This is a genomic window from Sporosarcina gallistercoris (genome assembly GCF_050459885.1).
Lineage (GTDB): Bacteria > Bacillota > Bacilli > Bacillales_A > Planococcaceae > Sporosarcina > Sporosarcina gallistercoris_A.
Genome location: NZ_JBCMNO010000007.1, coordinates 57,672 through 156,555 on the forward strand (window position 1 = coordinate 57,672; position 98,884 = coordinate 156,555).

97 protein-coding genes, 16 tRNA genes, 1 rRNA gene, 1 other RNA gene, 1 pseudogene and 1 riboswitch (1 of these 117 running past the window's edge) are annotated in these 98,884 nt (G+C 44.9%); of the genes and pseudogenes, 23 read left to right on the top strand and 93 right to left on the bottom strand.

Going from position 1 to position 98,884, the window contains the following annotated elements:
- The 12 genes from sufD to ABE021_RS05175 all read right to left on the bottom strand — a co-directional run.
- A protein-coding gene (gene sufD / locus ABE021_RS05120; protein ID WP_430287228.1) for a Fe-S cluster assembly protein SufD crosses the window boundary here: on the bottom strand, positions 1-1,216 show its 5' portion. It extends 92 nt beyond the left edge of the window; the window shows 1,216 of its 1,308 coding nt (coding positions 1-1,216); it begins with the start codon at positions 1,214-1,216; its stop codon lies off the left edge, out of view.
- Between the two features lie 18 nt (positions 1,217-1,234).
- Complete coding sequence (sufC, locus tag ABE021_RS05125; RefSeq protein WP_430287230.1) at positions 1,235-2,014, bottom strand: Fe-S cluster assembly ATPase SufC; 780 nt, start codon at positions 2,012-2,014, stop codon at positions 1,235-1,237.
- A gap of 418 nt (positions 2,015-2,432) precedes the next feature.
- The gene (locus ABE021_RS05130) at positions 2,433-3,632 is read right to left on the bottom strand and encodes a dicarboxylate/amino acid:cation symporter (protein ID WP_430287232.1); all 1,200 of its coding nucleotides are present in this window, start codon (positions 3,630-3,632) and stop codon (positions 2,433-2,435) included.
- 133 nt (positions 3,633-3,765) lie between these two features.
- Positions 3,766-4,608: a MetQ/NlpA family ABC transporter substrate-binding protein gene (locus ABE021_RS05135; protein WP_430287233.1), complete on the bottom strand. Its 843-nt coding sequence runs from the start codon at positions 4,606-4,608 to the stop codon at positions 3,766-3,768.
- A gap of 244 nt (positions 4,609-4,852) precedes the next feature.
- Complete coding sequence (locus ABE021_RS05140) at positions 4,853-5,521, bottom strand: methionine ABC transporter permease (protein ID WP_430287235.1); 669 nt, start codon at positions 5,519-5,521, stop codon at positions 4,853-4,855.
- Complete coding sequence (locus tag ABE021_RS05145) at positions 5,518-6,540, bottom strand: methionine ABC transporter ATP-binding protein (protein ID WP_430287236.1); 1,023 nt, start codon at positions 6,538-6,540, stop codon at positions 5,518-5,520. The genes ABE021_RS05140 and ABE021_RS05145 overlap by 4 nt, the downstream gene beginning before the upstream one ends.
- A gap of 224 nt (positions 6,541-6,764) precedes the next feature.
- Positions 6,765-6,870, bottom strand: a riboswitch (SAM riboswitch).
- A gap of 50 nt (positions 6,871-6,920) precedes the next feature.
- Entirely contained in the window at positions 6,921-7,220 is a 300-nt protein-coding gene (locus ABE021_RS05150; protein ID WP_430287237.1) for a thioredoxin family protein, read from the bottom strand.
- A 66-nt stretch (positions 7,221-7,286) separates the two neighbouring features.
- Entirely contained in the window at positions 7,287-7,670 is a 384-nt protein-coding gene (gene gcvH, locus ABE021_RS05155; protein WP_430287239.1) for a glycine cleavage system protein GcvH, read from the bottom strand.
- Positions 7,671-7,747: 77 nt separating this feature from the next.
- Positions 7,748-8,107, bottom strand: coding sequence for an arsenate reductase family protein (locus tag ABE021_RS05160; protein ID WP_430287240.1), 360 nt, complete (start codon positions 8,105-8,107; stop codon positions 7,748-7,750).
- A gap of 89 nt (positions 8,108-8,196) precedes the next feature.
- Positions 8,197-9,984 carry an acyl-CoA dehydrogenase family protein gene (locus ABE021_RS05165; protein ID WP_430287241.1) on the bottom strand — a complete coding sequence of 596 codons (1,788 nt, stop codon included), beginning with the start codon at positions 9,982-9,984 and terminating at the stop codon, positions 8,197-8,199.
- 36 nt (positions 9,985-10,020) lie between these two features.
- Positions 10,021-11,196 (bottom strand): acetyl-CoA C-acetyltransferase, encoded by a 1,176-nt coding sequence (locus ABE021_RS05170; RefSeq protein WP_430287243.1) that lies wholly within the window; start codon positions 11,194-11,196, stop codon positions 10,021-10,023.
- 30 nt (positions 11,197-11,226) lie between these two features.
- Complete coding sequence (locus ABE021_RS05175; RefSeq protein ID WP_430287245.1) at positions 11,227-13,611, bottom strand: 3-hydroxyacyl-CoA dehydrogenase/enoyl-CoA hydratase family protein; 2,385 nt, start codon at positions 13,609-13,611, stop codon at positions 11,227-11,229.
- Between the two features lie 210 nt (positions 13,612-13,821).
- On the opposite strand from ABE021_RS05175, the gene ABE021_RS05180 reads away from it, so the two are divergent.
- The 3 genes from ABE021_RS05180 to ABE021_RS05190 all read left to right on the top strand — a co-directional run bounded on the left by ABE021_RS05180 (position 13,822) and on the right by ABE021_RS05190 (position 15,254).
- A complete protein-coding gene (locus ABE021_RS05180) occupies positions 13,822-14,142 on the top strand; it encodes a thioredoxin family protein (protein WP_430287246.1) in 321 nt (106 codons plus the stop codon).
- 107 nt (positions 14,143-14,249) lie between these two features.
- Entirely contained in the window at positions 14,250-14,708 is a 459-nt protein-coding gene (locus ABE021_RS05185; protein ID WP_430287247.1) for an STAS domain-containing protein, read from the top strand.
- Between the two features lie 18 nt (positions 14,709-14,726).
- The gene (locus tag ABE021_RS05190) at positions 14,727-15,254 is read left to right on the top strand and encodes a C39 family peptidase (protein WP_430287248.1); all 528 of its coding nucleotides are present in this window, start codon (positions 14,727-14,729) and stop codon (positions 15,252-15,254) included.
- Between the two features lie 20 nt (positions 15,255-15,274).
- Here ABE021_RS05190 and ABE021_RS05195 read toward each other — a convergent pair whose 3' ends face one another.
- A complete protein-coding gene (locus tag ABE021_RS05195; protein ID WP_430287249.1) occupies positions 15,275-16,090 on the bottom strand; it encodes an STAS domain-containing protein in 816 nt (271 codons plus the stop codon).
- Entirely contained in the window at positions 16,062-16,997 is a 936-nt protein-coding gene (locus ABE021_RS05200) for a 5'-3' exonuclease (protein ID WP_430287251.1), read from the bottom strand. Before ABE021_RS05200 ends, ABE021_RS05195 begins: the two co-directional genes overlap by 29 nt.
- A gap of 182 nt (positions 16,998-17,179) precedes the next feature.
- Between ABE021_RS05200 and ABE021_RS05205 the strand changes: the two genes are divergently transcribed.
- The 3 genes from ABE021_RS05205 to ABE021_RS05215 all read left to right on the top strand — a co-directional run bounded on the left by ABE021_RS05205 (position 17,180) and on the right by ABE021_RS05215 (position 19,886).
- Positions 17,180-17,764 (top strand): hypothetical protein, encoded by a 585-nt coding sequence (locus tag ABE021_RS05205; RefSeq protein WP_430287253.1) that lies wholly within the window; start codon positions 17,180-17,182, stop codon positions 17,762-17,764.
- A gap of 539 nt (positions 17,765-18,303) precedes the next feature.
- Positions 18,304-18,741: a general stress protein gene (locus ABE021_RS05210; RefSeq protein WP_430287255.1), complete on the top strand. Its 438-nt coding sequence runs from the start codon at positions 18,304-18,306 to the stop codon at positions 18,739-18,741.
- 371 nt (positions 18,742-19,112) lie between these two features.
- Positions 19,113-19,886, top strand: a complete 774-nt coding sequence (locus ABE021_RS05215; RefSeq protein WP_430287256.1) for an SDR family NAD(P)-dependent oxidoreductase — start codon at positions 19,113-19,115, stop codon at positions 19,884-19,886.
- Positions 19,887-20,006: 120 nt separating this feature from the next.
- Here ABE021_RS05215 and ABE021_RS05220 read toward each other — a convergent pair whose 3' ends face one another.
- From ABE021_RS05220 to ABE021_RS05235, 4 genes are all read right to left on the bottom strand, one after another.
- On the bottom strand, positions 20,007-20,276 hold the full coding sequence (locus tag ABE021_RS05220; protein ID WP_430287258.1) for a hypothetical protein: 270 nt from the start codon (positions 20,274-20,276) through the stop codon (positions 20,007-20,009).
- Between the two features lie 159 nt (positions 20,277-20,435).
- Positions 20,436-22,388: an LTA synthase family protein gene (locus ABE021_RS05225; protein ID WP_430287260.1), complete on the bottom strand. Its 1,953-nt coding sequence runs from the start codon at positions 22,386-22,388 to the stop codon at positions 20,436-20,438.
- 423 nt (positions 22,389-22,811) lie between these two features.
- Positions 22,812-23,735, bottom strand: coding sequence for a S66 peptidase family protein (locus ABE021_RS05230; protein WP_430287261.1), 924 nt, complete (start codon positions 23,733-23,735; stop codon positions 22,812-22,814).
- 457 nt (positions 23,736-24,192) lie between these two features.
- Positions 24,193-24,909 carry a class I SAM-dependent methyltransferase gene (locus ABE021_RS05235; RefSeq protein WP_430287263.1) on the bottom strand — a complete coding sequence of 239 codons (717 nt, stop codon included), beginning with the start codon at positions 24,907-24,909 and terminating at the stop codon, positions 24,193-24,195.
- Between the two features lie 272 nt (positions 24,910-25,181).
- On the opposite strand from ABE021_RS05235, the gene ABE021_RS05240 reads away from it, so the two are divergent.
- Complete coding sequence (locus ABE021_RS05240; protein ID WP_430287265.1) at positions 25,182-25,895, top strand: toast rack family protein; 714 nt, start codon at positions 25,182-25,184, stop codon at positions 25,893-25,895.
- A 195-nt stretch (positions 25,896-26,090) separates the two neighbouring features.
- On the opposite strand, the gene ssrA is transcribed toward ABE021_RS05240, so the two are convergent.
- From ssrA to ABE021_RS05335, 19 genes are all read right to left on the bottom strand, one after another.
- Positions 26,091-26,450, bottom strand: a transfer-messenger RNA (tmRNA) gene (gene ssrA / locus ABE021_RS05245).
- A gap of 109 nt (positions 26,451-26,559) precedes the next feature.
- Positions 26,560-27,027, bottom strand: coding sequence for an SsrA-binding protein SmpB (gene smpB / locus ABE021_RS05250; RefSeq protein ID WP_430287267.1), 468 nt, complete (start codon positions 27,025-27,027; stop codon positions 26,560-26,562).
- A 47-nt stretch (positions 27,028-27,074) separates the two neighbouring features.
- Complete coding sequence (gene rnr / locus ABE021_RS05255) at positions 27,075-29,432, bottom strand: ribonuclease R (RefSeq protein WP_430287268.1); 2,358 nt, start codon at positions 29,430-29,432, stop codon at positions 27,075-27,077.
- Between the two features lie 46 nt (positions 29,433-29,478).
- Positions 29,479-30,225, bottom strand: a complete 747-nt coding sequence (locus tag ABE021_RS05260) for an alpha/beta hydrolase (protein ID WP_430287269.1) — start codon at positions 30,223-30,225, stop codon at positions 29,479-29,481.
- 84 nt (positions 30,226-30,309) lie between these two features.
- Positions 30,310-30,537 (bottom strand): preprotein translocase subunit SecG, encoded by a 228-nt coding sequence (secG, locus tag ABE021_RS05265; RefSeq protein ID WP_191690521.1) that lies wholly within the window; start codon positions 30,535-30,537, stop codon positions 30,310-30,312.
- Positions 30,538-30,638: 101 nt separating this feature from the next.
- Positions 30,639-31,937, bottom strand: a complete 1,299-nt coding sequence (eno, locus tag ABE021_RS05270; protein WP_430287270.1) for a phosphopyruvate hydratase — start codon at positions 31,935-31,937, stop codon at positions 30,639-30,641.
- An 18-nt stretch (positions 31,938-31,955) separates the two neighbouring features.
- A complete protein-coding gene (gene gpmI / locus ABE021_RS05275; RefSeq protein WP_430287272.1) occupies positions 31,956-33,476 on the bottom strand; it encodes a 2,3-bisphosphoglycerate-independent phosphoglycerate mutase in 1,521 nt (506 codons plus the stop codon).
- Positions 33,469-34,230 (bottom strand): triose-phosphate isomerase, encoded by a 762-nt coding sequence (tpiA, locus tag ABE021_RS05280; RefSeq protein WP_430287273.1) that lies wholly within the window; start codon positions 34,228-34,230, stop codon positions 33,469-33,471. The genes gpmI and tpiA overlap by 8 nt, the downstream gene beginning before the upstream one ends.
- A 13-nt stretch (positions 34,231-34,243) precedes the next feature.
- Positions 34,244-35,431, bottom strand: coding sequence for a phosphoglycerate kinase (locus ABE021_RS05285; protein ID WP_430287274.1), 1,188 nt, complete (start codon positions 35,429-35,431; stop codon positions 34,244-34,246).
- 150 nt (positions 35,432-35,581) lie between these two features.
- Positions 35,582-36,589 (bottom strand): type I glyceraldehyde-3-phosphate dehydrogenase, encoded by a 1,008-nt coding sequence (gap, locus tag ABE021_RS05290; RefSeq protein WP_430287276.1) that lies wholly within the window; start codon positions 36,587-36,589, stop codon positions 35,582-35,584.
- A gap of 86 nt (positions 36,590-36,675) precedes the next feature.
- Positions 36,676-37,734 (bottom strand): sugar-binding transcriptional regulator, encoded by a 1,059-nt coding sequence (locus ABE021_RS05295; protein ID WP_430287277.1) that lies wholly within the window; start codon positions 37,732-37,734, stop codon positions 36,676-36,678.
- Between the two features lie 103 nt (positions 37,735-37,837).
- Positions 37,838-38,077 (bottom strand): glutaredoxin family protein, encoded by a 240-nt coding sequence (locus tag ABE021_RS05300; RefSeq protein ID WP_430287279.1) that lies wholly within the window; start codon positions 38,075-38,077, stop codon positions 37,838-37,840.
- Between the two features lie 79 nt (positions 38,078-38,156).
- Positions 38,157-38,966 carry a TPM domain-containing protein gene (locus ABE021_RS05305; protein ID WP_430287280.1) on the bottom strand — a complete coding sequence of 270 codons (810 nt, stop codon included), beginning with the start codon at positions 38,964-38,966 and terminating at the stop codon, positions 38,157-38,159.
- Positions 38,966-39,541 (bottom strand): LemA family protein, encoded by a 576-nt coding sequence (locus tag ABE021_RS05310; RefSeq protein WP_430287282.1) that lies wholly within the window; start codon positions 39,539-39,541, stop codon positions 38,966-38,968. The genes ABE021_RS05305 and ABE021_RS05310 overlap by 1 nt, the downstream gene beginning before the upstream one ends.
- A gap of 209 nt (positions 39,542-39,750) precedes the next feature.
- The gene (gene hslO, locus ABE021_RS05315; RefSeq protein ID WP_430287283.1) at positions 39,751-40,629 is read right to left on the bottom strand and encodes an Hsp33 family molecular chaperone HslO; all 879 of its coding nucleotides are present in this window, start codon (positions 40,627-40,629) and stop codon (positions 39,751-39,753) included.
- Between the two features lie 43 nt (positions 40,630-40,672).
- A complete protein-coding gene (locus ABE021_RS05320; RefSeq protein ID WP_430287285.1) occupies positions 40,673-40,897 on the bottom strand; it encodes a DUF896 domain-containing protein in 225 nt (74 codons plus the stop codon).
- Between the two features lie 78 nt (positions 40,898-40,975).
- Positions 40,976-41,947: a TIGR03571 family LLM class oxidoreductase gene (locus ABE021_RS05325; protein ID WP_430287286.1), complete on the bottom strand. Its 972-nt coding sequence runs from the start codon at positions 41,945-41,947 to the stop codon at positions 40,976-40,978.
- Between the two features lie 32 nt (positions 41,948-41,979).
- Positions 41,980-42,462, bottom strand: a complete 483-nt coding sequence (locus ABE021_RS05330) for an RrF2 family transcriptional regulator (RefSeq protein WP_430287287.1) — start codon at positions 42,460-42,462, stop codon at positions 41,980-41,982.
- Positions 42,463-42,653: 191 nt separating this feature from the next.
- Positions 42,654-42,725: transfer RNA gene (locus ABE021_RS05335), tRNA-Arg, on the bottom strand.
- A 182-nt stretch (positions 42,726-42,907) separates the two neighbouring features.
- Here ABE021_RS05335 and clpP point away from each other — a divergent pair.
- Positions 42,908-43,513, top strand: a complete 606-nt coding sequence (gene clpP, locus ABE021_RS05340) for an ATP-dependent Clp endopeptidase proteolytic subunit ClpP (protein ID WP_125102936.1) — start codon at positions 42,908-42,910, stop codon at positions 43,511-43,513.
- A gap of 46 nt (positions 43,514-43,559) precedes the next feature.
- Here the strand turns inward: clpP and ABE021_RS05345 are convergent, their stop codons facing one another.
- The 18 genes from ABE021_RS05345 to ABE021_RS05430 all read right to left on the bottom strand — a co-directional run bounded on the left by ABE021_RS05345 (position 43,560) and on the right by ABE021_RS05430 (position 62,686).
- Entirely contained in the window at positions 43,560-43,817 is a 258-nt protein-coding gene (locus ABE021_RS05345) for an HPr family phosphocarrier protein (protein ID WP_191690542.1), read from the bottom strand.
- Between the two features lie 19 nt (positions 43,818-43,836).
- Positions 43,837-44,778, bottom strand: a complete 942-nt coding sequence (gene whiA / locus ABE021_RS05350; RefSeq protein WP_430287288.1) for a DNA-binding protein WhiA — start codon at positions 44,776-44,778, stop codon at positions 43,837-43,839.
- A 25-nt stretch (positions 44,779-44,803) separates the two neighbouring features.
- Positions 44,804-45,787, bottom strand: a complete 984-nt coding sequence (locus tag ABE021_RS05355; RefSeq protein ID WP_430287290.1) for a gluconeogenesis factor YvcK family protein — start codon at positions 45,785-45,787, stop codon at positions 44,804-44,806.
- A 4-nt stretch (positions 45,788-45,791) separates the two neighbouring features.
- Positions 45,792-46,679 (bottom strand): RNase adapter RapZ, encoded by an 888-nt coding sequence (rapZ, locus tag ABE021_RS05360; protein ID WP_430287291.1) that lies wholly within the window; start codon positions 46,677-46,679, stop codon positions 45,792-45,794.
- 4 nt (positions 46,680-46,683) lie between these two features.
- Positions 46,684-47,154, bottom strand: a complete 471-nt coding sequence (locus ABE021_RS05365; protein WP_430287293.1) for an NUDIX domain-containing protein — start codon at positions 47,152-47,154, stop codon at positions 46,684-46,686.
- 211 nt (positions 47,155-47,365) lie between these two features.
- Positions 47,366-48,316, bottom strand: a complete 951-nt coding sequence (gene trxB / locus ABE021_RS05370) for a thioredoxin-disulfide reductase (protein WP_430287294.1) — start codon at positions 48,314-48,316, stop codon at positions 47,366-47,368.
- A gap of 103 nt (positions 48,317-48,419) precedes the next feature.
- The gene (locus ABE021_RS05375) at positions 48,420-49,952 is read right to left on the bottom strand and encodes a tetratricopeptide repeat protein (RefSeq protein ID WP_430287296.1); all 1,533 of its coding nucleotides are present in this window, start codon (positions 49,950-49,952) and stop codon (positions 48,420-48,422) included.
- A gap of 90 nt (positions 49,953-50,042) precedes the next feature.
- Complete coding sequence (locus ABE021_RS05380) at positions 50,043-50,567, bottom strand: acyltransferase (protein ID WP_430287298.1); 525 nt, start codon at positions 50,565-50,567, stop codon at positions 50,043-50,045.
- Positions 50,564-51,217 (bottom strand): pyrophosphatase PpaX, encoded by a 654-nt coding sequence (gene ppaX, locus ABE021_RS05385; protein WP_430287300.1) that lies wholly within the window; start codon positions 51,215-51,217, stop codon positions 50,564-50,566. The genes ABE021_RS05380 and ppaX overlap by 4 nt, the downstream gene beginning before the upstream one ends.
- The gene (locus tag ABE021_RS05390) at positions 51,210-52,175 is read right to left on the bottom strand and encodes a nucleoside recognition domain-containing protein (RefSeq protein WP_430287301.1); all 966 of its coding nucleotides are present in this window, start codon (positions 52,173-52,175) and stop codon (positions 51,210-51,212) included. The genes ppaX and ABE021_RS05390 overlap by 8 nt, the downstream gene beginning before the upstream one ends.
- Positions 52,165-52,971 (bottom strand): prolipoprotein diacylglyceryl transferase, encoded by an 807-nt coding sequence (lgt, locus tag ABE021_RS05395; protein ID WP_430287302.1) that lies wholly within the window; start codon positions 52,969-52,971, stop codon positions 52,165-52,167. The genes ABE021_RS05390 and lgt overlap by 11 nt, the downstream gene beginning before the upstream one ends.
- The gene (gene hprK, locus ABE021_RS05400; protein ID WP_430287303.1) at positions 52,972-53,925 is read right to left on the bottom strand and encodes an HPr(Ser) kinase/phosphatase; all 954 of its coding nucleotides are present in this window, start codon (positions 53,923-53,925) and stop codon (positions 52,972-52,974) included.
- A gap of 165 nt (positions 53,926-54,090) precedes the next feature.
- The gene (locus ABE021_RS05405) at positions 54,091-55,371 is read right to left on the bottom strand and encodes a DUF4097 family beta strand repeat-containing protein (RefSeq protein ID WP_430287304.1); all 1,281 of its coding nucleotides are present in this window, start codon (positions 55,369-55,371) and stop codon (positions 54,091-54,093) included.
- A 72-nt stretch (positions 55,372-55,443) separates the two neighbouring features.
- The gene (uvrA, locus tag ABE021_RS05410; RefSeq protein ID WP_430287305.1) at positions 55,444-58,317 is read right to left on the bottom strand and encodes an excinuclease ABC subunit UvrA; all 2,874 of its coding nucleotides are present in this window, start codon (positions 58,315-58,317) and stop codon (positions 55,444-55,446) included.
- Positions 58,318-58,323: 6 nt separating this feature from the next.
- Complete coding sequence (gene uvrB, locus ABE021_RS05415; protein WP_430287306.1) at positions 58,324-60,306, bottom strand: excinuclease ABC subunit UvrB; 1,983 nt, start codon at positions 60,304-60,306, stop codon at positions 58,324-58,326.
- Between the two features lie 126 nt (positions 60,307-60,432).
- Positions 60,433-60,669 (bottom strand): IDEAL domain-containing protein, encoded by a 237-nt coding sequence (locus tag ABE021_RS05420; protein ID WP_430287307.1) that lies wholly within the window; start codon positions 60,667-60,669, stop codon positions 60,433-60,435.
- Between the two features lie 75 nt (positions 60,670-60,744).
- Entirely contained in the window at positions 60,745-61,953 is a 1,209-nt protein-coding gene (locus tag ABE021_RS05425; protein WP_430287308.1) for an ABC transporter permease, read from the bottom strand.
- Complete coding sequence (locus ABE021_RS05430; protein ID WP_430287309.1) at positions 61,937-62,686, bottom strand: ABC transporter ATP-binding protein; 750 nt, start codon at positions 62,684-62,686, stop codon at positions 61,937-61,939. The genes ABE021_RS05425 and ABE021_RS05430 overlap by 17 nt, the downstream gene beginning before the upstream one ends.
- Positions 62,687-62,805: 119 nt before the next feature.
- Between ABE021_RS05430 and ABE021_RS05435 the strand changes: the two genes are divergently transcribed.
- From ABE021_RS05435 to ABE021_RS05450, 4 genes and pseudogenes are all read left to right on the top strand, one after another.
- The gene (locus ABE021_RS05435; protein WP_430287311.1) at positions 62,806-63,237 is read left to right on the top strand and encodes an HIT family protein; all 432 of its coding nucleotides are present in this window, start codon (positions 62,806-62,808) and stop codon (positions 63,235-63,237) included.
- A gap of 77 nt (positions 63,238-63,314) precedes the next feature.
- Positions 63,315-63,671 (top strand): YtxH domain-containing protein, encoded by a 357-nt coding sequence (locus tag ABE021_RS05440; RefSeq protein WP_430287312.1) that lies wholly within the window; start codon positions 63,315-63,317, stop codon positions 63,669-63,671.
- A gap of 153 nt (positions 63,672-63,824) precedes the next feature.
- Positions 63,825-64,413 (top strand): annotated as a pseudogene (locus tag ABE021_RS05445) (HTH-type transcriptional regulator Hpr).
- Positions 64,414-64,466: 53 nt separating this feature from the next.
- Complete coding sequence (locus ABE021_RS05450; protein WP_225217795.1) at positions 64,467-64,658, top strand: hypothetical protein; 192 nt, start codon at positions 64,467-64,469, stop codon at positions 64,656-64,658.
- Between the two features lie 55 nt (positions 64,659-64,713).
- Here the strand turns inward: ABE021_RS05450 and ABE021_RS05455 are convergent, their stop codons facing one another.
- On the bottom strand, positions 64,714-64,815 hold the full coding sequence (locus ABE021_RS05455; RefSeq protein WP_082003340.1) for a YjcZ family sporulation protein: 102 nt from the start codon (positions 64,813-64,815) through the stop codon (positions 64,714-64,716).
- A 144-nt stretch (positions 64,816-64,959) separates the two neighbouring features.
- On the opposite strand from ABE021_RS05455, the gene ABE021_RS05460 reads away from it, so the two are divergent.
- Complete coding sequence (locus ABE021_RS05460; protein WP_430287314.1) at positions 64,960-65,877, top strand: peptidylprolyl isomerase; 918 nt, start codon at positions 64,960-64,962, stop codon at positions 65,875-65,877.
- A gap of 105 nt (positions 65,878-65,982) precedes the next feature.
- Here the strand turns inward: ABE021_RS05460 and ABE021_RS05465 are convergent, their stop codons facing one another.
- The 8 genes from ABE021_RS05465 to ABE021_RS05500 form a co-directional block, all read right to left on the bottom strand.
- Positions 65,983-66,201: a hypothetical protein gene (locus tag ABE021_RS05465; RefSeq protein ID WP_430287316.1), complete on the bottom strand. Its 219-nt coding sequence runs from the start codon at positions 66,199-66,201 to the stop codon at positions 65,983-65,985.
- Positions 66,202-66,540: 339 nt separating this feature from the next.
- On the bottom strand, positions 66,541-67,479 hold the full coding sequence (yhaM, locus tag ABE021_RS05470; protein ID WP_430287317.1) for a 3'-5' exoribonuclease YhaM: 939 nt from the start codon (positions 67,477-67,479) through the stop codon (positions 66,541-66,543).
- On the bottom strand, positions 67,476-70,376 hold the full coding sequence (locus ABE021_RS05475; protein ID WP_430287319.1) for an AAA family ATPase: 2,901 nt from the start codon (positions 70,374-70,376) through the stop codon (positions 67,476-67,478). Before ABE021_RS05475 ends, yhaM begins: the two co-directional genes overlap by 4 nt.
- 18 nt (positions 70,377-70,394) lie before the next feature.
- Positions 70,395-71,600 (bottom strand): metallophosphoesterase family protein, encoded by a 1,206-nt coding sequence (locus tag ABE021_RS05480; RefSeq protein WP_430287320.1) that lies wholly within the window; start codon positions 71,598-71,600, stop codon positions 70,395-70,397.
- A 158-nt stretch (positions 71,601-71,758) separates the two neighbouring features.
- Positions 71,759-73,015, bottom strand: a complete 1,257-nt coding sequence (locus ABE021_RS05485) for an ABC transporter permease (protein ID WP_430287321.1) — start codon at positions 73,013-73,015, stop codon at positions 71,759-71,761.
- Positions 73,008-73,907 (bottom strand): ABC transporter ATP-binding protein, encoded by a 900-nt coding sequence (locus ABE021_RS05490; protein WP_430287322.1) that lies wholly within the window; start codon positions 73,905-73,907, stop codon positions 73,008-73,010. Before ABE021_RS05490 ends, ABE021_RS05485 begins: the two co-directional genes overlap by 8 nt.
- Positions 73,908-74,005: 98 nt before the next feature.
- On the bottom strand, positions 74,006-74,305 hold the full coding sequence (locus ABE021_RS05495; RefSeq protein WP_430287325.1) for a hypothetical protein: 300 nt from the start codon (positions 74,303-74,305) through the stop codon (positions 74,006-74,008).
- Positions 74,306-74,327: 22 nt separating this feature from the next.
- On the bottom strand, positions 74,328-74,528 hold the full coding sequence (locus ABE021_RS05500) for a helix-turn-helix transcriptional regulator (protein ID WP_430287326.1): 201 nt from the start codon (positions 74,526-74,528) through the stop codon (positions 74,328-74,330).
- A 491-nt stretch (positions 74,529-75,019) separates the two neighbouring features.
- Between ABE021_RS05500 and ABE021_RS05505 the strand changes: the two genes are divergently transcribed.
- Entirely contained in the window at positions 75,020-75,205 is a 186-nt protein-coding gene (locus ABE021_RS05505; protein ID WP_430287328.1) for a YhzD family protein, read from the top strand.
- Positions 75,206-75,261: 56 nt separating this feature from the next.
- The gene (gene mgsA / locus ABE021_RS05510) at positions 75,262-75,696 is read left to right on the top strand and encodes a methylglyoxal synthase (protein ID WP_430287329.1); all 435 of its coding nucleotides are present in this window, start codon (positions 75,262-75,264) and stop codon (positions 75,694-75,696) included.
- 15 nt (positions 75,697-75,711) lie between these two features.
- Here the strand turns inward: mgsA and ABE021_RS05515 are convergent, their stop codons facing one another.
- The 5 genes from ABE021_RS05515 to ABE021_RS05535 all read right to left on the bottom strand — a co-directional run bounded on the left by ABE021_RS05515 (position 75,712) and on the right by ABE021_RS05535 (position 80,696).
- Positions 75,712-76,530: an STAS domain-containing protein gene (locus tag ABE021_RS05515; protein ID WP_430287330.1), complete on the bottom strand. Its 819-nt coding sequence runs from the start codon at positions 76,528-76,530 to the stop codon at positions 75,712-75,714.
- 142 nt (positions 76,531-76,672) lie between these two features.
- Positions 76,673-77,455: an enoyl-CoA hydratase gene (locus tag ABE021_RS05520; RefSeq protein WP_430287359.1), complete on the bottom strand. Its 783-nt coding sequence runs from the start codon at positions 77,453-77,455 to the stop codon at positions 76,673-76,675.
- Positions 77,456-77,542: 87 nt separating this feature from the next.
- A complete protein-coding gene (locus tag ABE021_RS05525; RefSeq protein WP_430287331.1) occupies positions 77,543-79,048 on the bottom strand; it encodes a coproporphyrinogen III oxidase in 1,506 nt (501 codons plus the stop codon).
- A gap of 103 nt (positions 79,049-79,151) precedes the next feature.
- On the bottom strand, positions 79,152-79,502 hold the full coding sequence (locus ABE021_RS05530) for a YlbF family regulator (protein WP_430287332.1): 351 nt from the start codon (positions 79,500-79,502) through the stop codon (positions 79,152-79,154).
- Between the two features lie 12 nt (positions 79,503-79,514).
- Positions 79,515-80,696 carry a DUF445 domain-containing protein gene (locus tag ABE021_RS05535; RefSeq protein ID WP_430287333.1) on the bottom strand — a complete coding sequence of 394 codons (1,182 nt, stop codon included), beginning with the start codon at positions 80,694-80,696 and terminating at the stop codon, positions 79,515-79,517.
- A gap of 128 nt (positions 80,697-80,824) precedes the next feature.
- Here ABE021_RS05535 and ABE021_RS05540 point away from each other — a divergent pair, with 128 nt between their 5' ends.
- The gene (locus ABE021_RS05540) at positions 80,825-81,601 is read left to right on the top strand and encodes an ABC transporter substrate-binding protein (RefSeq protein WP_430287334.1); all 777 of its coding nucleotides are present in this window, start codon (positions 80,825-80,827) and stop codon (positions 81,599-81,601) included.
- Positions 81,602-81,906: 305 nt separating this feature from the next.
- On the opposite strand, the gene ABE021_RS05545 is transcribed toward ABE021_RS05540, so the two are convergent.
- On the bottom strand, positions 81,907-82,299 hold the full coding sequence (locus ABE021_RS05545) for a ferritin-like domain-containing protein (RefSeq protein WP_430287336.1): 393 nt from the start codon (positions 82,297-82,299) through the stop codon (positions 81,907-81,909).
- A gap of 72 nt (positions 82,300-82,371) precedes the next feature.
- On the opposite strand from ABE021_RS05545, the gene ABE021_RS05550 reads away from it, so the two are divergent.
- Positions 82,372-82,575, top strand: a complete 204-nt coding sequence (locus ABE021_RS05550; RefSeq protein WP_430287337.1) for a YheE family protein — start codon at positions 82,372-82,374, stop codon at positions 82,573-82,575.
- A 54-nt stretch (positions 82,576-82,629) separates the two neighbouring features.
- Positions 82,630-82,776, top strand: coding sequence for a hypothetical protein (locus ABE021_RS05555; RefSeq protein WP_251662412.1), 147 nt, complete (start codon positions 82,630-82,632; stop codon positions 82,774-82,776).
- Positions 82,777-83,029: 253 nt separating this feature from the next.
- Here the strand turns inward: ABE021_RS05555 and ABE021_RS05560 are convergent, their stop codons facing one another.
- The 3 genes from ABE021_RS05560 to ABE021_RS05570 all read right to left on the bottom strand — a co-directional run bounded on the left by ABE021_RS05560 (position 83,030) and on the right by ABE021_RS05570 (position 88,000).
- Positions 83,030-84,301, bottom strand: coding sequence for an MFS transporter (locus tag ABE021_RS05560; RefSeq protein WP_430287338.1), 1,272 nt, complete (start codon positions 84,299-84,301; stop codon positions 83,030-83,032).
- A gap of 211 nt (positions 84,302-84,512) precedes the next feature.
- The gene (locus tag ABE021_RS05565) at positions 84,513-86,261 is read right to left on the bottom strand and encodes an ABC transporter ATP-binding protein (protein WP_430287339.1); all 1,749 of its coding nucleotides are present in this window, start codon (positions 86,259-86,261) and stop codon (positions 84,513-84,515) included.
- A complete protein-coding gene (locus ABE021_RS05570) occupies positions 86,261-88,000 on the bottom strand; it encodes an ABC transporter ATP-binding protein (protein WP_430287340.1) in 1,740 nt (579 codons plus the stop codon). The genes ABE021_RS05565 and ABE021_RS05570 overlap by 1 nt, the downstream gene beginning before the upstream one ends.
- Positions 88,001-88,546: 546 nt before the next feature.
- On the opposite strand from ABE021_RS05570, the gene ABE021_RS05575 reads away from it, so the two are divergent.
- Complete coding sequence (locus ABE021_RS05575; RefSeq protein WP_430287341.1) at positions 88,547-89,896, top strand: hemolysin family protein; 1,350 nt, start codon at positions 88,547-88,549, stop codon at positions 89,894-89,896.
- 33 nt (positions 89,897-89,929) lie between these two features.
- Here ABE021_RS05575 and ABE021_RS05580 read toward each other — a convergent pair whose 3' ends face one another.
- A complete protein-coding gene (locus ABE021_RS05580; protein WP_430287343.1) occupies positions 89,930-91,486 on the bottom strand; it encodes a GNAT family N-acetyltransferase in 1,557 nt (518 codons plus the stop codon).
- A 117-nt stretch (positions 91,487-91,603) separates the two neighbouring features.
- Here ABE021_RS05580 and ABE021_RS05585 point away from each other — a divergent pair, with 117 nt between their 5' ends.
- From ABE021_RS05585 to ABE021_RS05595, 3 genes are read left to right on the top strand one after another with little or no spacing between them, the layout of a single operon-like run.
- Positions 91,604-92,029 carry a disulfide oxidoreductase gene (locus ABE021_RS05585; protein ID WP_430287345.1) on the top strand — a complete coding sequence of 142 codons (426 nt, stop codon included), beginning with the start codon at positions 91,604-91,606 and terminating at the stop codon, positions 92,027-92,029.
- A 3-nt stretch (positions 92,030-92,032) separates the two neighbouring features.
- Positions 92,033-92,506, top strand: a complete 474-nt coding sequence (locus ABE021_RS05590) for a thioredoxin family protein (RefSeq protein WP_430287346.1) — start codon at positions 92,033-92,035, stop codon at positions 92,504-92,506.
- Between the two features lie 23 nt (positions 92,507-92,529).
- Positions 92,530-93,369 (top strand): RluA family pseudouridine synthase, encoded by an 840-nt coding sequence (locus ABE021_RS05595; RefSeq protein ID WP_430287348.1) that lies wholly within the window; start codon positions 92,530-92,532, stop codon positions 93,367-93,369.
- 47 nt (positions 93,370-93,416) lie between these two features.
- On the opposite strand, the gene ABE021_RS05600 is transcribed toward ABE021_RS05595, so the two are convergent.
- The 3 genes from ABE021_RS05600 to queG form a co-directional block, all read right to left on the bottom strand.
- On the bottom strand, positions 93,417-94,244 hold the full coding sequence (locus ABE021_RS05600) for an aldo/keto reductase (protein WP_430287349.1): 828 nt from the start codon (positions 94,242-94,244) through the stop codon (positions 93,417-93,419).
- Positions 94,245-94,568: 324 nt separating this feature from the next.
- Positions 94,569-95,042, bottom strand: a complete 474-nt coding sequence (gene trmL / locus ABE021_RS05605; protein ID WP_430287360.1) for a tRNA (uridine(34)/cytosine(34)/5-carboxymethylaminomethyluridine(34)-2'-O)-methyltransferase TrmL — start codon at positions 95,040-95,042, stop codon at positions 94,569-94,571.
- A 14-nt stretch (positions 95,043-95,056) separates the two neighbouring features.
- A complete protein-coding gene (gene queG, locus ABE021_RS05610) occupies positions 95,057-96,196 on the bottom strand; it encodes a tRNA epoxyqueuosine(34) reductase QueG (RefSeq protein ID WP_430287362.1) in 1,140 nt (379 codons plus the stop codon).
- A 233-nt stretch (positions 96,197-96,429) separates the two neighbouring features.
- On the opposite strand from queG, the gene ABE021_RS05615 reads away from it, so the two are divergent.
- Positions 96,430-96,972: a B3/B4 domain-containing protein gene (locus ABE021_RS05615; protein ID WP_430287363.1), complete on the top strand. Its 543-nt coding sequence runs from the start codon at positions 96,430-96,432 to the stop codon at positions 96,970-96,972.
- 137 nt (positions 96,973-97,109) lie between these two features.
- Here ABE021_RS05615 and ABE021_RS05620 read toward each other — a convergent pair.
- The 16 genes from ABE021_RS05620 to rrf form a co-directional block, all read right to left on the bottom strand.
- Positions 97,110-97,190: transfer RNA gene (locus ABE021_RS05620), tRNA-Leu, on the bottom strand.
- A 35-nt stretch (positions 97,191-97,225) separates the two neighbouring features.
- A tRNA-Cys gene (locus tag ABE021_RS05625) sits at positions 97,226-97,299 on the bottom strand.
- A 9-nt stretch (positions 97,300-97,308) separates the two neighbouring features.
- Positions 97,309-97,383 (bottom strand) — tRNA-Gly (locus ABE021_RS05630).
- A 6-nt stretch (positions 97,384-97,389) separates the two neighbouring features.
- Positions 97,390-97,461: transfer RNA gene (locus tag ABE021_RS05635), tRNA-Gln, on the bottom strand.
- A 13-nt stretch (positions 97,462-97,474) separates the two neighbouring features.
- Positions 97,475-97,547: transfer RNA gene (locus ABE021_RS05640), tRNA-His, on the bottom strand.
- Between the two features lie 44 nt (positions 97,548-97,591).
- Positions 97,592-97,665 (bottom strand) — tRNA-Trp (locus ABE021_RS05645).
- Between the two features lie 7 nt (positions 97,666-97,672).
- Positions 97,673-97,757 (bottom strand) — tRNA-Tyr (locus ABE021_RS05650).
- 13 nt (positions 97,758-97,770) lie between these two features.
- A tRNA-Thr gene (locus ABE021_RS05655) sits at positions 97,771-97,846 on the bottom strand.
- A gap of 8 nt (positions 97,847-97,854) precedes the next feature.
- A tRNA-Phe gene (locus ABE021_RS05660) sits at positions 97,855-97,927 on the bottom strand.
- Between the two features lie 18 nt (positions 97,928-97,945).
- A tRNA-Asp gene (locus ABE021_RS05665) sits at positions 97,946-98,021 on the bottom strand.
- A 3-nt stretch (positions 98,022-98,024) separates the two neighbouring features.
- Positions 98,025-98,099: transfer RNA gene (locus ABE021_RS05670), tRNA-Met, on the bottom strand.
- Positions 98,100-98,184: 85 nt separating this feature from the next.
- Positions 98,185-98,260, bottom strand: a tRNA-Val gene (locus tag ABE021_RS05675).
- A gap of 45 nt (positions 98,261-98,305) precedes the next feature.
- Positions 98,306-98,380: transfer RNA gene (locus tag ABE021_RS05680), tRNA-Glu, on the bottom strand.
- 25 nt (positions 98,381-98,405) lie between these two features.
- Positions 98,406-98,497 (bottom strand) — tRNA-Ser (locus ABE021_RS05685).
- 4 nt (positions 98,498-98,501) lie between these two features.
- Positions 98,502-98,576, bottom strand: a tRNA-Asn gene (locus tag ABE021_RS05690).
- A gap of 41 nt (positions 98,577-98,617) precedes the next feature.
- Positions 98,618-98,733: ribosomal RNA gene (gene rrf / locus ABE021_RS05695) — 5S ribosomal RNA — on the bottom strand.
- Positions 98,734-98,884 lie beyond the last annotated feature (151 nt).

Genomic DNA, 98,884 nt, shown 5'->3' on the forward strand with positions numbered 1-98,884 from the left:
TGACGAGGCGTTCTGCTTCCTGCTTCGAAATCCCGCGGCTCATCAAGTAGAACAACTGAAGTGGATCTACGCGTCCAACAGAAGCAGCATGTCCTGCAGTTACGTCGTCTTCGTCGATCAGCAAAATAGGATTGGCATCTCCGCGAGCTTTTTCGCTGAGCATGAGGACTCGCGACTCTTGCACCGCATTCGAACGGGTTGCACCTTTTTCAATTTTGCCAATACCGTTGAAGATGGATGAAGCGGAGTCTTTCATAACGCCGTGCTTCAAAATATGACCTTCTGTATCAAGTCCCCAGTGGACAATTTCAGAAGTGAAGTTTTGTTTTTGTGCCCCGCGTCCAACAACAACCGATTTCATATCACAGCGTGAGCCATTACCAACTAAGTGTGTTAAGTTGTCTGAAATTGTGTTGCTGTCGTTCATCAAACCAAGAGCCCAATCGATGCGGCTGTCGCGTCCAGCAATACCGCGACGGTTTACATACGTTGTAAATCCTTCAGCAAGTACATCCACTGCACCATAAGTGACAACAGCGTTATCCCCTGTGAATACTTCAGAAATGATATTCGCGAGTCCTTCCGCATGTGGAACTGTGGATAAATAGTTCTCAACGTATGTGACAGCACTATTCGCTTCAGCAACTACAATGACGTGATTGAAAAGAGATGCTTGTGCATCGTCGTGTAAAAACAACACTTGAATCGGTTGTTTCACTTCCACGTTTTTCGGCACGTATACAAATACGCCCCCGTTCATGAGTGCAGCGTGGAAAGCAGTGAGTCGATGCTCGTCCGCTTTAACGCCATCTGTCATGTAGTATTTCTTTACGAGGTCACTATGTTCGCGAGAAGCCGTAAAAATATCTGTCAAAATAACGCCTTGCTCTTTCAATTCATCCGATAGTGATAAATAAGCAGGTGTGTTGTTATGTTGCACGTAAATATTTTTTTGGTTATCTGCATCCACAAGTGATTTCGCATCGTCTGGAAGCTCGCTAAGGTTCTCATATACTGTGCTTTCAACAGCGTGTACAGGAAACTCTGTGAAGTTCCATTTATCAATCTTTGTTTTATCTGGTTTCGGCATTGGAAGTGAGTCTACTTTACTTAGCGCATCCAAGCGGAGATCTGTTAACCAGCCTGCTTCTCCAGTAGTTGCGGAATAAGAGCGGACGTCTTCTCCGGTCAATGCCAATTTAGTTTCAACCGTCATGTTCATTCGTCCTCCCTCTTACGCTTCTTGTTCAACAGTCTCTTCTTCGATTCCCAGCTCTTCTTTAATCCAGTCGTAACCGTGCTCTTCCAGTTTACGAGCAAGCTCTTCTCCACCGGATTTCACAACTCGGCCTTGCATCATCACGTGAACGTGGTCAGGTGTGATGTAGTTCAACAGACGCTGATAGTGAGTGATGATCAGGCAGCCGAAGTCTTCGCCGCGCATTTCGTTGATGCCTGTAGATACAATGCGCAATGCATCGATGTCAAGACCGGAGTCGATTTCATCCAGAATTGCGAATTTCGGCTTCAACATCATCAGTTGCAGAATTTCGTTACGTTTTTTCTCTCCACCCGAGAATCCTTCGTTCAAGTAGCGAGTTGCCATATCTTCGTCCATTTCAAGAAGTTCCATTTTGCTGTCCAGTTCACGGATGAACTTCATAAGAGAAATTTCGTCGCCTTCTTCGCGGCGAGCGTTAACGCCTGAACGAAGGAAGTCAGCGTTTGTTACACCAGTGATTTCACTTGGATATTGCATACCTAAGAACAAACCGGCTTTCGCACGTTCGTCCACTTCCATTTCAAGAACTTCTTCTCCATCCAGAAGAACCGATCCTGATGTTACTTCGTATTTTGGATGACCCATGATTGCAGAAGCGAGCGTGGATTTACCTGTTCCGTTCGGTCCCATGATTGCATGGATTTCATTTGTGTTGATCGTTAAATTGACACCTTTAAGTATTTCTTTGTCTTCGATTGAAACATGAAGATCTTTGATTTCCAAAGTAGCCATTCCAATACCTCCAGTATGCTTAAGATGAATTACTATCATCTTCTATTTATCATCATTCTAATCTTATCCTATATACGGAGTACTTGCAAATCATTAAGAATGATTACAAATTCTAAAAGAAACCTCCTATTTCATCGATTTCCATCCCCTTCTTCCATTTTCAATTGCCGTTTTACGAATGAGAATTTCTCACCTTCTGTTCACAAAAAAATTTAAGTTCCAACTTATTCACCGACGGATTTTGCAACTAAATAAGTTGAGTTATATAAACTTACAAACTCCTGCTGCATCGCGGACCAAAGAACCGTCATAACTCAACTAAAAAATAATTTCACATCCAGCTATTCATCATCGGCAGCAAAAAGCGCGCCGTTCTCCAGTAGAATAGGAGATTGGCGCGCAGCTTATATTGGATCATTCATTTCGGTAGTTTTGCAGATGTGCCTTCTTTTGAGAAACTGTCGACGACAATTGCAAGCGCCCCGTCACCTGTGACGTTCGTTGCTGTTCCGAAGCTATCCTGTGCCATGTAAAGGGCAATCATGAGCGCAACCATCGCTTCGTCGAAACCTAGCATCGAAGACAATAGTCCTGTCGCCGCTACAACCGCCCCGCCCGGCACGCCTGGCGCTGCAATCATAGTGATCCCCAGCATGAAGATGAATCCAAGATAGGCAGCAAAGTGGATTGGCATATCATTCATGAGCATAACTCCGATGGAACAAGAAACAAGAGTTATCGTACTTCCAGACAAGTGGATTGTTGCAAACAACGGAACCGTGAAGTCTGTCACTCGTGCAGATGCTCCAGTTTGTTTCGCTTGACGCAAAGTTACTGGAATCGTCGCTGCGGAAGATTGTGTACCAATGGCTGTGAAATAGGCCGGTGCCATGATTTTCATCAGTCGGAACGGATTCCGCTGGGATACCGCTCCGGCAACCGTATATTGCAGTGTCAGCATGATGAGATGCAGGATGATGATCATGACAAAAACGAAAATGAATATCGAAAGCACTTTTGCAACTTCTCCGGTATATGTCATATTCAAGAAAATACCGAAAATATGTATCGGTAAAAGCGGAATAATAATGACTGAAATCACTTTTTCAATAATCACATTCAGTTCTTCAAACATATGAAGCATCGTCTTGCTGCCAATTGCAGCCATTCCAATCCCTAATACGAATGCGAGAAGCAATGCCGTCATAACCCCCATTAGAGGTGTCATCTCCAATTGGAAGAATGAACTTGCAGCCTCTTTGGCAGTTTCAATAGATTTGCTGCCTAACCCGCCTATGTATCTTGGCAATAAGTTGGTTGCTGCAAAATATGCGAGAATTCCTGCAATGATGGTAGATGCATACGCAAATAGAGTCGCAAGACCCAGCAACTTTCCGGAACCTTTACCAAGTTTCGCAATTCCCGGTGCGATGAATGCTAAAATTATCAAAGGAACCACAAAGTTGAGGAATCCTCCAAATATCATATTAAATGTTGCAAATAAACGTGTGAAGCCTTTCGCGAATCCTTCACCTATCAAAGGTGTCAAATAACCAAGTCCTACTGCCAGACCGATAGCTATGATGATCCTCCAAATAAGTCCTAATTTAAATTTCACGTTCCAAACTCCTTTCGTGCGTTGAATTAGTAAAACTCTCTCTATCATACATGAAAACGCTTTAGAATTCAGTCCTATTTATTATCCAAAAAACCCCTCATCTTTTGAAGAAAAGATGAGGGGTTCTTCTATATTATTTAGTAACAGGTACGACGGAACCTTTCCATTCTTCAAGGATGAAATCTTGGATCTCTTTTGAAGTCAGAACTTCAACTAGCGCCTTAATCCCAGGTTTGTCTTCGTCGCCAGTATTCACCGCGATGATATTTACGTACGGAGAATCAGACTCTTCCAATGCAATGGAATCTTCCATTGGGTTGATACCTGCATCAATTGCATAGTTGGAGTTGATAAGAACCGCATCGCCTTCTTCACTTTCATACATTTGTGGAAGAAGAGCTGCTTCGTAGTTTGCGTCGAACTTAATGTTTTTCGGGTTATCCACAATATCTTTCACTTCAGCTTTCGTTTTGTCCACATCGTCTTTCAGCTTGATAAGACCTTCTGCTTCAAGCATAGCGAGGACACGGCCATGGTCCGCTACTGAGTTACTGATCAGGATTGTAGCGCCATCAGGAAGTTCGTCGAGTGATTTGTATTTCTTTGAATAGACACCGATTGGCTCAATGTGGATACTTCCTGCGTTCGTAAAGTCATACCCATGATCAGCAATTTGTGTTTCCATGTAAGGGATGTGCTGGAAGTAGTTTGCATCCAGATCACCAGACTCAAGGTCTTGGTTAGGAAGAACGTAATCTTGATACGGTTCGATTTGTAAGTCATAGCCTTTTTCTTTCAGCAATGGCTTCGCTTTTTCTAGGATTTCTGCGTGCGGTACGTTGGAAGCACCGACTTTGATGACTTTCACTTCGCCATCAGAACCGCTTGCGTTTCCGTCTTTGTCATCTTTCGAACCGCATGCTGCAAGTGCTAATACAAGTACTGCCAGTAAAATTCCTGTTAAAAACTTTTTCATCCATTCCACTTCCCTTTTCTTTTTTTGATCTGATAATCAACGGTGTTGATTTCCGTTGCAGGCGGACGCTTTCCCCGGGCTCGAACTCAGCCTCCTCGGTCGCTACGCTCCCTGCGGGGTCTTCGTTCTTCGCTTATTCCGCAGGAGTCGCCGCCTTCCACTCCAATCAACGGAGTCGTCAAGCATCAGTCTGTTTTCATCAAAACCAAATATAGTAGACAGGCATGCCTGTTTTTCCCCTGGGTTACCGTTTGTCGAGCTTTTTGACAGCAAAGTCTCCTGCGAATTGCAGGATGAAGACGACTACTAAAATGAGGATTGTTGAAACGAGTGTGACGTCTTCTCGGCTTCGTTGGAATCCATCTAAGAAGGCAAGTGTACCTAGTCCTCCGGCTCCGATAATACCTGCCATTGCCGTGTAGCCGACTAGCGCAATCGCCGTTACCGTAATCCCTGAGATTAAAGCGGGCATTGACTCCGGTAAAAGAACTTTGAAGATGATGGTGGACGTTTTCGCACCCATCGAACGTGCTGCTTCCAGAACACCTTTGTCAATTTCCTGAAGTGCAATCAGCACCATTCTTGCATAAAATGGAGCAGCTCCAATTATCAGTGCCGGCAAAGCTGCTTCCGGACCCCGGATTGTTCCGATCAAGAACTTGGTGAACGGAATTAGAAGGATGATCAATATAATGAAAGGAATCGATCTGAAAATGTTAACGATTGATCCTGTGAGCAGATTGACAAGTTTGTTCGCCCAGATATGACCTGGACCGGTCAGGAAAAGAAGGATTCCAAGTGCCAGCCCGATGATGAAAGTGAAAACGGTAGAGACCGCCGTCATATAAAGTGTTTCCACTGCTGCGTCCCACATTTTTGTCCAGTCTACGTTCGGGAAATACGTTTCAATCATTTCTCAAACACCTCCGTCTGGACACCTTGTTCATGTAAGTATTGAATGGCATTTGCAGTTGCTTGGACATCGCCTGTAAGTTGCAGGATAAGGGTTCCATAAGCACCGCCGCGTGTTTGTTGAATGTTTCCTTGAAGAATGCTGACATCGACTGGATATTCCCGTATCAATTGAGCAAGTACTGGCTGCTCCGTACGTTCACCGACAAACGCCAGCTTAACAAGTGTCCCCTCGGGATAGTCCTCACGCATGAGCGCCATCACTTTTTTCGAATCTTCAGGCTCCGTCACTTGGGATACGAACCTTTTCGTTATCGCTTCTTTAGGTGCTTGGAACACCTGAAGGACATCCCCTGTTTCCACAACTCTTCCTGCTTCCATGACCGCGACCTCATGACAGATTTTACGAATGACATGCATTTCGTGTGTGATCAGGACGATGGTCAATCCCAGCCGCTCGTTAATGCTCGTCAGCAGATCCAGGATCGCATCGGTTGTTTCAGGATCCAGCGCTGAAGTCGCTTCATCACATAATAGAACTTCAGGGTCGTTAGCAAGAGCTCGGGCAATCCCGACACGCTGTTTCTGTCCACCCGATAATTGGGATGGGTACGCATTTTCACGACCTGCTAACCCCACGAGCTCGATCAATTCCGATGCTTTCCGCTCACGCTCCGCTTTCTTCACTCCAGCAATCTCTAACGGGAACGTAATATTCTCCTTTACCGTACGAGACCAAAGCAAGTTGAAATGTTGGAAGATCATACTGATTTTTTGGCGGGCTTGGCGCAGCTCTTTCCCCCCGATGGATGAAATCTTGCGTCCGTTCACTTGGACCGTCCCATCTGTTGGTTGTTCCAATCCGTTCAACAATCGGATCAGTGTACTTTTCCCGGCACCGCTATACCCGATGATGCCGTATATCTTTCCCTCTTCAATTGTCAGGTTTACTCCATCAACTGCAGTAATCGCAGTGCTTGAGGTCCCAAATCGTTTGTTGACATTTGCTAATTGAATCATTCGACACCCACCTCACTGCTTTTCATTCTGGTCAATACTAATTGCTATATAAGTGAACAATCCTTCCACTTGCCGCTGTTTTCCTCTCCAGGCGGACGCCTTTCGATACAAACAACTAATAGGTTTGAACTGATGGTGATTTTCACTTCAACATAAAAACAAAAACGCCTTCCTGCAGATTCACAGAAAGGCGTACGCATAAAAATTCATAGCGTTCATCCGATCTCTCATCTTTCAAAGCATACGCTTTGTGTGACTTGGCACCATTTCAAGTAAATTGACGGTTGCCGGGCTTCGCAGGGTACTCCCCTCCACCTCTCTGTATAAGAGTCAGTTATTCAATTGGTTGCTATTAGTTATACCATAGCGGTTTATGGCTGTCAACTAAGCTTTTGGAGAATATTTTGAACCGATTGAAAGGCATAGACTTTCTCAACAGACTTCCCTTTCCGCTTAATGAGCAGGCACGGAACGCTTTCAATCTGGTATTCTGTTGCGAGTTCTTCTACATAGTTCAAATTGGCTTTTCCAATGAGAACAGTCGGTTTCAGCTCTGTAACGACATTCAAGATTCTACTCGCTACTGCACAGGTTCCGCAGAGCGGTGTATACAGATAGAAAGCTGCCATTTCCTCTTGTGCAGAAACTTCTTTCCACTCACTATATGTCCACTCATCCATCACGATCACCTTCACTCTATTTCAAAGGAAATATAAAAGACGCCACGTAGTCGGCGTCTTTTGTAGTTATTCTCCGACAGTCATCTTGTCGTAGTCTTCAGGAGACATAAGCTCATCAAGTTCAGCTGGTTTTGTTGCTTCCACAACGACCATCCAAGCACCCTCATAAGGAGATTCGTTGACAAGCTCAGGGCTGTCCTCTAACTCTTCGTTCACTTCAACGACTTTACCGCTGATCGGTGCATAGAGTTCAGAAACCGTTTTTACAGATTCAACGCTGCCGAATGGCTCGTCCGATTTCAGTTCGTCGCCAACAGATGGCAATTCAACGAATACGATATCACCAAGTTCAGATTGTGCAAAGTGAGTGATTCCGATTCGGTATTTACCGTCTTCTTCTTTAACCCATTCGTGCTCTTCAGAATACTTCAAACCTTGTGGTGTACTCATTCTTTACCCCTCCAACAGTTAAATTATATATCTGATTCCATTTTGCCACAGCTACCATTGAAAGACAAGAAATGAACTTACGCCTTCCACGTTTCGGCGAAAGTCTTGTCATTGAATCCCACTGTGGTTGTGTCTCCATCCGTCACAAGGGGTCGCTTAATGAGCATACCGTCTGATGCCAGTAATTTGATTTGTTCATCGTCACTCATAGAAGCAAGTTTGTCTTTCAATCCAAGTTCACGATATTTCATGCCGCTTGTGTTAAAGAACTTCTTTAGTGGTAAATCAGAGCTAGTGATCATCTCTTTCAACGCTTGCTCGCTCGGTGGCTGTTCAGCGATATTCGTTGCTTCGAATGGAATGCCGTTTTCTCTCAGCCATTTCTCAGCCTTCTTGCAAGTTGTACATTTCGGATAGCCATAATAGTGCAGTCCCAATTCAGTCACCTCCATTAGTTCCATTTTACCACAAAAACATCCAGACTACTTAACTCGCAGTCTGGATGGAGGGATACGAAAATTATTGATCAAACAACATATTTCGCAGCATCAATGAGTTTCACGGATGCTTCACGCTTCTTCGCAATCACGTTATAAGGATTTGAGCGCGTCAATTTACGCAATGCAGAAATCATCATGCGCTGGTTGTCTCCGTCCACTGTTGCGTATAGCGTTTCTTTTGCATCGCGTTCGATTGCTGCGAACGCTTCTTGACAGAAGATCTCCGTGTATAGGATTTTCTGTTGTTCTTTTTCAGCACCGTTTTTCGCAACCGCCTTTTCAGTACGAAGAAGTGCGGATTCCATTGCAAAGATATTATTAGCGATATCCGCAATGTTGACAAGCACTTCCTGCTCTTCTTCAAGCTTTGTTCCGAAGCGTTGTGCAGCTAATCCTGCAGCGAGCAAACCGATTTTTTTGGCATTTTTCACTAGGACTTTTTCTTGTTCCAGTGGTGCATCGCCAATTTCTTCCGGCATCATCATGAGCAATTCTTCTTGAAGTGCTTGCGCTTGCTGCAACAAAGGCAGCTCGCCTTTTAGTGCCTTCTTCATGAATGTACCTGGTACGATCATGCGGTTAATTTCGTTCGTCCCTTCGAAGATCCGGTTGATACGGGAATCGCGGTATGCGCGTTCCACTTCATATTCAGCCATGAAGCCATATCCGCCGTGCAATTGAACGGCTTCGTCCACGATATAGTCAAGCGTCTCCGATCCAACAACTTTGTTAATGGAACATTCAATTGCATATTCAGCAATCGCTGCTGCGATCTCTTTTCCGTCTTTCTGCTGTTCAGCAGTCATCTGACTTTGACGCTGCTCGAAGTAACCGACTGTCCGGTAAATCAGGCTCTCTGTTGCATAGAGCTGGGATGCCATCGTTGCGATTTTCTCCTTCGTCAAGTTGAACGATGAAATCGGAGTATTGAATTGCTTCCGTTCGTTCGAATACGAAATCGCAAGCTCAAGCGCACGTTTCGATCCCCCGACAGTTCCTACTCCAAGCTTGTAACGGCCGATGTTCAAGATGTTGAAGGCGATAATATGACCGCGACCGACTTCTCCAAGTAAGTTCTCTACAGGAACTTCAGCGTCAGATAAGATCAGTGTCCGTGTGGAGGACGACTTGATGCCCATCTTTTTCTCTTCAGCTCCGACAGAAACACCTGGGAATTCGCGTTCTACGATGAATGCAGAGAACTTGTCGCCATCGATTTTCGCATAGACAACGAATACGTCTGCAAAGCCAGCATTCGTAATCCACTGTTTTTCACCATTCAAGACATAGTGAGTACCCGCTTCGTTCAATTTAGCAGTTGTTTTCGCACCAAGTGCATCCGACCCTGAACCCGGCTCCGTCAGCGCGTATGCAGAAATTTTGTCCCCTGCTACCGAGTTCGGCAAGTATTTCTTCTTTTGCTCCTCGTTTCCGAACAACACAATCGGAAGTGTACCGATTCCTACGTGCGCACCGTGTGTAATGGAGAATCCGCCAGCAACTGCAAGTTTCTCAGATATCAATGCTGAGGAAATCTTATCCAATCCAAGCCCATCGTATTCTTCAGGTACGTCTGCCCCGAGTAGACCTAGATCCCCAGCTGACTTCAAAAGACGTACAGAGTGCTCGAACTCATGGTTTTCCAATTTATCGACAACTGGCAGCACTTCGTTTTTCACGTAGTCTTCTGCTGTTTTTGCAATCATTTTTTGCTCATCGGAAAAATCTTCCGGCGTGAATATACGATCCGGTGTAATGTCTTCCGTTAGAAACGCTCCGCCTTTAATCAGCTCATTTGTCGTAGTTTCAGTCATTTCCAGTTCCTCCTCTAGTTTACGTGCATAGGTTGTTTACAGTAATTCAAACACGCCAGCTGCGCCCATTCCGCCACCGATACACATCGTGACAACGCCGAATTGCTTGCCTTGGCGCTTCAGTTCACTCATCATTCTTACGGTCAAAATCGTACCGGTTGCTCCAAGTGGATGACCTAGAGCGATCGCTCCCCCATTCACATTCACTTTGTTCGTGTCCAACTTGAGCTCACGAATGACTTGCAAGGATTGTGAAGCAAATGCTTCGTTCAATTCCCACACATCGATATCTTCAATGGACAGTCCAGCGATCTTCAACGCTTTCGGTATCGCAGCAATCGGTCCGATCCCCATGATTTCAGGTGGAACTCCTGCTACTGCAAACGAACGGAATTTCGCAATTGGTGTAAGACCTTCCGCAACAGCTTTTTCACGATCCATTACAAGTACAGATGCTGCTCCGTCAGAGGTTTGCGAAGCGTTCCCAGCTGTTACTGTACCTGTAACGGAGAACGCAGGACGCAGTTTCGCTAAGATTTCTGTTGTTGTGCCTCGACGCACGCCTTCATCCATCGAAAACGTACCTTTTTTCTCTGCAAATTTCCCAGTGCTGTCGACATAGCCTTCGGTGAATTCAACAGGAACAATTTCGTCCTCGAACTTACCAGCGTCAATCGCTGCTGCTGCACGGCGATGGGACTCTACAGCAAACGCATCCTGATCTTCACGGCTGATTCCATACTTCACGGCAACTTGCTCCGCTGTATGACCCATTCCCATATAATACTCAGGTGCTTCTTCCGCTAGTTTTGCATTCGGACGAACGGTATTGCCCATCATCGGGACCATACTCATCGACTCAGCGCCGCCAGCTAGAATGGCTTCAGAGTGTCCTAGCATGATGCGCTCAGCTGCATAGGCAATGGACTGGAGTCCTGATGAACAGAAACGGTTGATGGTGATCGCTGGTGTCGTGTCAGGCAAGCCAGCAAGTGCTCCAATATTCCGAGCCATATTCATCCCTTGTTCAGCTTCCGGCATTGCGCAGCCGATGATCAGATCTTCAATCGGACCGTCATAACCTCCTGCGCGTTTCAACGTTTCTTTTATAGTAAGTGCTCCTAAATCATCTGGTCGGACAGTCGCAAGCGATCCTCGGCCCGCTTTACCGACCGGTGTGCGGGAACCCGCTACGATTACTGCTTCACGCATTGTATTTCCTCCTCTAAAAGTTCTGGTTCATCAGTTACGCAATGGTTTGCCTTTGACAAGCATGTGCTGCATGCGTGCCTGTGACTTCGGCTCAGCTACAAGACTCAAGAACGCTTCCCGCTCAAGATCCAGCAGATACTGCTCATCTACGAGTGTGCCGTATGGCAATTTGCCGCCAGCTAATACGTAAGCGAGTTTCTTCGCAATCTTCATATCATGATCGCTGATGAACCCTGACAAACGCATCCCTTCTGCACCAAGTAGCAACGTTGCATAACCCGTTTCACCAACCACCGGGAATTTCTCACGCTTCGGCGCCTGATAGCCATTGTCATACAAAGACAGTGCTGCTTGTTTTGCATCATATAATAGGTGATCCGCATTGACGCTAATGCCATCGGCGAAATCGAGGAAGTTGTTTTCACGTGCTTCATCAGCAGAAGTGGACACTTTTGCCATAGCAATCGATTCGAATACTTTTTTCGCAATGTTCTGATAGTCGACTTGCACACCGTTCGGCAATCCTTTCAAGTGCTTCAAGTACAGACCGACGTTACCGCCTCCGCCAGGAATCAGTCCCACACCTGCTTCAACGAGGCCGATATACGTCTCCATGGAAGCTTGGATGTGATCTGCCGGCAAGCAGACTTCCGCTCCGCCGCCTAGTGTCATTTGGAATGGGGCTGCAACGACCGGTTTGGACGAATACTTGAGTTTCATCATGGCGTTCTGGAACGTACGCACCACGAAATCGAGCTCGAAGATGTTATCGTCTTGCGCTTCCATCAGAATCATTCCAAGGTTCGCACCGACGCAGAAGTTCTTTCCTTGGTTACCGATGACAAGACCTTTGTAATTCTTTTCTACTTCATCCACCGCAAAATTGATCATCTGCATGATGTCGAGGCCGATCGCATTCGACTGTGAGTGGAACTCAAGCAGTGCAATCCCGTCACCCATGTCGATCAAACTTGCTCCGGAGTTTTTCTTGATGACTCCGTGTTTCTTTTTATAGCGCTTTAAATCGATCACTTTTTCATTGACCGGAACAGGTGAGTAGCCTTCACCATCGAAATAGAAGAGCACGTTGTCTTCCTCTTTATAGAACGTTTCGAATCCTTTATCGAGCAAGGATTGGGCAAAATCAGGAATGGAGTCTCCCTGTTCTTTCATGCGCTCAACTGATTTGCTGACGCCGATTGCATCCCAAACTTCAAATGGCCCCTGCTGCCATCCAAATCCCCATTTCATCGCGTTATCGAGGGAAACGATTGTGTCCGCTATTTTGCCATGCATTTCTGCCGAATAGAGGAGAGTTGGCGCCAGGATACTCCAGAGAAGCTCTCCCGCACGATCTTCCGCATAGACTAAAGACTTCACACGATTACCGAGCCCTTTTAACTGTTTCGCCATTTCAATTGAAGGCGTTTTCATTTTCTTGACGGGGCTATATTCAAGCGTTGAAGAATCGATCTCGTAAATGTCTTTGCCTTTTTTCACGAAGAATCCTTGTTTCGCTTTTGCACCGATCCATCCGTTGCCGATCATTTTCTTCATGAATTCCGGAAGTTCGAAGACAGCCTGTTCTTTTCCTTCCGTCTGATCGTAAACGTTTTTAGCAACATGCATGAACGTATCCAATCCAACTACATCCAGTGTGCGGAATGTTGCGGATTTCGGTCGCCCGATCAGCGTTCCTGTAACAGAATCCACTTCCCCGACGGTAAAGCCCCGTTTCTCCATTTCTCGAAGTGTAACAAGAAGTCCATAAGTGCCGATTCGATTGGCGATGAAGTTCGGTGTGTCTTTTGCGATGACGACACCTTTACCGAGGCGATCTTCGCCGAAAGAAGTCATGTACCCGATGACTTCCTTTGATGTCGTTTTCGCTGGAATGACTTCAAGCAATTTCAAGTAACGAGGCGGATTGAAGAAATGCGTCCCAAGGAAATGCTTTTGGAAGTCTTGAGAACGCCCTTCCGCCATTGCATCTATACTAATTCCTGATGTATTTGAAGTGACGATTGTTCCAGGTTTACGAACAGCGTCAATCTTTGCATATAAACTCTTTTTAACATCCAGATTTTCAACGACCACTTCAATGATCCAATCCACATCTTTCAACTTCTCCATGTCGTCTTCCAAGTTCCCCGCTTCAATGAGTTCCAGGTTTTTCTTTGAAGTGAGCGGTGCTGGCTTTTGTTTCAATAGTTTTTGTATCGATCCGGAGACAATTCGGTTACGGACTGCCTGATGCTGCAAAGTTAGTCCTTTTTTCTCTTCGTCCTCTGTCAGATTGCTCGGTACAATGTCCAGAAGAAGAACAGGAATCCCAATATTGGCGAGGTGTGCAGCAATGCCAGACCCCATCACACCCGATCCGATGACAGCTGCTTTCTTGATTTGATAAGCCACGTGAAAATCCTCCCTTTGCTTTTGAATGAATGCTCATTCATTTTATAGGTAAAAAAAATAGAAACCTTTTCTATGAATCTAATTGTAGACTATTTCCTGCATTTTCGCAATATTTAAATCTAAAAACTCTGTTCCTTCCTTTTGAAACAAGTTGATAGGCGGTAAGCGGTTTTCATTGTACACTGGGTGTATGAAAGGAGTCGAATACACATGCAATCGATTACAACCGCAAAACAATTCAATGAGATCATTAATGAATCATCACGTTCCATTATTAAATTTCAAGCAGGATGGTGCCCGGACTGCCGAGTGATGGACATGTTCATCGGCCCGATTACGGAAGACTACGATCAATATGAGTGGTATGATGTGGACCGTGACGTTTTGCCCGAAATCGCTGAAAAATACGATGTCATGGGGATTCCAAGTCTGCTGATTTTTGAAAACGGTGAGAAAAAAGCTCATCTTCATAGTGCGAATGCAAAATCCCCTGAGCAAGTGACCGATTTCCTTGAAGGTCTCACAATTTAACATGCATTACTATACTGCCGGCTGCCTATGCAGTCGGTTTTCTTTATGTATATTTTTGAAAATAAGTTATACTTAGGTTAGATTATAGAAAAACTAAGAGGTGTAGAATGAATCAGTTAGAAGAAGTGGCACAATTGAAGGCTACTATTGCCAAGTATGAAGAAATCATCAATGAGACGTCTGTGCCAATTATTACCTCCATTGTCGAGAACACGATCCTGCTTCCTGTGGTAGGGTATACAGACAAGGAACGCATGGAACGGATTCGCGCGAAAATCCTTGAATACGCGGGAGAGCATCGAAATACTGAAGCAGCAGTGTTCGACTTTTCAAGTATACGTCTATCAGATGAAGAAGGATTGGAAATGCTGACACTTGAATTGCAGCTCATGCGATCTGAACTGCAATTGATGGGCATCCGTCCGATCATGGTCGGCTTCACCCCTCCTTTTGTCCGACAGATGGTAAGTGCAGGAGTTGCTTCTGAAGTGGAATCTTATGCGAACTTCAAAGCAGCGCTTCAAGTACTCATGGATGAAAAAGGACTTTCCTTTTCAAAAGTCTAAATGAAGGAGAGCTGAGGCGTGCCGGTTTTAAAACAGTTTCAGGGCAAATCACAATACGCCCCCTCCATAGATAGAAGGCTGAGACCTTCTGCATGTGGTCCAGTAACAGTTGCTGTGATTTTGAACTTTTTGGACATTCCGGATTCAAGAGTCCCTGTCAATCAGCTTTACAAACTATTAGGAACGACACACATCGGGTTATTTAAGTGGCGGTTAGTGCGCAGGCTTCAGAAGTGGTTAGGTAAGGACTGGGAAGTGCGGAAATGTTCGTTAGCTGAAGCTTTGCAAGAACTGGAGGACGGACGGCCAGTAGCTGCGAAGTTCGACAAATGGTTCTCATTCAAGTGGAGAGGTCACTATGAATTCGATTATCATTGGGTACCTGTTATAGGATACGAAAAAAATGCGGATGATGTGATCCTCACAATTCATGATAACGGAAGTCCAACGACTCCCAGTAGCGTGCGATTGGTTTCCTATCGAAAGAACTTAGGGATGTTATCCTTTGTTAAAATCGCTCCTGTTTCCAAACAAAAAGGACACTGATCGGCTCAGTGTCCTTTTTGTTATGCCACATATCGGATCGCTTGTTTCAACGTTGCAAAACTCTTGATGGCGCCGAAGTTAAGACCCAGTCCGACCAGTGTTTGTGCAATTTCCGGTGTAATCCCACTCACGACAGGAGTCGTCCCGACTAACGATAGGGATTCGAAAAGGATAAATAACTGCTGAGCAACATACGTATCCGTCGTCTGAAGTCCTGACAGATCGACAATCAGGTACTCGAGATTAAGACGCACTGCTTCCTTCAATACTTTCTCCTGCAGTATGTGACCTCTATTGCTATCCATAACACCGATTAGCGGCAGGATGGCAGTGGTGTCGTTAATGGATGCGATCGGTACAGATAGTTCAGCAATGACAGCCTGTGAAATCTTCAGCATCTCTTTTTCATAATCCACAAAAGGAAGGCTGAAATAGTAGACGACGTCGTTGACGATCATATCGAGAGCAGTTGTCAGTTCATACATATCCGCTGAGCTGATGTTGCTGTTAATCCCCTCATGCTTTAATACCGTTCCTATGTACGCACGGTATTCGGGAACTTCCCGCAGCATCATATCCAAGGAGATGCCTTCTTTTTTTGCAAAGTGAGTCCCTGCCTCTTTTCCCCATTGACGCAATGCGTCCACTCGCTCGGTCTCTTCCAACTTCAACGCATTCGCATATAACTTCACTAATTCGACGCGAGCTGGATAGAGTTCTTCTTCCGAATGCTGCATAATCGGATAGCGTTCGTTCTGTTGCCTAGTTATCAGCATCGCTAGTTGTTCAGCATTCTCGATGATTTTATCACTTAAACGGATCCGCAATTCTCTCATATAAACTTCCCCTCGCCTCAGCAGATCGTTCTGCTGTCCCTAATTGTTTTAAAACTGCATTCAGACCATGTGTCCTTAAATGATCAAATGTTTGGTCCGTATAATCCGGAATTTCAAGGTGCTCCAGTGAGTTTCCTAACTCCACTTCACAATGGATGGTTGCCAGTTCTTTTGAAACATGCAGCATCGTCAAGTTTTCTTGAATTTTGTTTTTCTCAGAACTTGTCAGCTTGTCCAATGAATTGACGACTTCTTCAGCAGTCCCGTACGTTTGAATGAGTTTCAATGCCGTTTTCGGTCCAATTCCTTTAACACCTGGATATCCGTCACTCGTATCCCCTATGAACGCTTTATAGTCGATAAATTGTGCAGGTGTCATCCCGTACTCTTCTATAAAACGCGCCTCCGTATATACATCATAGATTGAATGACCTTTTTTCGTTAAGGCAATCTGGACGGAAGGTGCTAATAATTGGAGTAAATCCTTGTCTCCGGATACAATCGTCAGCTCTGCATCCTCTTTCCATGTTTTCACAAGAGAGCCGATCAGGTCATCCGCTTCCATTCCTTCGATTCCATAGTTTTTCCACCCCATGGCTTCAGACGCCTGTCTAGCCATATCGAATTGAGGAACCAGCTCCGGAGCCGGTGCAGGACGATTGGCTTTATAGCCTTCGTATAGGTCGTTGCGGAAAGTGACCGCTCCCATGTCCCAGCAAACGGCAAGATGCGTGGGTTGAAAAAGAGTGGCGGCAGTAAGTGTATGTCTTAGGAATCCTTGGACCCCGTTCGTAGGGATTCCATCTTCATTGTATTGGAACTGTTTTCGTACAGATGTGGCAAAAAACGAACGGAATAGCAGCGCCATACCGTCGATCACCAATATGTGTGGACGTTCAGTATTCACTTAGACACTCTCCTTAGTGATTCTTATGTTTATGTATATTTCTACCCTTTATCATACCACGTCTTTTTAGTTTCGCACGTTCCTTTCCTTCAGGATTCCCTTTATGTAGGCGCTCGTCTAGGGCAACTTGAGCGTTTGACATAGGATGGGGAGCAGAGTGAAATTCTGAAAGGGGAAAAATGATGAATCCAAACGAACACGGCGAGGAACAATGGTTCCCTCAACTTCCGGAAGGATACGTTCAGCAACCGGGCAGCCAAGAACATTGGAATGCGACCGCAATGCATGTGAATCCTCAACAAACGGCGATTAACGGGTGGAATCAGCCGCCACATCAGCAAGGATGGAACGAGTGGCAAAATCCATCTCATCACCACCAACAGCAAGGATGGCCGGCGTTGCCAGGTTTTCCATCACAGCCGAGTTGGCCATGGCAAGGTGGATGGAATCCGAGTCAGCCCGCTTATCCAGGATCTGGTGGGAACACGGGGGGCGGCGGAACTCAACAGAGTCCACCTACATCACCACCACCTTCTCAAGCGCCCCCGTATCCTGATCAGCAGCTTTTGAGAGTGGACCCAGGTGGAATTCGCGGATGTATGTTCCGCTATACGTACATTTGGACATCACGAACAAGAGGGTTCTGGTTCTACCCAACCTTCGTCGGCAGAACGTCAGTCGCAGGGTTTCAATGGAACAATCAGTGGCGGCGCTGGATGTATACCGGAATTGACTTAGATCGCATTGATGCATTTACATGTATTTAAATAACAGTGCGTTAAGGGGAGATCAGCTGCGGCTGATCTTTTTTTATTTGCGGAGTGATGGTGGGAGTCGCTTGTTGAGGGTTTTCTGTGGGTTGTGATCACTTTTTGAGTTTTATGAGCGCTTTCACTGGGTTATGATCACTTTCCGCGATTTATGAGCGTTTATCCTTGGTTATGATCACTTCCCGCGATTTATGAGCGCTTTCCCCGGATTATGATCACTTTCCGCGATTTATGAGCGCTTTCCTTGGGTTATGATCACTTTCCGCGATTTATGAGCGTGTTCCATGAGTTATGATCACTTCCCGAGGTTTATGAGCGCTTTCCCGGATTATGATCACTTTCCTCGATTAATGAGCGCTTTCTCGATGTTATGACTGCATTGCGAAGTCTCCAATACCTTCTCCTCTGGTGAAAGAGAGCATTTCCCTGTACCTATCAGTTAATCTGAACAAAGAAATTTGAAGGTAACCGATGGCTAAAAAGCGGAAGAGCGGGTATATAATACTGTCTTCAAGCAAACAGGAGGTAATTTTCAAATGAAGAATCATGTTATTGGGATATATGAAAACGAACAACAAGTGATGGGCGCTGTGGAACGATTAAAAGGGCAAGGTTATACGACAGACGAAATTTCCGTCATTGCTAAACACACAAAAAACCTGCCAGAAATCACACAGGAAGTGAAACCTTCCACTAAAGATGGAGCGATTGCCGGAGCTGTAACCGGAGGAACGCTCGGCATAGCGGGCGCAATCGCCGGAATTTCTGCAGTGTTGGTTCCGGGACTCGGCGCAGTCTTGGCTGCCGGCCCTATTGTTTCGGCAATCGGAGGAGCAGTCATAGGAGCCAACTCAGGCGCTGGCGGCTTAAAACATGCTCTTCTGGAAGTCGGCATCTCGGATGAAGAAGCCGAACGCTATGCGAAAGATGTGCAAGATGGCCAGGTTCTGGTATTCCTGCATCCTGAAAAGTAAAGTCTAGTGGAATCATCCGCTGCTTGCATGGACTGGCCTCTATCGGGCTTGAAACATCGCACCCTACAAGGGTTTTCGCGCGTTATTATGCGCATACGTTTACACGGAACGATAAAAGTGGATCTTCAGAACCGTTTCCGATAGTTGAAAGCGGTTTTGATCGTCCGATTTTTTTGATAAGAAGCCCTGATTCGCCTTCACTCTTGTCAAATAACCTATAGGCTGCGATTTAGAAGTTACTTGAAATTCCGTACTAAAAAAAACAAATTATACAGATGATTTTTTTATTTCATCGGTCAGTTCTGTTTGATTGTGATATACAAATTTCGGTGTAAACTAGTAGAAGTATCTATAAAAAAGGAGTGTTTTTCATGGTTGGAATGATGGAAGGAAAAGCAGGATTAGTCACAGCATCGGGTTCAGGAATCGGCAGAGCAACTGCAGTTGCATTAGCAAAAGCAGGCGCAAAGGTAATGATTTCTGACGTTAGCGAAGAATCGGGCCAAGAAACTGTACAAATCATTAAAGATAACGGTGGCGAAGCGGCCTTTTTCAAATGTGATGTAAGTGACGAGGAGCAAGTGATCGCACTTATCGATAAAACAGTTGAAACTTTTGGCAAGCTCGACTTTGCGCATAACAATGCAGGGATCAACAAAGGCCTTAAGCCAATCGGAGAAATGGATTCCAAAGATTGGGATATTACGTTGAAAGTAAACCTGTATGGCACTTTCTACTGCATCAAACACGAAGTCAATGCCATGCTGAAAAATGGCGGCGGTGCAATCGTCAATACGGCTTCAGGTGCTGGTATTGAAGGTTCTCCAAACATGGCTCCTTATACGGCATCTAAACATGCAATTGCTGGGTTAACTAAATCCGTTGCATTGGAATATGGCCAAAAAGGTATTACTATCAACTCTATTGCACCAGGTGCAACCATTACACCTGCAATTGAATCATGGGCTAAAACATCTCCGGAACAATACCAAGGAGTCCTCTCAACACTTCCAGCCGGAAAAATGTCTACAGCAGAAGACCAAGCAAATGCTGTCGTATTTCTTTGCTCAGACCTTGCAAAGTCAATCAGCGGTGTCACACTAGCAATCGACGGCGGGTATACTGCAGGTAAAATGCAACAATAAATTTCTGAGGTGTTAACGTTTAGATGTAAAAACGGATCAAGCAATGGGCTTGATCCGTTTTTTATTGCACAACTCTCATTACTTCCGGGTTTTGGATCCTCGGTACCTCAACATTTTTCTTCACTCTCCTAGAATCTCCCTCTTCACTTGAGCGGAATCTGTATCACTATACTGAGCAGACCCCTTACCACCTGTTTTAGCAATTAACGCATTCAGTTCATTGTACGTTAGTCCGGAATTGGCGTTCAGCCTTTTCACTTCTTCAATATCGGTACCGGCTACTGTGTACTTTTTATCGGTTTGCAATATACTTCGCCTCCTCCCAAATAGTGTATACTTCTGTCCGATTTTTATGTAAGGCATTTCAGTACTGATCCATCCTGGATTCATACCTGTTACACACCTTATTGACTCTAAGCCACGTTGTCCCCCAAAAAATGAACTCAATTGCTTTTGGAAACTGTAGAGAAACCATCCCGGACTTCAATAAAAAAACACCATCCAAGGGATGATGTTTTTTGCAAAGGGATTCCAACGACACTTCATGCATTACTCAGCTTCTACAGTATCTTCTTTCGTGTAATTGAACTGAGTGCGATCGACTGGAGTAAATCCTTTTGGCGTATAGAATCTCAGTAAGTCCCCGTTAACGACTTTATCAGAAAGCTGCAATTTACGATCCACTTCTTTTTTGAGACTGTTTGCAAGCTCCATTTGACTCTCGTCCAACGGTAGACCTGTTTTGTTGTCATAAAACTTTTCATTAATGGAATCGACAGACGGGCTGATGAAATCGCCATTTCTGAAGGGCACAATTTCGTTATGCTCTTCGGATAGTAAGTCTGATCCGAATTGGACGTAATCTTTCGTGTCAATCCCTAATAAATGTAACAACGTTGGAAGAAGATCTGTTTGCCCGCCATAGGTGTGGCTGGTCTTCCCTTTCATTCCTGGTACATGGATGAATAATGGGACACGTTGTAAATTAGCACCCGCAACTGGGGTGATTTCTTCTCCCATGACTTGTGCCATCGCTTTATTATGGTTATGCGAAATACCATAATGGTCGCCATAAAGAACAATCATCGAGTTCTCATACAAGCCTTGTTCTTTCAACTGATTGAAGGCTTGCTCAATCGCTTCATCTGTATATCGGGCGGTTTGGAAATAGTCGTCTACACTTGAATCTCCAGTATCCGCTTTTCCAATTGTCACTAACTCCTGATTCATCGTATACGGGAAGTGGTTTCCGACTGTAATGAATTTCGTATAGAAAGGTTGCGGCAGCGAGCTTAGGTAGCTTTTCGATTGTTCATAGAATGGTTTATCCAGCAACCCATATTCCGCCATGTCTTCTGGAGAACTGGTGTCATAATAACTCGCATCATAGAAGTGATCGAATCCGAATGACTTATACACTTCACTCCGGTTCCAGAAACTTCCCTTATTCCCGTGAAATACAGCGGACGTGTATCCATAATCCTTTAAAATACCAGGAGCTGCTTGGTACGTATTTTGTGCTTTTGTAATGAACGCAGATCCCTGCGGTAACCCGTATAGTGAATTTTCCAGCATGAATTCCGCATCAGACGTTTTCCCTTGGCCTGTCTGATGGAAGAAATTATCGAAATACAGGGTGCTCTTATCTTTTGATAATGAATTCAGGAAGGGTGTCACCTCTTCCCCATTCAATTTGTAATCGATCAGGAAGTTCTGGAACGATTCCAAATGCAAATAGATGACGTTCATCCCTTTTGCCGCACCAAAGTACTGTGCGTTCGGCTCAGCGTAGTTGGATTGCGTGTAGTTGATCACTTCTGTAAGATCACTGCTATCCGCCAACGCTCTCTGTGACGATGCTTTCATCGTTTCCACTGAGTCATAGATCGAATAGTTGTACATGCCTAGGTATTTCACAATATAGTTTCTGTCAAAACCGCGAGTTAAAAGTTGCGGACGGCTCGCTTCCGCTAGACCTAAATTGATGATGGAAATCACCAATGCAACAGCTAGGATCGATATTGCTTTCTTATAGCCGAAACGATTGGTTTCTTTTTGTACGTTGCGTGAGAATCGCAAGTAAAACATGACCAATACATCCACAAAGAACAGGATATCAAACGGTTTGATCAACGTCAGAATACTTCCGCCTAAGTCTCCGAAGTTCTGAGTTTGGTAAATCGTCGGTAATGTAATGAAGTCACTGAAGAATCGATAGTACACAACATTGGCATATAGAAGAATCGACATGAGCGTGTACACGATGAGTAGTACTGTGTATTTTCTTGTTCCTTTAAATAAAAATGAAATTCCTAGAAATAGTAATGCTGAGCCTAGTGGATTCAACAATAGAAGGAAGTGTTGAAGTGCTCCTTCCACACCTAGCTGGAATTGTGTTAGTTGTGTGATATAGGTTTTCCCCCATAACATCAGAACAGCAACTAAAAAGACGCCTAAGAATGTGTTTAGCGAAAACGCTTTTTTATTGAACAGATCTTTCATATTTTCACCAACCTCTACTATATTTTAATTGAAGTCATCATCTATATTTGCTGGAAGCGTTAAGGGCAAAATCAGAAAAAAGTTACTTTTTAATCGCCACATTTAAGGCTGCTAAAGAATTTTACTCCTCATTCGCTTTGTTGTCAATTCTTATCACCTATAAAATGGAACTTGAAGACCTCATGTATATCGCTGTTTAGAAGTGAACCATCCTTCTCAACAACAAAAAAAGTAGTTCCTGGCCTGCTTGGCTCAGATCTACTTTCATTGGGAGATTTCGCACTGTGTACCGACGATTCAGCTGCATTGTAAAATCAATTCCTAGTCGTTCGATGTCACAGTATGGATTATTTATCACTGCTAGTTCTTCTTTCGGTAAGTCGCTGGACTCGTTGGTTCTTACCCCTAGGGGCGCCATTTCGACTACACCTTTACTACAGGCTCCATCACAGTCAACGTTCGATTCACCGTATCCATATTGACACTCGCTCCTATAGGAATTGTCGCTTTATAGTGGCTATGTGCGGTGGCTAGGTTGGTCAATAATGGTTTTCCAAGTGGAACAAGGAATTCAGTGATCACATCCGCGTAGCTTTTCCCATAGGCCGGTTCACAGTTCGTACATTGTCCCATAATGATTCCTGCGCACTCCTCAAATTTCTTCGCCCTCTCCAAGTGGCTTAAGTATCGATACACCGTATTGAACGGTTCATGTGTTTCTTCCAAAAGAAGGATTCTGCCTTCCGTATTAATTTCAAAAGATGTGCCTAAGGTGCCCACGAATGACGTGAGATTCCCCCCTACAATCGGTCCTGTGACATTCCCGGGAACCGCTCCGATAAGTGGCACATCTGGTGGATTCATGATTTGCCAAGGCGCAGTAACAGTCGATGTCGCCGTAAAAAATTGATTGAAATTATATGGAGGCGTTGCCGGAGTAAAGTCCAACAGTAACAAACTTTGAAAACTGATGAGGTCCGCATACTCAAACAAGACATTTAATAGAATTGTGATATCGCTGTATCCCGAAACAATTTTAGGATTTTGCTTCATGACGTTAAAATCCAGGAAAGGTAAAATACCCGCCACCCCGACTCCGCCTCGAGTAGGTAAAATCCATTTCACTTCCGGATTTCTAAACATCTTCATTAAATCCGCAGCGCGCTGCTGGGGAGTTGCCGAAAGAAAACCATTGGCAGAATACACATAATCTCCGACGATGACTTTAAGTCCCATACTGTTCAGCATCCGAATCCCTTCATTAATACGATTAGCCGCCAACGGACTTCCAAGCGTCACAATCCCCACCGTATCGCCCTTTTTCAATTGCTGAGGTTTCGTAGCCACTCCCCACTTGCTCCTCTCCTCTTGTGTAACGAACATATATACGTTTGATTCTCATATAGTAGCCTATGTTTGCAAACCTTTTTGGAGACCAAAGGACATTTTGTCGTGTGAGGGGCAGCAGCATTGCGTCCACAATATACATCTCACATCGTAATCATTGCAGTTGCTGAACCCCGATATTTCGTAAAATGGATAATCTGCGAGAATGGCGTAGCACTTATAGCTTCACAATAAAAGTTGTTCAAAAACAACAAGCGCCTCCACAGTTTGCGGTACATGCAAAAAACCGTTCTGAAAAAGATTGATCAAAACGGGGAGATCTTTGCGAAGTCATGTTCAATTATCATTATACTGTTGGATCATTTTCTACTGTCATTTACAACGATCGCGCCAGTTTGCTTTATAACGGCCTGTATTTCAATTGTTAGTGTGCTCCACTGTTATACGGAGAACACCTTTATTTTACACCGTGAAAAATAAAGGACTTGGTTTCCTCTGTTGCCTGTTCAAATTCCCAATCCCCATAGGTTTGAATTTGCGAAAAACCTGCTTGGTGTAAGGATTTATAGATCTCTTCTTGGGTTCGGAATCTTAATTGCATTTTTTCATGAATCACTACTTCATCCGTACGTGCATTTTTCACAGTTTCATAAAACGTAAATACATCGTCTGCGAACCCCTCGTATTCCGTCCAAATTTCAAGCCGTTCACCGCTCAGCGGATCCGTTGCAACATCAGGAGTTTCATCTTTTTCCCACTCTTCCCATACTTTCGCCAATGGATTACGTGTATCAAAAATAAAGTGCCCTCCAGGTTTTAACGCCCGATATGCATCTGAAATGACAGCCTTCCAACTCTCCTCTGTAAGAAATACTTGTGCAACATTTGCCGTCATCAGTACAGCGTCGAACGCACGGGGTTGTAAATTCGTGCTATCCCCAACAATCCAAGTCACTCCTTCTGGACATTCCTTACTTTTCGCATAGTCAATCGCTTCTTCATTCGGGTCAATCGCTGTAATACGATTTCCTGCCTTCACAAAATGAGTTGTCAGTCTTCCTGTTCCACAACCCAAATCAGCTATTTTTTCAGCATTTATCTTATTCAGGAGCCTTAAAAAGAATTCATCGTCTTTGCCCCATGCATTAATTTGGTCATATACTAATGGAATCATTTAGTTACCTTCTTTCTAAATCATACTTTTGCATCTTATTTCTTCCGTGAAATGGCCCGATTGCAAACCGAAGGCATTCAGTATATTAAGTAAATTGTATCAAACTTTTTAATAAATTATCGGATTTTATTCGAAATAGTCAATCTTCCAAATATGAAAGCATGAAGAGAACGAACTCATTCTTCTCAGACTTAAGACGTAGGTGTATTTCAGTCATGTGTATGACTGCATGAAGACAATGTTCGCTTATGATAGAGGAAAGGGGTGTGAATATGAAGAAAATACTGATTATCAGCATTGCGGGTATGTTGGGGATTGCAAGCTACTGGATGTACAGCATTTTGAAAACTGATCGAGTCTCGGGCCCATTGACGATCGAGAAAGACGATGCGAAGTCACTGGATGTAGAGATCGAATTCGGTGCCGGGAATCTTTTGATTGAAGGCGGCGCAAAGCAATGGGTGAATGGCGATATTAATACGAACGTAAAAAAGTGGTATCCAACTGTTGTGTATAAGAACAAAAGAAACGTCGGGTATGTAGAAATCCACCAGAAAACGAAGGGGCTCTCCGCTTTGGGCAAGAAAAAGAACGACTGGCAAGTTCAGCTGACTAACGAAGTCCCTGTAAATCTCGATGTCGAAATGGGTGTTTCCGACGCAGAACTTGACTTGGCTGGAATCCGCCTGAGCCACTTATCAGTCGATGCAGGCGTCGGTGATACCACTGTCAATCTTGCGGACGATTGGAAGGACAGCTTTGACGCAGAATTTGACCTGGGAGTGGGCGATGCAGAAATTCGTCTGCCTCAAAAGACCGGAGTCAAGCTTACTGTTTCAAAAGGGGTTGGCAGTATAAATGCGAAAGGTTTTATTTCCGAAGGGAAAGGCGTGTATGTGAATGAAGCCTATGGGAAAACGGATATTGATATCCACTTAAAAGTAGATGTTGGTGTAGGTGAAGTTACATTTTTGCTTGTTGAGTAGGTGGTGTTCTTTGTGTACTTGGAAAACATTATAATCTGAAATTCAAGAGTTCATAGGTCATTCAGTTTTGGAGTAATCGAGGATTGTTTCATATCTGTCACCTCTTTCGTTTTGTGGTTTTAGTTTATGAGCATTCCCCAACTTCTCACTCATTACAAAACCACCATCCACAAAGGGATGGTGGTTGCCATATTTCTATGGAGACGGTGGGAGTCGAACCCACGTCCAGAGGCTCTAATACGTAAACGTCTACGCGTGTAGTTTTCCTATTTGGGTTCGCGCTGCAGTATGCCGGAAGACAGGGCGTCGTGCGCGCTATTTCGGAAATCTCTTCTGGGGAGCCTCGAAAAGCAGCATCCAGCGTATCCCACTATAGGTTGAGCCTTACAACGCCACATGGGCGATGGTATTGCAAGGCAGATTCAACAGCTTACGCTGCGAATGCTAGGTTGTTGTTTGTTTTGCCTGTTATTATTAAGGTCCGTTTCTGACGGAGACGAGCCTCCGACGCGCAGCTCACGCTTAGACCACCCCTGTCGAATCCGTAACGTCCCCGTTAAAGGGATGTCCGGGAGTCGTCTGGAGTCATCAGCAGCCTCCTGCTGATGCTAAGACTATCGGAACTGTATTGCTGTACCCAGTATACCTCATCGACCGCCATTTATCAATATTGTTGTTTGTCTTTGAATGCGCGCTGCATATCCCGTTTCGCTTCCTTCTCTTTCAAGTCATGCCGTTTGTCGTATAACTTCTTCCCTTTACCGACACCGACAAGCACTTTCGCGAATCCGTCTTTAATATACATTTTCAACGGAACGATTGCAGTCCCTTTTTCCTTCGTCTGCCCAATCAACGAACTGATCTGCTTTCGATGCATCAGTAGTTTACGAGAGCGGACCGGGTCATGGTTGAACTGATTCCCTTGCTCGTACGGACTGATGTGCATATTGGATATCCAGGCTTCGTTGTTCCGGATGAGTACGAACGCGTCTCTCAGCTGCACTTTCCCATTACGGATCGACTTGATTTCCGTTCCTTGCAGGACAATCCCTGCTTCGATTGTTTCTTCAATTGCGAAGTCGTAATTGGCTTTCTTATTGACTGCGAGAACTTTTCCTTTGCCTTTTGCCATCGTCATTCACCCTCCCGTGAAACCGAATGGCCAGTTGGCAATCCGGTTCACTTTCTTTTTCTAGGTTTTTGTTTCTTCTTCTTTGCTACGCCTTCGTAAAACCGCTTCTTTTCACTTCCGCCGGACTTTTTGGCAGATGGCTTTCCAGAATGATTCGGTTTACCGGAATCAGGTTTCTTAGAACCTTTATCCTTTGAATCTCCTGAAGTCCTGCCCTTTGCATGGATGACTTTCGGCGTTTCCCTGCGTGTTCTATGGAATGTCTTCTTCATGTCCGCGATTTCGAAGTCAATAGAAGATTCTTCGGGCTTCACTGCTGTCACTCTTACTGTGATTTCATCCCCAATTCGGAATTGCTTGCCGGTGTGCTCCCCGATCATCATCATTTGACGGTCGTCGAAACGATAGTAATCGTCTGTCATATAGCTGACGTGAACAAGTCCTTCAATCGTATTCTCAAGTTCAACGAACAAGCCGAAATTCGTAACGGAAGAAATGACCCCTTCGAATTCTTCGCCGATTTTGTCCAGCATGAATTGCGCTTTCTTTAATGCATCCGTGTCGCGTTCCGCATCGACTGCACGGCGTTCCATGTCAGATGTATGCTGGGCGATTTCCGGTAATTCCGCATCCCAATGTGCAACTGTTTTCCCTGAAACGTCTTTTTCAAACAGATACGTCCTAATGAGCCGATGGACGATCAAGTCCGGGTAACGACGGATCGGTGAAGTGAAGTGTGTATAGTAGTCTGCGGATAACCCGAAGTGTCCGAGGTTTTCCTGATAATACTTCGCCTGTTGCATCGAGCGTAATAACATCGTTGAAATAACCGTCTCTTCAGGAAGACCTGAAATGGACTCCGTGATTTCTTGCAATGCCCGTGGATGCACTTTGTTGCCAGCACCTTTTACGACGATCCCGAAGTTTGTAAGGAACTCGAATAACCGTTGGAGTTTCTCCGGTTTCGGATCTTCGTGAATCCTGTACATGAACGGAATTTGCATCCAGTGGAAATGCTCTGCAACCGTTTCGTTCGCAGCAAGCATGAATTCTTCAATCATTCGTTCTGCAACGGTACGTTCCAAGATTTTAATCTCTTTCGGCCAGCCTTCTTCATCCACCAATACTTTCGATTCCTTAAAATCGAAGTCGATGGCACCACGGTCTGCACGCTTTTGACGGAGTATTGCCGCAAGCTCAGCCATATCCGTTAACATCGGAACGATTTCCGAGTACTTCGTCCGTAATTCTTCATCCAACTGGTCCACGATTTGGTAGACGTCCTGATAGGTCATGCGGTAATCGGAATTGATGACACTTGGATAAATTTCGTGGTGCGTCACTTTTCCGTTCCCGTCGATTGTCATTTCACATGTCAGTGTCAGGCGATCCACATCAGGGTGTAACGAACAGATCCCGTTCGACAGCTTATGGGGAAGCATCGGAATGACTCGGTCCGTTAAGTAGACACTCGTTCCGCGATCGTATGCTTCCGCATCCAGCGGAGTGTTCTCCGTGACGTAATAACTCACGTCAGAAATATGGACGGATAGCGTATGCGTGCCATCTGAATTTTTTACAAGTGAAATCGCATCATCCAAGTCTTTCGCATCTGCACCATCGATTGTGATCGTCAGTACATCTCTCAAGTCTTTGCGTTTGAACAGATCCGCTTCCTGAATTTCTGCAGGGATTTTGTCCGTCTGCTGAAGGACTTCAGGCGGAAACTCGATTTCGATTCCATGTTTGTGGATAATTGAAAGGATGTCGACACCCGGATCATTCTTATGCCCGAGAATCTGGACAACCATTCCTGTGGCAGATTTCATATCACTTGGGAATTCAGTGATTTCCGCGACCACTTTATGGCCTTCGATCGCTCCTAGGTTATTCCCTTTTGCAATGAAGATATCCATCGGCAGCTTTTTGTCGTCTGGAATGACAAATCCGAACCCTCGGTTGTCTTGATACGTCCCGACCACTTTCGTCGTTTTACGTTCAGCAATCCGGATGATGGCCCCTTCACGACGATCTCCGAAAGAGCTGCTCGATACACGTACGAGAACGATATCGCCATTCATTGCACCATTGACTTCCGTCGGCGGGATGAATATATCATCCATTCCTTCAGCTTCCGGTGTTACAAAGCCAAATCCTTTTGCATGTCCGATGAATTTTCCGCGTACTAAATTCATCCGTTCAGGAACGCCATAACGATTCGTCCGCGAGCGGATGATGAGACCTTTTTGTTCCAAATGGACGAGCATTTTCACTAACTCTTTAAATTCCGCTGCCTGTTCCATACCGAGTAATTCCTGGATTTCTTGTACGGTAAGGGGCTTATAAGAATCATCTTTCATCGTTGAAAGAATTTTTTGTTCCAATTCTTTTTCAAAGTTTTCCAACTCTCATCCCTCCTTGTCTAGTTAGTATTGCCTGGTTCGGGGTTCATTAATCCTCCCAATCCAGCGATTCGAGAAACTCGAATATCTCTTCGTGAAGTTCATTTTTCTCAGGTCCTAACGTGATCACATGTTTCGATTTCTCGTAGTGTGAAATCTTTTTGTCTGTCGACTCTGCGTGGTCATAGATGATTTGTCCTGAATTCGTGTCGATCACTTCGTCGTGAGTGGACTGTACGACGAATAACGGTGCGTAGATCGTATCCACTTCAGCTCTCACGTTTTCGATCAGCTTTTGGAGATCGACGAGCGTAGGCATCGACTTGCCACGCAATGCTGTTACTTCTTCTTCGATGGTTTCCTCGTCTTTTCCTTCAAGCTTTTTATATTCACGGGCATAATGGAGAACCCCTTCGTACATCTGGTCTAAAGAACGCATCGACATCGGAGCATTCATTGTTACAATTCCCATCACAGGACGCTCTGCTCCTAATTTCAGTGAAAATACGCCACCCAATGATAATCCGGCTACAGCAATCTGATCATAGCCCGCTTCCTTCAGTTGGTCATAGGCTCCCACTACATCCGGCCACCAGTCATCAGGACCTGTTTGAATCAGGTCTTCTGCAGGACCGCCATGCCCTTCATAATGCGGAGCGAGGGACGTATACCCCTTCTTCTCCAAAAATCGGCCGATCATTCGTACGTCTGCAGATGTCCCTGTAAATCCATGCAGTAAAAGCACTGCCCGCTTTCCATGTTCAAAAAAGAAAGGTTTTGCATGAGAAACTTTCACGCGACCTTACCTCCAATCATTACCAAACCAGTTTTGAATAAAAAAGCCTGGCCGTACAGATGGCCAGGCGGAAATTGCTTCTTTTTATATTTTCACGATCGCAATCGCCAGTACGAAGAACAGCACGGAAAGTACAATTGTAACGCGCTGCAAGACTAGGTCTAGACCGCGTGCCTTTTGTTTACCAAATAACTGTTCAGCCCCACCGGAGATGGCTCCTGATAGGCCTGCACTTTTCCCTGATTGCAGCAAGACGACGACAATTAGTGAAAGTGAGACAATCACGAGCAATGTCATTAATAACGCGTGCATAATGTTCCACCTCCTGAAACAGAACTCAACTACCTTACCAGTTTACCAAACTCTAGCAATCGAGACAACTGCTGATTGCAGCAGTTGTCTCTGAGTTCTGCTTATTGTTGCTTCAGGTTGTAAAATGTTTGTTTGCCAAGGTACTGTGCTGTTTCATCCAGTTGGTCATCGATACGCAGCAATTGGTTATACTTCGCAACACGATCTGTTCGTGAAGGAGCGCCTGTCTTGATTTGACCCGCGTTGGTTGCGACTGCAAGATCCGCGATTGTCGTATCTTCCGTTTCACCAGAACGGTGAGAGATCACTGCTGTGTAGCCCGCACGCTTCGCCATTTCGATTGCATCGAATGTCTCAGTGAGTGTACCGATCTGGTTCACTTTAATAAGAATCGAGTTTCCGACGCCTTCTTGGATACCGCGTGATAACTTCTCGGTATTCGTTACGAAGAGATCGTCCCCTACGAGTTGTACACGCTTGCCGAGACGATCTGTCAAGAGCTTGTGACCCGCCCAGTCGTTCTCGTCCAGACCATCTTCGATTGAAATGATCGGATATTTGTTGACTAATTCTTCATACCAGTCGACCATCTCTTCAGAAGTCTTCACGATGCCTTCGCCAGAAAGATGGTACTTGCCATCTTCTTTGTTGAAGATTTCCGAAGCTGCAACGTCCATTGCCAGCATAATGTCTTCGCCAGCTTTGTATCCTGCTTTTTCAATCGCTTCGACAATCGTGGAGAGTGCTTCTTCGTTCGATGATAGGTTCGGTGCGAATCCGCCTTCATCCCCTACTGCAGTATTCAATCCTTTGTCGTGAAGAACCGCTTTCAATCCGTGGAAGATTTCAGCTCCCATACGAAGTGCATGACGGAATGATTCTGCACCAACCGGCATGATCATGAATTCCTGGATATCGACGTTGTTATCTGCGTGCTCTCCACCGTTGACGATGTTCATCATCGGAACAGGAAGCTGCTTCGCGTTAACGCCGCCAAGATATTGATACAATGGAATATCCAAATAGTCAGCTGCTGCATGAGCGACTGCCATCGATACGCCTAGAATCGCGTTTGCTCCAAGTTTGCCTTTGTTATCTGTACCATCCAGTTCGATCAGTGCTTTGTCAATCACGACTTGGTCGAGGACGGAATAGTTTTCTTCCAGCGCATCTGCAATGACTTCGTTGACGTGATCCACAGCTTTTAGCACGCCTTTTCCAAGGTAGCGGTCTTTGTCGCCATCGCGCAGTTCAACGGCTTCATATTCACCTGTTGAAGCTCCTGATGGTACAATTGCCCGACCAAATGCTCCGCTTTCTGTGAACACTTCGACTTCAACTGTTGGATTCCCTCGTGAGTCGAGTACTTCTCTAGCTTGGACAAGTGTAATGATTGGCATGCAAATCTCTCCCTTTAGTTAAAATAATGGCGTTCCTGTCATTTCTTCTGGCTGGTCGATACCTAGCAATTTTAACATGGTTGGCGCCAGATCAGCGAGAATACCGCCTTCTCTGAGTGTTACGCCGTCTTTCGTCACAATCACTGGTACTGGATTCGTCGTATGTGCAGTCATAGGTGCGCCTTCGATCGTCATCACTTCGTCTGCATTTCCGTGGTCCGCGGTTATGATTGCGGCACCGCCTTTAGCAAGAAGCACATCCAAAATACGTCCTACACATTCATCTGTCGTCTCAACTGCTTTTACAGTCGGTTCAAGCAGTCCACTATGTCCGACCATGTCAGGATTGGCAAGGTTGAGGATGAACGCATCGATTTGGTCCTCTTGTAGTTCTTTGATGAGCGCATCCGTTACTTCGTACGCACTCATTTCAGGTTTCAAATCATACGTGGCAACTTTAGGTGAAGGGATGAGAATCCTCTTCTCGCCTTCAAATTCTTCCTCTCGTCCACCACTCATGAAGAACGTCACATGAGGATATTTTTCGGTTTCCGCGATTCGCAGCTGACGGATATTGTTCTGAGAAAGAACTTCTCCAATGGTGTTTTTCAAATCTTGACTGGCAAATACAACCTGCGAAGCGACTTCAGCACTATAATCCGTGAACGTGACGAATTTCAAATCGGTGTATTGCTTCGCTGAAAAACCGTCAAATCCATTTTGAGTGAACGCACGGGATAATTGAATCGCGCGATCTGGTCGGAAATTGAAAAATACAGCGGAGTCTCCTTCGGAAATCCGAACAGCAGCTTGTCCCTCTTGTTGAACGATGAACGGCACGACGAATTCGTCTGTCACACCCGCGGCATAAGAAGCTTGGACACCCTCTGCGGCTGAAGCATAAACGGGACCTAAGCCATTGACCATGACATCATACGCCAACTGGATCCGTTCCCAGCGTTTGTCGCGATCCATCGCATAATAGCGGCCTGAAATCGAGGCGAGCTGTCCTATACCAACCGATTTCATGACTTCTTCTATCCGTTCGATATACGTTAACGCTGTTTTAGGACCGACATCTCTTCCATCCAAAAACGCATGGACATATACTTTGCGGAGCCCGTTCATTTCAGCGAGTCTGAGCAGTGCAAACAAATGCTCATAATGACTGTGGACACCGCCATCAGATAGCAGACCCATCAGATGCAGTGCACCGTCATTCGCTTTTGCGTGTTGGACAGCCGCGAGCAGCGCTTCGTTTTGGAAAAAGTCGTTTTCACGGATCGATTTGTTGACCCGTGTAAGGCTTTGGTAGACAATGCGTCCTGCTCCGATATTCAAGTGACCGACCTCGGAATTCCCCATTTGACCTTCAGGCAATCCGACCGCTTCCCCGCACGCCGTTAACGTGGAATGGGGATAGGCGTTCCATAATCGCTCATAATTCGGTTTCTTTGCATGCGCCACAGCATTTCCGGAAGTTTCTGAGCGCAGGCCAAAACCGTCCATAATGATTAAACCAACAGGGCCTTTAGGCATTCGCTCCAGCCTCCGCAAGTGCGGCGAACGATTCCGGATCGAGGCTAGCCCCACCGACTAATGCTCCATCGATATCGCTCATCGAAAGGAGTTCTTCAATGTTCCCTGGTTTTACACTGCCCCCGTACTGAATACGGATCGCCTGTGCCACGGAATCCGAATACAGCTCTGTAAGGACTGCACGGATCTGTCCACACACTTCGTTCGCATCCTCAGCAGTAGCTGTACGTCCAGTGCCAATCGCCCACACCGGTTCATAAGCAACGATAGCTGAAGCAGCATCGGTTTCACTTACTCCCGCAAACGCTTTCTTCACTTGTTCCGAAACAATAGCTGATGTCGCGTTGCTTTCACGTTGTTCAAGAGTCTCACCAACGCATACGATCGGTGTGAGCTGATGCTCGAAAGCTGACTTCACTTTACGATTCACGGATTCGTCTGTTTCGTTAAAGTATTGTCTCCGTTCAGAGTGCCCAATGACAACAAATTCGACACCTATACTTTTCAGCATTGCAGGGCTGATTTCGCCTGTAAATGCGCCTTCTGCTTCCTCATGCATCGTTTGCGCACCGATTCGAATCGGTAATCCTTCTGACTTTTCTACAAGAGTTGCCAAATACGGAGCTGGTGGACAGATGACTGTTTCTGCCTTATCACTTTCCTTCAACTTCCCAGCAAGAGCCTCCACAAATGCAACAGCTTCATCCATTGTTTTGTACATCTTCCAGTTTCCTGCGATAATCGGTTTTCTCATGAGTAGTCCCTCCTTATGAACGATCTTTCAATGCAGCAACGCCTGGCAGTTCTTTACCTTCCATGAACTCGAGTGACGCGCCGCCACCTGTAGAGATGTGGTCCATTTGTTCTGCTACTTCAAACTTTTCTACCGCAGCAGCAGAATCGCCGCCGCCAATAATTGTAAAGGCATCCGTTTCAGCCATCGCTTGAGCGACACGTTTCGTACCTTCAGCAAATGGCGCCATTTCGAACACGCCCATCGGTCCATTCCAAATCACCAGTTTTGAATCCCGGATTACACTGTCGTATAGGTCAGCGGTTTTAGGACCGATATCGAGGCCCATCCAACCTTTTTCAATCTCACTCACGTCCACAACTTTTGTTGCTGCGGATTCCGAGAACGAATCAGCAACGACAGCGTCAATGGGAACGTATAAGTTGACGCCTTTTTCTTTCGCTTTCTGGATGAACGACTGTGCCAGCTCGATCTTATCCTCTTCAACGAGGGAGTACCCCGTTTCATGGCCTTGAGCACGTGTAAACGTATACGATAATCCCCCGCCGATCAGCAGGTTATCCACTTTATCGAGCAAGTGATCGATAACACCGATTTTGTCTTTCACTTTCGCCCCGCCAATGATTGCAGTGAAAGGACGGTCCGGATCGGACAATGCTTTTCCAAGGACATCCAGTTCCTTCTCAAGAAGAAGTCCTTGGACACTTGGGAGATACGCTGCAATTCCAGCTGTTGTTGCATGCGCGCGATGTGCCGCACCAAATGCGTCATTGACGAAAACGTCTGCCAGTGCAGCAAATTGTTTTGCAAGTTCAGGATCGTTCTTTTCCTCACCTGCGTGGAATCGCACGTTTTCAAGCAAAAGAATGTCTCCATCCGCTAATTCAGAAACGGATTTCTCGACTGCTGTTCCTGTAGACTCATCCAATTTCAGAACGGGTTTACCAAGTAATTCAGCCAAACGTTTTCCGGCTTCCGTTAAACGTGAATCTTCTTTCACTTCACCTTTAGGACGCCCTAAGTGACTTGCAAGAAGTACTTTTGCTCCCTGTTTGGAAAGGTACTCGATTGTCGGGATGGCAGCACGGATTCTAGTATCATCTGAAACTTTCCCATCTTCCATAGGGACGTTGAAATCCACCCTGCAGAAAACCCGTTTCCCTTTTAGATCCATGTCTTTCATCGTCATTTTGGCATTCATGCGCACAAGCACTCCTTCAAAACAAAAGTTTATGTTAAAAAAAGGAGGAAACGGGCAATGCCGTTCCTCCTACCCATCTATCAAGTATAATCGGTCACAATCTGATTAGCCAGATTTTATGTGCCCGCTATGCGATTAGGGGGTTTCTTCTTATAGTCCTTTTTCATTCATGTACAACGCTAGATCGATACATCGTGCAGCATATCCTTGTTCGTTGTCATACCAGCTGATCACTTTCACCATGTTATCTCCAAGGACCATTGTTGACAGACCATCCACTGTAGAAGAAGCATGATTGCCATTGTAGTCTTTCGAAACGAGTGGAAGATCGCTGTAGAACAAGTAGCCCTTCAGTTCGTTTTCTGATGCTTCTTTCAACGCACTGTTCACGTCTTCGACCGTAACATCTTTTTTCAACTCAGCAACGAAGTCAACGAGTGAAACGTTCGGTGTTGGAACACGCACAGCCATTCCATCCAATTTCCCTTTCAATTCAGGGATTACTTTAGTTACAGCGGATGCTGCACCTGTAGTTGTCGGAATCATTGACTCCGCTGCAGCGCGTGCACGACGGTAGTCCTCGTGTGGAAGGTCAAGAATTCGCTGGTCGTTTGTATACGAGTGAATCGTTGTCATCATCCCACGCTCAACACCGAACTTTTCGTTCAATACTTTTACGACAGGTGCTAAACAGTTTGTCGTACATGATGCATTGGATACGTAGTGATCGGTTGCTGCATCATATTCCTGTTCGTTCACACCCATAACAAGTGTTTTCACATCACCTTTAGCAGGAGCTGACAAGATGACTTTTTTCGCGCCGGCATCGATATGTTTCTGTAAGCCTTTAGCGTCGCGGAATACTCCAGTACTTTCAACAACAATGTCGACTCCAAGGTCTTTCCATGGTAGGTTAGCTGGATCTTTTTCAGCATAGACACGAATCTTTTTACCATTCACGATGATATGGTTTTCATCCGATGTGATCTCCGCATCCAGAATTCCGTGAACCGAATCATACTTCAACAAGTGTGCAAGCATCGGTGCATCTGTCAAGTCATTGACCGCTACCACTTCAAGTTCCTCGTGCTCCAGTGTGTCTCGCATCACGATACGTCCAATACGTCCAAATCCATTAATCGCCATTTTTACAGTCATGTAAAATCCCTCCAAGTTTTTGTTGTGTTATTTAGATGGTATACTTTGATGATTCTCCAAAGCAGACCTATTGTAAACATGTCGTGTTATTCGTTTGCCAGCAAGTTCACGATTTCCCTTGCTGCGCCTTCATCTGTAATGAGAACAGTTTGCTTTGCGGCTCCACGCAGATAGGAAAGAATCGCCTCTGCTTTTTCAGAGCCCCCGGCAACTGCTAATACTAACGGGATACGTTTCAGATGATCAGTTTGTATGCCGACCGTCCGAAGATGATGAACAATCTCACCAGCTCCATTGAAGTAATACCCGAAAGCCTCACCTTTAGCACATCTGGATTCGAGTAACTGCTGCTCTTCTTGCGTCGAATCCCGCATAGCCGCCATTTTTTTCGCATCCCCGATACCGTGCAGCAAACAATCTGCTGTCTCATACAGTTCAAGCATTTTTTGAGCGGTCGGTTCTTTCAAGAAGATGGCGTGTGCCTCTTCACTTAAAGATTCCGGATAATACAAAGACTTGTACGAAGCATTGCACGTATGTGCAAACGTAGCAGCAATCACATTGGCTTGCTGGCCTATATTATCTCCAACCCCACCTCTGGCAGGGATGAAAACGGTGTTCTCTGCACCAGGGTAACAACTCAAATGTTTTGGAATCGCTGCCATTGTACTTCCACCTGTCACCGCTACGATACGGCCGTTTCCAATGCGGCTAGCAAAAACAGATGCTGCTTCAGTTCCAAGTAATTCGTTAGAAGCACCAGGTTCAGAGCTATCCCCTTTTACAACGTGTACATCTTGAATGGAAAAATAACTTTTAATACGTTTTGCCAGTACATTCTTTCCATATTGCATCTCAACTAACGGTCCAAGGTGCTGCAACACACTTTCCCCATCTGCTGTAATGGTCGCTCCCTCTTTTGCAACGCGTATGAGTTGCTGATCTCGAAGCGTTTCGACAACCGAGCGTGTTTCACGTTCAGACAATCCTGCGGTGTCAGCAAGGGGCCGCCTTCCGATAGGGCCGGAAGTTTGAATGAGCTTAAGCACAAGGTAGCGTTGTTGCAGGGCTGCCATCATTTCAGGTACCAACTTTTCTTGTGCTTCAACAAATGCCGGTTTCAGTATGACCCCTCCTTTCAACATAGGACATTTTCCGACCATGTAGGTTGTTTTACGTCCCACTGTAGTCAAAAAAATACATTAACTTATAATTCAACTATACATACTATTCCCGGTAATTTCAAATTTAAACTCCTGAGTCAAAAAGTAAGGCAAGATCTGCATAACCGACCACACCTGAGCAAAGGACTTTATTATCCTTCTCTATGACAGGGATCATAAATACATATTGCTCATGTTTTTCGTCATTGTCTTCAATGTTGACAGTCGTCCAGGTCAATGGATAATCTTCCTGGATGAGTCGCATCATCTGTTCAGCTTCATCGCACAGCGAACAACCAGGCTTCGTATAAAATTTCACATGCATAAGAATCCCTCCAATTACCCACAGTGTAAAATGAAAAAACGATCTACGCAACAACGAGCATCGCGTAAATCGTATTTTTCTACCAGCTTCGTCCTGCGCCTCCACCGCCGCCGGAACCGCCGCCGCCAAAGCCTCCGAATCCACCACCAGAACCGCCAGAGCCGCTGCCGCCTCCGAACGAACCAGGGAAGAAGACCATACCGCCGCCTCGTCTGCCTCGAGATCCGCCGGAACCTCCAGAACCGCCGGAACCGCCGCCTCTTCCGGAGTTAAAGAATATCTGGATAAGAATGAAACCAATAACGATGATAGGGACGATGGGGAGCCCACCTCCATCACCGTTGTTTCCTTCATATGTTGCAACGGGTAGTTCGGATCCTTCTAGCCCATATTCTTTTGCGATTTCGTTGTAGACAACTTTGTACATTTCAATGATCCCTTTATCGGGTTCTCCATTTTTCAAATAGGGCATGGCTACTTCGTCAATCATTCTGCCGACTTTTCCATCAGGAAGTGCTCCTTCAAGACCATATCCTACTTCTAGTCGGATGTGCTTCTTACCCGACTCATCAGGAGTTGTGGTCATAACAAGTAGAGCACCATTATTTTCTTTCTTATCCCCTAATCCAAATTCACGCAACTTGTTCAACGAAAACTCTTCAATAGGTCTTCCCTCTGTAGACGGAACGATCAATACAGCAAATTCAGCACCAGTCGCACTTTTCAGCCGCTCGCCATAATCACTCAGTTCGGCTATCTGACTTTCGGAAAGAATGCCGGATTCATCTTGTACGACAGCCACATTCGCTTGAACTACAGGTTGAATACTCACTAACAAAACCAGAAGCATACCAAGCAGGGCAAATACTCGGACAGCTGTTTTCCTCATTACTCATCTGCTCCAAAGTCGACATTAGGCGCTTTGTCTGCACCGGCTTCCGCTTTGAAGTATTCTTTTTCGTCAAATCCGAAAATCGATGCAACGAGTTTGCCCGGGAAACGCTTCACTTGTTTGTTATACGAAGCGACCTCGCCATTGTAATCTTTCCGTGCTACAGCCAGTCTGTTTTCAGTTCCGGCTAATTCGTCCATCAGCTGTCTGAAGTTTTCATTACTTTTCAACTCTGGATAATTCTCTACAACGACTAGCAAACGGCTCAGCGCGCCGGAAAGTTCAGAGTCCGCTGCAGCTTGTTCTTCAGGTCCGTTTGCGCCAGCTAATTTCGAACGGGCTTCTGTCACTTGACCAATGACTTCTTTCTCTTGTTTCGCAAATCCTTTTACCGTATTTACCAAGTTAGGGATGAGATCCACCCTGCGTTGTAATTGCGTCTCAATTTGCGAATACGCTTGGTCTACGTTTTCTTCTGCTGTTACAAATTTGTTGTAACTTGATGCGAAAATCCCTACAACGATTAAAATAATTACCCCGATGATGATAATCGGTCCCAATAACTTCTTCAAAATTCCCCGCCTCCTCAATAAGTTCTTCGATTCATCACTTTCAGAAGTTTACCCTGAAACTAACTTACTCAAAACGTTCCTACTCCCTCTTTATACGATTGAGAAAACAAAAAGTTTCTTTATATGAAAAAATCTTGTGTCTGAATAGGTTTCAGACACAAGATCAGCAATGTAAAATGGTATGGAAGTAAAGTGAAACTGACGATCCATTAATTAGCTTCAGACATCAATTTCTCCAAGTCCTCTTTCGTGAAAAAATAGGTTTCATTACAGTAATGGCAATTCGCTTCAGCCTGACCGTCCGTATGAATGATGTCAGCGATCTCTTCTTTCCCCAAACTTATAATGGCATTAGAGATTCTTTCCTCTGAACATTGGCATTGAAAACGAACAGGCATCTGCTCCAATATAGTAAGATTTTCCGCCCCCACAATTTCTTCTAGCAGAAATTCCGGTTTCGCTCCGTGTGCAATCATGGAAGGAATTGAGTCCATTTCGTGCACATAATTTTCAACTCGTTCAAATAGGTCTTTACTAGCCCCCGGCATCATCTGGATAATGATACCACCGGCAAATTGAACGTTACAACTTGCGTCCAACAGAACTCCCATCTTAACAATTGACTGGGTTTGTTCAGAGTTGTTCAGATACAATGAAAAATCATCCTCGATTGTTCCTGAAACTAGCGGAACCTGCCCAACAAATGGTGCATGCATACCAACGTATTTAGACACCGAAAACACACCATCTGATCCTACAGCCGTTTCTACATCAAGCTGATCCACGTTAGGAAAGTTCAATCCCATTTTAGGATTTGTAACATATCCTCGTACTGCACCGTCTGCGTTCGCATCCACTGAAACGCTGCCAATCGGACCGCCGCCATTTACCTTCACCGTCAATTTTTCAGTACCTTTCAGTGTCGTCCCTAGCAGCACACCTGCCGTCAACATCTGTCCAAGCGCTTCTGTAGAAGCGCTTACCGTATCATGCCGACGCCTAGCTTCTTTCACTATTTCTGTCGTTATAACGGAGTAAGCACGAAGTTGTCCCTCAAATGCGATAGCTTTCACTAGGTAGTCATTCATTTTTTCGTTTCCTCCTTTCCTCTGCCCCCATACAAATTGAGCTTCACAAATCTTTCTCTATTTTCTTCAGACGTAATTTTTCTGGTGTAACATCATTTCCAAGCGGGTCGATCACTGTCATTCCTGAAAACGTATTGCGCACCTGCCCACTTATTTCTCTCAAATAGTCTTCGCGTAATACTTGTTGCCAAACGCGCTCAGCATTGGTTAATCCCTCTTGCCGTTCTTTCTTTGCTAATTCATTGATTCGAGTTAAACTTTCAATCATGGGTTGCTCACTCTTTTCTAATTAGTATATTAGACAATTTTTATGATCATTTGATGCGCTTTCCCTAAAAGGAATCCTTTATGATTGCTGTATTTCTACGTGTTCAAAAGATGGAAAGCGCGGTAATACATATTCTCCTACTTCTTGCAGGATGTCTTCAATTGGGCGCGTGTTCGACCTCAGGTTCAACACGACGTGATTCACTCCAATATCTTGTAAAGCATATAGATAGTCGATCAAAAACTGACGACCAGATTTAAATCCGACGATAACCGGTACGGGGGTCGGAGCTGCCAGCGGGTTCTCTAACAAGTCGACTACTAGCGGCTGTATAAACGGCTTGAACGTAGGTGTATGATCTCTCCAAAGCTGGATGATCTCCCTTTGTTTTTTTAGTTCCTGAGCATAGAACAACCAACCATCTGTATGTTCAGCTAGCCACTCAACCGTTTGATCTGAAAATCCGGTTCCAAAAATAGGAATTGCTGCTAATGCCGGTTTCGGAATAATATCCCCTGCAGTCATTCCTACTCGCTCTGTCTGCAGTTTTGGATACGCTTCTTTCCATACCTTTTTCATCACTTGTACAGATTCTCTGAATAACTCTGGCCTCTTTGTCCGCTCCACTTTAAACGCCGGGAATTCAATCGCACGATCACCTGTTGCAATCCCAAACAAAAATCGTTGGTCCGACATTTCGTCTAACGAAGCTGCTGACTTTGCTAGATGTAGAGGATGACGGAGTGTCGTTACCGCACTGGCCGTTCCAATTGCGAGTTTTTTTGTATGGGCGACGACATACGCTAGTAAGATAAACGGATCATACAAGACGCCCCCATCCCCAAAGTCAGGGTCTAACAAGGGGGAATCTCTTACGAACAATGAAGCAAATCCTAAGTCTTCCGCGCTTCTTACTAGGGTCATTTGTTCTTCTAGAGTGAGCTTGGTGACTTCTCCTGACTTTTTCTCCGTTGGAAGAGTGATTCCTAATGTTAATTTATGTTCTTTGAATGTGCGCGCAAAACCACTATGCGCTTGAAAGTCAATCATGATATATCCTCCGTTGTTTCCTAGCCCTTAAGTTAGACCACCATTTTTTCCTCAATCCACTGTTCGAGCGTTTTCAGCTCTTCCCTCAAATGATCCGCATGCATATCTTCAGAAAGAGAGGCTATTGTTTTTTGCTTCAGTACATTTTTCCAGGCCACTTCAGCGTCATCCATTAAGTCTACTAATAAGCAGCATCGATCTTCTTTGTCCAATTCAAGCATGTCGTCAAGGATTCCACTAGAAGAGTAAAGTGACTGTTGCCCCTCAATCGCCAGATAAACATCATAGATACGAATATTTTCTGGATTCTGCTTTAACTTGAATCCACCTTTACTACCTGTGGTGGATGTTATCAAATCTGCACATACTAACTTCCTAAGCATTTTTTTGGAATACGTCGGCGAAGTTCCTAATTGGTGACTGATGGCTTCACCTGGCAATACCGCCTTTTCTGGTAATAGATTGAGCAAGAGAATCGCATAGATGGATTGTTCAAACCCAGCTTTCATTTGCATAGGTGTCCCCTCCTTAGGTTAAATAATAAAAATCCATTATTTCATATCATGGATAACAGTTATCTATGTTGTTTCACTATACATGAGATTGAGTAAAAGTAAAGTCTCCATGATTATCTAATGGACTGCATGTATAAAAAAACGAAAAAACCCCCTACACTTGAAGAAATACAAGTGTAGGGGGTTGAGTATGCCCTCGGCGGGAGTCGAACCCACATTTCAAGCTTCGGAGGCTTGCGTGCTATCCATTGCACCACGAGGGCAGCTTTATGTCTGCATTGCAGCGGACAAGTAATAGTATACTTGCTGTGCGTTTCAAAAGCAACCACTATTTTTAAAGCGTTATATTTGACCTTAGTTGACCATACTATGTATGATAAAGTCATGGTTAGGCGGACATCCGCTTGACATACGACCTATTCAACAATCAAAGGGAGGAAATGAAATGAACTTAATTCCTACAGTTATCGAACAGACGAATCGCGGGGAGCGTGCGTATGATATCTACTCCCGCTTGCTAAAAGACCGCATCATCATGCTTGGAAGTGCAATTGACGACAACGTAGCAAACTCGATCGTTGCTCAATTACTATTCCTTGAATCAGAAGATCCAGACAAAGATATTTCCATCTACATCAACAGCCCGGGCGGCAGCATCACAGCAGGTATGGCCATCTATGATACGATGCAATATATCAAACCGAACATTCAAACGATTTGTATCGGTATGGCCGCTTCAATGGGATCTTTCCTGCTTGCAGCTGGTACAAAAGGAAAACGCTATGCGCTTCCTAACGCTGAAGTTATGATTCACCAGCCACTTGGCGGCGCTCAAGGTCAAGCGACTGAAATTGAAATCGCGGCGAAACACATTCTCTTCATCCGCGAGAAACTGAACCAGATCCTTGCTGAGCGCACAGGTCAGCCGATCGAAGTGATTGAAAAAGATACCGATCGCGATAACTTCATGACCGCAGAACGTGCAAAAGAATATGGGTTAATCGACCATATCATTACACGCAGCGATATGAGAGAATCTGAAAGTAAATAATCTTAAGTTCCACAAGAGGCGTCCCATTCCGGGGCGTCTTTTTTTGTTAGTTTAACCCCTGCACAAATGCAACAAGCGCCTCAGCAGCTTGTTCTTCGTCGCCACCGTCTGCAATCAATGTAACTGTGCTGCCTTGTGCGATCGCTAAACTCATGACGCCCATAATACTCTTTGCATTCACTTGCCGTTCATCCCGTTTGACATATAAGTCCGAAGTATAGCGATTCGCCTCTTGTACAAATAACGCTGCCTGCCTTGCTTGCAAGCCAGGTTTTATCTTCACTTCAGCGGTTTTCTCTATCATATCTTTTCGCCCCTTCCTATTAAGTAATTCCGCCGACTCGAACTTTTTCGGCAATCTCATCGATTTTACGTAACCGGTGATTCACACCTGATTTACTTACAGGCCCTCCTGTCACCATCTCACCTAGCTCTTTCAATGTGATATCTTGATGTTCGACTCGTAAATGCGCAATTTCTTGCAACCTGTCAGGCAGTTGTTCCAAACCGATAGTCGATTGGATCAGTTTAATATTCTCCACTTGCCGCTGGGCCGCACTGATGGTCTTGTTCAGATTCGCAGTTTCACAGTTCACCAGCCGATTCACACTATTCCGCATATCCCGGACAATCCGGATGTCCTCAAAACGCATGAGCGCCACATGTGCGCCGATAATGCTTAAGAAATCCGCAATTTTTTCTGCCTCTTTCAAATAGGCAACAAACCCTTTTTTACGTTCGATCGATTTGGCATTCAGCTGATAATCATTCATGAGATCGACAAGCGCATCCGAATGCTCGGCGTACATCGAAAAGATTTCCAGATGATAGGAGGAGGTCTCCGGGTTGTTCACCGATCCACCCGCAAGGAACGCTCCGCGTAAATACGCCCGCTTGCAACATTCATTTGGAATGATTGAGGAGGAAATGGTTTGGTTGGACTGGAATGTATTTGTCAATATATCCAGATCGTCCAATAACTGACGAGCCCCTTCTCGGATCCTGCAAATATAGACGTTATTCTTTTTCAGACGCATTTTGCGTCGTACGAGCAATTCAACTTTGTGTGTGTAAAGTTTTTTCAAGTTTGAATAGAGTCTTCTTGCAATAGCAGCATTTTCTGTTTGAACGTCTAAACTAATGGTCTTATTGGAAAATGAGAGGACCCCATTCATTCGGATGAAGGCAGCAACTTCGGCTTTTGTACAGCAATCATCCGCTTCGATTTGTGTCAATTCCTTTTTTGTTTCTGATGCGAAAGACATGAACTCTCCCCTTTCTCGGTGACGATCACGTCTGTTTTGTTTTAGATTCGTCTGTTATGTAATTTACGAACCATTCAGCTACTTTTTCAGCATCGTGCAATACTCGCTTATCTTCTGCGAGTGCAATGTCTTCTTGCCAAATTTCGGGTACCAGCTTTTGCAATTCTTCAAGGTCCCGTTCCACAGGCCATGAGGTAACGGATTGACCTGCTTCAGTTAAAAGCGGTGTGATATCGGAATTATTGAGCAGCACAGCGTCCAGGAAAGGTTTTCCTACATGATCATAGAGTGCTGCAACATGCTCAGACGCTGTATATCGGTAAGTTTCCCCTTTTTGTGTGGTCAAATTTCCCACATACACTTTACTTGCTTTACTTCGCAGCACAGCTTCCCGAATATCCTGTACAAGCAACGAAGGTAAAATGCTGGTATACAAGCTTCCCGGTCCAATGATGATTAAATCCGCCTGCTGGATCGCGTCCAATGTCTCTGGTAAAGGTTTGGCATCTTGTGGGGACAAGTAGACTTGACGAATTTTACGTGCATACATCGGGATTTTAGACTCCCCAGTCACAATCGTTCCGTCATCGAGCTCTGCATGGAGCTTGATCCGTTGGTTGGCGGCTGGAAGAACTTTCCCTTTAATATTCAGCACCTGGCCTGTTTTCTTGACAGCACTGGCAAAATCGCCAGTGATATCCGTCATGGCTGCAAGCATCAGGTTGCCTAGGGAATGTCCGTGAAGATCGTCTTGCGTCGTAAAACGGTACTGGAAAAGCTGCTCGATGAGTGGTTCGACATCTGAAAGCGCTGCCATCACCTTTCGGACATCACCGGGAGGCGGGATATCGTACTGATCCAACAACCTCCCTGAACTTCCGCCATCGTCCGCAACTGTAACCACTGCGGTTAGCTCGACGGGGTATTTCTTCAACCCCCGAAGTAATGTCGACAACCCTGTACCGCCTCCAAACACCACAATCTTTTTGCGGCTGTTGGATTGTGTCATAGCGTCAGCCCTTTCTTTTTTCGATGTGCTGATGTGTTACGTACGTTGTGTAGTCATCTTTAAACTGATTCCCGAAGTATTCCGCCAGAGTGACAGAGCGATGCTGGCCACCTGTACAGCCAAAAGCAATCACAACTTGTGATTTCCCTTCGTTCTTATATTGGGGGATCAGGAACCGGAATAGGTCGGATAGCTTTGTGATCAAGGTCTGTGTATCTTCCCATTTCAACACATAGTCATATACGTCCTTATCAAGCCCCGTCTGAGGACGCATCGATTCTATATAATATGGGTTCGGCAGGAAACGAACGTCAAATACGACATCTGCATCGATCGGCATGCCATGTTTAAATCCGAATGAGATGAAATTCAATGTGAAATTTTCACCTTCACCTTCTGAGAATTCTGCAATGATTTTGTCCCTAAGCTGCTTCGGTTTCAGACGGGACGTGTTGAAGATGGAACGTGCCCGGCCTTTCACATCACTTAACAGGCCCCGTTCTTTTTGAATGCCCGTCAATGGCTGTCGACCGTTTGCGAGCGGATGTGATCTCCGGGTTTCTTTATAGCGGCTTACGAGAGTTTCATCATCCGCTTCAAGAAATAGGATGCGAGTCGTCACATTTTCCATACGGGTCAGATTATCTATCGCATCGAGCAGCGCATCAAATAGCCCGCCCCCACGAGTATCGATGACAGCAGCAATTTTTGATTTCTTATCCGCAGATTTCATCATCAGATCGAGGAAAGTCACAAGCAGTTCCGGTGGTAAATTATCAATACAGTAGTAGCCCATGTCCTCAAAACTTTGCATCGCTACGGACTTCCCCGCACCTGACATGCCGGTAATAATAACCAGTTCGAGTTCCTCAGAATGTGCGTCAATTTCCATCGGTTCAATCACCTTCCGTAGACATTTGAATTTTTTCTTCCAGCAGCTCAAACTCCTCTGTATACGTGAATGTGCCGTATTGAATACCGGAGCGTAAACTTGCAAACAGCAAGTTGGTGCGATCGCCTTCAGCCATCGGAAGGGTATTCAAGTCTCCAACCGGATGCCATCCAAGTTCCCCTTCAACGGTCTCGGTGAGAGGCGTCCCTTGCAGGTCATGGGAGACAAACGTATACAACATCCATTCATCCACAACGTCCTCGCCATTACGTATGACCATGGTGAACACACCTTTAAGATGTGGGTCAAGAGGTTTTGCGCCGGTTTCTTCCGTGAATTCCCGGACTGCCGTTTCCATAATGGACTCGCCTGCATCCATCTTTCCACCTGGGGCTACATACCAGCCTCTGCGTGGTTTCTTCAATAATAAGGTTTTCCCGTCTTTCACGACGAGTAGGTTTACAATTCTTTGCATAAGCGTTCCTCACTTCTCTTTGTACACATAGTACTAAGTATAATCGATTTCTTTGAAAAACGACACAAAAAGAAGCTGCCGGCATGGTTCGCTCCGGCAGCCTAAAAATTTATTTTAAAATAGGGGGGTCAATCAACACTCTTAGTATAACCGAACACTATTTCAGTAGCGTTACAAGAATGTTAAGGATGGGTTAAGAAAAGAGTGCGTCTCACACTTGTGTTTCAAGTGATGCAGTCAATTCTTCCACATACTTTTGACACGATTGTGCTGCGATACTGCCGTCGCCTGTTGCTGTAACGACTTGGCGCAATAGTTTTTCACGCACATCCCCTGCTGCGAAAATCCCCGGAATTTCTGTTTCCATCACTTCGTTCGTTTTAATGTACCCGTTATCATCTAAAATACCGAGATTCTTGAATGGAGCAGTGATGGGATCGAGTCCGATGTAGATGAACATCCCCTCGGTCTTAACCTCTTTTTCAGAACCATCTTCAGTTGAAACCAATGTGACTGAATCGATTTTCCCATCTTTACCATGCACTTCTTTAACAGTTGTATTCCAGATGAAATCGATCTTATCATTGGCAAATGCGCGCTGTTGAAGAATCTTTTGTGCACGTAATTCGCTACGACGGTGGATGATAGTGACTTTACTGGCAAAACGAGTTAAGTACGTTCCCTCTTCAACTGCGGAATCACCGCCGCCGATTACAATAATTTCTTTGTTTTTAAAGAAAGCACCATCACACACAGCACAGTAACTCACTCCGCGGCCTGTTAACTCCGTTTCGCCCGGAATCCCCATTTTACGGTATTCAGCACCTGTCGTAATAATGATGGAGCGAGCTTTGTACTCTTTACCACCAGCGACTACAGTTTTATATTCCTTACCATCAATAATCTCTTTTACATCGCCATACGCGTATTCCGCACCAAAACGTTTGGCGTGATCGAACATTTTAGTGGATAACTCAGGTCCAAGAATGGACTCGAAGCCTGGATAGTTTTCTATCTCTTCCGTACTTGCCATTTGGCCGCCTGGTACTCCCCGTTCCAACATCAGAGTCGTCATGTTAGCGCGTGCCGTATACACTGCTGCGGTCATGCCTGCAGGACCTGCCCCGATAATTAACGCATCATAAATAGTCTCAGATGACATGCTAGTTCCTCCTCAAATTAACTACTTCTGTACAAATCGTATAAGGTTTCTAACTTCTCATCAACTTATCTGCCTGCTATCCATTGAAGGCATGTTACGTTATTCAGGAGAAATTGGGCAGGAGGTCGAACAGCTCGCTCACATATTTAGTAAGTGTTGGTGTACTTATTTCATACAATGCAGCCAGTCTCGTTTTCGTGACCTCTTTACTCCGGGAAGAGTGGAACATATAATCAGCAGCTGCCGCAATCGCTTTTGGATTTTTAAATGGATATTGCTTCTCAATTCCGGTTTCAAATAATGTAAACCACATTTGAAATAGATGAGTCCCTTCTTCGTCAAGTGGATTGTGCTTAGCATATAACAACTCGCTCGCTTGCATTGCTCGATTGAATGATCGGTCTGCGATCGACTTTTCGACAAGTTCATAGTCCAAGCTTGAAGCAAGCACTAACTTCTCAAGATCCTCCAGCTTTTCCACGTCAATGTATGTGGGATGTGCAACAATCTCTTGTTTATGGATGGATTTTCCCAGAAGGAAAAAGCCGAACATCCTTTCACTCACGTACTCATTGCTTATTTTATCGAGTAGAAATTGCTTGTCTTGTGTATAGATCGATTCGTCGATCTGCTGCTCTGCAATGGAGTCATTCCACGGCTCAAGACCGGCTTTTGAAGGGTCGATTTCAATCAGTCGGCTAAATGCCGTTTCAGCCTGCTGCCGGTGTCCCGAAAAGAATGCAGATTGTGCAAGCCAAAAGAAGAATCCTGCATCCCCTTCAAATCCTTTTTTCTGGATACTGCGCAACCAGTGGTAGGCCTCCTTATGATTCCCAATAAGGGCAAAGGTCGCACCTAATTTGTAGCGGTTCTCAAACTGATACGGTCGTATTTTCACGAGTAATTCAACGAGGGGCTTTAATTTCTCTTGGTCGTCTTCATAATAGTAGAATACAGCAAGATTACATAATGCGTGGACATTGCCTTGGTCTTTCCGTAACACATCGTACAAAAGTTCCCTGGCATCAGAAGTTTCACCTTTATAGAAATATGCGAGTGCCAAGTTGTTGAAAGACGACCAGGATTCCGGATGATCCACTACGATATCCTCAAGTACAGAAACCGCTTTGTCAAACTCGCCTGTTTCCATTAATCGTCTCGCTTTTTCTTGCAACAAGTGGACCTCTTCATCCCCCTGTTGGTCGTCTGCTAAAAATGCGGCCTCTTGTTCAGCAAACTCAATAATCTCTTTTGCTTCTTCTGAAAGTTCCCCTTCAGGTGCCACTTTCACGTATTTTTCTGCAAACATCTTCGCTTCACGTAATAGTCCAAGATGTGCATGGATTTCTGCAAGATAGAAAATTACATCCCTATCTGTAGGCTCCAATTCGTACGCTTGAATAAGTAAATCGAGCGCCTCTTCAAAACGCCCTTCCTCCATCACCATAATTCCATATTGCATGACAATTTGGTGATCCTCGGGATTCAGTTCCACTGCACGCTTCAAATATTTCAGCGCTTCCGGAAATTGCTCTTTCTGAATCTCCGCAAGCGCTCGTTCATAATAAAATTCGCCGTCTGGGACAAATGAAATAATGTTATTGTTATTGTTTTTGTTTTGCACGTTTTTATCCAAACAGATTCCTCCGAAAAAACAAGAAGGAACGAGGAAAACGCTCCTTCTTGCAATATGACTACAGTATACCATAACTTTTTTTACACAACGTTAAACCTTAAGATTGTTGTGGTTTCGCATCGCACGCTCTTCAGCTGTGTAAATGACCCGCACTGGATTTCCTCCTGCAAACGCACCAGCCGGGATATCCCGGTTCACGAGCGTCGCTGCAGAAACAACTGCCCCATCGCCAATGGTGACACCGGGTAAGATTGTGGAGTTCGCACCAATCATCACCTCGTTGCCAATAACAACGTCCCCGATCCTGTACTCGTCTATTAAATATTCGTGAGCGAGGATGGTGGAGTTAAACCCGATAATGGTGTTTTTCCCCACTCGGATACGCTCCGGGAACATGACATCAGGAAAGACCATAAGAGCGAATGCTGTTCGCTCACCGACTTCCATCTTCAGGAAAGTTCTATACAACCAGTTTTTCGCTTTGAAGGATGGTGTATAACGAGCAATCTGAATGACAACAAAGTTTTTCATGACTTTGAAAAAGGATACGGACGTGTACAAGTTCCAAAGTGAGTTCCCTTCCCCTTTCACCTGATAGCGCTCCGTCTTTCTCATGTAGCCGTCACACCTACAATTTCATAGAGATCTGAAATGTGGGTCAACATATAGTCTGGGTTAAAAGTCGAAAGAAATTCAGGACCTTTTGCAGACCAGGCAACAGCAGCCGTCCGGACTCCTGCATTTTTTCCACCTTCGATGTCATGGAAATTATCTCCCACCATCAGCACTTCTTCTTTTGAAGCATTCAATCGTTCCATCGCCAGTAAAAGTGGTTCAGGATCCGGCTTTGGACGTTGCACATCATCCAAACCAATGATCACTTCAAACAACTGTGTAATCCCTATTAAATCCAGCCCCTTCAGAACCATATCATTTCTTTTGGTCGACACGATCGCCATGCGGACCCCATGGTTTGCTAACGTGGTCAATACATCCGTAACCCCGTCGAACTCAGCTACTAACCGATCATGGTTCGCCATGTTCCATTCTCTGTATTCCTGAATCATCGCTTCCGTCTTGGCAGGATCCATCTTATTAAACGTCTCTGCCAATGTCGGTCCTAGGAATGGCAAAATTTCCGTACGTGTATATTTCCCCGGATAATGAGTTTCAAGCAATTTTTCAAAAGATTGCATGATCAGTTCGTTCGTATCGAGTAACGTACCGTCCAAGTCGAACAGTATCGTTGTGATTGGCTTATCCATTAAGAACAGCAGCCTCCTTTTCCAGTTTCTCTTTCAGCTTATTTCTCCAGAAAAACGCAACAGCTATCGTTAAAACGAACGCTGTTAGGATACGTATCAGGAGCAGTGGCCAGACTGGGATACCAAGGGGGATGAACAATAACGTATCTTCTATGACTGCGTGACACGCTACTAGGAAGATGAACGACAGGGTGGCATCCCGTTGGCTCACCCCATCATCCTGAACCGCTTGGATCATCACACCCGCACCATATGCGAGACCGATAACAAGCCCCGCCACTAAAGTAAGCGATGCGTTCGGCTGTACTCCGATCAGCTTTGTAACAGGTGAAAATTTAGATGAGAATTTCTCTAAGTAATGATGATCTTTCAAAAATTGAACAACAAGCATCAATGGGATGACAATGAGTGCTAGCTGTAAGACACCGAAAGATGCTTTTTGCAGTCCGAGTAAGAAGATATCCAACCAGCCTTCCGGAATCATTGCCGTTTCAGGGGCAATCCCATATTTCGCGATTTCGCTGCCGCCCCGCCAAACAAGGTTAATGACGATGCCGGATAGTGCTGCCAAACCGAAGCGCACCACCAGGACAATCCACAGCTTGACACCCACTTTCAAGGCAACCCCCGTCTCGATGAACAGGTTATGTGAAAAACTGAGCATCATGGCGATGATGAACACTTCTTTTACCGTCAAATCGAGTGACAATATCCCTGCAATCCCCGCATACAAATTCAAGGCATTGCCGAGGACCAGCGGGATTGCCGCTTCCCCGCTCAAACCGAAAAGATTCATAAATGGCGCAATGAGCTTAACAATCCAAGGTAATACGGGAGTGTGTTGCAAGATCACTACGAGAATCGTAATGGGGAAAATGATTTTCCCAAGTGACCACGTTGTTTTCAATCCTGCCCCTAAACCATTCTTAAGCGTGGAGCTATTCGAATTAGTTGTCATTGTACCTCACATCCGTTTTCATGATGAACCTGCGGTAGATGAGTATTCCGAGAGCGATAAGCACCGCTGCTATCGAAACAACTTGAGCTGCCCGAAGTCCTCCGCCATACAAGCTATCGGTTCTCATTCCTTCGATGAAGAAACGTCCTACTGAATACCAAATGATGTAGAAGCAGAAGATTTCGCCCCGTTTCAAATTCACTCTTCGCAACAATAGAATAATGGCCAGACCTACAAGATTCCACATGGACTCGTACAGAAATGTCGGATGATACGTTACCCCTTCAATCGTCATCTGATTCATAATCCAATCGGGAATGATGTTATTTTCAAGGAATGACTGAGATACCGGTCCTCCATGAGCTTCTTGGTTCATAAAGTTGCCCCAACGACCGATAATTTGACCAATAAGTAAACCAGGTGCAGTGATATCGGCTACTTTCCAGAAAGATACCCCGCGTTTTCTAGTGAAGATGACTGCTGTAATGATCGCTCCGATTAACGCACCATGGATCGCGATGCCGCCTTCCCAGATTTTAATGATATCTTCAGGATGATCTTTATAGAAATCCCATGAAAAGATGACATAGTAAATACGTGCTGAAATAATGGAGATCGGAACAGCCCAAATGAGCATATCCGTGAGGAAATCAGGGTGCATCTTTCGTTTCACCATTTCTTTTTGGACAAGTAAGAATGCTAAAATGATTCCCGTCGCAATTAAAATCCCATACCAGCGGACTTCAAAAGTACCGAAAGAAAACGCAACTGGATCGATCGCTAATAATGTATTCATTTACCGGTGAATCCCCTTTTCTTCTGCTGCAGCCGCCTTTTGGCTGATCACTGCATCCAGCTTGTTTGTAAATTCTTCAGCAGCATTAATGCCTAACGTTTTAAGTCGATAATCCATTGCAGCCACCTCGATAATGACCGATAGATTCCTGCCTGGTCGGACTGGTACGACCAGCTTTGTCACTTCCGAGTCCATGATCTTCAATTTGTCTTCATCGACACCTAGCCGGTCATACATTTTCTCAGGATCCCAAAGTTCCAAGTCGATGGTGAGAACAATCCGTTTATCATCTTTTACAGAACTCGCGCCAAATAAGGTCATGATATCAATAATACCTACACCTCGAATTTCCAGCATATGTCGAAGCAACGGTGGCGGACTCCCGATTAAAATATTCTTCGCAACTTCCCGGATTTCTACAGAATCATCCGCGATGAGCCGATGACCCCGTTTTACAAGTTCGAGTGCAGTCTCACTTTTACCGACACCACTCTTGCCTGTGATCAATACCCCGATCCCATAGACATCCACTAACACGCCGTGAAGGGTTTTCATGGGAGCTAATCGGCCCGCTATGAAATTTGTCAGCATGCCCGAGAGTCTCGTAGTTGGAACCTCTGCACCGAGGACGGCTATCCCCCTTCGTTCCGCTGCAGCTTCAAGTTCTGGCGGCAGTGCCACCCCGTGAGCTAATACAAATGCAGGTGTATCCGGTGTGCATAACAAATCCATCCGCTCAATACGGAGAGCTTCAGGAAGCATTTCAAAAAATGAAATTTCCGTCTTTCCCAACAGTTGAATACGTGTTCGCGTATAAAAGTCGAAATATCCTGCCATTTCTAACCCGGGGCGGGAAATATCGCTGATTACGATCGTTCTGTCGATTCCACTGGCACCCGCGAGCAGTTCCAGGTCAAACCGTTCTTTAATATCTTTCACCGTGACTCCACTCATTACACAGCCACCTCCATCTTCAATTGTTATCTATGCATCATTCTACCATTGTAGAATGGATTTTGAACGGTTTTTCGCACCGAATATTCTTCCTGCTCCACAATTATATAACACAAATTAAAAAGCCTTCCCTCGATTAGTTCGAGAGAAGGCCCCTTCAATCCATTACTCTTTACTATTTGGTGAATAACAAACCATTACAGCTCCTGTTTTAGATTCTGCAAACACATGTAGAGTGGACGGTGAGTCCTGGACATCCTTCTTGAAGTTCATGGAACGGTGTAACAGCTGATCTTGAGTCGATGTATTCTCAATATCCGGCAGTTTCAAGTTAAGACTGCCGATTGTGGATGTAATGCTACCTACTAAAGATAGCGAGCTAGGTACATACAGCTCAATGTTGCCTCCTACACTTTTCACATCCAGTTTTTCTGGAATCTCATGGGAAGTTGTCACAGATATGGAGCCGTTTAGTGTTCGGGCTTGGGTATCTTTCACTTTCCCATCAATGTAGATCAGACCATTCAGTGTCTGCGTTTCGACTTGGTTACTTTCAAGACTCAGCAATCGAATTTCCCCATTCAGGGTTTCAATATCCACTTCCACAGCTTTGACATAGCTGACATTCACTTTTCCGTTAGCTGTCTTCACGCGGAGCACATCCGCTTCCAGGTTGCGCATATCGAATCCGCCATTCAACAATCGCACAGAAATCTTACGGTACATTTTTTTAGGAACAGTGAGGACTGTATTCACTTGAATGGTTTTCGAATTACTCGAAATCCTAAGTGATTGGTCGTCTGCTACAAACACCAACTTTTCCAAAAAATCCCTTTTAGCTTCTTCTTCAGAATTCGAGGTGAAGGTCTTCACGGAAAATACTGCTGAAACTTCGTCCCCTTCACCAGGAACAATCGATAGTTTGCCATTATCGATATCCACAATAAGCTCTTCCAACTCTTTTCCATCTTTTTGAGCTTTGTGCTCAAACGTAGTGGAAGCGCCAAACGGATTTTCCATATCGAACTGCTTTACTTTTTGAACCGCACTTTGCATGAACTGCATGAACTGATCACCGACGTTCGTTAAGTCCTTCCGAATGTCTTCCATGAATTCTTCCGGAGAAGTGCCTGACCAACCGTATTTGGAAGACCCCCCATTTTCTTTTGAATGTTCTTCTTTTGAAGATTCTTCTTTTACGGGTTCTTCTTTTGAAGGCTTTTCATTTCCTGATTCTGTATAACGTTGTTCTTTCGATTCGTTCTGATGTTGCGGTTTTATCTCTTCAGTATCTTGTGTGTTATCCGGTTTGACATCAACCGAAAAACCAGCCGGCTTCTTAGCAGAGTCTTTTTCAGATAACGCTTCTAGCAGCGTCAATGCCTCGTCCGTTGAAATCGTTCCATTTTCAAGCATAGTTAAAATGCGTTTTCTCTCATTTTGCATTTAGTTCGCCTCCTGAGTGGAATGATGGTTCATATGATCTGCTTATCTATACGGCTCACAACCAAAAAAGTTTCATGTCACTGGATTTTCAGCTCGTTCTATTCGTGCAGTCATACGGCCGCGATCCCGCTCTAAAATAGGTTTCAAGTACATTCCCGTATACGATTTTTTATTTTCCGCTACTTGTTCCGGCGTTCCTGTAGCGATGATTTGACCGCCTTTGTCACCACCTTCAGGTCCAAGGTCAATAATATGATCCACGGTTTTAATGACATCTAAATTATGTTCTATGACTAATACGGTATTTCCAGACTCGACAAGTCGTTCCAAGACTTTAAGCAGTTTCGCGATATCATGGACGTGAAGTCCAGTGGTCGGTTCATCCAAAATGTAGAACGATTTCCCATTTGAGCGTTTGTGAAGTTCTGAAGCCAGTTTGACGCGCTGAGCTTCACCTCCGGAAAGTGTCGTTGCAGGCTGTCCCAATTGAACATACCCTAATCCTACGTCAACAATCGTTTGGAGTTTCCGTTGGATTTTAGGGATATTCTCAAAGAATTCCGAGGCGGATTCCGCTGTCATTTCAAGGACGTCTGCTATGTTCTTCCCTTTATACGTAACTTCAAGCGTTTCCCGGTTATAACGTTTCCCATGACATACATCGCACGGAACATACACATCAGGCAGGAAGTGCATTTCGATTTTAAGGATTCCATCTCCGCGGCATGCTTCACATCGTCCGCCTTTAACATTGAAGCTGAATCTCCCTTTTTTATACCCCCGCACTTTCGCTTCGTTCGTCATGGCAAAAACATCTCTGACATCATCGAATACACCTGTATACGTAGCCGGGTTGGATCTGGGTGTCCGCCCGATTGGAGATTGGTCGATTTCAATTACCTTTTCTAATTCTTCCAATCCCTCTACGCTTTTATACTCGCCTGGTCGTTGTTTTGAACGATTTAACTTTTGCGCCAGTATTTTGTGAAGCACACTGTTGATGAGCGTACTTTTCCCTGATCCGGAAACACCCGTAACAGCGATGAACTGACCAAGCGGGAATTCGGCATTCACCTTTTTCAGGTTATTCTCCGAAGCGCCTTTTATAGTCACTTTACGTCCATCTGATTGTCGTCGTTCCATTGGTAACGGGATGTAACGCTTGCCGCTCAAATACTGCCCCGTCAACGAGTTCGGATCCGCCATCACTTCTTCAGGAGTTCCGGCAGAGACGATTTCCCCTCCAGCTACACCCGCTCCCGGTCCGATGTCTATTAAGTAATCCGCTTCCATCATTGTGTCTTCATCATGCTCGACGACAATGAGTGTGTTTCCAATATCCCTCATACTCTTCAACGTGTTAATCAGGCGATCATTGTCCCTTTGATGAAGCCCGATAGAAGGTTCATCCAAGATATAAAGGACACCAGTTAAACGGGAACCTATTTGAGTGGCGAGCCGGATCCTTTGAGCTTCTCCACCAGAAAGGGTTCCTGCTGCACGGGAGAGGGTGAGATAATCGAGACCGACATTGACAAGGAAACCAAGTCTTTCGTTGATTTCCCGAAGGATCAATTCAGCGATTTTCGCATCCTTCTCAGAAAGCTGAAGACCGTTGAAAAACGAGGTTGCTTCGACAATCGATTTCTCTGTCACTTGACCTATTTGGAGGTTATCCACTTTGACTGCAAGTGATTCTTGTTTCAATCGGTAGCCTTTACATGTCGGGCATGGACGCTGTGCCATGTACTTCTCCATCTGTTCACGAACATAATCGGAAGAAGTATCTTTGAAACGACGCTCCACGTTCGATAGAACCCCTTCAAAGTAAATGGCGTTGTCACGGGTCTGGCCGAATTCGTTCGTGTATTTGAATCGTATTTTGTCTTCTTTCGAGCCGTAGAGGATTTTATCCAAATCTTCTTTTGCCATTTCATCGACAGGACAGTCCATGGAAATCCCATAATGCTGAGCAACCGTCTTCAAAAGCTCCGGATAATATTGAGAACTGGTCGGAATCCAAGGAACAATCGCATCCTCTTTCAGTGAAAGGGAGGGATCAGGGATCACAAGATCAGGATCGACTTCCAATTTCATGCCTAGTCCGTCACAATCCGGGCAAGCACCAAATGGACTGTTAAACGAAAACATCCTCGGTTCTAGCTCCCCGATTGAAAATCCGCAAATCGGACATGCATGATGTTCGCTGAATAATAGTTCTTCCCCGTCGATCACATCAACAAGTGCAGCTCCTTCAGAAAGACGAAGAGCCGCTTCAAGAGAATCACTGAGTCTTCCGGCAATCCCCTCTTTAATGACAACCCGGTCGACTACGACTTCGATGTTATGCTTCTTGTTTTTGTTCAGCTCGATGTTATCATCCAAATCGAACGTTTCCCCATCGATTCGCACACGGACATATCCTTGCTTTTTCAAGTCTTCCAACAACTTGATATGTGTACCTTTTCGACCCGAAACGATAGGCGCTAATATCTGGATCCGTGTCCGTTCTTCCAGCTCCAGTACACGGTCGGTCATTTGTTCGACCGTCTGGGAAGTGATTTCAATTCCGTGATTAGGACAAATCGGCTTTCCGACGCGAGCGTACAGCAATCTTAAATAGTCGTATATTTCGGTAACTGTACCCACTGTGGAACGTGGGTTGCGGCTCGTCGTTTTCTGATCTATCGAAATAGCCGGTGAAAGTCCTTCTATCAGATCCACATCCGGTTTGTCCATCTGTCCGAGAAATTGCCGAGCATAAGAAGAGAGGGACTCTACATACCGGCGTTGCCCTTCAGCATAGATCGTATCAAAAGCGAGGGAGGATTTCCCGGAGCCGGAGAGACCAGTCATCACGACCAACTGATCCCGGGGAATGGTGACGTTAATATTTTTCAAATTGTGCGCTCGCGCACCTTGAATATAGATTTCAGTATTTTTCATGCCTTCTCACCTTTCCGCTTTCAGTTCCAGTATGGTATCTCGGAGTTCAGCTGCACGTTCGAAATCGAGTGCTTTCGCTGATTCCTTCATTTCTTTTTCTAGCGATGCCAGCAATGTCATTTTTTCTTCTTTCGTTAACTTCTTGCCTTCTGTCACTTTATCCACAAAGGAGAGGGTTTCTTCTGCAGTCTGTGTAGCTCGGATGACATCGCGTATTCCCTTTTGAATCGTCTTCGGTGTGATGTTGTGCTTTTCGTTGTAAGCGATTTGTATTTCGCGGCGACGCTGAGTTTCTTCAATCGCTTTGTTCATGGAGTCCGTGTATCGGTCTGCGTACATAATGACCCGTCCTTCTGAGTTCCGGGCAGCACGGCCAATCGTTTGGATAAGTGCCCGTTCTGAACGCAGGAACCCTTCTTTGTCGGCATCCAGAATTGTCACCAATGATACTTCCGGTATATCGAGGCCTTCCCTCAATAAGTTGATGCCGACCAATACGTCGTAAATTCCGAGTCTTAGCTCGCGGATAATCTCGATTCGCTCGAGTGTCTTGATTTCCGAGTGGAGGTAGTTCACTTTCACTCCAGCTTCTTTTAAATAATCCGTCAAGTCTTCGGACATTTTCTTCGTGAGCGTCGTCACTAGCACACGTTCGTTCCTCCGCGCACGTTCGTGGATTTCATCCAGCAAATCGTCAATTTGCCCTTCGATCGGTCGCACTTCAATAATCGGATCGAGCAAACCGGTCGGGCGAATAATCTGTTCCACCATTTTGGGTGTATGTTCGATTTCATACGGACCTGGGGTTGCCGAAACGTAAATGGCCTGATTGACGTGTTTTTCAAATTCCTCAAACATTAGCGGACGGTTATCCAATGCGGAAGGCAGGCGGAAGCCGTGCTCCACTAGCACTTTCTTTCTCGCTTGGTCACCGTTATACATGCCTCGAATCTGAGGAAGCGTCACGTGGCTTTCATCCGCTACTATGAGAAAGTCATCCGGGAAATAGTCGATCAGCGTATACGGCGTCTCTCCTGCAGCACGAAGGGATAAATGACGGGAGTAGTTTTCAATTCCTGAACAGAAACCCATTTCTCTCATCATCTCCAAATCGTATCGTGTCCGTTGTTCCAGCCGCTGCGCTTCCAGGAGTTTGTCGTTCTCCCGCAGTATCTTCAACTGTTCTTCCAATTCCATTTCAATTCGTTCAATCGCTTTCACCATTTTCGCTTCACCTGTAACGAAGTGGGAATTCGGGAAGATGGCGACGTGTTCACGTTCACCGAGCACTTCGCCCGTTAGTGCATCCACTTCACGCAACCGGTCGATTTCGTCTCCGAAAAATTCAATCCGGATACATCGTTCATCTTGAGATGCCGGAAAGATTTCCACGACATCCCCTCTTACACGGAACGTGCCGCGTGTAAAACTAACATCGTTGCGTTCATATAGATTATCCACAAATCTACGCAATAACTGATTTCTGTCGATTTCCAGACCAGGACGCAGCGAAATCATATGGGCACCATATTCTTCAGGTGAACCTAGGCCATATATGCATGAGACCGATGCGACAATAAGAACGTCTCTTCGTTCGAAGAGAGCTGCCGTCGCTGAGTGACGCAATTTATCGATCTCGTCGTTTATACTGGAGTCTTTTTCAATATACGTATCTGTTTGCGGGACATAAGCTTCCGGCTGATAGTAGTCATAGAAACTGACGAAATATTCAACCGCGTTGTCTGGGAAAAACTCTTTGAATTCACTATATAGTTGCCCTGCAAGCGTTTTGTTGTGAGCAATGACCAGCGTAGGTTTATTAATTTCCGTTACGACGTTGGATACGGTGAACGTCTTCCCTGTACCTGTTGCGCCAAGTAACGTCTGGTGCTTTTCTCCGTTTTCGATTCCCGCTACCAATTCTTTAATGGCAGTCGGCTGATCTCCTTGCGGTGTATATGGGGCTTGAAGGTTAAATGTATCTGCCACTGAGCGTCACTCCCTACTATTCCTCTATTGTCTATTTTATCACATTCCCTCTCTGGACCAAAGTGAAAAGCGAACATACGTTTTTCGCATAAAAAAAGCCCGTACGCAAACGCGCACAGGCTGGAATCACTCTTTCTCATCCAATTGCAGGAATATATCTGTCAGTTGCATAAAAGTAGGTTCATCGTTACGATCCAGGGCCGTATCAATATCATCCAGCAATCGTGTTCGAGTTTGTTCACGGTGGATATGATTCAGAAACAAATCGATGTAGATGTCATTCAGCATTTTTTCCGCTTGCATTGAGGAACTATTCTTTCCCACAGCCTTTAGAAACTCAGCATATGAATAATTATTCTCCATCTTTCTCACCTCGGAACCCTTTTAATTATTGTAACGAATCCAGCCTCCATTTTGCAAGTACTTTTTCGAATATTCCTACTCTTCCTCTTTGTTATTCGATAATCGGATTGTCGCTTCTGAAATGATCAGCACAACAGCCCCCATTATTAGAGGAGTGGCCGACAGACCATGCATGAATAATCCTGCAATGGCTACCAATATCGCTTGCAGCCATTGAACACGCTCCGTCAGACGGAAAATCTCTTTAGGACGTGCCTCTTCTGTATGCGGAAATAACAAATCCATCCGGAATTCGTCACCTCCGCGAAGAGATTGTAACGTTTGAACCGCTGATGCGAAAGCGAGTGCCCCGATGAAGATGAACGCCACAATCGGGAAGGGGATGAAGAGTACTCCCAGAATCGATAGCACCGTTAAACGCAGCCATAACCAAAATGATTCGTCCGTGCGGATGAACGTCCTGCGCAGTAAAAAGCTCTGAGAATCAGTACGTTCCACGTTTGCCTCGGGCATGAATAGACCGAGCCATGATCGTTTACTGATTGACCCCTTCAAATGAGGAACTTCGGTAAAATAATTTGCAAAACGATAAAAACCCATCATCCGATTCTGCTCAAGTTCGATGAAATGAGTGTAAGGGAATGGCTGTAGTGCCGCTTTCTTCACCCACAATAAACTGTATAGTACATAAGCAAATGCAATGACTGCCAGGAGGATCCATTGTTCGGCCAAGACGGCATAGAACAGCAACAGGCTCAGCACGAAGCGGATGAAGCGATCCTGCCACACGCCTTGACCTTCGTTCGCTTTCCGAAAATAGAATTCAGTTCTAACACTCGCCCACATAGCAGTAATGATCAGAATCAGTAATAACCCGAACACCGGTTTACTTCCTATGTCATAGGCGCTCAACATCGGGAGTGCTATGATGAAAACAAGGACTGGTAGCGGCAATTTTGAAAAGAAGGTCCAGCTCAATGCCCGGCCTGTATAGGTCGGCAATTCTTTTTCCAGAGGCAGCAAATAGACAGCATCGGCTGGTTTTAACAACGTCACCGGAGTTGCCATGAACGTAGAACCGGCAAGCAGCAATGCGATAATCCAAATGGCAGGTAGGTCAGCGGGCACATCTTTCAGCCATTCACTATAGGCATAGCCTGCTGCACCTATTGAAAATAGCAGCACAATCGCTAAGTGCCCCGTGAAGACGTATTGCAAGTACCGCTGCAGTTCCATCACATATTTACCGAAACGGCTCCCCCACACTTCACGTAAGTTGTTCATAATCAGCTTCCTCTGTCATCGCAATGTATAAATCGTCCAGTGACGCTGCCGGACGATTGAATGCTTTCCTTAAATCGTCCATCGTTCCATGTGCCCGCACGCTGCCTTCGTGCAAGAGGATGATTCGATCGCAATGTTTTTCTGCGGTCGACAATACATGGGTCGACATCAGTACCGATGCGCCACTTTCTGTTCTCTGTGTAAGTTGAGCAAGCAACGAGCGAATGCCTAGCGGATCTAGTCCGACAAAGGGTTCGTCGATAATATAGAGCGCAGGCTCTGCAAGAAAAGCACACATGATCATGACCTTTTGCCGCATCCCTTTCGAAAAGTGGGAAGGATACCATTTCAACCGCTTTTCCATACGGAACTCTTTCAATAATGCCGCTGATCTCGCTTCAAACACGTCTTGGGGAATCCCGTATGCCATTGCAGTCAGCTCTAAATGCTCGCGTAACGTCAGTTCTTCATACAAAATCGGCGTTTCTGGAATGTAACTGAAGGACTTCCTGTATAGTTCAGCATCCTCGTCAAACGTGACACCGTTAATTTCAATCGTGCCCCCTTGGGGATTCATCAACCCGATAATGTGTTTGATGGTTGTACTTTTCCCCGCACCATTGAGTCCGATCAGCCCGACTAATTCCCCTTTTTGAATGTTAAATGATACTTCATGTAAAACCGGTTTTCTTGAATAACCGCCTGTTACGTCTTTCAAGTCAAGTATTGCCATGCGTCTTCCTCCATTCTTCTTTTAGTTTACCAAATCTGAAACAACAATGCCTTGTCCAACTCATGCTGATTATCTGAAAATATGCTACACTAATGACATTCATGAAAGGAAGTGTACAAATGTCCTCTTGTATTTTCTGTAAAATCGCAGCAGGGGAACTCCCTGGAGAAATTTTGTATGAAGATGAACACGTAATTGCTTTCATGGACATTATGCCAGTCACAAAAGGGCATGTCCTCCTCATCCCAAAAACCCATAGGGAAAATGTGTATGACCTGACTTCTGACGAGGCGTCTCATCTATTTGCAGTAGCTCCCAAAATTGCAAATGCCATTAAGGATACGTTCGAACCTGCGGGTATGAACCTCGTCCAAAACAATGGCGCGGCAGCCGGTCAAGCCGTTTTCCATTTCCATCTGCATTTCGTTCCTAGATACGATGAAACAGATGGATACCGTCCAACATGGGACCAGAAAACTGAAGAGTTTCCAAGTGAACGAATCCAGGAACTTGCAGGAGACATTAAAAAGCATCTCCAGACAAACGCGTAACGCCCCCGAAGTAATTCAATCAGGTTTCAACTATGCACGACAAGGAAATGAACCAATTAGGAAGGAGTGAGCTTATTATGAAATCATCTACATTTTTTGCAGGGTTGGCTGTCGGTTCAGTTGCTGCTGCTATTACAGTTCTCTACTCAACACCACAGTCCGGAAGTGAAATGCGTTCATCCGTTGCCACTGCATCAGCCGATATGATGGCAAAGCTGAAGGACGTGAAAGGCAGAGTCAATGAGTTAAAAGATTCCGTTTCGGATTTTGCAAACGAAAACGTCCAGCCTGCTATTGAAGGGGTTAAAGATTCCGTAGGCGGTTGGCGCACTGCGGATGCGGGTTCACGGAACCGGTTAGAGAGCGAGATTCAAGAAATCCAATCTGCAATTGAAGAACTTGAGCGTTCAGTTGCCGCACAACAAAATAATTGATAAGACTTGAAAGCATCCTTATTTTCGGGGATGCTTTTTTAAGTTGTCATGACAATTGAAACGAATTGAATTATTTTTCAATTCTAACTTTTTTATTTGTTGCTTTCCTGCTATAATGAAAACATCTCTATAAAACAGGAAGTAGGTGCTTGCATGTCCGAACAAGAGTATTCCTTTAAGGAAGCAATGATTTACACTCAACGCCTTGCACAGATGTCAAAAGCGTTGTGGAAAGCGGTTGAAAAAGATTGGCAACAATGGATAAAACCTTATGACTTGAATATTAACGAACACCACATACTTTGGATTGCCTATCATCTACAAGGTGCTACCATCTCAGATATAGCAAAGTTCGGGGTCATGCATGTATCTACTGCATTCAACTTTTCAAAAAAGCTAGAGCAGCGAGGATACTTGAAATTCTTCAAAAAAAGAAGATGATCGCCGGAATACATATGTCCTTGTCACAGATCACGGCGAAAGTTTGATCAAAGAAATGACCGCAAATTACTTCGTCTCCGATCATTCGATTCTGGATGGTTCACTTCCGATCAAAAACCTATATGGGAAGTTCCCTGAGTTTTTGGAAGTCATGTCCGTCATTCGCAATGTCTATGGAGAAGATTTTATGGAAATTTTCGAAAAGGGATTCGAAAGCCTTGGTGAAACTTTTCAAGAAGAAGACGGGCATCGTACTGCACTTGCCAATGAACTGAAACTCGCATCCGGTGAGGATAAATAATTCCCAAATCCCCGCTTGGTCTGCTATGATGGGAAGAGATGTCCAAAGGGGGTATGCACGTGATTTTGATAATAACTGTTCTCTTTTCACTATTCTACTTGTTCCAAATCAACAAAATGACGTTCGCGCTCTGCGAATCACGAGAAATTCCTGAAGAAAAGCAAAATAAAATATATGCAACTGTAAATGTACTGATTACCATTTTAATGTTGTCACTTTACGTTGAAGTCTTTTTGAAGGTATAAATAAAATAAAAAGGAAAAGTCCACCCCGTAAAACGGGATGGACTTTTTTCATGTTTTAGTACAAATAAGCCGCGCCTACAATGATCAATAGAATGAACAGGACAACCAACAATGCGAATCCAGATCCTGCTCCAGTACCTCCAGCGTATCCACTCATCGAAGCACCCCCTCTCTTCTTTTGTATCTTATGCGAACCCCTTTTCAATAGTTGGGCGAATTTAGCGGGAACTTTTTTGTGCTCAATTCGTTTGTATGTTATAGTGGCACTTGTTAATTACATTTACAGAGGAGTAATAAAACTATGAAAAAAACAGTCCTATCGTTCACGTTGGCAGCATCTGTTCTCGCTCTCTCGGCTTGTTCAGGGAATGCTTCCGATGATGAAGCAATCGTTACATCCAAAGATGGAGATATAACAAAGAGTGAATTTTACCAAGAGATGAAAGATTCCGTTGGTGAGCAAGCACTGCAAATGATGGTTATTGAAAAGGTCCTCGAATCAAAATATGATGTATCCGACAAAGATGTGCAGGCAGAATACGATGACGTCAAAAAACAGCTTGGCGACAATTTCGATCAATACCTTGCACAGCAGCAACAAACTGCAGAAGGATTCAAAAAAGCAATCAAGCTAAATAAACTTCAAGAAGCAGCGCTTACAGATGGAATTAAAGTAAGCGATGAAGAACTTAACAACTATCTAGAACAAAAGAATACAGAAGTTAAAGCTAGTCACATCTTGGTTGCAGACGAAGAGAAGGCTAAAGAAGTGAAGAAGAAAGCAGACGCTGGTGAAGATTTCGCGAAGCTTGCAAAAGAATATTCCACTGAAGAAGGCGCTGCTGAATCAGGTGGCGAACTTGGATGGTTTGGTCAAGGTAAAATGGTCCAAGAATTCTGGGATGCTGCTGTAGCAATGGAAAAAGGAAAAATCAGCGAACCGGTTCAATCGGAGTTTGGTTACCATATCATCAAATTAGAAGATAAGCGTAAAGCAGATGACAAAGAACCTTCAAAAGCAGAAAAAGAAAAAGCGAAACAAGAGCTGAAGCTTACAAAAGCGGATACTAGCACAATTGTCGACAAAGTTGGGAAGCTCATAAAAGACGCAGATGTAAAAGTGAATGACAAAGATTTGAAATCTGCAATGGACATGTTCAATCAAAGCAAGACCGATGCTAAGGAAGACAGCGCGGATGTAGAAGGCGAAGAGAAGTAAGTTTAAATAAGCTGCATGGTCTGTCAGATATTCTGATAGACCATGCAGTTTTTTTGCGGGAGTGGTGTTGATTATGGTGATCAACACGCTCGTTCCCGCGGGAATTCACTTTCTCACACCCGTATCCATGATCGCGACCAATCCTTCTTTCCCTAATTCAAAACCAAGACTGATTGGTGGGCTCCGCTTCGCTGCGCATTTAGGGAAGCGGAGTGCAGGTATACGGATTTCCCCCTTAACCCGATTGTTTCCTCTTGCAACCCGATCGTTTCCTCCTGCCACCCGCTCGTTTCCACACGCTACCCGCTCATTTCCTCTTGCCACCCGCTCGTTTCCTCACGCTACCCGCTCCTTTCCTCCTGCCACCCGCTCCTTTCCTCCTACAACCCGCTCCTTTCCTCACGCTACCCGCTCCTTTCCTCATGCAACCCGATCGTTTCCTCCTGCTACCCGATCGTTTCCTCCTGCTACCCGCTCCTTTCCTCCTGCTACCCGCTCATTTCCACATTCAACCCGATCATTCCACCGAGCAACCCGCTCATTCCACCATTGCCCCCCATCTCATTCCAAGAGTTATTTCCGTTTTCAATCATGATAACCCGATTTCCCCCACTCCCCATCCCAACACAAAAGGAGCTTCCGAGGAAGCTCCTTTTGTGTTGGTTATTCAAATGTAGGCTTGTAGAATGAACGATTCTCCAAGGGGAAGATGCGTTCAGAAAACTCTCCAGGCGCAGTTTTGCTCATTGCTCGGTTTAGCATATTCATCTTAGCATCGATATTGTCGATGTAGTGGAGCATTTCCGCTTCAGGCAACATAGGACGTTTCGGGCTGCCCCACTCTTCTTTCCCGTGATGGGAAAGCACCATGTGCTGAAGGAGCATCACTTCTTCTCCAGACACATCCAGCTCATCTGCAGCTTTAGAGATTTCGGTTACCATAATACTAATATGACCTAGCAAATTTCCTTCTACTGTGTAGTGAGCTGCAACCGGTCCGGATAATTCGATAACTTTTCCGATATCATGCAAAATCACGCCTGAATACAATAAATCCTTGTTCAGCGTTGGATACAGATCCGCCACCGCTTTGGATAGCTTCAACATGGAAACTACGTGATCGAGTAATCCTGATACATAATCATGATGGTTCCGTGTTGCTGCAGGATACATCATGAACGCTTCCTGATGTTTCTTGATCAAGTGACGGGTGATCCGTTGAATCTGTGGGTTCTTCATTTCAAAGAAGAACTGCATTAACTCATCCATCAGATCCTCTTTACTTTTTTCAGCAGAAGGTACGAGATCGGACATCGTGATTCCTTCTTCTGCTTTCGCAGGGCGGATGCTCTTAATGCGAAGTTGGTTCTTCCCGCGATACTCGTGCACTTCACCGCCTACCCGCACAATTTCAGCAGCTGCATACAAACGCTCCTGCTCTTCTCCTGTATCCCAAAGCTTGGCTTCCAAATCTCCGCTTTTGTCTTGCAGCACAAGTGACATGAACGGACTGCCTTGCTGAGTGACGCCTTTTGTGGATTGCTTGATGAACAAAAATAAATCTACCGGTTCTCCTACTTTATGATCTAATAGTTTTTTCATAATGCAACTCCTTCTGGTGTGCTTCCAATTTCGGAAACATTGATAATTTTAGCTTCTGGCCAATGAGACGCAAGTGTCTCATGACAAGTGAATATGAGAAACTGATGATCTGAAGATAATTCAGATATGAGTTGAGTCATATGAGATAGCCGTTTCGCATCGAAATGGACAAATGGATCGTCCATAATAATAGGAAACGGAGCTTGTTCCGCTAACTCGACCGCAAGCGATAGCCTAAGGGCAACATACGCTTGCTCTTTTGTTGCTTGGCTCAATTCCGCAATCGCGAACGGTTGACCGTCCTTGCGCAATGCTTGAAATTGCCCATCCGGATGGATTTCGAGTTGGGTATACTGTCCAGCTGTCAACTGAGCGAACAGGTTGTTTGCACGTGTTAACACAGCCGGCAATTTTTTCTCTTTCAATTCTCCCATCGTTTGACGGATTGCTTCAGCCGCTGTTTGCCGACTTGACCAGGAAATCGCCAATGCATTGAATTCCGCTTTTTTGTTCTCATATAGCTGTTGTGTATGAAGATGAGCATCATCGGAAAGCAGCGCTTCCGTTTTATGCAGTAACGCAGCACGTTCCTCTGTCAGCTGCTTAATCGTTTGTTCTGCAGCTGACAAACGTTCTTCGGACACTTCAAGCTGTTGCCGGATCCAACCTTCATCATCGCCAAATTCATCTACCAACTGAAGCGTCTTCAACTGGTCATTCAATCCGTTCAGATTCAGTTGTAATGTTTGGCAATGTTGCCATCGATCATATGCGTCATAGAATGATTGTTTGTCAGAAACGCCTGCCTGCTCAAATAATTGCTGCTCTTGTGTGTGATACGCCTGCAGTTCAAGCTTCTTCCCTTCGATTGTTCTTGAGAATTCCTTGACTTGCCGTTCATACGTTTCTGCCGAAAGCGATGCATCCCGCAGTTTCCGAGCCTCTTGCCTGATTAAAGTATACAGGTCCGCTTCGGGAACTTCACGCGCAAGCACTGTCCGGGCATACTCAAGGTGCTGCCCGACTTTCTTTTGGATTTCCTGTTGATCGTTCAACCGCTCGATCCGCACCCGATCCGTTTCTTGTAACTGACGTACCAAACGGAACAACTCGGGAATCGCTCCAATTCCCGTATCAGCAGACAAACCACATTGAAGAAGTTCTCCTGAAAGTTGCCTGCGTAAATTCGTACCTTTACGGAGTAAGTCTGCTAAATCGCTTCGCAGGGAGTCCATGTCCATCGAATGCCCATCAGCTGTCAGTTTCAGCTGTTCTGATTTTCGGATGAAATCATCCGTCCTCTTGCACAGTTCTTCAAATGCCTCTTCTTTGCCTTCATACGCTTTTACAAGTACCTTCATCTCTTTCATGCGTTCGTCCGAATGCACAGGACCTTCTTTCTTTTGCCTCAGTCCATAGCCGCTCATTGCCGCAATCAGCACACCTAGTGCAACGATGACCCACTGTTGCTGTAAAAGACCATAACCTGCCACTAGAATTGCAGCTCCAAGCAGAATCCATATGATTGTTTTCGAAGTATCTTGTTGTGCTTCCCGTGCAAAAGACACATACGCTTTCGCTTCAGAAAGACGCGCTCGTACAGATGGCCATTTTGCTGCTTGCGCTTGTTCCTCTGGAGTTGGCGCTTCAGCGTTCAGCCTCTCAAGTTGCTGAACGGTCCTGCGTTCCATCTCTTCAGCACGCCGCAATTCCAGCTGACTGGACTGAACTGCACGTTCTGTTTGTTCTACGCGTTCTGCCAATTCCTGAAGGCGCTGCTCTTCAGTGAACGAACTATCCAGTTGCAAAAGAGCCTCAACTTCAGATGAATCCGTTGCACCGAGAAGACCAAGCAGCCGCTGTCGTTCAGATGTCAACCGTGTAATATCAGCCTTTGAACCGACAAGCTCCTGTTGAAGTACTTGCCAATCAGGTTCTTTCGCAAGCAATGCCTCTACTGCGGATTCCTGTTCTTTTTGCCCTTCTTTTCGCAGCTGATCCTGCACATCTTGCAATTGAAATGACGCCCGAGTGAGTACGGCTTCCGCTTCATGTTTTTTACTTTCCAACATTTCTTGTTCCCGGATGCCATTCGGGGGGAAGTCCTTCTTACCGAGCTCTTCGATTTCAGAAAGCAGTCGATTTCTGTTCTCAATGAGCGGAATTCGCAATAGAGCACTCTCAAGTTTTTTTGACTCCGCTTGATAATTCTGCATCGTACTGCGTTCCGCAACCAGTTGCCGTTCCACTACTTCCATGCGTATTACAGCAGGTTCGTATTCATCCACCTTTGCCCTTTGCGATTTGAGTATCTCTTCCAAGTCGCGAAGTTCTTTTAGCAGCACATTCATTTGAGGGTTTTTTCCTGATTTTTTAAATAGGTCGGCTTTTTCTTTCTCAAGCTTTTTTTCTAATTGAAGCAAGGAATCGATCCCCGTAGTGCCTGAGGACAGCAACGTGCGGCTTAGCTCATCGGAATCCATGTGCTCCAATCCTTGGAGCTGAAACAACGAAAACGAAAAAACAGACTCAAAAGCTGTTCGATCGTACTGGCGCAATAGATCATTGAGTTCCGCTTGCCCCCCTATTGCTCCATCCTCGAATCGGACAGTTATATCTCCAGCTGATTTCCCCCGAATCCGTTCTACTTCAACCACACCGAACTTTTTATCGCGGAGGACAATTTTCCCGCCATAGCGAGACCCGGTTTTCGGTTCATAGCGCAACAGCGCATTGTTTTTAGGAGGGAATCCAAATAATAAGTGCAAGATGAATTGGTAAATGGTCGTTTTCCCGGCTTCATTCTCCCCGTAAAACACCGTGACTCCATCACCCAGCTCCATCGTCACATTGCTGTGGCGGCCGAATCCATAGATTGTTAACCGCTCAATCTTCATAGCGCGTCACCTCTGTTTTCATATCGACAACTCATTGGAAATGAGTTTCCCAGCTTCTCTACGCAATTCTTCTTGCATTTCAGAAGATAATGGAGACAAATAAGAACCGGACCGTGCATGCTGATACACATCCTGCAGCACCGTTTTCCAATCGTCTTCCTCCCATTTTTCCATCTGCTCTTTTACGGATCGGACGAGTGGAGATTCCGGCGAAAGCGGACTCTTCTGGTACGACTCAACTATGAGTTCTGAAAACCAGACATTGCGTTCAGCTGAATCACGCAGCACGTCCAGCCATTCGTCGTCTGATGAACCACTGAACAAATAAGACGCTTCCGATCCCATATTCACGTTGTGTACACGGAGAATACTCGCACCATTCCGCTCAACGACTTCAGTCGCTGCATTTTGACAGGCGGTCAGCCACTCATTGGCAAGACTCATTCCCTTGCAATCGATTTCAATTTCATCGAACACCAGAACCGATGTCGGAACGAATTTCAGTGCCGCCTGATCCGGTTCCAATTCCACCTCGTAAAAGCCTTTCACTCCTTGTTCGTTGCGGTGACGGCCTTGTAAGTTACCGGGATAGACAATCGGAGGCTCATTATGTAAAAGCTGCCGTTTATGGATATGGCCAAGCGCCCAATACTGATAGCCTTTGTCCAGCAACGCTTCTTTTGTGAATGGTGCATAGACGGCATGCGTTTCTTCTCCGGCGATACTGCCATGAAGCATGCCGATATCGAGGGTCCCCGGTTCACGATCCGATTTCGGGTAATGTCCAATCATCACTTCTTTAATGTGCCGCTCTTTATAGCTGAATCCATGGATCCTGATTCGCTGACCACGGATAATGAGTTCTGCGGTTTCCACTTCAGGACCGAATACCGTTACGTTGTCCGGTAATTGAAAACGCGTCCACTTGCCTCCAAGATGATCATGATTTCCATGGGAGATGAAAACCGGGATATTTGCCCGTTTCAAACGCTCAAGACCGTTGACAAACCGCATTTGTGCACGCAGACTCCGATCTTCTCCATCATAGATATCCCCCACTATAAGAACAAAATCCGGGTTGGCCATCTCCGCATAGCGGATCAGTTTTTCATAGGCTTCGAAAGTGCTTTGACGAAGTTCAGTCAATCGATCTATCGGCATATCCGTAATTCCTTTAAATGGACTGTCTAAGTGCAAGTCCGCGGTATGCAAGAATCGGATCATTATTAAGGGGCACCTCCTGAAACGAATATTTGTTCTAATTTTACCATATTTCAACTGGTTACGCGACAGCAATCCAGAGATTCCTGCTTGGAACAACGCAATAAAAAGCAGAGGAATCAAACTCACCTCTGCTGGATATCGCTGCAAATCATTTGCTATTATTCTTTCCCTAACTGAATCGCTTTCTTAATATCCTTCAATGATCGGGATGGACCGTACATCAGGACACCTCCACGATAGACACGAGCACCGAACCATCCGAGTACAAAGATGGTGACAAGCATAATCGCAATCGCAAGTAGGGGTTCCCACATCGGTAAATCCAGCATGCCGACCCGTAAAAACATGACCAATGGCGTGAAGAACGGGAAGAACGAAGCGTACTTCAAGTATACAAGTTCAGGATTTCCAAGGCCGGACGCAGCTAATATGAAGGCGGCAACAATCATCAGAGTCATCGGCATGATCATCTGCTGGACGTCTTCTGTACGGCTTACGAGAGAACCTAGAAGAGCAGCTAATGTTGCATACAAGAAATAGCCGAGCAAGAAGAACACAACTGCATAAATAAGCGTCATAGGGTTAATGTCCGTGAAGTTGAAGAAACTGCCGATTCCCTCTGTCGCTTCTGAAGCAGCCGTTTTAAAGGCAATGAATCCCGCAATCCCGTAAATCAAGATTTGAACAATGCCAAGTGTCCCGATTCCGAGTACTTTTGCAAACATATGCTTGACTGGCGATACACTGGAAATCAGGATTTCCATTACACGTGAGGATTTCTCAGTTGCGACTTCCGTTGCGATCATTCCTGAATAGAGGATGACAGCAAAGTAAATCACGAACATGAGCACATACACTAAAATCCGTGCCTGATTCAACTCATCTTCAGATTTGGCTGAAGCGGAAATATTATTCTTTTCAAAGTTTACTTGTGTAAAAAGAGAATCGACTTGATCACTGGATAAGGAAAGCTCATCCGCTTTAATACCTGACTGGACCGTTTGCAATGCACTTTTCAAAGACTCCGGAAGACTTGTTTCTATGCTGCTGAGAGTCGTATACTTCGCTTGGATCGTGTTCGATTCATCCAAGGACAATGTTAAAAACGAATCGATGTCTTCAGAACGAACTTGTTTTTCAAGCGCCTTCTCACTCTCCTCTGCCGGCTCCAGCGTAATGTCTGACTCATTCGCTTGGAGTACTGCAGCAAGTGGATCCTCGAGTTTACCGCTCGTATCGATCACTTTCAGTGCAGTCGGTTCGTCACCGCCGATTCCGTCAATCGAATCGAGGATCCTTGGCAGATTGGACAACAAGAAGATGCCCGCAACGACTAGCAATGTCGTGATGAAGAACGACTTCGTTTTTGCTTTCGTCATGAACGCCTGTTTAAATATAATCCAGAATTCACGCATGTTCCTTCCCCACCTTTGCAATGAAGATATCTTGAAGAGTCGGCTCTTCAATTTCAAATTGTCGGACCGGACCGGCTTTCAATGCCTCAGTAAGAAGCAGTTCCGCCGTCTTATCGGAATCCACCTGGTACACGGCTCCTTCAACCGTAGGACTGGCAGTAATGACACCTGGAATCCGTGCAAGTGCATCCAATTCGTAATCCGAGCGGATTCGCACATTTTGTTTGCCGAATGACCGCTTCACTTCTTTCAATGTTCCACTCACAATTTGCTTCCCGTGGTCGATTATACTGAATTGCTCACACAGTTCTTCCACATGATCCATCCGATGGCTGGAGAAGACAATCGTCGCTCCGTCATTCCGGATATCCAAAATCGCTTTTTTTAACATTTCCACGTTCACAGGGTCAAGCCCCGAGAATGGTTCATCCAGTATGATCAGTTTCGGCTGATGCAAAAGTGCTGCGATCACTTGTATTTTTTGCTGATTCCCTTTTGACAGTTCCTCCACTTTTTTGTTCAGGTATTGCGGTACTTCAAAACGATCGAGCCATCCTCCAATTTCCCGTTTCGCATCGGACCGTTTCATGCCTCGCAGCTCCGCTAAGAAGAGCAACTGTTCTTCGACCTTCATTTTCGGATATAATCCGCGCTCTTCAGGAAGATATCCAATCTGAGGGCTCGTTGCATAAGAAATCGGTTTCCCATTCCACGTGATATGCCCTTCGTTCGGTGTCAGCAGACCGAGAATCATACGGAATGTTGTTGTTTTACCAGCACCGTTCGCACCAAGAAATCCATACATCGTTCCTTCTCCGACTGAAAGCGAAAGGTCATCCACGGCTGTGAAGTCACCGAATCGTTTCGTCACGTGTTCAATTTGCAATGACATAGTCATATTCCTCCCCATTCCCCTATATTGAAGATTGCGAGTTCCGTAACCTTCTTTTCAATTCTTTCGTAATCTTACAGACTATCACAATACTTATCCTATAATTTTTTGTTATAAATGAGAACCGCAATAAGATAGGACAGCAGTCCAACTACATACAAAATCGCTAGGAACATGGATGCAAGCTTCCAGCCCTCGATCAAAATCGCTGCAATTGCTAACATATAGGACAATCCTACGAAAACACTCCAGGAAGCCGTTCTTGCTTTCATATGTACTTTTTCATACCGTTCATCGAATAACCGGGATTTTTTCCCTCTTCGCCAAACAAGGAACATGATAATAGATACACCTCCGACACCTGTAACGAATCCTGCAGCGGTTGACACCCAATCCATTTCGGTTTCTCCTTCCGTGCTTCTATTCCATTTCTTCCGGATCAAAAATTTCTTCAATAGTCCGATTGAACAACTTGGCAATTTTAAATGCCAAAATAAGTGAAGGATTATACCTTCCTTTTTCAAGAGAAATAACCGTCTGCCTAGACACTTCCAAACTTTCAGAAAGTTCATCTTGCGTAAGACCCTTCTCCATTCGAATCTCTCGTATCAAGTTTTTCACTCGTCGTGCACTCTCCCTTCCCATCTTTCATACATAACAAGGGATCTCTTTCTATAGTAAAGGTGACTTTACGTAAAGCTTACTTTACTACTAGTTGATTGTCAAGTAAACTTTACGAGTAACTCACTCCAGAACAATTCAGGTCTAGCAGCAATAATCACTGTACATACAAACTGCCTTCACCGACCTATTTCAACCACCTAGTAACCAAATAGAGACTATGCAAAAAATACAATTATATATGTGGAACTAAAAATTCCTATACTGCTCAATTTTTCAAGTAGTGTGGAACGCAAGGCGTCGACTCCGGAGGGATCAGAAAAAGCGAAGAGGAGCACAGATTTTTGAAGAACCGGTAGGAAGCAACGCGTCCTCCTGGAGCGGAAAACAATGGATGGCGGATTGTATAATTCAATTTTTTAGCGATGAATGACTATTCATTTTTATCAAAAAACGTGTATACTATAGGAAAAGAAGAGGAGTGGATGGTTGTGAGGACATACAAACTAACGGCTTATGAAAAGACTGGAAAAATGATTGCAGACGAAACGTTTACTGCTGAATCGGATGAGGCGGCGAAAGTGAAAGGACAATCGTTGCTGGAAGAGCAGAACTTGCTAGATCAGACCCATCGACTCGCTTCACCTGCTGGTAAATTACTGCTGTTTCATGTTTGAAGTGTTTTTCTGTACAGTGTGCTATTCTGTAAACAATCAGATAGGAGGCGCACAAGATGAAGATCGCTTTAATAGCCCACGATGAAAAGAAAGATGAAATGGTAAACTTCACGATTGCTTATGAATCGATATTTGAGAACTTTACGCTTTACGCCACTGGAACTACCGGAAAACGAATTATGGAAGAAACCAATCTTCAAGTGAATCGCATGAATTCCGGACCACTTGGCGGCGATCAGCAAATCGGTGCGATGGTGGCTACAGGGGAGCTGGACCTCATTCTATTCTTCCGTGATCCACTGACTGCCCAGCCCCACGAACCCGACGTCAGTGCATTGCTGCGCCTATGTGACGTTTACGGGATCCCGCTTGCAACGAATATTGCGACCGCTGAGCTGCTCATCCGAGCTATTGAAAAAGGCTACTTTCAATGGCGTGAAACTGTAGATAAATACAAACAAAAGACGCTTGCCCGCTTCGACCGCGGATAAGCGTCTTTTTTTACATTATAGATAAGAATGCAAAGCCCGTTGCAGCGTTCCAAGCGTCTTAGTCTCTCCGTCAAAACGTATGCCGAGCGATGCCATTTTCCTGACGACATCGGGACGAAGCCCGGTAATGACAGTTTGACATCCCATCAGCTTCGTACTTTCGATCACCTTGCCTAGATTATCAATTACTTCATGTTCCATATCCGAGATCCCTGATAAATCGAGTATCAGGGTTTGTATGTGAAGACGACTGATTTCGTTCAATACTTTTTCTTGAATTACCGTCGTCCTGTAATAATCAAGCATTCCGATAAGCGGTAAAATACTTGTCGTCGGCGTAATTGGAATAATAGGAACGGATAGGTTTTCCACAAGATTTTTCTGGGCTTTGATCTCTTCATCTTTGAATGAAGAATAACTGATGAAAAATGCATTTAAGAAATGGTCTAATCTGGAATTGATCTTCTTTTCAAGAACGAAAAAGTCGTTCAATGAAAATTCATCAGTATTCTGCTTTATGTACTCTTGTATAAAATCCCATAATGTCCGTCGGATTGCAGATACCCACTCAAGTTTGAATGCAAGAGTCAGTGAATGCTTCGCCCAAGCAATTCCTTCCTTTTTAGCAAAGGCTTCCAACTCATCTTGTTTGGCTTCGATGACATAGGCAACAAGTTTATGTGCATTTTCGATCAAATCTATATTACCTATCCGGAGAATTTCTTCGATTCGATCATTGACAGTCACTGCTTGCATTAGGAGCTCACGTTCGAAATCATCTCTATTCTCACTCATAAACTGATCCACTTTAGGACTAACGCGATCACTGGACATCCTGTTGCCTCCTTCATTAACACGTTAAATCATTACAAACATTTTTAACTATTCCCTTTTTCCACATTTCCAAACCTTTTTTATCAATTTCAATCAAAATCAAAACCGGCAGTCCTCTACATGGGATGCCGGTTCTGTTCCATCAGTTCCCAGAAAACACAGGTTGCCGTTTCTCCACGAATGCACGAATGCCTTCCAAATGGTCTGCTGTATTCCGCATCGCTATTTGTGATTCACTTTCCAACTGAAGCATATGCTCAAGCTCATCTCGCTTACTTTCATGTAATATCCTTTTGGAAGCAATCATTGCAGCAATCGGTGTACTGAGCAATGAGGTGGCCACTTGACTCGCAGCAAGTTCTGCTTGTCCGGTAGGAACGAGTTCATCCACAAGACCCGCCGCTTTCGCTGTCTTCGCATCGAGGACTTCCCCGCCCCAAATCATTTTCTTTGCATTGGTTGTGCCAATTCGCTCTTTCAAGAAGAAATGTCCTCCGCCATCCGGTACGAGCCCGATGCCGATAAAGTTCATCGCCAATTTACTGTCTTCCTCCGCAACGAGAATATCGCAACCAAGCGCCAGACTGAAACCAAGTCCAGCAGCGGAACCGTGGATGACTGCAATCGTGATTTGCGGCAGCAAGTAGAGTGTCTTCGCTAGGCGTGTAATATGTTGCATGACCTCTCCCATATCCATCGGGGATTCGGGATTGATCATCTTTTTAATATCGCCACCTGCTGAAAAGGTTCTGCCTGCTCCCTTAATGAGCAGAACCTGGATTTCCTGATCGGACTTAAGTTCTTCAAATGCATCTGCCAATTCCCTCATCATCACATCATCCATTGCATTCATTGCGTTCGGCCGGTTCAATGTAAGTGTCGCAATCCGATTATCTCTTTTAAGTTCTATTGTCTGAAACATAATCGCTCCCCTTTTCCCTTTTTAATTGATTTCATTTAATAACTGAATAGTCATTCACTCCTTGAATTCGGGACAGAAGGAGAAACTCCTTTATTTTGAGACGGACTGGGGGAAAATTTCGTCCAGCAACTCTAATTTTCTTTCTATGGACTCTTGGTACGACAAGATATAAGCGGCTGGATCTTTCGGATTGTGGAATTGAGTGATCCGTCCCGTTTTCGGATCACGGAATTTACTGGAAGCGCCGCAGCCAATACCGATAATGGACTGCACTTCTTCCATGATCATAATATTATAGATACTTTCTTCGCCTGGTTTTGAATACCCTACGTTCTCTAGATTCCCAAGAATGTTCTTCTGGCGATATAAGTAATAAGGAACGTATCCATTCGCTTCTGTCCATTGTTCGCCCAGTTTCATCATTTGCTCTGCAGTTGGACGATCAGCCACTTCATACTTCTTTTTGTTTCGCGTCATTTCGGAAGCACGTTTAAAGGACAGCGTGTGGATCGTTAATGATTCCGGCTGGAGTTTTTCAGTCTCCTTCAATGAATGGCTGAACTCTTCTATGCCCTCGTTTGGCAGTCCGATGATCAGATCCATATTAATATTGTTCATCCCCATGGAGCGGGATAACTTGAATTTGTCGATGGTTTCTTGGACTGTATGATGACGACCAATCGCTTTCAGAGTTTCGTCCGTATACGATTGGGGATTCACACTAATCCGGTCGATGCCAAACTTTTTAAGTACGTCGATTTTAGCAGGAGTGATCGTATCCGGACGTCCTGCTTCCACCGTGATCTCACGCACTTCTTTCATGAATGGGAAAGAATCGACCATGACTTCATACAACGCATCCATCTCTTCCGCTTCAATCGATGTCGGAGTCCCTCCTCCGAAATAGATGGTTGTCACTTTCACTTTACGTTCTGTAAGCCATTCTCCGAGCTGTCTGATCTCTTCGTGCAGACCATCCAAAAATGTCTCCACACGACCGCTTTTGCGATGGATTGCATACGCAGGGAATGTGCAATAAGCGCATTTCGTCGGACAAAATGGAATCCCGATATAAATACTCACTTCATCCTGAACGTTGTACAGATCAGGTACAGCCGCCAATTGAATGTCTGCAATGGTCTCGAGCAAGTCCACTTTCCGTTCGGACACCCGGTGTTTCTCCATTAACAGTTGCTTCACTTCGCGCGCGCTATGACCTTCCTGGATGTACTTATGATACAGCTTCGTCGGACGGATTCCCGTTAAGATGCCCCACTCTTGGTTCATGCCCGTAAAGGATTCCAAAACTTCCAATAAGACGTGCGAATAGAGCCGTTTCCATTGTCGGTTCTGCTCTTTTTCACCGCCGATTTCAGCAGCCTCTGTGAATTCTGAATGGTACGTTTCTCCTTGGACAGTAAGCTCCGCTGTTACAAGGAGTCGGTTGCCATCTTGACGTTCCTGAAAGCGTAATTCGAGCTCTCCAGTCTCTTCTTTCTTAACGATTTTCGTTTCTTCAAAAAACAGATTCGCCAGGTGGATGAACATCCTTACCCAGTCTTCTTTAAAATCGCCTTGAAGCGCGATAGTTTTCATAATTAGCCCAACTTTCTCCGGAATAGGTGATTCGATTGTCTGTGGTACTCAGTATAGCAAACCACTAAAAGAAAAAACCAGCCACATCGGGCTGGTTTTCGTGTCAATTCATTGTTTCGTATAATTCTTGAACAGGTTTCATCAAAATCCGGTTGATTTCTTCGATCACTCCGCTTAGCTTCATTTCCGCTTCCAGCATAGCCATGATTTTAGGATTTTGCTGAGACAGCTGTGCAGTCTTTTGAGCATGCTCCAGTTCATCCGGCTGAATTTCTTCACCTGACATTTGTTTTTGCTGCAATGTCACTTGGATTTCACGGAAGTTACGGAACATCTCCAATGCGTCGGGGTCCGCCTTGACGTTTTCAATCGCCTCTTTAACCTCTAAAAATTCGTTTGTCGTGCGAAGTGATTCTTCCAGCTTATTAATGTCATCATAAATATTGACTGCCATGTAAAATTCCCCCTAAGTAAGATTTGTAAAGTATACAATGAGACCTTGCACAATTCCAATGATACCACCTAATAGTGCACCAAGGACGGTAATCATCTTAAATTCACGTTTTGAAATACCCAGAACGAGATCTTCCAGAACGGAAACCGGAAATGTATCTACCTGTTCCTTAACTATCTGATCCAGTTTCAATCGTTTCAAGGACTGTTCCAATTGAATCTCCGCTTGTGTAAACGCAAACTCGATGACGTTAGGCGTCAAGTTGTTTGCAGTCCATGCAGCACCAGTCGGCCAGTAATAGTGAATCGGCTTTGCCAGTCGATTGGCTACATCCAATTCTTTCAGCAAGTAGTTGTGCAGCGATACCCCCAGTCCATCCCAGTCAAATCCGCCTACCAGTTCTTCCATTGGGCGCTGCTTCAGTTTCGTCCATTCTTTCAGAAGCATCGTTTCAATAAGCTGCGATGTTCCAGGGGCGGCAATGAACTTCTTCGCCTCCCGCTGTACTTTTTCTACAAGTGAGTTCGAGTCTCCGAAAAACATGTTGACCATTCCGCCAAGCGTTCCTTTTGACTCCAGGAAATCCGTTATCAGTCGTTGAAACATCAATTTCCCTTCGTAGGAGTCCACGAATTGATCCGCTCGGGTCAATACATAAGAAGTTACAGTCGGAATATGTGTTTCTGCTTCCAGTAGCCATTTTTCAGGTACTTTTTCTTCTACAGTTCCCGACAAAATCGCCTGCTTCGCTGCTGCAAATCGAGCATCAACGAGCTCACCGGTTTTTCTTTCCAGAACCAGATCCATATCTGACACACCGGCGAGTCCAAGCCATTCTGCAAGTGTCCGCTCAGAATCGAATACTTCCTTTTCTAATCGGCTTTGCACGAACTGCTCCGCTTTAGCTGCCATGTCAGGTGTCAAGAGCCGCTTCCGGAATGTATCCGGCGTCAGTAAATAATTTGTTACGGTACGTCCAAGCTGAACTGCTAACTCATCACGTCGTTTCGGGATAAGACCCGGGGTAAATGGAACCCTCCAACTGCCGATATATTTTGCCTCGTGAGGTCGAAATAACATCTTGATAGCCAGGTGGTTCGTGAAGCCCCCGATCACTGCTCCGATAAGTGACATGAACAAAAGAATCCATAAAAATTCCAATCGCTTCACCTTTTCCTGTTCAATTTCTTTCATCTTATAACAGAACTGCATGCTTCACCAACTAATTAGGCTGTCATTCGTGCATCGAGGATTGGCTGATTTTGTTTTGAATATTTAGTATGATGAACAATAGAAACGTGAATTGAAGAAAGGATGATTCCATGGAACGAACTGTTCAAGATGCACTTGGCAGAACCGTCACCTACACATACCCGCCGAAACGTATCGTATCCCTATGTCCAGGCATTACAGACACTTTGTTTACTTTACAGTTGCAGGATGAGATTGTGGGAAGGACCCGATTTTGTATTCATCCCTCTCCCGCTGTATTGGATGTGAAAGCCGTTGCTGGCACGAAGGATATTCAATTGGATGCGATTTTGCAATTGAAACCGGATCTAATCATCGCTGAAAAGGAAGAAAATACGAAACAGATCGTCGAAACTCTTGAACAGCACATCCCGGTTTACGTAGCAGAAGTACAATGCGTGCAAGAGGCGTATAAAATGATTGAAGACATAGGTGATGTAACCGATCGACGTGACCAAGCCCAAAGCCTGATATCTGAAATCCGAGAAGGTTTCCATTCACTTCAAAGGATTACGTCTGGAAGTGTCTTATATGTAATTTGGAAAAAGCCTTATATGGCAGCCGGGCGTACTACGTATATCAATTCCCTTCTTGAAACACTCGGTTTTTCGAACCCAGTCAGCGCATTCCCGGGTAGATATCCGGAACTTACGACTCATGATTTTCAATCTGTCAATCCGGACTTGGTCCTTTTAGCTTCAGAACCGTATCCTTTCAAGGAGAAACATATCCCTGAGTTTCAAAATCTGTTACCTAATGCAATGATTTTGCCTATTGACGGTGAGATGTTTTGGTACGGACCCAGAATGTTAGAAGCGATATCCTACTTCAAGGAACGGCTTAGATAAGCCTCTTGTTTATTGGAAAACCATTTTCACCACTTTTCCATTTCTTACTACAACGCGACATATTTACACATATCCCATTTAGTGCTATAGTTGTCCTACAGACATACCTTTTATCATGGATATCGAATTTTCTACAGGGCTTTTAGTAATGAAAATTCTTTTCCACAGATACTCTGTCGAAGGACATGTTGACAGCGCGCTGTCTCTTAAACTTTGCATTTCTGATTGGCCTCAGGAATTCAGTTCGCATCATATACATACAAAAACCACCTTCCGCATGACTACGAAGGGTGGTTTTTGTCAATTCAAGAGAGTGCATTGTAAATTGTGGACATTCGGATTGCGTGCTCCATTTCATCGTGAAGTGCGATGAAAAGAGGATTATACGCTTCTTCAATAGGTATTGTCAGCAACATCTCTTTGTAGGTTTCGATGTCGTCCAACTCATCAGCCAGTGCTTTTTGGACGCACTGCTTGGCATCGTAACACGGCACTGGACGCTTCGGATTAGGAACATACGAACCCGTCAGTATATAATGGAGCTGTTGAAACATTTCGTAATGACTTTTCTCATCTTCATATACGTGGCGGACAAAGTCTTTCCACATTGGCTCTTTTAGCTGATCGTGCAGAGATTTGTAAAAAAAGTAGGACCGATATTCATCTTGAATGGCTTGTTTTAGTTTTGAGACAAACACGTCACGCCCTCCTATACCGTTTAGTTCCAATGTATGCGAAGGAGAATTGAATCATGAAAGGGGTAGTATAATATGTTACAGCATTTCCGAGTACGGCCCATGTTCGAAGGGGGACAACTGCCAGGTTGGACATTCTCTTTTCAACAAGGTGCTGAGCGATTTACAGGTGATTATATGCCCGATGGGACAATCAAATGGACGACTCCCGCTCCAACTGATGAAGAATCCGTGAAAAAAATGGTTCATGAGCTCATGACTTTTCACGTATATGAATAAGGAGTTCTTTTTTGCACAAACTCTCTATATGAACGAGTATTGGAGGGACTGTAGATGAAGGAAAAAACTCCTGAGCAGTTGGAAAAGGAAAAACAGCAGCTGCAAGTCGAAAACCAAAAAACGGAAAATGTCTTTGAAGATAAAAGTCGTATGACCGACGAACAGAACGCGTGGAAAGAAACACAACCTAAGCGGATGTAGATGTCGGATTGATACTATAAAGGGCTATTCCAAAAGGCGCATCTAACCTTTTTGGAATAGCCCTTTCTTTTCAAGTTATGATTTGGGATTCTAACGTGCGCTTTTCTTGAGGATCTATTCCAGCCTTAATCCCATAGAATACTGGTCGTGCACCTGTTGCAACGTCACGAACGTAGATCAACTCAATCTCCTAGGGCCCCTACCTCTTCGCTGACTCACACACCAAACGAATGGGACAGAATAATCTCCGAAATTAGTCTATGGATAGGTTTTGTTTACCGATCACTACATAGTAATAAATGGAAGATATCACATAGAGCACTGCTGTGATGCTGAATGCGATTGCATAGCCCCAATAGAAACCTTGTGCCACTACGAGTCCTGTTGCGATAGGGGCCGTGGACGCCCATCCCAGTTGGAAAACGGTTTGATTCATCGAGTTGGCAAGTCCTCTATACTTATCGGAAACGAGCTCCATCGCAACCGCACTTTGAATCGGATTTCCCGCATTCATCAGCGCTTGGCGGAGTAAAAATCCGAGAGCCGCCAACATCAAGGAATTCGTGAACCCTGTAAGCAATAGGAACGGGATGGATAGTAACTGGAAAAGAATGAGCGCCTTCACTTTTCCGACCTTCTTCACAAGTACTGGACCAATGAGAGCCGCCACTGCAGTCATAGCAGAACCAAGGGATAAAATCAGACCAATAAATGAGTTTGAAGCACTAAATCGATTGGCAAAATACAAATTCAGATAAGGGACGACGAGACCAGACCCGATTCCGATCAGCAAGCCGGCAAATGAAAAGTGGAGAATGAGGATGAAATTCTTTTTGAAGCTGGTATCCTTCAATTCCTCAGGATTTGATATTGGTTCCTTCACGGCGGTTGTGCGTACTTGTACAGGAATCGGAGGTTTGTCTTGCAGTGCGAACAACGGCGGAAGCCCTAGCGCAAATACCCCGGCACCAATGTATAATGCCCAACGGATTGCATCTACTGCAGCCATATTCAGATACAGCTGCAATCCATCTGCCAATAATCCCCCTGCAAGACTGCCGACCACCTGTGAGATCGTGATGAGTGCAAACTGGATGCTGAATAGTTTGACCCGCTCAGAGGGGGCAGAGTTTTCTGCAAGGAACGGAATTCCAGACACTTGCACAAAAGCCATGAACACGCCTGTAAGCAAGGACACGAAAATTATAGGTTCTTCCATAACGGCAGCACTTCGCCAAAACAAAGTGATGACCGTAATTGCAGCCCCCCCTGTGATCATCCACTTGCGACCGAACTTATCACTTAAAAATCCGGCTGGAACAAGCATGATAGCGGTAGCAAGTGCTGTCATGGAGATAACCTTTCCGTTTACCGTTTCCGGCATGCCCAGTTCACGGATATATAAATTGTACATTACCATGAAGACGCCTAACCCGATTTGAATGAAGATATTTGCGAGTAAAAAGAATTTCACGTTCCGATTAAACGTGGAAATCGTTTTTTTCCAACCACGAATCAAGTTCAAAGGATGCCCTACTTTCTTATCCGGAAGTTTCGTTACTCTAAATATATGGGTTTTCTACAATGTACGCAATCTTTTTCGAAAGGTGATACGAACAGACAATCCATTGCCCAACTAATCACTTCTGCAAAGGCCTTGCCTTGCCGGTTCAAACGAGAGATCCACTACTCCATTTACTCAATAAAAAAAGCCGAAGCACGAGGGCTTCGACCTTTTACGATGAAACAGATATACCTGATTGCAGCTTATACATTTGTGCATATTGACCGTCTAGCAGAACCAATTCGTCGTGTGTCCCACTTTCCACAATCTCTCCGCGATCCAACACTAGAATTTTGTCCGCGTTTTTAATTGTTGAAAGTCTGTGCGCAATGATGAACGTCGTCCGCCCTTTTTTCAACACATCCATCGCATGCTGAATTATTTCTTCCGTCTCTGTATCAATATTTGACGTGGCTTCATCCAATATTAAAATCGCAGGGTCGAAAGCGAGCGCACGCGCAAAGGAGATAAGCTGTCGCTGGCCACTTGAAAGGGTGCTCCCTTTTTCAACAACCGGCTCTTCTATTCCTTGCGGCAAATGTTCCAGAACACGTTCTCCACCGACCGCTTCCAGCGATTCCCGGACTTTCTCTCTGGAAATCCGTGCGTCTCCAAGGCTGATGTTCGATTCAACTGTCCCTGTAAAAAGATACGGATCCTGCAGAACAATCCCCATATGACTTCGGATTGTCTGGCGGGGCAAGGAAGTAATATCATGACCGTCGATCAAGATTTTACCTTTAACCGGATCATAGAATCGGAATAGCAAATTCATGATAGAACTCTTGCCTGAACCCGTATGCCCCACAAGGGCTACGGTTTCTCCGCGCTTCGCTTCAAATCTAATGTCCTTTAGAACGTATTCTTCTTCTTTGTACGCAAACCACACGTCTTCAAATGTGACATTCCCCTCGTATCGATCCATTCGCTCATCACTGACAGGTTCCCCTGAGCGGTCCATCAGCTGAAACACCCGCTCTGCAGCAACTAATGAGTGTTCAAGTCGCGCAAACTGGTTCACGATACCCGTCACAGGGTTGAAAAGACGCGTAATATAGTCGACAAATGCATACAGCAATCCGACAGATATGACGCCTCCTGTTGTAATCGAAGCACCAGCGAAATACCAGATGAAAATAACGAATGTCATGGACCGTATCGCATTGACCAAGTTATGGGATGTGGCAGCTTCCACTTTAAGTAACTTTGTTTGGTATTCGTAATGCGTCGTATTCAATTCTTCAAATTCATCTTCCATCTGCTTCTCTCGTCCGAACGCCTGGATAATTGTCATTCCGTTAATGGACTCATTTATCATCCCATTCATGTCACTCACTTTTGAACGAATGACGTGATTGACCTTGGAAGCGAATTTCCGATAAAGGATCATCCAAATGTAGAGAATCGGTAACACTACGAGAAGAATCGCTCCCATTTTCGGATCCAGACTGAATAAGGCAATATAGATTCCAATAATATACATGCCGCTAATCGCGAATTGGGAGACGACCGTTACGTACAAATGACGGATAGCTTCCGTATCATTGGTAACGCGCGCCACGACCTTGCCTGCAGGCAAATTATCGAAATAACTGATGGGCAGCGTTTGAATATGTTGATACAGTTCATTTCTCATTTTCTGGACTATCCGGTTCGCTGTCGCCTGCAGTAACAAATACTGTCCATACCTGAAGATGGCTGTAACAACCGCTAGACCAAAGAAGATGGCAAGAAGTTTTGCAATCGGTTCAAAATCGATGCCGCCTGTAGCCGCACCCGCTATATGATTATCAATTATTTGTTTCGCAATGATCGGTCCAAGCAAGTCGGCTCCAACCGCTATCGCAAGTAGTGCCATTCCGCCAATGAAATACCCTTTGAACTGCAATGCATAATTCACTAATCGTTTACCTGTCGTCATTATTCTCCCCCTCCGATCTGCTGGCGATCATACTGTTCCTTGTACCAGCCGTTCATCGAGAGCAAGTCTTCATGGTTACCTTCTTCAGTCACACGGCCATCCTCTAGCACAATAATCCAATCCGCATGCTGAATCGCTGACAACCGGTGAGTCGTAATGATTGTCGTTTTTCCGCTTCGTTCGTTTTGGATGTTCTCAATAATCCGAGTTTCCGTTTTTGCATCCACTGCGGATAACGAATCATCCAATACAAGTATTTCCGGATTTTTCACAATGGCACGCGCGATAGAAATCCGCTGCTTTTGACCACCGGAAAGGGCGACTCCCTTTTCACCGACAAGCGTTTCCAGCCCTTCCGGCAATAGTTCTAAATCTTTTTCAAAATGGGCGAGACGAATTGCCTCTGCGATGTCATGCTCATCTGCATCCGGTTTACCAAACAAAATATTGTCGCGCACCGAGCGTGAAAACAATACATGATCCTGCGGCACGTAGCCAATCCAGTTACGCACCTGCTCTTTGGTCATTTCATCGAGACGATTTCCGTCAAATGAAAGCAAGCCTTCACCTACTGGATATTCACGCAATAACTGTTTAACGAAAGTCGTTTTTCCACTTCCGGTTTTACCGACGATACCGAGAGTTTGACCACCAGAGAGGTTCACACGGATCTGATCCAAGTTTTTACGGTCCGACGTCGGATACGCGAAACTGAAGTCCTCAAAGCCGATTACTCCAGGCCGGTTCATTTGAACAGGCATTGCCGGGTCCCTGACATCTTCGATTGCGTCCAAGGTTTCTTGAACACGATCGAGGGATGCATTCCCACGCTGCATGACATTGATGAGTTCGCCAATGGCAAACATTGGCCAAACGATCATTCCTAAATATACGTTGAAAGTAACCAGCCCGCCTAGTGACATTTCTCCAACCGAAACCAGATAGGCTCCATAACCGAGACCGATCATATACGATAACGATGTCATGATCTTCGATATCGGGGTGAACAATGCGTCAATCCGCTCAACTTCCATATTCTTCTGATAAACGTCTTCCGTCGCATCTGCAAAACGTTGCTCCTCAGCCCGTTCCTGTACGTATGCACGCACCACGCGCACACCGGCTACAGCTTCCAGCACGTCATCATTCAGGTCACCGAATGCCTTTTGTGCAGTAACGAATTTCAGGTGGATTCGTTTTCCAAGCACTTGCATTAAATAAGCTAATATCGGTAATGGTAAAATTGCTGCAAGTGTCAGCTTCCATGATACGAGGAACCCCATCATGACAATAAGAGTGAACAAATATACTGTGGAGTCAATCAGCGTCATGATTCCAAAGCCGGCTGTTTCAGAGATGGCTTGCAAATCATTCGTCGATCGGGCCATCAGATCCCCTGTTTTGTTCCGTTGGTAAAACGTAGGTGTCATCTTTAGAAAATGACGCATTAAATTTCCACGTAATTTTCTTTCAATCACATTTGCTCCGCCGAACAATTGGTATTGCCAAACGTAATCTGCAATATACCCCAGGATAATGATGAGCAGCATAACGCCGATATACGTCCAAAGCAATTGAGTATTCATTGTATTCAAATGGATTCCATCAATCGCCTTACCGATGATCCATGGAGGGATAATTCCCAGGATACTTGACATGATAAGTAAAACGAGTGCAATGGTATAGCGTTTCTTATTCTCTTTAAAAAACCAACTTAATTTCCCTAAAACCGAAAACATACTAATCTACGACCTTTCTTGGAGCAACTTCGGCTATCCGCCTTCTGGTGTCTCCTTTTTAAGCAATTTGATAGGATGTGTCGTTTCTTTCATCACATCGATAGCTCCCCTTCCCTAGTAGTTGTATATGCAACACGCTACGCGTGAAAACATCACGATTTTAGTGAACATAAAAAGACACACGCTCCTCTTTCAGAAACGTGCGCCTGAAAAGGGAACGGTGCCCTATAACCCAACGATTTTAGATTCAATCTACTATAATCGAGGTGCGAAGGGCAAAGCTTTGAATTGAGTGAATTTGTTCACTGCACGGTTGTTCATGTCTAAGCCCTCCTTTTCCTTTCGAGTTTCGAATAATTCTAGATTATCACTTTCTTTTTCAGATTGTCAACACTTTTCATGAAATCTTTTGAAAATTTAAAGGGTTCTTACAGCGGTTTGCAAAGGAAAAATATTTGTATTTCTTCCTTTAACCATTTATGATTGGTTTAACTACCTAATTTTAAAACTACAGGAGGTGTACGCTTTGTTTCCCCCATTACTGGCATGAAACAAAGCACCCATTTGGATATTCCCATACGCTTGGCAGCATTTGCTGCCTTGATCGCCCTCACTGCATTTTTTGTTGCAGCTGAGTTTGCAATAGTGAAAGTCAGAATGACACGAATTGATCAGCTAGCTTTAGCAGGCAACAAAAAAGCAACGAATGCTAAGCGGGTTGTAGACAATCTCGATGAATACTTGTCTGCCTGTCAGCTCGGAATTACGATTACCGCACTCGGACTCGGTATGCTTGGTGAACCGACCGTTGCGTTAATGTTAGAGCCTTTGTTTACCTATTTGCAGTTATCAACTAGCATGACAGTCTTCCTTTCTTTTTCAATCGCGCTCATTGTTGTGACATTCTTGCATGTTGTCATTGGAGAACTCGCACCAAAAACGATAGCGATTCAGAAAGCGGAAACAATTACACTAGCATTTGCAAAACCACTCATTATCTTTTATCGTACGATGTATCCGTTCATTAAAGTACTGAATGGTTCAGCAAGACTAGTGACCCGATTATTCGGCTTTCGGACTATCCATGCAGCGGATGTAGCCCATACAGAAGAAGAATTGCGAATGATTTTGTCCGACAGCTTAAAAAGCGGGGAAATCAACCAATCCGAATACAAATATGTGAACAAGATTTTTGAATTCGATGATCGGATTGCAAAAGAAATCATGGTACCTCGAACGGAAATGATGACAATTGAAAAAGAGATGACTGCTGCTGAAATCTTCAACATGCCAGGCATCGAACAGTTTACACGTTATCCCGTCACAGACGGAGACAAAGACCATGTCATCGGTTTAGTGAACATGAAACATTTGCTCACTGCCTACATTAAAAACCCGAAAAACGGAGAGTTGCCAGTCACTGCATATATGCAGCCTATCATCCGTGTCATTGAAACGATGGCAATCGGAGATTTACTGCTAAAAATCCAGCGGGAACGCATTCATATGGCCATTCTTATGGATGAATACGGCGGCACATCAGGGCTTGTGACGATTGAAGACATTTTGGAAGAAATCGTTGGGGAAATTCAAGATGAATTCGACAAAGACGAACTGCCGGACGTTCAAGTCGTGGGCGAAGGGCACTTCATCCTAGATGCAAAAATGCTTTTGGATAATGTGAACAATACATTAGGCATCGAACTCGACGAAGAAGATATCGATACAATCGGCGGCTGGTTCATGTCCCAGCGTTTTGAGGCCATTCCTGGTGAAAAAATCATTGAACAAGGCTATGAATTTTCCATCAAAGATGTGGAAGGGCACCATATTCTCTATCTGGAAGCTGAGAAGCTTGAGGATAAGGAAGCGGACTTGGAAGATGAACTAATTTAACAAAAAGACGACTCCAACTTGGAGCCGTCTTTTTTATTGGTCAGGATTTTTCGAGAAGTATTCGACCCGATAGATATCTCGACGCCGGTCTTTCAACTGTTTGACTGTCCCATCCTGCCGTTGACGTTTAAGAACTTCTAAGTCTACATCCCCTATCAACACAGTTTCCAGGTTTGCGTTCGCTTCTCCGACTATGCCATCTCTTGCAAATTCGAAATCGGATGGTGCGAATATAGCGGATTGTGCATACTGGATGTCCATATTGACGGCTTGAGGCAAGTTCCCGACCGTTCCGGAGATGACTGTATAAATTTGATTTTCGACGGCACGTGCTTGTGCACAGTAACGCACTCGCAAATAGCCTTGCCGGTCCTCCGTACAAAAAGGAGTGAAAATGATGTTCGCACCTTTTTCCGTTGCAATACGAGCCAGTTCAGGGAACTCGATATCGTAGCAAACTTGAATTGCAATTTTCCCGCAGTCCGTATCAAAGACCCTCACTGAATCGCCAGCGCTGATTCCCCAGTACTTCTTCTCATTCGGGGTGATGTGGATCTTATATTGTTTATCAATCGAACCGTCACGTCTGAAGAGGTAAGAGATATTGTAAATTTCCTCGTTCTCTTCTTCGACAAAGTGGGACCCGCCAATAATATTAACGTTATAACGGACCGATAAGCTATTGAACAGTTCGATATACTCCTCTGTGTATTCGGAGATCTTACGCACGGATTGACTTGCGGAAGGTTCGTCCAGGAAGGACATGAGCTGTGTCGTGAATATTTCAGGGAAAACGACGAAATCTGAATTGGCGTCTGCCGCAACATTTACAAAGTATTCCACTTGGGAAGCGAGTTCCTCAAAACAGGAAATTTTACGCATCAAATATTGAACGACACAAATACGGACTGGATAGCTCGTCTTATAGTGACGTTTGGAAACGGCCCTATAATCGATATTATTCCATTCCATTAACGTTGCATAACGCTTCGAAGCCTTATCATCCGGTAAATAGTTCGGATTGATGCGCATGAGTGTGAAGTCATTCATCAGCTGGAATGTTAAAACCGGATCATAGATGCGGTGTTTCGCAACCGAATTGACGTACTCTCTTGGAGACATCTCATCGGAATACTTATGATAGTTTGGAATCCGTCCCCCAATGATGATGGATTTCAAATTCATTTCACGAGCAAGCTCTTTTCGAGCCTCGTAAAGCCGTTCACCGACCTTCATGCGTCTGAATTCAGGATGCACCATCACTTCAATCCCATACAGGTTGTACCCTTCAGGATTGTGGTTTGTTATGTACCCATTATCAGAAATATCGTCCCATGTATGACGATCATCATACTCGGCAAAATTCAAAATCAGACTTGAACATGACCCAATTATCTTTCCATCCAGTTCAGCAACGAACTGACCTTCCGGAAAAACAGTCAAGTGACTCTCCAAGTGTTCTGTTTCCCAAGGATCCATGCCAGGGAAACAAGCTTCCTGCATCTCTAAGATCTCGGGGATATCGGACATCTTCATTTGCCGAACGATCATGCTTATTTCAAATGATGATAAATCAAATTCTTCACTCAACAAAAATCACCTCTCTACCTTTAATACCCTCTTTTTTAAAACTCATACCCGATAATAGCAAAAAATTCGGTTTCCCTCTATAATAAGGAGTTGAAATCGCCGAGAGGAGCGCACGAAATGAACAAGCGTCTAGAAAATTTGTTACTCCTGATTTGGACAGTTGCGTTAGTCGCGACATTGGGTTCCTTATACTATTCCGAAGTTAAAGGATTCACCCCTTGTCTATACTGTTGGTACCAGCGTATTCTCATGTATCCGATTGTTCTGATTGCGGGGATTGCACTCATTCAGAAGAATGGACGAATTTGGCTGACAACTGCCGCCTTCAGTATAATTGGAGTTTGTTTATCGGCTTATCATTACTTAACGCAAAAACTTACCTTGTTCCAGGAACATGCAGGCACATGCGGAGATGTCCCTTGCACAGCACAATACGTGAATTATTTAGGCTTTATCACGATCCCATTCATGGCATTCGTTGCATTTGCCCTTATTCTCATTGCAAGTGTCATGATGTCAAAACAGATGAAGGAGACGAAGTAAACTATGAAAAAATTATTGATCATTGGTGGAATTATCGTTGTGTTTTTTGTTGCGATCATCGCACTCACTACGGCTTCTAACAAATCGAAGTTGGCTGATAATCCATATGGAACAGACGATTTAGAACCGTCTACAATCGACTTGATTGGCAACGAGAACTATGACAGCATTGTGTTGCCTGATGCAGTATCCAAAAAGATCGAATCTGGGGAACCGACTACCGTCTATTTCTTCCACCCGGAATGTCACTACTGCTTGGAAATGACGCCCGTCCTGATGCCGATTGCAAAAGAAGACGGAGTGAAAGTCAACCAATACAATATGGCTGAATTCAAGAACCAGGCAAAAGAACAGTATGGTATTGAAAGTTATCCAACACTTGTCCAGTATGAGAATGGTAAAGAAGTTGGCCGTCTCGTTGGATCGCAACCAGCGGATAATATCCACGCATTCTTCAACGAGTTTTACAGTAAGTAAGCAATGGAAAAGAGGACGAATTGATGACAACGTTTACGTACACAGTGAAAGATTCCGATGGTACACTTGAGCAATTATTGCGGGATGATTGGAAGGCTGGAAAGAAAAACATTCATGAACTGAGAATGGCAAATGCAGTAACAGATTCCGATGGAGTCCCTGTCATATGGCGCACTCCACTAGTAGCAGGAACCGAGCTGACGTTCCATTTGCCTGAAGCACAATCTGAATATGCGCCAATGGATGTACCGGGCGTGCAAGTCCTTGCAGAAGATGACCATTTCATGGCTGTTTTCAAACCTGATGGAATTTCCGTTCATCCGGACGGAACAAGTCGCGAGGCAACCATGATGAATGCCGTGATTGCCCACGTACAAGCCGCAGGCGGGACGTATGCAGAGCATATCCAACGTCTCGATAAAGGAACGTCGGGAGTCGTCATTGTCGCAAAGCATCCAATGGCAAAAGCCATGTTTGACCGAATGATTGCTTCCAACGAGATTACTCGTCTCTATCATGCTGAAGTGGAAGGTCGATTGAAACGGTTGAAAGGCAGTGTTAATATGCCGATCGGTCGTGATCGACATCACCCAACGCGTCGCCGGATTTCAATGTCAGGTCAATCTGCGGTCACTCATTTCAAAGTGATTGAACGAAAAGAACAAACGACGATGATCGAAGCGACGCTTGACACAGGGCGTACCCACCAGATCCGTGTCCATATGGCGCATCTAGGTCATCCTGTCGTCGGAGATAACTTGTATGAGGCTGCGGCACTGCCAGACGGCACCTATCGTCTCACTGCTGTAGAAACTTCTTTCATTCACCCATTTACGGGCGAAAAGATAGTTATCACCATTTAACAAACTAGTAAAGCTGCACGGGATCCTTTCCCGTGCAGCTTTTTCATTCATCCGATCGTGTCCGGGTCTGTACCGGTCCGTTCGTTCCGATTCAGTTCATCGATCATTTTCATCTCTTCATCCGATAATACAAAATCCCCTATTTGACTGTTTTCTAATATGCGTTCAGGAGTAATGGATTTGGGAATGACGATTAAATCATTTTGCAAGTGCCAGCGAATAATTACTTGAGTAGCTGTCTTTTGATGCCTGTTTCCGATCTGTATTAACACAGGGTTATGAAGCAGCTTGCCTCGTGCAAGCGGAGACCAGGAGGTGACTGCAATGTTACGCTCAGCGCAATACTCCCGTAAAGGTACTTGGGTCAGTAAAGGATGCAGCTCCACCTGGTTCACCATAGGGGCAATATTCGCAGTGACGGCTAGTTTTTCAAGATGATGGATATGATGATTGGAAACGCCCGGTACCCTAATAAGTTTTTCTTCATATAGGCGTTCAATGGCACGATACGTGTCGACAAATGTCTCTCCAACCGGCCAATGTATTAAATATAAATCCAAATAGTCCATTCCTAATTTCTTTAAAGATACTTCAAATGCCCGAAGGGTTTGATCATATCCTTGATCGGTATTCCAAACTTTCGAAGTGACGAAAAGTTCATCGCGAGCAATTCCTGATGCTCGAATCGCTTCCCCTGTCTCCATCTCATTTTCATAAATAGCTGCGGTGTCAATCGCACGATATCCATGCTCCAATGCAAAAGTAATCGCATCTACCGTTTTCTTGGAGTCCGTCATTTTATAGACACCTAGACCAAACCGGGGCATCTGCACACCATTCGCAAGTTGTTTAGTTGCCGAATAAGTAGTTGTCATGTTGGTTCCACTCCTTCGCTTCTCATAATCACTCTCTTATCGTACCATTCGCAGATTGCGCTGCAAACGAAAACGCTGGAACGTTTGTCAAACAGATGTCACATATTTTAAAGTGAGTCATTTCCTTTTTGTTGCGGTTCCGGTATAATGATGTTAGAACAACTGATTCAACAGGAGGGTATCTGATGAGACTAATTCTAATCATGGGTGTCTGCTTCGCATTCCTATCTGCAATCTTCACAGGCGGTTATGCTGACAAGCCAGGCAAAGTGAAAAAATAAACACAGTAAAAAGGAAGCAGCTCAAATTGAGCTGCTTCCTTTTTTAATGCAAACTTGGATACCCTTGTTGTCTCAGCGCTTCATATACAAGTATCGCTGCCGTATTCGATAGGTTCAACGACCGGATATGATCATTCATAGGGATTCGGAGACACGTATCTGAATGTGCTTCTATAACCTCAGACGGCAATCCGGTAGTTTCTTTCCCGAACACAAAAAAGATGTCTTGGTCGATAGTTGAAAAGTTGAAATCGGAGTATGTGGTTGTCCCGAATTTAGTGATGAAATAAAAAACACCTTGCGGGAATCGCTCGAACAATTGATCAATGTTACTGTGATACGTAATATCGACATGTTCCCAATAATCCAGGCCTGCCCGCTTCAACATTTTATCATCCGTTGAAAAACCGAGTGGTTCAATTAAATGCAACTTTGCTCCAGTACCTGCACAAGTCCTTGCAATGTTTCCAGTGTTGGCAGGGATTAGTGGTTCAAATAGTGCGACATGTATTGGCATCATTCCACTTCCTTCTATTCAAGTACAGTCATCTTCGTGACTGCCTTTTTCATTTCTTCAATTACAGTATCATCCGCTTCTGTTTCTAAAAGACGTTCAAGTGCAGCTCTTCCCATTTCAGTTCCGATTTCACCTATAGCCCATGCACATGTATTGCGAATCATGGGACGCGGGTCTGTTTCAAGCAGCTGTACTAAATCCGGGATGGCACTTTCTTCTTTAAAATGCGCTAAAGCGAGGATCGCATTCCGTTGAATAGGATTCTTTCCGCGCCAGGAGCCCGACATATGCCCGAATGTTTCTTTGAACTCACGATTAGACATCTTTAGCATCGGTTGGAGAAGTGGCTTAACCAGTTCTGGCTCGGGTTTGAAATTCCCTTGTTCCAGATTATATTTGCGCTTGTTTTTTGGGCATACAGTTTGGCATGTATCACAACCATAGACACGATTGCCGACCTCTTTACGGAATTCCTCAGGAATTGGCTGCTTCGTTTGGGTCAAAAAAGCGATACAGCGCTGCGCATTCAATTGACCCCCTTGTATTAAAGCCCCTGTCGGACATGCATCCAGACAAAGTGTACAATCCCCGCATTGGTCTTCCATTGGTACATCCGGTTCAAAGGGTAAATTCGTGATCATCTCACCTAAATAGACATAAGAACCGAACTCTGGCGTAATGATAGAACAATTTTTTGCAGACCACCCGATCCCCGCACGTTCTGCTACTGCCCGATCGGCAAGTTCCCCTGTGTCCACCATTGATCTAGTTTTAACTTCAGATGAATGCTCTTGCAGAAAACTCTCCAGTAAAGCTAACTTTTCGCGTAAGACGGTATGATAATCGGTCCCCCAAGAGGCCCGGCAAAACATTCCTCGTCGTTCACCTCGCCTTCCCTTAGGCGCATCAGTCATCTTGGAAGGATAGGCAACCGCTATGGAAATAATGCTCTCTGCTCGATCTAGTAATAAAGCTGGTTCTGTTCTTTTTTCAATATCTTTTTCTTCAAATCCAGATTGGTATCCAAGATCCTGTTGACGTTTCAATCGATTTTTTAACTCTAAAAAAGGGGCAGCTGTCGTAAACCCGATTTTATCGATACCGATTTCCGTTGCATAGGCGACTAAGTCTCGCTGCAACTGAGCGATATTCACCATCTTCCACCTCCCTTATGATAAACTTGAGAAAAATAGGAACAGGGTGATTTTATGAAATTTCATATAGAACCTGCAATATTTGATGCAGTTCCTGATTTTAAAGTAGCCATCATCCATTATAACAGCACAACCGTATCAAATTCCCCTCAAATGTTAAAAGGAAGGCTTCAATTATTTCAAGAACAACTTTTTTTGAACTTGAAGAGCGCTCAATCAACGAGATAGAGGGCATCCAGGAATGGCGTAACGTTTGGAAAACATTCGGAGCAGACCCTTCACGCTATCGCCCTTCTGCAGAAGCATTGTATCGACGTGTCCGTAAGCAAGATTATTTTAAAAGCCATTCCAGTGCAATAGATTTGAATACTTTATTTAGTCTTCAATATGGAATTCCTTCAGGCATGTATAATCGTGAAGCATTGGTTGGGGATATCCGAGTGACAATCGGGCTTGCAGGAGAAGGCTATGATGGATTAAACGGCAGGTTCAATTCATTACATAACATGGTTATTCTGAAAGATGGCTACAGTCTTTTTGGCAGTCCTTATGTGGACTCCATCCGCAGTGCGGTCACGGAAGAGACAACAGAGATACTTCATGTATTGTTCCTAAGACCCGACATGAGTGTGGAAGAAGCACAACGCTTAGCGGATGCATGTCAAAGCATGTTTATCAGTATCAATGGCGGTGAGGCATCCCCTATGATTCTTCATAGGGGTGCTCCTTCTATCGATTTCACTGAAGTATCATCCCGTGAGAACCCTAACAAATGAACAAAATGATCCCTATTTCCACAAAAATGTTAACAGCTCCCCGCTAGCCACTCATAGCGGGTTTTTGTATGCCCATTGAACCGATCTCAAAAACGATGACAATAAAAAAAGAACAACCGAAGTTGTCCTTTTTGAGATACCCGAGGCCGGACTTGAACCGGCACGCCTTACGGCATCGCATTTTGAGTGCGACGTGTCTGCCATTCCACCACTCGGGCAAACTAGATATACAAATTAAACGGAAACCAATTAATGGAGGCGGCAACCGGAATCGAACCGGTGGTAAGGGTGTTGCAGACCCGTGCCTTACCGCTTGGCTATGCCGCCGTAGAATAATGGAGCGGAAGACGGGATTCGAACCCGCGACCCCGACCTTGGCAAGGTCGTATTCTACCACTGAACTACTTCCGCTAATAACTGGGGTAGCTGGATTCGAACCAACGAGTGACGGAGTCAAAGTCCGTTGCCTTACCGCTTGGCTATACCCCAAAAATAAAAAAGGGGCGGCTGAGGGGAATTGAACCCCCGAGTGCCGGAATCACAATCCGGTGCGTTAACCACTTCGCCACAACCGCCATATTGATAATGTTGTTTCTATTCAAGAGACAAGTAAGATAAATGGCAGGGGCAGTAGGAATCGAACCCACACCAAAGGTTTTGGAGACCTCTATTCTACCGTTAAACTATGCCCCTGTAAAAATGGTGGTGGGGGACGGATTCGAACCGCCGAACCCGGAGGGAGCGGATTTACAGTCCGCCGCGTTTAGCCACTTCGCTACCCCACCAAAGGGAATTTCATGGTGCCGGCGAAAGGACTTGAACCCTCAACCTACTGATTACAAGTCAGTTGCTCTACCAGTTGAGCTACACCGGCATATAAGATGGCTCAGGACGGAATCGAACCGCCGACACAAGGATTTTCAGTCCTTTGCTCTACCGACTGAGCTACTGAGCCATATTTTTTAAAAGAAAATGGCGGTCCCGACCGGGATCGAACCGGCGATCTCCTGCGTGACAGGCAGGCATGTTAACCGCTACACCACGGGACCATTTGGTTGCGGGGACAGGATTTGAACCTGTGACCTTCGGGTTATGAGCCCGACGAGCTACCACTGCTCCACCCCGCGATAATGTTAATTGTACGACTTAACATAAGCCTTGCTTACTGTTTTAGTCTTATTGCAAATTTACGAATTTCTTTTTAAGAAATAATGGTGGAGGATGACGGGCTCGAACCGCCGACCCTCTGCTTGTAAGGCAGATGCTCTCCCAGCTGAGCTAATCCTCCATAATACTATGTGCTGCTGGTATATCATATTCGTAACAAAGTAAATGGTGACCCCTACGGGATTCGAACCCGTGTTACCGCCGTGAAAGGGCGGTGTCTTAACCGCTTGACCAAGGGGCCATACTAGTTTAATAGAGAAGTTAACTGGCGGAGAGCAAGGGATTTGAACCCTTGAGACAGCGTTAACCGTCTACACGATTTCCAATCGTGCTCCTTCGGCCACTCGGACAGCTCTCCATTATGGCTCCGCAGGTAGGACTCGAACCTACGACCGATCGGTTAACAGCCGATTGCTCTACCACTGAGCTACTGCGGAATAGATATAACTATTAAAGGATTTTTCACTTAGTAGTGAAAGCCTAGCGACGTCCTACTCTCACAGGGGGAAGCCCCCTACTACCATCGGCGCTGAAGAACTTAACTTCCGTGTTCGGTATGGGAACGGGTGTGACCTCTTCGCCATCATCACTAGATCTTTTCACAACACAAGATTTATTATACCATACTCGAGTTGCAAACGCAAGTGTTAATTTCAATTTCTTTTTTAAAAAATTAATCACTCAAAACTGGATAAAACGGACATTGAATGTCAAGACAGCCTTACGGCTCTTTAACTTATATTTG

What these genes read in the sequence shown, in the direction of transcription:
- sufC (WP_430287230.1), bottom strand. Translation starts at nt 2,014, where the DNA reads ATGGCTACTTTGGAAATCAAAGATCTTCATGTTTCAATCGAAGACAAA.
- ABE021_RS05135 (WP_430287233.1), bottom strand. Translation starts at nt 4,608, where the DNA reads ATGAAAAAGTTTTTAACAGGAATTTTACTGGCAGTACTTGTATTAGCA.
- ABE021_RS05140 (WP_430287235.1), bottom strand. Translation starts at nt 5,521, where the DNA reads ATGATTGAAACGTATTTCCCGAACGTAGACTGGACAAAAATGTGGGAC.
- ABE021_RS05145 (WP_430287236.1), bottom strand. Translation starts at nt 6,540, where the DNA reads ATGATTCAATTAGCAAATGTCAACAAACGATTTGGGACCTCAAGCACT.
- ABE021_RS05150 (WP_430287237.1), bottom strand. Translation starts at nt 7,220, where the DNA reads ATGGATGAGTGGACATATAGTGAGTGGAAAGAAGTTTCTGCACAAGAG.
- gcvH (WP_430287239.1), bottom strand. Translation starts at nt 7,670, where the DNA reads ATGAGTACACCACAAGGTTTGAAGTATTCTGAAGAGCACGAATGGGTT.
- ABE021_RS05165 (WP_430287241.1), bottom strand. Translation starts at nt 9,984, where the DNA reads ATGACTGAAACTACGACAAATGAGCTGATTAAAGGCGGAGCGTTTCTA.
- ABE021_RS05170 (WP_430287243.1), bottom strand. Translation starts at nt 11,196, where the DNA reads ATGCGTGAAGCAGTAATCGTAGCGGGTTCCCGCACACCGGTCGGTAAA.
- ABE021_RS05180 (WP_430287246.1), top strand. Translation starts at nt 13,822, where the DNA reads ATGCAATCGATTACAACCGCAAAACAATTCAATGAGATCATTAATGAA.
- ABE021_RS05185 (WP_430287247.1), top strand. Translation starts at nt 14,250, where the DNA reads ATGAATCAGTTAGAAGAAGTGGCACAATTGAAGGCTACTATTGCCAAG.
- ABE021_RS05195 (WP_430287249.1), bottom strand. Translation starts at nt 16,090, where the DNA reads ATGAGAGAATTGCGGATCCGTTTAAGTGATAAAATCATCGAGAATGCT.
- ABE021_RS05205 (WP_430287253.1), top strand. Translation starts at nt 17,180, where the DNA reads ATGAATCCAAACGAACACGGCGAGGAACAATGGTTCCCTCAACTTCCG.
- ABE021_RS05210 (WP_430287255.1), top strand. Translation starts at nt 18,304, where the DNA reads ATGAAGAATCATGTTATTGGGATATATGAAAACGAACAACAAGTGATG.
- ABE021_RS05215 (WP_430287256.1), top strand. Translation starts at nt 19,113, where the DNA reads ATGGTTGGAATGATGGAAGGAAAAGCAGGATTAGTCACAGCATCGGGT.
- ABE021_RS05220 (WP_430287258.1), bottom strand. Translation starts at nt 20,276, where the DNA reads ATGAATCCAGGATGGATCAGTACTGAAATGCCTTACATAAAAATCGGA.
- ABE021_RS05225 (WP_430287260.1), bottom strand. Translation starts at nt 22,388, where the DNA reads ATGAAAGATCTGTTCAATAAAAAAGCGTTTTCGCTAAACACATTCTTA.
- ABE021_RS05235 (WP_430287263.1), bottom strand. Translation starts at nt 24,909, where the DNA reads ATGATTCCATTAGTATATGACCAAATTAATGCATGGGGCAAAGACGAT.
- ABE021_RS05240 (WP_430287265.1), top strand. Translation starts at nt 25,182, where the DNA reads ATGAAGAAAATACTGATTATCAGCATTGCGGGTATGTTGGGGATTGCA.
- smpB (WP_430287267.1), bottom strand. Translation starts at nt 27,027, where the DNA reads ATGGCAAAAGGCAAAGGAAAAGTTCTCGCAGTCAATAAGAAAGCCAAT.
- secG (WP_191690521.1), bottom strand. Translation starts at nt 30,537, where the DNA reads ATGCACGCGTTATTAATGACATTGCTCGTGATTGTCTCACTTTCACTA.
- eno (WP_430287270.1), bottom strand. Translation starts at nt 31,937, where the DNA reads ATGCCAATCATTACACTTGTCCAAGCTAGAGAAGTACTCGACTCACGA.
- gpmI (WP_430287272.1), bottom strand. Translation starts at nt 33,476, where the DNA reads ATGCCTAAAGGCCCTGTTGGTTTAATCATTATGGACGGTTTTGGCCTG.
- tpiA (WP_430287273.1), bottom strand. Translation starts at nt 34,230, where the DNA reads ATGAGAAAACCGATTATCGCAGGAAACTGGAAGATGTACAAAACAATG.
- ABE021_RS05285 (WP_430287274.1), bottom strand. Translation starts at nt 35,431, where the DNA reads ATGAATGCCAAAATGACGATGAAAGACATGGATCTAAAAGGGAAACGG.
- gap (WP_430287276.1), bottom strand. Translation starts at nt 36,589, where the DNA reads ATGACTGTAAAAATGGCGATTAATGGATTTGGACGTATTGGACGTATC.
- ABE021_RS05295 (WP_430287277.1), bottom strand. Translation starts at nt 37,734, where the DNA reads ATGTTGAAAGGAGGGGTCATACTGAAACCGGCATTTGTTGAAGCACAA.
- ABE021_RS05300 (WP_430287279.1), bottom strand. Translation starts at nt 38,077, where the DNA reads ATGCATGTGAAATTTTATACGAAGCCTGGTTGTTCGCTGTGCGATGAA.
- ABE021_RS05305 (WP_430287280.1), bottom strand. Translation starts at nt 38,966, where the DNA reads ATGAGGAAAACAGCTGTCCGAGTATTTGCCCTGCTTGGTATGCTTCTG.
- hslO (WP_430287283.1), bottom strand. Translation starts at nt 40,629, where the DNA reads ATGAATGACTACCTAGTGAAAGCTATCGCATTTGAGGGACAACTTCGT.
- ABE021_RS05320 (WP_430287285.1), bottom strand. Translation starts at nt 40,897, where the DNA reads ATGATTGAAAGTTTAACTCGAATCAATGAATTAGCAAAGAAAGAACGG.
- ABE021_RS05325 (WP_430287286.1), bottom strand. Translation starts at nt 41,947, where the DNA reads ATGATTGACTTTCAAGCGCATAGTGGTTTTGCGCGCACATTCAAAGAA.
- ABE021_RS05330 (WP_430287287.1), bottom strand. Translation starts at nt 42,462, where the DNA reads ATGCAAATGAAAGCTGGGTTTGAACAATCCATCTATGCGATTCTCTTG.
- clpP (WP_125102936.1), top strand. Translation starts at nt 42,908, where the DNA reads ATGAACTTAATTCCTACAGTTATCGAACAGACGAATCGCGGGGAGCGT.
- ABE021_RS05345 (WP_191690542.1), bottom strand. Translation starts at nt 43,817, where the DNA reads ATGATAGAGAAAACCGCTGAAGTGAAGATAAAACCTGGCTTGCAAGCA.
- whiA (WP_430287288.1), bottom strand. Translation starts at nt 44,778, where the DNA reads ATGTCTTTCGCATCAGAAACAAAAAAGGAATTGACACAAATCGAAGCG.
- ABE021_RS05355 (WP_430287290.1), bottom strand. Translation starts at nt 45,787, where the DNA reads ATGACACAATCCAACAGCCGCAAAAAGATTGTGGTGTTTGGAGGCGGT.
- rapZ (WP_430287291.1), bottom strand. Translation starts at nt 46,679, where the DNA reads ATGGAAATTGACGCACATTCTGAGGAACTCGAACTGGTTATTATTACC.
- ABE021_RS05365 (WP_430287293.1), bottom strand. Translation starts at nt 47,154, where the DNA reads ATGCAAAGAATTGTAAACCTACTCGTCGTGAAAGACGGGAAAACCTTA.
- trxB (WP_430287294.1), bottom strand. Translation starts at nt 48,316, where the DNA reads ATGTCATCTGAGACTATTTATGATGCGTTAATTATCGGGGCAGGTCCT.
- ABE021_RS05380 (WP_430287298.1), bottom strand. Translation starts at nt 50,567, where the DNA reads ATGAGAAAGACGGAGCGCTATCAGGTGAAAGGGGAAGGGAACTCACTT.
- ppaX (WP_430287300.1), bottom strand. Translation starts at nt 51,217, where the DNA reads ATGGATAAGCCAATCACAACGATACTGTTCGACTTGGACGGTACGTTA.
- ABE021_RS05390 (WP_430287301.1), bottom strand. Translation starts at nt 52,175, where the DNA reads ATGACAACTAATTCGAATAGCTCCACGCTTAAGAATGGTTTAGGGGCA.
- lgt (WP_430287302.1), bottom strand. Translation starts at nt 52,971, where the DNA reads ATGAATACATTATTAGCGATCGATCCAGTTGCGTTTTCTTTCGGTACT.
- hprK (WP_430287303.1), bottom strand. Translation starts at nt 53,925, where the DNA reads ATGAGTGGAGTCACGGTGAAAGATATTAAAGAACGGTTTGACCTGGAA.
- ABE021_RS05405 (WP_430287304.1), bottom strand. Translation starts at nt 55,371, where the DNA reads ATGCAAAATGAGAGAAAACGCATTTTAACTATGCTTGAAAATGGAACG.
- uvrA (WP_430287305.1), bottom strand. Translation starts at nt 58,317, where the DNA reads ATGAAAAATACTGAAATCTATATTCAAGGTGCGCGAGCGCACAATTTG.
- ABE021_RS05420 (WP_430287307.1), bottom strand. Translation starts at nt 60,669, where the DNA reads ATGGAGAATAATTATTCATATGCTGAGTTTCTAAAGGCTGTGGGAAAG.
- ABE021_RS05425 (WP_430287308.1), bottom strand. Translation starts at nt 61,953, where the DNA reads ATGAACAACTTACGTGAAGTGTGGGGGAGCCGTTTCGGTAAATATGTG.
- ABE021_RS05430 (WP_430287309.1), bottom strand. Translation starts at nt 62,686, where the DNA reads ATGGCAATACTTGACTTGAAAGACGTAACAGGCGGTTATTCAAGAAAA.
- ABE021_RS05435 (WP_430287311.1), top strand. Translation starts at nt 62,806, where the DNA reads ATGTCCTCTTGTATTTTCTGTAAAATCGCAGCAGGGGAACTCCCTGGA.
- ABE021_RS05440 (WP_430287312.1), top strand. Translation starts at nt 63,315, where the DNA reads ATGAAATCATCTACATTTTTTGCAGGGTTGGCTGTCGGTTCAGTTGCT.
- ABE021_RS05450 (WP_225217795.1), top strand. Translation starts at nt 64,467, where the DNA reads ATGCACGTGATTTTGATAATAACTGTTCTCTTTTCACTATTCTACTTG.
- ABE021_RS05455 (WP_082003340.1), bottom strand. Translation starts at nt 64,815, where the DNA reads ATGAGTGGATACGCTGGAGGTACTGGAGCAGGATCTGGATTCGCATTG.
- ABE021_RS05460 (WP_430287314.1), top strand. Translation starts at nt 64,960, where the DNA reads ATGAAAAAAACAGTCCTATCGTTCACGTTGGCAGCATCTGTTCTCGCT.
- yhaM (WP_430287317.1), bottom strand. Translation starts at nt 67,479, where the DNA reads ATGAAAAAACTATTAGATCATAAAGTAGGAGAACCGGTAGATTTATTT.
- ABE021_RS05475 (WP_430287319.1), bottom strand. Translation starts at nt 70,376, where the DNA reads ATGAAGATTGAGCGGTTAACAATCTATGGATTCGGCCGCCACAGCAAT.
- ABE021_RS05480 (WP_430287320.1), bottom strand. Translation starts at nt 71,600, where the DNA reads ATGATCCGATTCTTGCATACCGCGGACTTGCACTTAGACAGTCCATTT.
- ABE021_RS05485 (WP_430287321.1), bottom strand. Translation starts at nt 73,015, where the DNA reads ATGCGTGAATTCTGGATTATATTTAAACAGGCGTTCATGACGAAAGCA.
- ABE021_RS05490 (WP_430287322.1), bottom strand. Translation starts at nt 73,907, where the DNA reads ATGTCATTGCAAATTGAACACGTGACGAAACGATTCGGTGACTTCACA.
- ABE021_RS05495 (WP_430287325.1), bottom strand. Translation starts at nt 74,305, where the DNA reads ATGGATTGGGTGTCAACCGCTGCAGGATTCGTTACAGGTGTCGGAGGT.
- mgsA (WP_430287329.1), top strand. Translation starts at nt 75,262, where the DNA reads ATGAAGATCGCTTTAATAGCCCACGATGAAAAGAAAGATGAAATGGTA.
- ABE021_RS05515 (WP_430287330.1), bottom strand. Translation starts at nt 76,530, where the DNA reads ATGTCCAGTGATCGCGTTAGTCCTAAAGTGGATCAGTTTATGAGTGAG.
- ABE021_RS05525 (WP_430287331.1), bottom strand. Translation starts at nt 79,048, where the DNA reads ATGAAAACTATCGCGCTTCAAGGCGATTTTAAAGAAGACTGGGTAAGG.
- ABE021_RS05530 (WP_430287332.1), bottom strand. Translation starts at nt 79,502, where the DNA reads ATGGCAGTCAATATTTATGATGACATTAATAAGCTGGAAGAATCACTT.
- ABE021_RS05535 (WP_430287333.1), bottom strand. Translation starts at nt 80,696, where the DNA reads ATGAAAGAAATTGAACAGGAAAAGGTGAAGCGATTGGAATTTTTATGG.
- ABE021_RS05540 (WP_430287334.1), top strand. Translation starts at nt 80,825, where the DNA reads ATGGAACGAACTGTTCAAGATGCACTTGGCAGAACCGTCACCTACACA.
- ABE021_RS05550 (WP_430287337.1), top strand. Translation starts at nt 82,372, where the DNA reads ATGTTACAGCATTTCCGAGTACGGCCCATGTTCGAAGGGGGACAACTG.
- ABE021_RS05555 (WP_251662412.1), top strand. Translation starts at nt 82,630, where the DNA reads ATGAAGGAAAAAACTCCTGAGCAGTTGGAAAAGGAAAAACAGCAGCTG.
- ABE021_RS05565 (WP_430287339.1), bottom strand. Translation starts at nt 86,261, where the DNA reads ATGACGACAGGTAAACGATTAGTGAATTATGCATTGCAGTTCAAAGGG.
- ABE021_RS05570 (WP_430287340.1), bottom strand. Translation starts at nt 88,000, where the DNA reads ATGTTTTCGGTTTTAGGGAAATTAAGTTGGTTTTTTAAAGAGAATAAG.
- ABE021_RS05575 (WP_430287341.1), top strand. Translation starts at nt 88,547, where the DNA reads ATGAAACAAAGCACCCATTTGGATATTCCCATACGCTTGGCAGCATTT.
- ABE021_RS05585 (WP_430287345.1), top strand. Translation starts at nt 91,604, where the DNA reads ATGAACAAGCGTCTAGAAAATTTGTTACTCCTGATTTGGACAGTTGCG.
- ABE021_RS05590 (WP_430287346.1), top strand. Translation starts at nt 92,033, where the DNA reads ATGAAAAAATTATTGATCATTGGTGGAATTATCGTTGTGTTTTTTGTT.
- ABE021_RS05595 (WP_430287348.1), top strand. Translation starts at nt 92,530, where the DNA reads ATGACAACGTTTACGTACACAGTGAAAGATTCCGATGGTACACTTGAG.
- ABE021_RS05600 (WP_430287349.1), bottom strand. Translation starts at nt 94,244, where the DNA reads ATGACAACTACTTATTCGGCAACTAAACAACTTGCGAATGGTGTGCAG.
- trmL (WP_430287360.1), bottom strand. Translation starts at nt 95,042, where the DNA reads ATGCCAATACATGTCGCACTATTTGAACCACTAATCCCTGCCAACACT.